Origin of the sequence: Rugosimonospora africana, from assembly GCF_016862975.1 — a bacterium.
Taxonomy (GTDB): domain Bacteria; phylum Actinomycetota; class Actinomycetes; order Mycobacteriales; family Micromonosporaceae; genus Rugosimonospora; species Rugosimonospora africana.
Genome location: NZ_BONZ01000051.1, coordinates 1 through 104772 on the forward strand (window position 1 = coordinate 1; position 104772 = coordinate 104772).

Annotated in this window: 104 protein-coding genes and 1 riboswitch; of the genes, 26 read left to right on the top strand and 78 right to left on the bottom strand. The window is 71.8% G+C overall.

What is annotated here, in order from left to right:
* A partial coding sequence (locus Raf01_RS26925; RefSeq protein WP_239133941.1) for a glycoside hydrolase family 64 protein occupies positions 1–909 on the top strand: 909 nt, incomplete at its 5' end.
* An 88-nt stretch (positions 910–997) separates the two neighbouring features.
* On the opposite strand, the gene Raf01_RS26930 is transcribed toward Raf01_RS26925, so the two are convergent.
* A complete protein-coding gene (locus Raf01_RS26930; protein WP_203920816.1) occupies positions 998–1666 on the bottom strand; it encodes a class I SAM-dependent methyltransferase in 669 nt (222 codons plus the stop codon).
* Positions 1667–1940: 274 nt separating this feature from the next.
* On the opposite strand from Raf01_RS26930, the gene Raf01_RS26935 reads away from it, so the two are divergent.
* Both Raf01_RS26935 and Raf01_RS26940 read left to right on the top strand, forming a co-directional pair.
* Entirely contained in the window at positions 1941–3578 is a 1638-nt protein-coding gene (locus Raf01_RS26935; protein ID WP_203920817.1) for a hypothetical protein, read from the top strand.
* 55 nt (positions 3579–3633) lie between these two features.
* Positions 3634–4263 (top strand): class I SAM-dependent methyltransferase, encoded by a 630-nt coding sequence (locus Raf01_RS26940; RefSeq protein WP_203920818.1) that lies wholly within the window; start codon positions 3634–3636, stop codon positions 4261–4263.
* 22 nt (positions 4264–4285) lie between these two features.
* Here the strand turns inward: Raf01_RS26940 and Raf01_RS26945 are convergent, their stop codons facing one another.
* Positions 4286–5104, bottom strand: coding sequence for a M55 family metallopeptidase (locus Raf01_RS26945; RefSeq protein ID WP_203920819.1), 819 nt, complete (start codon positions 5102–5104; stop codon positions 4286–4288).
* Positions 5105–5442: 338 nt separating this feature from the next.
* On the opposite strand from Raf01_RS26945, the gene Raf01_RS26950 reads away from it, so the two are divergent.
* Genes Raf01_RS26950 through Raf01_RS26960 form a run of 3 tightly spaced genes read left to right on the top strand, consistent with a single transcriptional unit; the run spans position 5443 to position 7263 of the window.
* The gene (locus Raf01_RS26950; RefSeq protein ID WP_203920820.1) at positions 5443–5934 is read left to right on the top strand and encodes an FBP domain-containing protein; all 492 of its coding nucleotides are present in this window, start codon (positions 5443–5445) and stop codon (positions 5932–5934) included.
* Positions 5935–5980: 46 nt separating this feature from the next.
* Complete coding sequence (locus Raf01_RS26955) at positions 5981–6439, top strand: GNAT family N-acetyltransferase (RefSeq protein ID WP_203920821.1); 459 nt, start codon at positions 5981–5983, stop codon at positions 6437–6439.
* Between the two features lie 32 nt (positions 6440–6471).
* Positions 6472–7263, top strand: coding sequence for a GNAT family N-acetyltransferase (locus Raf01_RS26960; protein ID WP_203920822.1), 792 nt, complete (start codon positions 6472–6474; stop codon positions 7261–7263).
* Between the two features lie 15 nt (positions 7264–7278).
* On the opposite strand, the gene Raf01_RS26965 is transcribed toward Raf01_RS26960, so the two are convergent.
* Positions 7279–8802 (bottom strand): penicillin-binding transpeptidase domain-containing protein, encoded by a 1524-nt coding sequence (locus Raf01_RS26965; RefSeq protein WP_203920823.1) that lies wholly within the window; start codon positions 8800–8802, stop codon positions 7279–7281.
* A gap of 112 nt (positions 8803–8914) precedes the next feature.
* On the opposite strand from Raf01_RS26965, the gene Raf01_RS26970 reads away from it, so the two are divergent.
* Complete coding sequence (locus Raf01_RS26970; RefSeq protein WP_203920824.1) at positions 8915–9790, top strand: nucleotidyltransferase domain-containing protein; 876 nt, start codon at positions 8915–8917, stop codon at positions 9788–9790.
* Positions 9791–9918: 128 nt separating this feature from the next.
* Here Raf01_RS26970 and Raf01_RS26975 read toward each other — a convergent pair whose 3' ends face one another.
* Positions 9919–10890 (bottom strand): phosphotransferase enzyme family protein, encoded by a 972-nt coding sequence (locus tag Raf01_RS26975; RefSeq protein WP_203920825.1) that lies wholly within the window; start codon positions 10888–10890, stop codon positions 9919–9921.
* Between the two features lie 484 nt (positions 10891–11374).
* On the opposite strand from Raf01_RS26975, the gene tuf reads away from it, so the two are divergent.
* Both tuf and Raf01_RS26985 read left to right on the top strand, forming a co-directional pair.
* Positions 11375–12562, top strand: a complete 1188-nt coding sequence (gene tuf, locus Raf01_RS26980; protein ID WP_203920826.1) for an elongation factor Tu — start codon at positions 11375–11377, stop codon at positions 12560–12562.
* A gap of 126 nt (positions 12563–12688) precedes the next feature.
* The gene (locus Raf01_RS26985; RefSeq protein ID WP_203920827.1) at positions 12689–13933 is read left to right on the top strand and encodes an FAD-dependent oxidoreductase; all 1245 of its coding nucleotides are present in this window, start codon (positions 12689–12691) and stop codon (positions 13931–13933) included.
* 26 nt (positions 13934–13959) lie between these two features.
* Here the strand turns inward: Raf01_RS26985 and Raf01_RS26990 are convergent, their stop codons facing one another.
* The 3 genes from Raf01_RS26990 to Raf01_RS27000 form a co-directional block, all read right to left on the bottom strand.
* Complete coding sequence (locus tag Raf01_RS26990; protein WP_203920828.1) at positions 13960–14490, bottom strand: GNAT family N-acetyltransferase; 531 nt, start codon at positions 14488–14490, stop codon at positions 13960–13962.
* 20 nt (positions 14491–14510) lie between these two features.
* Positions 14511–15680, bottom strand: coding sequence for an MFS transporter (locus tag Raf01_RS26995; protein ID WP_203920899.1), 1170 nt, complete (start codon positions 15678–15680; stop codon positions 14511–14513).
* Positions 15681–15786: 106 nt separating this feature from the next.
* Positions 15787–17301, bottom strand: coding sequence for an MDR family MFS transporter (locus Raf01_RS27000; RefSeq protein WP_203920900.1), 1515 nt, complete (start codon positions 17299–17301; stop codon positions 15787–15789).
* A 210-nt stretch (positions 17302–17511) separates the two neighbouring features.
* Between Raf01_RS27000 and Raf01_RS27005 the strand changes: the two genes are divergently transcribed.
* Positions 17512–18252: an MBL fold metallo-hydrolase gene (locus tag Raf01_RS27005; protein ID WP_203920829.1), complete on the top strand. Its 741-nt coding sequence runs from the start codon at positions 17512–17514 to the stop codon at positions 18250–18252.
* A gap of 183 nt (positions 18253–18435) precedes the next feature.
* Here Raf01_RS27005 and Raf01_RS27010 read toward each other — a convergent pair whose 3' ends face one another.
* From Raf01_RS27010 to Raf01_RS27020, 3 genes are all read right to left on the bottom strand, one after another.
* Positions 18436–18867 carry a hypothetical protein gene (locus Raf01_RS27010; protein ID WP_203920830.1) on the bottom strand — a complete coding sequence of 144 codons (432 nt, stop codon included), beginning with the start codon at positions 18865–18867 and terminating at the stop codon, positions 18436–18438.
* A gap of 191 nt (positions 18868–19058) precedes the next feature.
* Complete coding sequence (locus tag Raf01_RS27015; protein ID WP_203920831.1) at positions 19059–19274, bottom strand: hypothetical protein; 216 nt, start codon at positions 19272–19274, stop codon at positions 19059–19061.
* Between the two features lie 164 nt (positions 19275–19438).
* Complete coding sequence (locus tag Raf01_RS27020; RefSeq protein WP_239133942.1) at positions 19439–20662, bottom strand: erythromycin esterase family protein; 1224 nt, start codon at positions 20660–20662, stop codon at positions 19439–19441.
* A gap of 59 nt (positions 20663–20721) precedes the next feature.
* Between Raf01_RS27020 and Raf01_RS27025 the strand changes: the two genes are divergently transcribed.
* A complete protein-coding gene (locus Raf01_RS27025; protein ID WP_203920832.1) occupies positions 20722–21468 on the top strand; it encodes a TioE family transcriptional regulator in 747 nt (248 codons plus the stop codon).
* A 5-nt stretch (positions 21469–21473) separates the two neighbouring features.
* Here Raf01_RS27025 and pgm read toward each other — a convergent pair whose 3' ends face one another.
* Together pgm and glgC are read right to left on the bottom strand one after the other, a co-directional pair.
* Positions 21474–23135: a phosphoglucomutase (alpha-D-glucose-1,6-bisphosphate-dependent) gene (gene pgm / locus Raf01_RS27030; protein WP_203920833.1), complete on the bottom strand. Its 1662-nt coding sequence runs from the start codon at positions 23133–23135 to the stop codon at positions 21474–21476.
* Positions 23135–24367 carry a glucose-1-phosphate adenylyltransferase gene (glgC, locus tag Raf01_RS27035; RefSeq protein ID WP_203920834.1) on the bottom strand — a complete coding sequence of 411 codons (1233 nt, stop codon included), beginning with the start codon at positions 24365–24367 and terminating at the stop codon, positions 23135–23137. Before glgC ends, pgm begins: the two co-directional genes overlap by 1 nt.
* A 69-nt stretch (positions 24368–24436) precedes the next feature.
* On the opposite strand from glgC, the gene glgA reads away from it, so the two are divergent.
* Genes glgA through Raf01_RS27060 form a run of 5 tightly spaced genes read left to right on the top strand, consistent with a single transcriptional unit; the run spans position 24437 to position 31486 of the window.
* Entirely contained in the window at positions 24437–25654 is a 1218-nt protein-coding gene (gene glgA, locus Raf01_RS27040) for a glycogen synthase (RefSeq protein WP_203920835.1), read from the top strand.
* A gap of 49 nt (positions 25655–25703) precedes the next feature.
* A complete protein-coding gene (locus Raf01_RS27045) occupies positions 25704–27677 on the top strand; it encodes an alpha-1,4-glucan--maltose-1-phosphate maltosyltransferase (RefSeq protein WP_203920836.1) in 1974 nt (657 codons plus the stop codon).
* 11 nt (positions 27678–27688) lie between these two features.
* The gene (gene glgB / locus Raf01_RS27050) at positions 27689–29791 is read left to right on the top strand and encodes a 1,4-alpha-glucan branching protein GlgB (protein ID WP_203920902.1); all 2103 of its coding nucleotides are present in this window, start codon (positions 27689–27691) and stop codon (positions 29789–29791) included.
* A gap of 23 nt (positions 29792–29814) precedes the next feature.
* On the top strand, positions 29815–30582 hold the full coding sequence (locus tag Raf01_RS27055) for an alpha/beta fold hydrolase (RefSeq protein WP_203920837.1): 768 nt from the start codon (positions 29815–29817) through the stop codon (positions 30580–30582).
* Positions 30583–30631: 49 nt separating this feature from the next.
* Positions 30632–31486, top strand: coding sequence for a PDDEXK family nuclease (locus tag Raf01_RS27060; RefSeq protein ID WP_239133943.1), 855 nt, complete (start codon positions 30632–30634; stop codon positions 31484–31486).
* A gap of 18 nt (positions 31487–31504) precedes the next feature.
* Here Raf01_RS27060 and Raf01_RS27065 read toward each other — a convergent pair whose 3' ends face one another.
* The 3 genes from Raf01_RS27065 to Raf01_RS27075 all read right to left on the bottom strand — a co-directional run bounded on the left by Raf01_RS27065 (position 31505) and on the right by Raf01_RS27075 (position 33832).
* Positions 31505–32752, bottom strand: coding sequence for an RNA polymerase sigma factor (locus Raf01_RS27065; RefSeq protein WP_203920904.1), 1248 nt, complete (start codon positions 32750–32752; stop codon positions 31505–31507).
* 2 nt (positions 32753–32754) lie between these two features.
* On the bottom strand, positions 32755–33078 hold the full coding sequence (locus Raf01_RS27070; RefSeq protein ID WP_203920838.1) for a YciI family protein: 324 nt from the start codon (positions 33076–33078) through the stop codon (positions 32755–32757).
* Between the two features lie 157 nt (positions 33079–33235).
* Positions 33236–33832 carry a TetR/AcrR family transcriptional regulator gene (locus tag Raf01_RS27075; protein ID WP_203920839.1) on the bottom strand — a complete coding sequence of 199 codons (597 nt, stop codon included), beginning with the start codon at positions 33830–33832 and terminating at the stop codon, positions 33236–33238.
* Positions 33833–33892: 60 nt separating this feature from the next.
* Between Raf01_RS27075 and Raf01_RS27080 the strand changes: the two genes are divergently transcribed.
* Together Raf01_RS27080 and Raf01_RS27085 are read left to right on the top strand one after the other, a co-directional pair.
* Complete coding sequence (locus Raf01_RS27080) at positions 33893–34753, top strand: SDR family oxidoreductase (RefSeq protein WP_203920840.1); 861 nt, start codon at positions 33893–33895, stop codon at positions 34751–34753.
* 61 nt (positions 34754–34814) lie between these two features.
* Positions 34815–36017: a geranylgeranyl reductase family protein gene (locus Raf01_RS27085; protein ID WP_203920905.1), complete on the top strand. Its 1203-nt coding sequence runs from the start codon at positions 34815–34817 to the stop codon at positions 36015–36017.
* Positions 36018–36393: 376 nt separating this feature from the next.
* Here the strand turns inward: Raf01_RS27085 and Raf01_RS27090 are convergent, their stop codons facing one another.
* From Raf01_RS27090 to Raf01_RS27180, 19 genes are all read right to left on the bottom strand, one after another.
* Positions 36394–36870 (bottom strand): SRPBCC family protein, encoded by a 477-nt coding sequence (locus tag Raf01_RS27090; RefSeq protein ID WP_239133944.1) that lies wholly within the window; start codon positions 36868–36870, stop codon positions 36394–36396.
* Positions 36867–37709: an ArsR/SmtB family transcription factor gene (locus Raf01_RS27095; protein WP_239133945.1), complete on the bottom strand. Its 843-nt coding sequence runs from the start codon at positions 37707–37709 to the stop codon at positions 36867–36869. Before Raf01_RS27095 ends, Raf01_RS27090 begins: the two co-directional genes overlap by 4 nt.
* Positions 37710–37773: 64 nt before the next feature.
* On the bottom strand, positions 37774–38412 hold the full coding sequence (locus Raf01_RS27100) for a DNA-3-methyladenine glycosylase (RefSeq protein WP_203920908.1): 639 nt from the start codon (positions 38410–38412) through the stop codon (positions 37774–37776).
* On the bottom strand, positions 38382–39821 hold the full coding sequence (gene argH / locus Raf01_RS27105; RefSeq protein WP_373319577.1) for an argininosuccinate lyase: 1440 nt from the start codon (positions 39819–39821) through the stop codon (positions 38382–38384). Before argH ends, Raf01_RS27100 begins: the two co-directional genes overlap by 31 nt.
* A 65-nt stretch (positions 39822–39886) precedes the next feature.
* Positions 39887–40408 carry an arginine repressor gene (locus Raf01_RS27110; RefSeq protein WP_203920841.1) on the bottom strand — a complete coding sequence of 174 codons (522 nt, stop codon included), beginning with the start codon at positions 40406–40408 and terminating at the stop codon, positions 39887–39889.
* A complete protein-coding gene (argF, locus tag Raf01_RS27115; protein ID WP_203920842.1) occupies positions 40405–41373 on the bottom strand; it encodes an ornithine carbamoyltransferase in 969 nt (322 codons plus the stop codon). The genes Raf01_RS27110 and argF overlap by 4 nt, the downstream gene beginning before the upstream one ends.
* Entirely contained in the window at positions 41370–42554 is a 1185-nt protein-coding gene (locus tag Raf01_RS27120; protein WP_203920843.1) for an acetylornithine transaminase, read from the bottom strand. Before Raf01_RS27120 ends, argF begins: the two co-directional genes overlap by 4 nt.
* Positions 42551–43444 (bottom strand): acetylglutamate kinase, encoded by an 894-nt coding sequence (gene argB / locus Raf01_RS27125; protein ID WP_239133952.1) that lies wholly within the window; start codon positions 43442–43444, stop codon positions 42551–42553. The genes Raf01_RS27120 and argB overlap by 4 nt, the downstream gene beginning before the upstream one ends.
* 5 nt (positions 43445–43449) lie before the next feature.
* Positions 43450–44637, bottom strand: coding sequence for a bifunctional glutamate N-acetyltransferase/amino-acid acetyltransferase ArgJ (argJ, locus tag Raf01_RS27130; protein WP_203920911.1), 1188 nt, complete (start codon positions 44635–44637; stop codon positions 43450–43452).
* Between the two features lie 59 nt (positions 44638–44696).
* Positions 44697–45713 carry an N-acetyl-gamma-glutamyl-phosphate reductase gene (gene argC / locus Raf01_RS27135; protein WP_203920844.1) on the bottom strand — a complete coding sequence of 339 codons (1017 nt, stop codon included), beginning with the start codon at positions 45711–45713 and terminating at the stop codon, positions 44697–44699.
* A 75-nt stretch (positions 45714–45788) separates the two neighbouring features.
* Complete coding sequence (locus Raf01_RS27140) at positions 45789–48521, bottom strand: AAA family ATPase (RefSeq protein ID WP_203920845.1); 2733 nt, start codon at positions 48519–48521, stop codon at positions 45789–45791.
* A gap of 89 nt (positions 48522–48610) precedes the next feature.
* Positions 48611–49837, bottom strand: a complete 1227-nt coding sequence (locus Raf01_RS27145; RefSeq protein ID WP_203920846.1) for a metal-dependent hydrolase family protein — start codon at positions 49835–49837, stop codon at positions 48611–48613.
* A gap of 129 nt (positions 49838–49966) precedes the next feature.
* The gene (pheT, locus tag Raf01_RS27150) at positions 49967–52561 is read right to left on the bottom strand and encodes a phenylalanine--tRNA ligase subunit beta (RefSeq protein WP_203920847.1); all 2595 of its coding nucleotides are present in this window, start codon (positions 52559–52561) and stop codon (positions 49967–49969) included.
* Between the two features lie 4 nt (positions 52562–52565).
* Complete coding sequence (gene pheS / locus Raf01_RS27155) at positions 52566–53627, bottom strand: phenylalanine--tRNA ligase subunit alpha (RefSeq protein WP_203920848.1); 1062 nt, start codon at positions 53625–53627, stop codon at positions 52566–52568.
* A 172-nt stretch (positions 53628–53799) separates the two neighbouring features.
* On the bottom strand, positions 53800–54660 hold the full coding sequence (locus Raf01_RS27160) for a TrmH family RNA methyltransferase (protein ID WP_239133946.1): 861 nt from the start codon (positions 54658–54660) through the stop codon (positions 53800–53802).
* 5 nt (positions 54661–54665) lie between these two features.
* Positions 54666–55067, bottom strand: a complete 402-nt coding sequence (rplT, locus tag Raf01_RS27165) for a 50S ribosomal protein L20 (RefSeq protein ID WP_203920849.1) — start codon at positions 55065–55067, stop codon at positions 54666–54668.
* A 30-nt stretch (positions 55068–55097) separates the two neighbouring features.
* Positions 55098–55292: a 50S ribosomal protein L35 gene (rpmI, locus tag Raf01_RS27170; protein WP_203920850.1), complete on the bottom strand. Its 195-nt coding sequence runs from the start codon at positions 55290–55292 to the stop codon at positions 55098–55100.
* A 70-nt stretch (positions 55293–55362) separates the two neighbouring features.
* Positions 55363–55968, bottom strand: a complete 606-nt coding sequence (gene infC, locus Raf01_RS27175; protein WP_239133947.1) for a translation initiation factor IF-3 — start codon at positions 55966–55968, stop codon at positions 55363–55365.
* A 102-nt stretch (positions 55969–56070) separates the two neighbouring features.
* Positions 56071–56223 carry a hypothetical protein gene (locus Raf01_RS27180; protein ID WP_203920851.1) on the bottom strand — a complete coding sequence of 51 codons (153 nt, stop codon included), beginning with the start codon at positions 56221–56223 and terminating at the stop codon, positions 56071–56073.
* Between the two features lie 60 nt (positions 56224–56283).
* On the opposite strand from Raf01_RS27180, the gene Raf01_RS27185 reads away from it, so the two are divergent.
* The gene (locus Raf01_RS27185) at positions 56284–56829 is read left to right on the top strand and encodes a Uma2 family endonuclease (protein ID WP_203920852.1); all 546 of its coding nucleotides are present in this window, start codon (positions 56284–56286) and stop codon (positions 56827–56829) included.
* Here Raf01_RS27185 and Raf01_RS27190 read toward each other — a convergent pair whose 3' ends face one another.
* From Raf01_RS27190 to Raf01_RS27210, 5 genes are all read right to left on the bottom strand, one after another.
* On the bottom strand, positions 56830–57336 hold the full coding sequence (locus tag Raf01_RS27190; RefSeq protein ID WP_203920853.1) for a PH domain-containing protein: 507 nt from the start codon (positions 57334–57336) through the stop codon (positions 56830–56832). It lies immediately after the preceding gene.
* 142 nt (positions 57337–57478) lie between these two features.
* The gene (gene hisG, locus Raf01_RS27195) at positions 57479–58324 is read right to left on the bottom strand and encodes an ATP phosphoribosyltransferase (RefSeq protein ID WP_203920854.1); all 846 of its coding nucleotides are present in this window, start codon (positions 58322–58324) and stop codon (positions 57479–57481) included.
* A gap of 43 nt (positions 58325–58367) precedes the next feature.
* A complete protein-coding gene (locus Raf01_RS27200) occupies positions 58368–58631 on the bottom strand; it encodes a phosphoribosyl-ATP diphosphatase (RefSeq protein WP_203920855.1) in 264 nt (87 codons plus the stop codon).
* Positions 58632–58795: 164 nt separating this feature from the next.
* Entirely contained in the window at positions 58796–59869 is a 1074-nt protein-coding gene (locus Raf01_RS27205) for a GerMN domain-containing protein (protein WP_203920856.1), read from the bottom strand.
* The gene (locus Raf01_RS27210; RefSeq protein ID WP_203920857.1) at positions 59866–60432 is read right to left on the bottom strand and encodes a SigE family RNA polymerase sigma factor; all 567 of its coding nucleotides are present in this window, start codon (positions 60430–60432) and stop codon (positions 59866–59868) included. Before Raf01_RS27210 ends, Raf01_RS27205 begins: the two co-directional genes overlap by 4 nt.
* A gap of 66 nt (positions 60433–60498) precedes the next feature.
* Here Raf01_RS27210 and Raf01_RS27215 point away from each other — a divergent pair, with 66 nt between their 5' ends.
* Genes Raf01_RS27215 through Raf01_RS27225 form a run of 3 tightly spaced genes read left to right on the top strand, consistent with a single transcriptional unit; the run spans position 60499 to position 62128 of the window.
* Positions 60499–61125, top strand: coding sequence for a nucleotidyltransferase family protein (locus tag Raf01_RS27215; RefSeq protein WP_203920858.1), 627 nt, complete (start codon positions 60499–60501; stop codon positions 61123–61125).
* Positions 61122–61373 carry a hypothetical protein gene (locus tag Raf01_RS27220; protein ID WP_203920859.1) on the top strand — a complete coding sequence of 84 codons (252 nt, stop codon included), beginning with the start codon at positions 61122–61124 and terminating at the stop codon, positions 61371–61373. The genes Raf01_RS27215 and Raf01_RS27220 overlap by 4 nt, the downstream gene beginning before the upstream one ends.
* The gene (locus Raf01_RS27225; protein WP_203920860.1) at positions 61373–62128 is read left to right on the top strand and encodes a metallophosphoesterase family protein; all 756 of its coding nucleotides are present in this window, start codon (positions 61373–61375) and stop codon (positions 62126–62128) included. Before Raf01_RS27220 ends, Raf01_RS27225 begins: the two co-directional genes overlap by 1 nt.
* Here the strand turns inward: Raf01_RS27225 and Raf01_RS27230 are convergent.
* The 11 genes from Raf01_RS27230 to Raf01_RS27280 all read right to left on the bottom strand — a co-directional run bounded on the left by Raf01_RS27230 (position 62125) and on the right by Raf01_RS27280 (position 71898).
* The gene (locus Raf01_RS27230; protein ID WP_203920861.1) at positions 62125–62472 is read right to left on the bottom strand and encodes an STAS domain-containing protein; all 348 of its coding nucleotides are present in this window, start codon (positions 62470–62472) and stop codon (positions 62125–62127) included. The genes Raf01_RS27225 and Raf01_RS27230 overlap by 4 nt on opposite strands.
* Positions 62473–62690: 218 nt before the next feature.
* Positions 62691–63161 carry a 6,7-dimethyl-8-ribityllumazine synthase gene (ribH, locus tag Raf01_RS27235; RefSeq protein WP_203920862.1) on the bottom strand — a complete coding sequence of 157 codons (471 nt, stop codon included), beginning with the start codon at positions 63159–63161 and terminating at the stop codon, positions 62691–62693.
* A 10-nt stretch (positions 63162–63171) separates the two neighbouring features.
* A complete protein-coding gene (locus Raf01_RS27240) occupies positions 63172–64407 on the bottom strand; it encodes a bifunctional 3,4-dihydroxy-2-butanone-4-phosphate synthase/GTP cyclohydrolase II (RefSeq protein WP_203920863.1) in 1236 nt (411 codons plus the stop codon).
* 76 nt (positions 64408–64483) lie between these two features.
* The gene (locus Raf01_RS27245; RefSeq protein ID WP_203920864.1) at positions 64484–65083 is read right to left on the bottom strand and encodes a riboflavin synthase; all 600 of its coding nucleotides are present in this window, start codon (positions 65081–65083) and stop codon (positions 64484–64486) included.
* Between the two features lies 1 nt (position 65084).
* Positions 65085–66104 (bottom strand): bifunctional diaminohydroxyphosphoribosylaminopyrimidine deaminase/5-amino-6-(5-phosphoribosylamino)uracil reductase RibD, encoded by a 1020-nt coding sequence (gene ribD / locus Raf01_RS27250; RefSeq protein WP_203920913.1) that lies wholly within the window; start codon positions 66102–66104, stop codon positions 65085–65087.
* Between the two features lie 163 nt (positions 66105–66267).
* Positions 66268–66420: riboswitch (FMN riboswitch) on the bottom strand.
* An 86-nt stretch (positions 66421–66506) separates the two neighbouring features.
* A complete protein-coding gene (locus tag Raf01_RS27255) occupies positions 66507–67463 on the bottom strand; it encodes a response regulator (RefSeq protein WP_203920865.1) in 957 nt (318 codons plus the stop codon).
* A complete protein-coding gene (gene rpe / locus Raf01_RS27260; protein ID WP_203920866.1) occupies positions 67460–68125 on the bottom strand; it encodes a ribulose-phosphate 3-epimerase in 666 nt (221 codons plus the stop codon). The genes Raf01_RS27255 and rpe overlap by 4 nt, the downstream gene beginning before the upstream one ends.
* Before the next feature lie 82 nt (positions 68126–68207).
* Positions 68208–69725 carry an RsmB/NOP family class I SAM-dependent RNA methyltransferase gene (locus tag Raf01_RS27265; RefSeq protein WP_239133948.1) on the bottom strand — a complete coding sequence of 506 codons (1518 nt, stop codon included), beginning with the start codon at positions 69723–69725 and terminating at the stop codon, positions 68208–68210.
* Positions 69722–70663, bottom strand: a complete 942-nt coding sequence (gene fmt / locus Raf01_RS27270; protein ID WP_203920867.1) for a methionyl-tRNA formyltransferase — start codon at positions 70661–70663, stop codon at positions 69722–69724. Before fmt ends, Raf01_RS27265 begins: the two co-directional genes overlap by 4 nt.
* On the bottom strand, positions 70663–71211 hold the full coding sequence (def, locus tag Raf01_RS27275; RefSeq protein ID WP_203920868.1) for a peptide deformylase: 549 nt from the start codon (positions 71209–71211) through the stop codon (positions 70663–70665). The genes fmt and def overlap by 1 nt, the downstream gene beginning before the upstream one ends.
* 90 nt (positions 71212–71301) lie before the next feature.
* Positions 71302–71898, bottom strand: a complete 597-nt coding sequence (locus Raf01_RS27280; RefSeq protein ID WP_203920869.1) for a MarR family winged helix-turn-helix transcriptional regulator — start codon at positions 71896–71898, stop codon at positions 71302–71304.
* An 80-nt stretch (positions 71899–71978) separates the two neighbouring features.
* On the opposite strand from Raf01_RS27280, the gene Raf01_RS27285 reads away from it, so the two are divergent.
* A complete protein-coding gene (locus Raf01_RS27285; protein ID WP_203920870.1) occupies positions 71979–72464 on the top strand; it encodes a group II truncated hemoglobin in 486 nt (161 codons plus the stop codon).
* 20 nt (positions 72465–72484) lie between these two features.
* Here Raf01_RS27285 and Raf01_RS27290 read toward each other — a convergent pair whose 3' ends face one another.
* The 14 genes from Raf01_RS27290 to pyrR form a co-directional block, all read right to left on the bottom strand.
* Positions 72485–74752, bottom strand: a complete 2268-nt coding sequence (locus Raf01_RS27290) for a primosomal protein N' (RefSeq protein WP_444544549.1) — start codon at positions 74750–74752, stop codon at positions 72485–72487.
* A 232-nt stretch (positions 74753–74984) separates the two neighbouring features.
* Positions 74985–76178 carry a methionine adenosyltransferase gene (metK, locus tag Raf01_RS27295; RefSeq protein ID WP_203920872.1) on the bottom strand — a complete coding sequence of 398 codons (1194 nt, stop codon included), beginning with the start codon at positions 76176–76178 and terminating at the stop codon, positions 74985–74987.
* 99 nt (positions 76179–76277) lie between these two features.
* On the bottom strand, positions 76278–77537 hold the full coding sequence (coaBC, locus tag Raf01_RS27300; protein WP_203920873.1) for a bifunctional phosphopantothenoylcysteine decarboxylase/phosphopantothenate--cysteine ligase CoaBC: 1260 nt from the start codon (positions 77535–77537) through the stop codon (positions 76278–76280).
* Positions 77538–77687: 150 nt separating this feature from the next.
* Positions 77688–77945: a DNA-directed RNA polymerase subunit omega gene (gene rpoZ / locus Raf01_RS27305; protein ID WP_203920874.1), complete on the bottom strand. Its 258-nt coding sequence runs from the start codon at positions 77943–77945 to the stop codon at positions 77688–77690.
* 7 nt (positions 77946–77952) lie between these two features.
* A complete protein-coding gene (gmk, locus tag Raf01_RS27310) occupies positions 77953–78546 on the bottom strand; it encodes a guanylate kinase (RefSeq protein ID WP_239133950.1) in 594 nt (197 codons plus the stop codon).
* Positions 78547–78569: 23 nt separating this feature from the next.
* Positions 78570–78890, bottom strand: coding sequence for an integration host factor, actinobacterial type (gene mihF / locus Raf01_RS27315; protein ID WP_203920875.1), 321 nt, complete (start codon positions 78888–78890; stop codon positions 78570–78572).
* Between the two features lie 146 nt (positions 78891–79036).
* Entirely contained in the window at positions 79037–79879 is an 843-nt protein-coding gene (gene pyrF, locus Raf01_RS27320) for an orotidine-5'-phosphate decarboxylase (protein ID WP_203920916.1), read from the bottom strand.
* Positions 79880–80026: 147 nt separating this feature from the next.
* Complete coding sequence (locus tag Raf01_RS27325) at positions 80027–81301, bottom strand: adenosylmethionine--8-amino-7-oxononanoate transaminase (RefSeq protein ID WP_203920876.1); 1275 nt, start codon at positions 81299–81301, stop codon at positions 80027–80029.
* The gene (locus Raf01_RS27330; RefSeq protein WP_203920877.1) at positions 81298–82383 is read right to left on the bottom strand and encodes a quinone-dependent dihydroorotate dehydrogenase; all 1086 of its coding nucleotides are present in this window, start codon (positions 82381–82383) and stop codon (positions 81298–81300) included. The genes Raf01_RS27325 and Raf01_RS27330 overlap by 4 nt, the downstream gene beginning before the upstream one ends.
* 82 nt (positions 82384–82465) lie before the next feature.
* On the bottom strand, positions 82466–85843 hold the full coding sequence (gene carB / locus Raf01_RS27335) for a carbamoyl-phosphate synthase large subunit (protein ID WP_203920878.1): 3378 nt from the start codon (positions 85841–85843) through the stop codon (positions 82466–82468).
* The gene (carA, locus tag Raf01_RS27340; RefSeq protein WP_203920879.1) at positions 85836–86939 is read right to left on the bottom strand and encodes a glutamine-hydrolyzing carbamoyl-phosphate synthase small subunit; all 1104 of its coding nucleotides are present in this window, start codon (positions 86937–86939) and stop codon (positions 85836–85838) included. Before carA ends, carB begins: the two co-directional genes overlap by 8 nt.
* Positions 86936–88213, bottom strand: coding sequence for a dihydroorotase (locus Raf01_RS27345; protein WP_203920880.1), 1278 nt, complete (start codon positions 88211–88213; stop codon positions 86936–86938). Before Raf01_RS27345 ends, carA begins: the two co-directional genes overlap by 4 nt.
* Positions 88210–89124 (bottom strand): aspartate carbamoyltransferase catalytic subunit, encoded by a 915-nt coding sequence (locus tag Raf01_RS27350; protein ID WP_203920917.1) that lies wholly within the window; start codon positions 89122–89124, stop codon positions 88210–88212. Before Raf01_RS27350 ends, Raf01_RS27345 begins: the two co-directional genes overlap by 4 nt.
* Before the next feature lie 32 nt (positions 89125–89156).
* On the bottom strand, positions 89157–89765 hold the full coding sequence (gene pyrR / locus Raf01_RS27355; protein ID WP_275413060.1) for a bifunctional pyr operon transcriptional regulator/uracil phosphoribosyltransferase PyrR: 609 nt from the start codon (positions 89763–89765) through the stop codon (positions 89157–89159).
* 222 nt (positions 89766–89987) lie between these two features.
* On the opposite strand from pyrR, the gene bldD reads away from it, so the two are divergent.
* The gene (bldD, locus tag Raf01_RS27360) at positions 89988–90473 is read left to right on the top strand and encodes a transcriptional regulator BldD (RefSeq protein WP_203920882.1); all 486 of its coding nucleotides are present in this window, start codon (positions 89988–89990) and stop codon (positions 90471–90473) included.
* Between the two features lie 60 nt (positions 90474–90533).
* Here bldD and nusB read toward each other — a convergent pair whose 3' ends face one another.
* The 5 genes from nusB to Raf01_RS27385 form a co-directional block, all read right to left on the bottom strand.
* Positions 90534–90944: a transcription antitermination factor NusB gene (gene nusB / locus Raf01_RS27365; RefSeq protein ID WP_203920883.1), complete on the bottom strand. Its 411-nt coding sequence runs from the start codon at positions 90942–90944 to the stop codon at positions 90534–90536.
* Positions 90945–90971: 27 nt separating this feature from the next.
* Complete coding sequence (gene efp, locus Raf01_RS27370; RefSeq protein ID WP_203920884.1) at positions 90972–91529, bottom strand: elongation factor P; 558 nt, start codon at positions 91527–91529, stop codon at positions 90972–90974.
* Between the two features lie 84 nt (positions 91530–91613).
* Positions 91614–92039 carry a type II 3-dehydroquinate dehydratase gene (gene aroQ, locus Raf01_RS27375; RefSeq protein ID WP_203920885.1) on the bottom strand — a complete coding sequence of 142 codons (426 nt, stop codon included), beginning with the start codon at positions 92037–92039 and terminating at the stop codon, positions 91614–91616.
* Positions 92036–93100: a 3-dehydroquinate synthase gene (gene aroB / locus Raf01_RS27380; protein WP_203920886.1), complete on the bottom strand. Its 1065-nt coding sequence runs from the start codon at positions 93098–93100 to the stop codon at positions 92036–92038. Before aroB ends, aroQ begins: the two co-directional genes overlap by 4 nt.
* Positions 93093–94157, bottom strand: a complete 1065-nt coding sequence (locus Raf01_RS27385) for a helix-turn-helix transcriptional regulator (RefSeq protein WP_203920887.1) — start codon at positions 94155–94157, stop codon at positions 93093–93095. The genes aroB and Raf01_RS27385 overlap by 8 nt, the downstream gene beginning before the upstream one ends.
* Before the next feature lie 56 nt (positions 94158–94213).
* On the opposite strand from Raf01_RS27385, the gene Raf01_RS27390 reads away from it, so the two are divergent.
* On the top strand, positions 94214–94939 hold the full coding sequence (locus Raf01_RS27390) for an alpha/beta fold hydrolase (RefSeq protein ID WP_203920888.1): 726 nt from the start codon (positions 94214–94216) through the stop codon (positions 94937–94939).
* A gap of 198 nt (positions 94940–95137) precedes the next feature.
* Here Raf01_RS27390 and Raf01_RS27395 read toward each other — a convergent pair whose 3' ends face one another.
* The 9 genes from Raf01_RS27395 to Raf01_RS27435 all read right to left on the bottom strand — a co-directional run bounded on the left by Raf01_RS27395 (position 95138) and on the right by Raf01_RS27435 (position 104000).
* Positions 95138–95644: a shikimate kinase gene (locus Raf01_RS27395; RefSeq protein ID WP_203920889.1), complete on the bottom strand. Its 507-nt coding sequence runs from the start codon at positions 95642–95644 to the stop codon at positions 95138–95140.
* Positions 95641–96843 (bottom strand): chorismate synthase, encoded by a 1203-nt coding sequence (aroC, locus tag Raf01_RS27400; RefSeq protein ID WP_203920890.1) that lies wholly within the window; start codon positions 96841–96843, stop codon positions 95641–95643. Before aroC ends, Raf01_RS27395 begins: the two co-directional genes overlap by 4 nt.
* A 175-nt stretch (positions 96844–97018) precedes the next feature.
* Positions 97019–97837 (bottom strand): shikimate dehydrogenase, encoded by an 819-nt coding sequence (locus Raf01_RS27405; RefSeq protein ID WP_203920891.1) that lies wholly within the window; start codon positions 97835–97837, stop codon positions 97019–97021.
* 3 nt (positions 97838–97840) lie between these two features.
* Positions 97841–99064: an endolytic transglycosylase MltG gene (gene mltG / locus Raf01_RS27410; RefSeq protein ID WP_203920892.1), complete on the bottom strand. Its 1224-nt coding sequence runs from the start codon at positions 99062–99064 to the stop codon at positions 97841–97843.
* Positions 99061–99555 carry a Holliday junction resolvase RuvX gene (gene ruvX / locus Raf01_RS27415; protein WP_203920893.1) on the bottom strand — a complete coding sequence of 165 codons (495 nt, stop codon included), beginning with the start codon at positions 99553–99555 and terminating at the stop codon, positions 99061–99063. Before ruvX ends, mltG begins: the two co-directional genes overlap by 4 nt.
* Positions 99552–102230: an alanine--tRNA ligase gene (gene alaS, locus Raf01_RS27420; RefSeq protein ID WP_203920894.1), complete on the bottom strand. Its 2679-nt coding sequence runs from the start codon at positions 102228–102230 to the stop codon at positions 99552–99554. Before alaS ends, ruvX begins: the two co-directional genes overlap by 4 nt.
* Positions 102230–102490 (bottom strand): hypothetical protein, encoded by a 261-nt coding sequence (locus Raf01_RS27425; protein WP_203920895.1) that lies wholly within the window; start codon positions 102488–102490, stop codon positions 102230–102232. The genes alaS and Raf01_RS27425 overlap by 1 nt, the downstream gene beginning before the upstream one ends.
* A 30-nt stretch (positions 102491–102520) precedes the next feature.
* Positions 102521–103003: a DUF948 domain-containing protein gene (locus Raf01_RS27430; protein WP_203920896.1), complete on the bottom strand. Its 483-nt coding sequence runs from the start codon at positions 103001–103003 to the stop codon at positions 102521–102523.
* 223 nt (positions 103004–103226) lie between these two features.
* Positions 103227–104000: a hypothetical protein gene (locus Raf01_RS27435; RefSeq protein WP_203920897.1), complete on the bottom strand. Its 774-nt coding sequence runs from the start codon at positions 103998–104000 to the stop codon at positions 103227–103229.
* A gap of 486 nt (positions 104001–104486) precedes the next feature.
* Between Raf01_RS27435 and Raf01_RS27440 the strand changes: the two genes are divergently transcribed.
* A partial coding sequence (locus Raf01_RS27440) for a hypothetical protein (RefSeq protein WP_203920898.1) occupies positions 104487–104772 on the top strand: 286 nt, incomplete at its 3' end.

Genomic DNA, 104772 nt, shown 5'->3' on the forward strand with positions numbered 1-104772 from the left:
TCCGTCCACATCACCGGTACCACCGGCCCGACCGGGGGACCGTCGCAGAGCCCGACGCCGACCCCGACCACTACCGGCAACCCGCCGCCCGACTCGTTCTGGGGCGACACCAGCGGCATCCCCGCCGCTCACAACGTCCTCGAAGTCAAGGTGCTCAACCGAACCAACGGCCAGTACCCGGACAGCCAGGTGTACTGGAGCTTCAACGGTCAGACCCACTCGATCGCGGAGCAGCCGTACCTGGACATGCCGGCCAACTCCGCCGGCCGGATGTACTTCTATCTCGGCTCGCCCAACAGCCAGTACTACGACTTCATCGAGTTCACCGTCGGCGCCACGGTGTTCAACGGCAACACCACCCGGGTGGACGCGTTCGGGCTCAAGCTGGCGATGCGCCTGCACGCACACGACGGGTACGACGTGTCGGTCGGCGAGGATTACAACACCTTCTCGGAGAGCCGGACCGCGACGTTCCAGCGGTTCATGAACTCGGTACCGACCGAGTTCAAGCCGCTGGCGCAGGACCAGGCGCCGTACCGGATCCCGGCACCCGGCAGCGACCCGAACTTCCGTACCGGCGGCCAGTACGCGAACTACTTCACCAGCTACGCCGCGTCGGTCGGGGTCAACGCCCCGACGTCGGACATCACCGGCTGCGCCGGCGTGCTGGCCAACAACCCGGGCATGTGCGCGGCCCTCAACCGGCACGTCGCCCAGCTGCCCCAGTCGCAGTGGTCGGATCCCACCCAGTACTACCGGGCCGCCCCGGCGAACTACTACGCGAAGTTCTGGCACGACAACGCCATCAACCACCTGGCCTACGGATTCCCCTACGACGACTACGCGGGCCAGTCCTCCTTCATCTCGCATGGCAGCCCGCAGTGGCTACTGGTCGCCGTCGGCTGGTAGCTCCACCGGCCACCGACCGCTGACCCGTTCCGCGCGGCGGTCGTTCCCCGGCAACCCGGGGCGCGACCGCCGCGCTGTTCCGGCCCGCCTAAGCCGACGGGTACGCGATGAGGATCGCTCCCGGGACGCTCTCATCGAGGTCGGTCAGCAGCTGGGCCCTGACCGTGAATCCGGCCTCACGCAGCCAGGCGGCCACCCGGTCCGGCTGGCGGCGGTGTACGTAGACCTTCATCGGGTGACCGCCATAGCCCTCCGTCTTCAGCCGTGACTGATCGCCGACGTGAAAGCCGAGCAGCAGAGGCCCACCGGGACGCAGCACCCGCCGGAAGTGGCCGAGTACCGTGGGAATCTCGTCGTCGGGGATGTGAATCAGTGACCAGAAGGCGAGCAGCGCGGCGACCGAGGCGTCGGCGAGTCGCAGGTTCGTCATCGAGCCCACCTCGAACCGCAGGTCGGGATGTTCCCGCCGGGCGATATCGACCATCGCCGGTGACAGATCGATGCCGAAGACGTCGAGGCCAAGCTCGTGCAGGTGAGCGGTCACGTGCCCTGGTCCGCAGCCGACGTCCGCCACCGGTCCGCCACCGGCGGTGTGGACCAGGTCGGCGAACAACGTCAGGGCGGCACGTAGATAGCTCTCCCCGGTCAGTGCCTTGCGGGCGAAGTCGGAGTAGCTGTCGGCGACCGTGTCGTAGGAGGCCCGGGTGTCCGCCAACCAACCGTCCGCGTCGCTGTCCCGTGTCTCGGTTTCCGTCATCGTTCGCGCTCCTCCTGGTGCCGGGTTCGGGTGGGCTGGACAAGTATCCGGCGCCCCGTGCCGTAAAGATTGATCGACCTGCCCGCAACGGATTGAAGTCCGACAGTCCCGTGGCTCAGTCCCGCCCGTTTGTATGAACGCCACCGATCGTGATACGCGATAGAAAGAGGCGACCATCGTCGTCGTTCTTGTGGCCAATAGCGCGTGGCCAATAGTGGCGGGATTCCAAATGACGAGTGAGCCAAACGGAACCGACCGGTGCAGGCTTCGCGTGGTGTGCATCTATTCCACGTCCTGGTTGTATCTCGGCCAGAAGCGGCAGGATCTGAGCGCCAAGCTTGAGCTGAGCGGATTGACCCGGCACTACGAGCTTTACAAGGACCAGTTGCCCCGGCTGCTGCCACCCTCCTTCCTCGGTGGGCCGATCGGTGCCGGGGACATCGCGATCGCCGAGCCGGTCACCGGGATAACGATGACCGAATCCGACGCCGCGCTGTTCGCCCTGCCCTCGAATCAGGTCGTGCTCGCGGTGAGTCTCGGATTCACGACCGGGCCACTGTCTGAACCGGACAATGTCACGTCGGTCAGCCGGGTATTGGAGCAGAGCATCGGGGCCGCGGTCACGATCCGCGGACAGAGCCTGATTGCCTACGCCGACGAACTGGGACAGCACGGCCTGACCCGGGACACGCTCGCCACCGATGACCCGACGGAGGCGCCTTCCGAGGCGCTGCTGCCCGAGCGCCACCAGCTGGTGTTCATCGCCCGCCGTGAGAAGGACAAGTGGGTACCGACCCAGTCGGTGATCAGCGAGCTGCTGTACCGGGACACGCCGCCGTACCGCGAGGAGTTCGGTACTCCGAAGATCCCGGAGCAGCTCAACCTCGTCGAGCAGTCCGACGACGGCGAGTTCGTGCGGCCCACCTGGTCGTCGGTCGCCGGCCAGGGCGAGGCGTCCACCCGCAAGCTCATCACCCTCGGCCTCGTCACGCCGTACGTGAGCCTGCTGTACAGCCACGAGCGTTACGTCGAGGACAGCATCTTCCTGTCGACCGTCCACGCGGTCGGCACCGCGTCGCGGTTCCGGCAGATCTGGCACGAGGCGTACCGGCAGGTGCGCCGGTTCCGCGACCAGAAACAGCGACAGACCGCCGGCCTGCAGACCCGAGCGGACCTGGAGGAGCTGGCCGACAACCTGGGCAACCTCCAATTCGACCTCACATTCAGCGTCGAGTTCCCGCTGATGCGCATCGAGACCTTCCATACCGCGCTGTACGAGGCGATGGACCTGTCCACCCAGGCCAAGGCGCTCAGCCAGATGTTCGACCAGCTGGACGGCAGCCTGCACTCCGAGCTGACCGCGATCGACGTGCGGGAGCGCCGCCGCGACGACGGGCGGCAGCGGTGGAACGCGTTCGCGGCCGGCATTCTGAGCCTCATCGGTGTCTCGGTCGGTTTCGTCATCGCGTTCCTCGGCGTCAACACGACGGAGGTACCCGGCGGGAACGACGAACTGTCGATGTGGGCGCCGCACTTCGCCGACCTGTACCTGATCGCCGCGCTGTTCGCGCTCACCCCGGTGTTCCTGATCTCCTTCCCGTACCTGCGGGACTGGGCGACGCAGCGGCGCATCGTCGCGGCCTGGATCGGACTGGGCACGACGGCCTTCGGTGTGGCGGTGCTCGCCGCGACCCTCTTCGAGGACCACCACGGCACCGGGCGGGCGATCGTGCTCGACGCCATCTTCAAGGCCGTCGCGGTCTTCGCGCTGCTGATCGGGCTGTCGCTGGTCGGCCTGTGGTCGCGCAAACCGCTGATGACGTGGCTGCGCAAGCTGCTGGCCCGGCGGCGCCGGCCGGCCACCGGTCGAACGGCCGAATCGGCCAGCCGGCCGGATCCGGCCGCCGGCTGACCTGTCCCGGGCGCGGTTGGCCCCCGGCCTCCGGTGGGCGGCTAGGCTAATGATCATGAGTGATTCGGACCGGTTGGCGCGGGCGTTCGACGGGCTGGCGGACCAGTACGACGACGCGTACCACGACGAGGTGGCGCAGGCGCTGGTCGAGTTCGTCGCGCCCACCGGCGGCGAATCGGTGGCCGATGTCGCCTGCGGCACCGGTGCGGTGGCGCTGGCGGTCGCCCGGACCCGTCCGGCGCAGCCCACACCGGTGCTGGCCGTCGACATCTCGGCGGGCATGGTGGCGGCCGGACGGGCGCGGGCGGATCGGCTGGGCCTGTCCGGTGCCATCGGCTGGCGGGTCGGTTCGGCGGTACCGCTGCCGGCCCCGGACGGCAGCCTCGACGTGGTGCTGTGCGCGTCCTCGCTGCATTTTCTGGGTACCCGGGCGCTGGTCGACTGGCGACGAGTGCTGCGCCCCGGCGGCCGGTGCGGGTTCACCCTGCCGGTGGCGTCCCAGTTCCGGCCCGGCGGGGTGTTCGCCGAACTGGTCGGGGACCTGCGGATGCCGGAGACCGCCGGGGAGGCGTGCGCCCTCGCCGAGGCCGCCGGCTTCGTCGATGCCGTGGCGCGGGAGCGCAGTGCCGGCTCCCGCCGCGTGTTTCTGGTCCGGGCGACCAGTTCGCGGTCAGCGTCTCGATGAGCCCGCGGCCGCGGGCCGGGCTTCAGATGCCGCCGAGCGTGGCGATCAGGTCGACGAGCCGGTACGCGGTGGGAAAGTCCGGCGCCTGGTATCGCAGGGTGCAGCCGTCGATCCGCTCGATGCCCGGGATCAGCAGCGCATGTTCGGTCATGTACGGCCGGTACACCTCGACCTCCAGCTCCACCGGCCCGTCGAAGCGCACCGGGCGGACGGCGGCCCGGCCGGCCAGTGCCTCCGGCACCGCCTGCTCGATCCGCTCGCACGCCACGTCCGGGTGCAGCAGCGCGGCGGACCGGGCGCCCAGCGCACGCTTGACCACGACGCAGGCGATGCCCGGCGCCACCTCTGCCGCTTCCGCTGCCACGGTGTCGTCCCCGCTCACGAGCGCGGGCGCGACCCCGTGATGGGCGGCGAGCGCGGCGTTGAGACCGAGCTCGCCCAGGGACCGCCCGTCGCACCTCACGTCCGCGACGACCGAACCGGAGACGGTGTGCGCCATCACCGAACGCGGGGTGCCAGCCTTGCCGTGGTACCCGATGAACAGCACCGCGTCGATATCCGGGCCGAGCCCGGCCATCATCCCGTCGGGCTTGGGCGAACCACGCAACAGCTCGGCGCGGCGGTCGACCAGCTCGGGCAGGAGGTTACGGAACTTGGCGTGCGCCTCGGTGACGAGCACCTGGGCGGCCGGATCGGCGGCGTAGACCCCGCGGACCGCGGCGTTGGCCTCGGCGGTGATCAGCTTGCGGTTGCGCTCATACTCGCTGTGCCCGGGCGCGATGTCCTCGCCGTGCACCACGCCGGCGATGCCCTCCATGTCGACCGAGACAAGCACTCGCACAGCATCCACACCTTCCCCGCTACCCGCCGGAACCGAATCCTAGTCACCGCCGGGTGGGTGCCCATCGAGCCGGGTCCCGGCCGGCGCGGTCCCGCGTCGCAGCCCGGCAACCCGACGGAAATTGGCTTGAGGGCGCCGAGCCGGCGTCGTTAGGGTGCGACTGGTCTGGGTCGTCGCGCGGCGTACAGGCGCGCCGAGCCAGGTTGGTCGGCGACTGGTTTGGGTCGTCGCGCGGCGTCAGACGCGCCGAGCCACCGATCCGGCCGGAGCGACGCGGACCCGCCGGAGTGACCAGCCCGGCCGGGGCGACCGGAAGGGTGGGAAATGCCGTGGAGCCGATGAGCGAACAGGACATTCGGCGATCGATGGTCAACTGCTCCCGCGGCGAGGCCGCGAGCATGACGCTGCCCCGGGAGTTGGCCGCCGTCGACTGGGGCACGCTGGATTTCCTGGGCTGGCGCGATCCGAAGGCTCCGCTGCGCGGGTACCTGGTCGTCTGGCGGGACGGCAAGGCCGTCGGCGTCCAGTTGCGGGCGGCCGAGTCGAAGATGTCCGGCCGGGTGGCGGCCATGTGTTCCCTGTGCCGCACCGGCCAGCCGGCGAGCAATGTCTCGCTCTTCGTGGCGCGCCGCACCGGCCAGGCCGGGCGCAACGGCAACACCGTCGGTACCTACATCTGTGCGGACCTGGTCTGCTGCCGCAACGTACGGTTGGACAAGCCGTCGGCGACCCTGCACCCGGACCCGGGCCTCACCATCGACGAACGGGTCGAACGGCTCCGGACCCGGACGGACTCGTTCATCGACGAGGTGCTTTCCACCGTCGGCTGACGCGGCGGTGGGCTCTCGCCGAGCGCCGTAGGGCAGGATGGGCACCGTGGTGGAGATCAGCCTTCTGACCGAATCCGACCGCGCCCGCTGGGAAGTGCTGGCCCGTGGCAAGGATGCGTACTTCGGGGTCGAGCGCGGCGACGCCGACTACGAACGGACCTGGCGACGCCTGCTCGACGACGAGCAGATCCGCGGGATCGCCGCCCGGCTCGACGGCAAGATGGTGGCGATCGCGCACTACCTGTTCCACGCCAGCGTCTGGTATGCCGGGAAATGCTATCTGGCGGACTTGTTCGTGGACACGGAAGTCCGGCGCCGGGGTGTCGCGACGGCAGTGATCGAGTGGGCGGCGCGGGACGCCAAGGAGCATGGGTTCCCCAGCCTCTACTGGAACACGCTGGAGGATGCCCCGGCTCGCGCGCTCTACGACAAGGTGGGCAAGTTCCACCAGGGGTTCATCCTCTACAGCTACCGGCGTGACGCGAGCCGGAACTCCACTCCATGAGACCGGACACGTTTCCGGTTCCTGATCACGGCATGAGCCGGCACCCCGGCGAGGTTGAAACAGTCATCACGGCGAAGATCGATGAAGACTTCACTCGCGCGACCGCCGACAGCGCCCTCGCTGCGGCGAGTGCCCGGTTCGGACACACGACCGCGACCCGGGTGGGCGCCCTTACTCGCCATCCCGCCTACAACAAGGCACGCGGCTTCAACGGCGACGACATCGCGTACCTCCCCGCCATCCGCAGTTTCTTCACCGACGTCGGCATCTCGCCACTGATCGAAGTCTGGGCGGGCCACGCCTCGGCAACGCTGGGCCGGCACTTGGCCGGAGCCGGCTTCTACGCAGCCGAAGTCAACGCCACCCTGCGCGCAACCGCTTCCGGTTCCTCGGTCCCCGCCCTCGAGACCGAACCAGAGATCCGCGAACTCAGCAACGGCGAGGACGACAGCATCTACCTCGAAACGCTCTTCGACGGATACGGCCTGAACTCCGAGACGGCATCGGCACAACGGGCGATGATGGCGATCGAACACCGCTCACCACGCCTCCGCCGCTACCTCGCCTACGTCGACGACCGACCCGCCGCGGCCGCGGCCCTCTACACCACACCGCAGGCCGCGTACTTCGCCGGCGCCGCGACCATCCCCGCGATGCGCAACCGAGGCTGCCAATCGGCCCTGATCCGGCGGCGCCTGCGCGACACCAGAGCCGGGCAGGTCGTGGTCACCACCGCGTTCGGGTCACCCAGTCAGGCCAACCTGCGACGCCTGGGCTTCACCATCGAACACACTCGCACGCTCTGGCGCCCCCTGACCCAATAAACGCGTGATCGCCGGTCAGCCGCCGAGCGCCAGGGCGCGGGGCGGTGCCGTGAAGTCCCGGAACGGCAACGATGCCAGCCCATCCCGCTGGGTGGCCGCGACCGCGTTGACCACCTTGCCGACCTCACTCGTGCCGAACCGGCAGGACAGGCAGCCGCCCCGGGCGGCGATGGCCGCCGTCGCCAACTGCGGACTCGCCACCACCATCGCGGTGCTGGCGTCGGAGCCACCGACGTCGGCGCCGACCTGACCCGAGACGGGCCGGCCCACGGTGGCGCGTACCGCGGCCGCCGGTACCGTCCCGGCACCACACCGGTCGCCGAACGCCGACCGGTCGCCCACCGGGCAGCGGCCGGCGTCCATCGCCGCGCGGGCCACCTCCGGCCGCAGCACCTGCCCGCACTTCGGGCCGACCGCCGCCACCGCCTTGCCGTCCACGTCGGTCACCTGACGCACCGGCAACGGGTCGCAGTGCGTGCCGTCGGCGGCCAGGGTCGCGTACGCGTTCGCGAGTTCGAGCGGCGTCGTCTCCGACAGCCCGAGAGTGAACGATCCCCAGTTGGTCGCGTCGCGCGCGTACACCGCGTCGGCCTGGGAACTGAACGAGATGCCCAACAGGTGAGCGAGGGTGACCACGTTCTGCACACCGACCCGCTCCTCCAGCGGGACGAAGTAGGTCACCACGGAGTGGCCGAGCGCGTCCCACATCGTGCGCCGCCCGGACCGGTACGCGGGGTCGCCGACGTTGCTCGGGCACCAGTGGTTCCCGTCGCAGGCCACCGGTGCGCCCGGCGCGATGACGTACCGGGACTCATATCTGGGCTTGGTGTCGATCGGGTAGCTCAGCGGCATGCCCTTGTCCAGGGCGGCCGCCAGGACGAACATCATGAAGGTCGCACCCGCGGGCTCACCGGTGAACGTGGCGCCGCCAGCGGCCAGCGGCTGCGTGGTGTCCGGATATTCGGCGTCCGGTGCCCGGCGGCCGCTCGACGCGGCGGACGGGCTCGGTGCCGGCGCGGCGGGACGGAAGTTTCGGTTGGTGGCCATCGCCTCGACCCACCCGGTGCCGGGTTGAACCGACACCACACTCAGCGCCCGCGCGTCGCCGGTGGGCAACTGCTCCTCGACGTGCCGTTTCGCGGCCGCCTGCAGCGACACGTCCAGTGATGACACGATCCGGTATCCGCCGCCGCGCAGCCGGTCCGAGCGTTCCTTCGGGGTCGAGCCGAAGGCCGGCTGGTCGAGCCACCAGGCGACGAAGTAGGAACAGAAGGATCCCCAGTCGTTTTCCGGTATCCGGAGGCAGGCATCCGAGGGATCGGTGTCGAAGCGCGCGATCAGCGTGCCGCCGTCGTTGGAGTACAGCTCGCTCGGGCGCACCACCGCGCTCGGGCTGGCGCTGGCGGTCGCCTGCGCGCCGTAGCTGGCCTCGGTGTCGTCACGCTGGACCCACCAAGACACGGCGCCGGCGACGACCGCCGCGCACACCGACAGCGTCAGAGCCACCCGCGTCGTGCTTCGTCGAGAATCGCTGGACACCGTGCACCTCCCCATGAACCGTGCGCCCAGTCGCGAGCGGATCGTACCGCCGCCGGCCGGCTCTCGGGGGAACCCCGACGGTGGCCAGGGACGCGGCCGGTACAGTGCGGCAATGTTCACCGTCGAGGACCGCGATCGCGTACGGGAGGGGCTGCTGTCGCTGGCGGCGGCCGACCCGGCCATCGGTGCGGCCGCGGTCATCGGTTCGTCCGCGTCCGGCGAGGCCGACCGGTGGTCGGACATCGACCTGGCGCTGTCGGTCGACGGTCCGCTGGACGCGGCTCTGGACCGCTGGACCGGCCTGCTGTACCGGGACTTCGCGGCCCGGCACCACTGGGACCTGCCGGTCGGCGGCACGGTCTACCGGGTGTTCCTGCTGCCCGGCTGGCTGGAGGTCGACCTCGCGTTCGCGCCTGCGGGCGAGTTCGGCCCGCGCGGCCCGCACTGGCGCGTGGTCTACACCCGGGCTCAGGACGGCGAGGCGCCAGCACCGGTCGCGCGGCACGAACCCGCCGCCCGTCGCGAGGCCGCTGCCCCTCAAGAACCCCCCACCGGTCGCGAGCCCACCGCCCGGCAAGAACCCGCCCGGCAAGAGTCCGCCCGCCACGAGTCCACCGCGGTTTCCGAACGCGACCGGCTCGCCGGGCTCGCCTGGCACCACGCGCTGCACGCCCGGGTCAGCATCGAACGGCGCCGGGCCTTCCAGGCGGAGCACTGGGTCGGCGCGCTCCGCACCCAGGTGATCGCCCTGGCCTGCCTGCGCCTCGGGCACCCCACCGCCTACGCGAAGGGCGCCCACCTGTTGCCGGCGGAGCTGACCGCACCGCTGGAAGCGACGCTGGTGCGGTCGCTGGACGAGAAGGAGCTGAGGCGCGCGTTGGGCGCCGCCCTCGCCGCGCTGGCCACCGAGATGAGAAGCAGCGACCCGGCCCTGGCCGAGCGACTCGCCCCGATGCTCACCGAACTCGACTCCCGACCGGCAAACTAGTGCCGTGGCAGGCAACGTTCGCCTCGTTGGCGGCGTGACTCCCATCCGACGATCTGAGGCAGTTCAGCTCGGACCGACGCCGTGCGGTTCTCTAGCCTCAGAACCAGTCCCCCAGCGCGGCTGCCGGACTACGACGAGAGTTCAGCCCGGCGCGACCACCAGGCATCGGCGGCGGTCATTGCGTTCTCGGCCTCGTGGATGCCGTCGCCCACGAGCCCCGCGGTGGCAGCCCAGTGCAGGGGTACAAGGGCTAGAGCCCCGGGGAGCCATCGGTGCTCGTCGCGAGTGAGCGGTTCCGGAGCCGTGCTTTCGTAGGCGTCGAGCAGTCGTCGCGGCTCGAGCAGTTCGCCGTCGCGTGCGACGTGGTGCAGGCTGACCGCGATGTCGTACAGCCGCTCCCTGACCCTCGCGAAATCCAGGTCGAAGGCGACCCATGAGCCGTCTGACAGTTCTCCCGCGTTGCCCAATTTGTAGTCCCCATGAATCGGAGTGCATGGCAGTTCGACCTCCTTCCGGAGCTTGGAGAGCTCGCCAGTCAGTTGGCGCATCCGATGCACGACCGGTTCGCTGCCGGGTCCGAGCCTGCGGCGTGTGAAGGCGACCGAGTAACGCAGTTGGCCGAAGGTTCTGTGGTCGTCGAAGGGTTCGGGCGGACTGGGCTCCCAGACTGTTTTGAGCGCGGTGTGAAGGCGTCCGAGCTCCTCGAATAGGCGGAGGTAGGAGTCCTCGTCCGCCCGTGGCTGCACATGATCGATGAATTCCTCAATCTCAGCCCAGCGATCTGCGACCCTCAGGAGGTCGCAGCCGGAACTCGGAATCGGCCGAGCGACGCGGACTTGCGTCCGCTGGAGCCGCTCCCGCAGGCGCCGCAGTCCCGCGACCCGCCCGCGGCGGACCCAGGGCCTGTGAACCCGAAGGACAACCGGCGGCTCAGCGTCTATCCGCAGGTTGAGGTTGAACCCACCGCCGATGTCTGCCCATCCGGCCCCGCGCGCGACGCGGGCGATCAGGGCCGAGACAGCCGGGTCATCTGGGCTGACTCTAGGTCCGAACCAGCGCGGCAAGGGAGGAGGAGAGGTCGAAGCTTCGATTCCGGTCATGCCAATGGCCCTCCAGCGCACCCGACGAAGGGTCCGCCGGCGAACCCATCCTCCTCGACGCGCGTCGATCGTGTCACGCATTTGCCGTTGCAGGGACGGGGCGAACGTTGCCTGACGCGGCACTAGACCGGCCAAACAGGTCCGGCCAGACAACGAAGATGCTGACCGAACTCGACGCCCGCTGAGCCCGACCGCTCGCGGTCCCCGGAAATTCGGTTGCCGGCGCTTTCGGCCGCGCTCTAGCGTTGCGGGCATGTTCGCCACGGTTGGCTTCGCGCGGCCCGCAGGCAGCTGCCTGCCGGGCGCCGCCGCCGTGTGCGCAGGACTGGCACGGCTGGATAGCTGACCCTTCTCCCCAGGCAGCAGAACCAGGGAGAAGGGTGTCAGCTCGTCGTTCTGGCGCGGTCTCCCACACATTGCGGAGTGGCGCCCGCCCGCGCACGCCGTCCCGCCACCAGTCATGCCCGTCTCGGGAGCAGTCACCATGGCCAAGAGCCAGTTCATGCGTACCAAGCCACACCTCAACATCGGCACGATGGGACACGTCGACCACGGCAAGACCACCCTGACCGCCGCGATGACGAAGATCCTGGCCGACCGGGACCCGGCCGCCAACCGGTTCGTGTCCTTCGACCGGATCGACCGAGCACCGGAGGAGATCACCCGGGGCATCACGATCAACATCGCGCACGTCGAGTACGAGACCGCGACCCGGCACTACGCCCACGTGGACATGCCGGGCCACGCCGACTACGTGAAGAACATGATCACCGGTGCGGCTCAGGTCGACGGTGCGATCCTGGTCGTCTCCGCGCTCGACGGTGCGATGCCGCAGACTCGCGAGCACGTGCTGTTGGCCCGCCGGGTCGGCGTGCCGTACCTGGTGGTCGCGCTGAACAAGGCCGACGCGGTTGCCGACGGCGAACTGCTCGACCTGGTCGAGCTGGAGGTGCGCGAACTGCTGTCGTCGTACGGGTTTCCGGGCGAGGAGGTACCGGTGGTCCGGGTGTCGGCGCTGCGTGCCCTGCAGGGCGAGCCGCGCTGGGTACAGTCCATTGTGGACCTGCTCGACGCGGCCGACCGGTACGTGCCCGTCCCGCCCCGCGAGCTGGCCGAGCCGTTCCTGATGCCGGTGGAGAACGTGCTCACGATCTCCGGCCGGGGCACCGTGGTGACCGGGGCGGTCGAGCGCGGCGAACTGGCCGTGGGCGAGCCGGTGGAGGTCGTCGGCCTAGGCCCGACACTGTCCACTGTGGCCACCGGCCTGGAGACGTTCGGCAGGTCGCTCGACCGGGCCCAGGCCGGCGACGACGCCGCGGTGCTGCTGCGCGGGATCCGGCGCGGCCAGGTACGGCGTGGCCAGGTGGTCACGGTACCGGGCAGTGTCCGGCCGCACCGGCGCTTCCGCGCCCAGCTGTACGCGCTGACCACGGGCGAGGGCGGGCGGCACACGCCGTTCTTCGCCAACTACCGGCCACAGTTCTACTTCCGTACCGCCGACGTACCCGGCTCGGTGGACCTGGGCGGGCTGTCCATGGTCATGCCGGGCGACACGGTGGAGATGGGTGTGGAGCTGGGCAGTCCGGTCGCGATGGACCCCGGGCTCGGCTTCGCCGTACGCGAGGGCGGTCACACCGTGGCGGCCGGCACCGTGACGGACGTGCTCGACTGAGCGCAGTCGGAGCCGGGCCTCGGCGGGGGCGAGCACAGCCCACGCAAGCGCAGAGGACGGGCGTCCTCCGGACACCGGCCGGAGGACGCCCGTCGCCGCGTGCGCGTGGACGCTACGGTGTCGCTCGTGAGCGGACTGCGGGTGGCGGTGGCCGGCGCCGGACTGGGCGGGCTGTGCCTGGCACAGGGCTTGGCGCGCGCCGGCGTGCGGGTCGACGTCCACGAGCGCGATCCCGAGCTCAACGCGCGGCGGCAGGGGTACCGGCTGCACGTGGACAGCCGCGCGGGCCTGGCCCTGCGGGACTGCCTGCCGCCGGAGTTGTTCGAGCTGTTCATGGCGACCACCGGCCGGCCGGGCACCACGTTCACCGTGCTGTCCTCCGGGCTGCGGGTGCTGCACGAGACGCGCGGCGACCCGCACCGCCCCGAGGACGATCCGGCGCGTCTGTCCACATCGGTCAACCGGCAGACCCTGCGCGAGATCCTGTTCGCCGGCATCGAGGACCGAGTCCACTTCGGACACGAACTCGCCGGCTTCGCGCACGACGGGGACGGTGTGCGGCTACGGTTCACCGACGGTTCGACGGCGGCCGCCGACGTGCTGGTCGGCGCGGACGGCGTCAACTCGGTGGTCCGCCGCCGGTACCTGCCGGACGCGCGGATCGAGGACACCGGATCCCGGTGCGTGTACGGCCGGACGGCGCTCAACGAGTCGAACCTTCCACTGGTACCGGCGCCGATGCACGACGGGTTCACCGCCGTCGTCGGTGGGCGGATCGGCATGGCGGCGGGCCTCGTCCGGTTCCGCCGCCGCCCGCCGGAGGCCGCCGCCGCCATCGCGCCGGGCGTGGCGCTCAGCGCTGCCGGCGACTATCTGATGTGGGCGATCTCGGCCCAGCGCGACGCTTTCCCGCTGCCGGACGAGCGGATGGGCGAGCTGGACGCGGCCGCGCTGCACGATGTCGCGACCGCGATGGTCCGATCCTGGCACCCGGACCTGCGCGCACTGGTGGGTCGGGCGGATGTGGCCGAGACGTTCTTCATCCGGGTACGCAGTTCGGTCCCGGTACCCGCCTGGGAACCCAGCCGCGTGACGGTCCTCGGCGACGCCATCCACGCGATGAGTCCGGCGCGCGGCTCGGGGGCGAACACCGCGATGCGGGACGCCGCCGTGCTGTGCCGGGCCCTCACGGACGCGGCCGGCGACTCGGCCGGGCTGGTGGCGGCCATCGGCGGGTACGAGGAACGGATGCGCGACTACGGTTTCGCGGCGGTCGCCGCCTCCCGCGAAGCGGAGGCGACAATGGCACGGCGCGGACGCGGCCTGTGGCTGTGGCTGTTCGACCACCTGCCCCGGCGTCCGGACCGCTGACCGGCACCAGCAGGCCGCACCACTGCCTACAGAATGATCCAGTAGCGCCGCTTGATGCCCGCGCCGGTGGTGCGGACGTCCTCCAAGACGCCACCATTGCGCTCGATGCTGCGCGCCGATCCGACATTGTCGTCATCGCAGGTGACGAGGACCCGATCCAGACCGAGCGCGCGGGCCTCGAGGAGAACCGTCCCGAGGGCCCAGGTGGCCAAGCCACGTCTCCGGGCGGAGGGCCGGATGCTGTAGCCGATGTGTCCGCCGACATCAAGCAGAAGAGCGTTCAAATAGTGCCGTAGATCGATAGCTCCCAAATAGCTGTCGCCCTCGACGATCCACCAGTGGGTGGCATGGACGCGCCCTTCTCCCACGGCAACTGACCGGTCCGACTGCTGCCGCAGTCGCTCGACCCACGCCGCGAAAACCTCGGGGCTGTCGAGGTCGGCTTCGGGTGCGAGACGCAAGCCGCTCCCGTCCTGGTGGGCACCTGGAGACCACTCGTCACGCGCCGCGAGCCACGAGGACATGAGACGACCTGTGGGTGTGATCAGTTCAGGCATGCGGGCGATCATATAATTGATCATCGTACCGGCGGACGCAGCAGGCGCGGCAGGACAGCGGCCAGGGCCGAGAACAGCAGCGCGACGGCCGGCACGCCACCCGACGCCCACGCCGCGAACAGGCCGAGCGACGCCAGCTCCGTCCCCAGACTGGCGACCGAGGTGGCCGTGGCCCGGGGGCTCGACGCGATCCGCTCCTGGAGCCTCGCGTCGACGACGACCAGCACCATCCGGTACAGCGCGTAGAACAGCGCCACGGCGGCCAGCCCGGCCGGCCGGTGCAGCCCGGCGGCCGCCGCCAGCGCCAGTGCCGATCCGAGCAGGCCGGCGGCCAGCGCCCGGCGCCCCACGCCACCCGCGGCCGAGCCCAGCATGGCGCCCGCCGCACCGGCCAGCGGGATGCTCAGCACCGCCACCGGTACCCACGCCTCGGGCACTCCCCAGCCCGCCGCCATCACCGGGAAGTACTCCTCGACGGCGTCCATCCCGCCGAGCGCGGCGACCAGCATCACGGCGTTACGCAGCGACGGCCGGGTGAGGGTGTCGACCAGGCCCGTGCGCAGGGTGTGAGCCAGCCGCTTGAGCGGCCCGACCAGAGACCGGTCGGGCCCGGCGGCGGGAGTGTCCACAGAGGACTGTGGCTCGGCCGGATCCGGTGGCGCCTGGCGCGGCAACCGGAACGCCAGCGCGGCGGTCGCCAGGCACCAGCCGACGCTGACCCAGCCGACCAGCGGGTACCCGCCGAACGAGAACAACACGCTCGCGCATCCGGCGGCGGGAAGCTGCACGAGCAGGCCGGCCGCCTCGACCCGGCCGTACACCGTGGGGTAAGACTCCTCGGCTCCGGTCGCGGCGAGCCCGTCGTACAGCAGGGCCTCCACCGTCCCGGAGGTGAGCGCGCCGGCCACGCCCCAGAGTACGAATCCCCCGGCGAAGCCGGCGAACGACGGGACGAGCAGCCACAGCCCGTACCCGCATGCCTGGAGTACGGCGCCGCCCGCCAGGATGCCCCGGCGCGAGTACCGGTCGGCCAGCGCCCCGGCGGGTACCTCCGCGACGAAGCCGACCACCGACCAGATCGCGAACAGCGCGGAGATCTGTGCGCCGGTCAGGCCGGCGTGGGCGAACAGCAGCGCGTAGAGGGCGTACAGCGGAATCGTGTCGGCGAACGCGGTCCAGCCGACGACCAGCCGGGCGAACCGGCGTGCGGAAGCGGGTACCGGGCGTCAACGTAATCGCATGAGCCGGATGCTATGCGCGCGCCGCCGGCCGGTCCAACCGTTTACCGCGAACGTGTCAGTCGGTCAGCTGGCCGGCCGGCCGGCGGGGCATCAGCAGCACGGTCGCCGCGCCCACCACCGCGACGATGACCAGCCCGACGAACACGTGGTGGGTGGCCTCGTACAGGCTGGACTTCAGGTATTCCGCCACCTCGGACGGCTGTCCCCCGCTACCCAGCACGAGGCTGGTGGCGTCGCTGCCGCTGGGCAGCCTGCCGGACAGCGCCGCCGGCGGGTGCGACAGCCGGTCTTCCAGCGTGGAGTTGGCGATCGCGCCGAACACCGCCGCGCCCAGCGCGCTGCCCATCGAGCGGAAGAACATGTTGGTACCGGTGACCACGCCGCGCCGGTCCCAGCCCACCACGGACTGCACGGCTACCAGCGTCGGGCTGGCGACGAGCCCGAGCCCGACGCCGATGACGAAGCAGGCCGCGGAGACACTGGCCACGTTGGTGTCCTGGGACAGCAGCAGGCACATCACCGTGCCGATGACGATGACCACGCCGCCGATCAGCGAGGTGTCGCGGAAACCGATGCGCAGGTAGATCCGGCCGGACAGGGAGGCGGCCAGCGGCCAGCCGACGGTCAGCGCGGCGAGGACGAACCCGGCGACGACCGCGCCCACCCCGAGGACTCCCTGGGCGAAGTTCGGCACGTACGAACTCAGCCCGATCAGCAGCGCCCCCACGATGAACGAGGCGAGGTTGCCGCCGACCAGGGTCCGCTGGCGGAACACCCACAGCGGCAGCACCGGCTCGGCCGCCTTCCGCTCGACGGCGATGAACGCGATCAGCATGGCCGCGCCGGCCGCGAAGATGAGCACGCTGGGCGCCGACAGCCAGGCCCAACTCGTGCCGCCCTGCAGGGTGGCCAGGATGACCAGCGAGCACCCGCCGATCAGCAGCGCCGCGCCGGTGTAGTCGATGCGGTGCGCGCGACGGGTGATCTGCTCGTGCAGGTGCCGGGCGAGCATCCACGCCGCGGCCAGGCCGAGCGGCAGGTTCACGAAGAAGATCCAGCGCCAGGACAGGTACTGGGCGAAGACACCACCGAGTGTCGGCCCGAGCACCGACGCCGCGCCCCAGACACCGGCGACGTAGCCCTGCACCTTGGCGCGTTCCTTCACCGAGTACAGGTCGCCGACGATCGTCATGCTGATCGGCTGTACCGCGCCCGCGCCGATGCCCTGCACCGCCCGGAACAGGATCAGGCTGAGCATGTTCCAGGCTGCCCCGCACAGCACGGAGCCGGCGAGGAACACGGCGATGCCGAAGAACATGACCGGCTTGCGGCCGACCACGTCGGCGAGCTTGCCGTACAGCGGGACGGTCACCGCCTGGGTCAGCAGGTACACGGAGAAGAGCCAGGGGAAGTGGGCGAACCCACCGAGATCCCGGACGATCGAGGGCACCGCGGTGGCGATGATGGTGCTGTCCAGCGCCACCAACCCGGTGGACAGCATCACCGAGATGAGCACCGGGCCCCGCTCGGACCGGAATCCCACTCCGACGGTCTGCGTCTGGCCCACCATCACGCTGCCTTCCTCGGGGCCGGGTACACCTGAACGCACCGATCATGCCCGACCACGGCGCGGGATTCGGCGCGTCGTGTCCTTGCTCACGGTCAGGGCGAACAGTGCTAGTCGGTACTTACCGACCCGTTCCGGCCGGCGGCCGGTCGCACCGGGGCGCGTTCGGCCGATCCCACCGGACTGAACGGCGGGCGGGCATAGGGTCGGGGAATGCGGTTGACCGTACTCGGCAGTTGTGGCGCCTGGCCGTCAGCTGGCCAGGCGTGCAGCGGATACCTGGTGGAGCAGGACGGGTTCCGGCTGGTCGTGGACCTCGGCTACGCGACCGTGCCCCGGCTGCTGGCGCACGTACCGGCCGAGCTGGTGGACGCCGTGTTCATCACCCACGGCCACCCCGACCACTGCGCGGACCTGAATCCGCTGTTGCGGGCGCGGCACCTGCGCGACGACAAGCCGGCGCTGCTGCCGGTGTACGCGTTGCCCGGCGCGCTGGACGCCGTCCTCGCGCTGGACCGTCCGGGGATGCTGGACGACGCGTACGTCCTGCATGAGTTCACCGCCGGCGACCGGCTAAAGTTCGGCCCGTTCCGCGCGGACACCCGGCTGCTGCCGCACTGGGTGCCCAACGCTGGCGTACGGCTGTCGGCCGGCGGGCGGACGCTGGCGTACACCGGCGACACCGGGCCGAGCAGCGAAGTGGTGGAGCTGGGCCGCGACGCAGACCTGCTGCTGGCCGAGGCCACGTTCGCCGACCGCGTGCCGGAGGACTCGCGGTCCGACCTGAGCAGCGCCGACCAGGCGGCCCGGCAGGCAACCGCCGCCGGAGCGGGACGGCTCGCCCTGACCCACCTGTGGCCGGGTGCCGACCCCGAGGCCGCCCTTGCCGCGGCACGCGAGCGGTACGACGGCGAGGTGGACATCGCCACCGGCGGCCTGGTCATCGACCTCTGAGGCGCCGCCGGTCCCGGAGCGACGGGCGCGGCCGGCGCGCCTTGCTCTGCCCACCCGGGGGCGCGACCGCGCGCAGGCGCATCACGCGGGGTGGGCAGAGCAAGGGCGAGTGGGCTGGACAGCGGGTGCACGTCCGGGAGGCAGGCGGTGCCTCGACCGGTCAGGTCCCCGCCGTCACGGCCGTCATGCCTGGGCGGCCTCGGGCGCGGGTGCGATCGCCGCGGCCGGCGATCCCTCGACGGAGGCCGGTACGACGGCCAGCAGCTGGTCGAACTCGTTGCGCCAGTACCGGTGGATGTTCAGCCGGGTCGGCTTGGTGCTGCTCGGCAGCTGAACGTGCATCGAGCTCCACACCGTGGCCCGCTTCACCCGGGTGACCGGGAAAGCGTTGCGGGGGAACGAGAAGACCACATCGCCGGGCCGGTTGGTGAACCGGTTGGCGGAGTTGATGACGACCGAGGTGTTCGTCAGCGTGACGAAGTAGAACTTCCGGGTCAGCGCGACGATGAGGCCGAGGAACGGCACCTCGTCGAAGAGCGAGTTGAGCCACGGGCTCGGGCCGGTCTCGCAGTGCACGCTGGCGATGAACGTCTCTCCGGGGGGCGCGACACTCATCAGCTTTTCAATGACCTGTTGCTTTTGTTTCGCTCGGCGAATTGCCATAGATTCACCTGTCACCAGTCGGTCACCGCATCCACAGCGGTGAAATCGGCCGAGGCTAGCATGATGATCGCTCGCTGTGTAAACCGCCGAACGGCCGAACCGGCTCCGCTATCGTTCCATTGGCCGCGCCATGACGGCCCGGGTCAGCCCTGCGACGAGGACGCTCCGGCGCGGCGTACCCAGCGACTGCCGAGCAGCACCAGGACCAGGCCGACCACCGCCACGACCGGACCGATCACCGCCCACATCGTCTTGCCGCTCATCGCGCTGCCGCCCATGACGTCGAAGCCCTGCAACGCCCAGACCAGACCGGTCAGCACCAGCAGCACACCCAGGACGACCGAAACCCAACCCTTCATCGGGTTGCCTCCTCGCAGACCGGCGGACAGGGTCATTCCCCAGCAATCCTCACGTCCGCCGGTCCCGAACGGTTCAGTCTGTCCCGAACGATTCAGTCACCCGGGCGTCAAATGAACGTCGCCACGGAACACCGCCACGGAACACCGCCATGACCGGCCGGCGGTCAGCTCACCGGCCACCACGCCTGCCCCGCGGGGATGTCCTTGACGAACACGATCCCGTCATTGCTCGCCAACCGGGCCGGGTCCAGCGGAGAGTAGCCGAACCAGGCGGACTCGCGGGGGGCCGGCGTCGCGTCGCCGAGGACGGCGGCCAGCCGGCGGGCGTCCACGACGTACCGGTCCTCTCCCAGCGCGTACAGGAGCCCTTCGATGGTGTCCGCGGGTGGCGCGTGCACACCGCGATGCCGGATCGTGCCGAGGGCCGTGGCCAGGAACGCGTAGTCCTCGCCCAGCCGGGCGCTGACGATCGCCCCGGCGCTCCACCACTCCAGCGGCAGGTCACCCATCCGCATCGTGCTCGGGTCCCGCGCCAGATGCGCGTTGTGGGCGTGCACCAGCGCCGGGCCCCGCTCGGCGATGGCGAGCAGGTTGGCCGCCATCATCGAAGCCCGCAGGGCCAGCAGCCACCGCATTCGTGCCGGTGACGGGTCGGCCAGCCAGCGGTGGTAGCCCAGCAGCCCGGTGGCGGTACGACCGTAGAGGCGTGCCCGGTCCCAGTCGTCGCGCGAGGACACCGCGACCAGGTGTGGCGTCTGAGTGTCGAACAGGGTCACCAGGTCGTCGGCGAGCAGCCGCAACTGTTCGGCCTCGGGCGTGCGCCCCACGGACCGGGACGGGTCCATCATCGCGGCGGGATCGGTCCACCGGTCGTCGGCGCCGAGCAGGCGGTCGAGCGTTTCCGCGGTGCACGGCAGCAGGCCGGCGTCGACCCGGGCGATGAGGTACGCGTGGAGTGCGGTGAGGGCCTGCCTCGGGCTCGCGGCGGCGGTGATCTCCAGCGGGCCGTCGAAGCCGGCGAAGCGCAGCCGATGCGACGCGGGCCGCCCGTGGTTGTACGCCCGCATCCAGCTCACCAGCTCGCGGTTGGCCGCGGACGCGCCGAACCCGTGGCTGAAGCCGCGCTCCATGACCTCGTCGAGGGTGCCCGTACCCGAGGTGACGTAGTCGTCCACGATCAGGCCCATCAGGCAGTCGCTCTCGATCGCGATCGTCTGGTAGCCGTCCCGCTCGACGAGTTGCCGGAAGAGTTCGTTGCGCAGGTCGAGCGGGACGTTCTCGCCGTAGCTGGGCTCGCCCAGGGCGAGCAGCCGCGGCCGGGCCGGAAGCAGCCCCATGACAGAGGCAGCCTCAACGACCTGGACCGCATCGTGGATATCGGTAGTCATACCCCTCAACGGTATCGTTGAACTGTCGTTTGAAACTTATCCCCGATATCGGCAGGACAGTGGCGCGAAACCTTCAAAGCGGTGGGCAGCTCAGGCCGGTTGACCTGGCGCGCCGGCACGGCCTGTCCACGCAGGCTGTCAGGAACTACGAGGCGGCCGGCATCCTTCCGGACGCCGAACGCAGCGCGCACGGCTACCGCACGTACACGCCGCTGCACGGGAACGCGCTGCGCGCGTTCCTCGCCCTGGTGCCCGGGCACGGCCACCGGACGGCCGCGTCGGTCATGCGGGCGATCAACCGGGACGCGACCGAGCACGCGCTCGCGATCATCGACGAAAGTCACGCCCAGCTTCTCGAGGACCGCCGCACGCTCCGGGCCGTCGAAGCGGCGCTCGGCGACCTCGGCCCGGTACCGCAGGAACGCGGCGACACCTTCGTCGGCCCGCTGGCCGGAAGGCTCGGCATCCGCCCGGCCACCCTGCGCAAGTGGGAACGCGCCGGCCTGGTCCAGCCGCGCCGCGACCCGCACACGGGCTACCGGGTCTACAGTGCGGCCGACGTGCGCGACACCCTGCTCATCCACCAGCTCAGGCGGGGTGGCTACCGGCTGGGGCAGATCGCCCCGCTGATCGTCCAGGTCCGCTCCGCCGGGGGCGTCGCACCCCTCGCATCGATGCTGGACGACTGGCGCGCCCGCCTGTCGGCCCGCGGCCACGCCATGCTCGCCGGCGCCGCGGCACTGGACGCCTACCTCGGCTGCCGGCCGGACTCCGCCCGGAGACCGGCCGGCGGCCAGGTGAGCTAGGCAAGCTAGGCCGGCACGTTTTTGTCCTGGTTGAGAACCTGGGACACCACAGCCCGGGCCTCCTCCTGGATGCGCTCCAGGTGCTCGGGCCCCTTGAACGACTCCGCGTAGATCTTGTAGACGTCCTCGGTGCCCGACGGCCGGGCCGCGAACCACCCCGAGTCGGTGCACACCTTCAGGCCGCCGATCGCCGCGCCGTTGCCCGGCGCCTCGGTCAGCGTCTGGGTAATCGGCTCCCCGGCCAGCGACTTCGCCGGCACCTGCTCCGGCGACAGCGCCCCGAGCAGCTTCTTCTGCTCCCGGTCGGCCGGCACGTCGAGCCGGGCGTAGGCCGGCTCACCGAAGCGGGAGGTCAGGTCGGCGTAGTGCTCGCTGGGCGTACGGCCGGTCACCGCGGTGATCTCCGACGCCAGCAGGCACATCAGGATGCCATCCTTGTCCGTGGTCCAGGTGCGCCCGTCGGCGCGCAGGAACGAACCTCCGGCGCTCTCCTCGCCGCCGAACGCGATCGAGCCGTCCAGCAGGCCGGACACGAAGTACTTGAAGCCCACCGGTACCTCGACGAGCTGCCGGCCCAGGTCGTCCGCCACCCGGTCGATCATCGAGGAGGACACCAGCGTCTTTCCGATCGCCGAGTAGTCCTGCCAGCCGTCCCGGTGGGAGAACAGGTACGAGATGGCCACCGCCAGGTAGTGGTTCGGGTTCATCAGGCCGGCGTCGGGCGTGACGATCCCGTGCCGGTCGGCGTCCGCGTCGTTGCCGGTGGCCACCTGGAACGCATCCCGCTGGGCGATCAGCGAGGCCATCGCGTACGGCGACGAGCAGTCCGTGCGGATCTTCCCGTCCGAGTCCAGCGTCATGAACGACCAGGCCGGGTCGACGGTCTTGTTGACCACGGTCAGGTCGAGGCCGTGCCGTGAGGCGATCTCCTCCCAGTACGCGACGCTGGCACCGCCCAGCGGATCGGCGCCGATGCGCAGGCCGGCCGAACGCACCGCGGCCAGGTCCACCACCGAGGGCAGGTCGTCGACGTACCGGGCGAGGAAGTCGTACCGGCCGGTGCTGTCGGCGGACTTCGCCCGCTCGTACGGCACCCGGCGCACCTCGCGCAGCCCGCCGGCCATCAGCTCATTGGCCCGGTTCTGGATCCACCGCGTCACGTCGGAGTCGGCCGGGCCGCCGCTGGGCGGGTTGTACTTGAAGCCGCCGTCGTCCGGCGGGTTGTGCGACGGGGTGACCACCACGCCGTCGGCGAACCCGGACTCTCGGCCCAGGTTGTAGCTGATGATGGCGTGCGACAGCGCGGGCGTCGGGGTGTACCCGTCGCGCTCGTCGATCAGCACCCGGCAGCCGTTGGCGGCGAACACGGACAGCGCGTCCTGCGTCGCCGGCTCCGACAGGGCGTGGGTGTCCCGACCCAGGAACAGCGGGCCGTCGATGCGTTGCAGCCGCCGGTAGTCACAGATCGCCTGGCTGATCGCCACGATGTGGTCGGAGTTGAACGCCTTGCGCAGGCTGGACCCGCGGTGCCCGGAGGTACCGAACGTGACCTGCTGCGCCGGATCCGACGGGTCCGGGTGCTCGTCGTGGTACGCGGCGAGCACGGCCGCGACATCCACCAGATCCGACGGCTGCGCGGGCTGACCGGCCCGTGGGTTGCCAGACATCAAGCCTCCACCTTCTGCCCCTTGCCGATGACGACGACGCCACGGTCGGTCACCTTGTACCGTTCCCGGTCCCGTTCCAGGTCCACACCGATCTCACACCCTTCGGGGACCACGACGTTCTTGTCGATGATGGCGTTGCGCACCACCGCGTGACGGCCGATGTCCACGCCCTCCATCACCACCGAACCCTCGACGTGCGCCCAGGAGTGCACCCGCACATTGGGCGAGATGACCGAGTTCTCCACCAGCGAGCCGGAGACCACCACGCCGGGCGAAATCATGGAACCCACCGCCCGCCCGACCCGCTCCTGCCAGCCGTGCACGAACTTGGCCGGCGGCCACGGCCCGTGTCCAGTCAGGATCGGCCAGTCGGAGTTGTACAGGTTGAAGACCGGATGGATGGAGATGAGGTCCATATGGGCCTCATAGTACGAATCCAGGGTTCCCACGTCCCGCCAGTACCCGCGATCGCGATCGGTACTCCCCGGCACCTGGTTGTCCCGGAAGTCGTACACATTGGCCTCGCCCCGCTCGACGAACGCCGGAATGATATTGCCCCCCATGTCGTGCCGGCTGCGCGGGTCCTTCGCGTCCCGGGTGACCGCGTCGATCAGCTCCCGCGCGGTGAACACGTAGTTGCCCATCGACGCGTAGATCTCATCCGGCGCGTCGGGCAGCCCGGTGGCGTCGGTCGGCTTCTCGCGGAACGCCCGGATGCGCCGGCCGTCCTCGCCCACGTCGATCACGCCGAACTGGTCGGCCTGGGACAGCGGCTGGCGGATGCCGGCCACCGTGACCGCCGCGCCGGACTCGATGTGCGCGGCCAGCATCTGCTCCGGATCCATCCGGTAGATGTGGTCGGCGCCGAAGACCAGCACGTAGTCCGGCGACGCGTCGTAGACGAGGTTGAGGCTCTGGTAGATGGCGTCGGCCGAGCCGGCGAACCACTGCGGGCCCAGCCGCTGCTGCGCCGGGACCGGGGCCACGTAGTTGCCCAGCAACGTGGACATCCGCCAGGTCATCGTCACGTGCCGGTCGAGCGAGTGCGACTTGTACTGGGTCAGCACCACGATCTTCAGGTACCCGGCGTTGGCGAGGTTGGACAGGACGAAGTCGATCATTCGGTAGATCCCGCCGAACGGGACGGCGGGCTTGGCACGATCGGCGGTCAGCGGCATCAGGCGTTTTCCCTCGCCGCCCGCCAACACGATGGCGAGCACCTTGCTACCCATGACAGGACGCTAACCACCAGTCCGGCTCCGCGCCAGTGCAGAGCGCCGATACGGGACTAGGGTGCGTCCATGGACGCATCCCCCGCGACCACCCCCGCGCTACGTGTCGACCTGCTCACCAGGGAGTACCCGCCGGACGTGTACGGCGGCGCCGGCGTGCACGTCGAGTACCTCGCCGACAACCTGCGCCCGCTGGCCGACGTGCGGGTGCACTGCTTCGGGGCGCCCGGTCCCCGGCCACAGGCCGGCGTCACCGGATACGCCACACCGGCCGGGTTGGCCGGCGCCAATGCCGCCCTCGCCACCATGGGCATCGACCTGGAGATGGCCGCGGGTTGCGCCGGCACCGACGTGGTGCACAGCCACACCTGGTACGCGAACCTCGCCGGCCACGTCGCCAAGCTGCTGCACGGCGTACCGCACGTGGTCACGACGCACAGCCTGGAGCCGCTACGGCCATGGAAGGCCGAGCAGCTCGGCGGCGGCTACGCGCTGTCGTCCTGGTGTGAGCGCACCGCGATCGAGGCGGCCGACGCGGTCATCGCGGTCTCCGACGGCATGCGTCGCGACCTGCTCGCCTGCTACCCGTCCGTCGCCCCGGCTCGGGTACGCGTGGTGCACAACGGCATCGACACCGGGCAGTACGCCCGGGATCCGGGCACCGACGTGCTGGCCCGGCTCGGCATCGACCCGGACCGGCCGACCGTCACGTACGTCGGCCGGGTCACCCGGCAGAAGGGGCTGCCGTACCTTCTGCGCGCCGCCGACCGGCTGCCCGCCGGCGCGCAGCTCGTCCTGCTGGCCGGGGCGCCCGACACGCCGGAGATCGCCGCCGAGGTGGAGCACCTGGTCGCCGGGCTGCGCGAGCGGCGCGACGGCGTGGTCTGGGTGCTGGAGATGCTGCCCAAGCACGAGGTCATCCAGGTGCTCTCGCACAGCACCGTGTTCGTCTGCCCGTCGATCTACGAGCCGATGGGGATCGTCAACCTGGAGGCGATGGCCTGCGAGGCCGCCGTCGTGGCCACCGCCACCGGCGGCATCCCGGAGGTGGTCGCCGACCGGGAGACCGGCCTGCTGGTCCCGATCGACCAGGCGCCCGGCGGCGGCGACCCGGTCGCTCCGGACCGGTTCGTCGCCGACCTCGCCGCGGCGATCACCGAGCTGCTGGAGGACCCGGAGCTGGCGGCGCGGATGGGCCGGGCCGGGCGGCGCCGCGCCGTCGAGCGGTTCTCCTGGGCGTCGATCGCCGAGAAAACCATGCGGGTGTACCAGCAGGTACTCGGGTAGCCGATCCGCTCGCCGAGAGATCCGGGCCGGGCTGGTTTACGTTGGGACGATGACTGGACGGTTCCCGATCGAGGACGTCACGCCCGCGGTGGAGTGCGGGCGCTATCCGGCCAAGGCGGTCGCCGGCGAGATCGTGCCGGTCGCCGCGACCGCCTATCGGGAGGGCCACGCCGCGCTGGGCTGCAACGTGGTCTGGTGGGGTCCGGACGGCGACCCGCACCCGTTCACCCGGATGAGGCCCGGCGAGGCGGGACACGACCGCTGGCACGCCACGATCACCCCGGACGCGGCCGGCTCCTGGACCTTCGCTGTCGAGGCGTTCCACGACCCGTACCTGACCTGGCGCGACGCCATCAGCAAGAAGCTCGACGCCGGCCAGGGGCTGGAGGATGTGGCCGCCGACCTGGTCGAGGGCCAGCAGATCCTCCAGGCGGCCCTGGCCACCGCGCCCACCCAGGTGCACTCCCGGCTCGAAGGAGCGGCGGCCGGGCTCGCCGACACGCACATCCCGCTGTTCGCCCGGGTCTCCCCCGCCCTGGCCGTGGCCGACGTGCTCTGGCGGTACCCGGTGCGGGAGCTGGTCACCCGCTCCGCCGAGTACCCGATCTGGGTCGACCGGCCGCGCGCGCTGTTCTCCGCCTGGTACGAGTTCTTCCCGCGTTCCGAGGGCGTCGCGGTGCCGGCGCCCGGCGAACCGGCCGAGCACGGCACGTTCGCCACCGCGACCGCCCGGCTGCCCGATGTCGCGGCGATGGGCTTCGACGTGCTCTACCTGCCACCGATCCACCCGATCGGCCGGATCAACCGCAAGGGAAAGAACAACGCCCTGGTCGCTGAGCCGGACGACGTCGGCTCCCCGTGGGCGATCGGCTCCGCCGAGGGCGGGCACGACGCGATCCACCCCGACCTGGGCACCGAGGCCGACTTCCGGGACTTCATCGCCGCCGCCCGGGAGGTGGGCCTGGAGGTGGCCATGGACCTGGCGCTGCAGACCGCTCCCGACCACCCCTGGGCCACCAAGCACCCGGAGTGGTTCACCCACCGCCCGGACGGCTCCATCGCGTACGCCGAGAACCCGCCGAAGAAATACCAGGACATCTACCCGCTCAACTTCGACAACGACCCGGACGGCATCCGCGCCGAGGTGCTGCGCATCGTGCTGCACTGGGTGAGTCTGGGCATCCGGGCGTTCCGGGTGGACAACCCGCACACCAAGCCGCTGGACTTCTGGCACTGGCTGATCGGCGAGGTCAAACGCGCGGAGCCGGACGTGCTGTTTCTCGCCGAGGCGTTCACCCGCCCGGCCGTCATGCACGGCCTGGGCAAGATCGGCTTCACCCAGTCGTACACCTACTTCACCTGGCGCACCACGGCCGCCGAGCTGCGGGCGTACTGCGAGGAGCTGGTCGAGAGCGCCGACCACATGCGGCCCAACTTCTGGCCCAACACCCCGGACATCCTGCACGAGACGCTTCAGCACGGCGGGCCGCCGATGTTCAAAATCCGGGCGGTACTGGCGAGCATGCTCTCGCCGTCCTGGGGTATGTACGCCGGTTATGAACTGTTCGAGCACGAGGCTCGCCCGGGCGCCGAGGAGTATCTGGACAACGAGAAGTTCCAGCTGCGCCCCCGGAACTGGGCCGGGCAGGAGGCGGCCGGCCAGTCGCTGTCCGGTTTCATCGGGCAGCTCAACGCGATCCGCCGAGACAACCCGGCCCTGCACTGGCTGCGCAACCTGCGCTTCCACGACATCGACAACGACGCCCTGCTGTGCTGGTCCAAGCGCGACCCGGCGACCGGAAACACGGTCCTGGTGGTCTGCTCCCTCGACTCGGCGAACGTGCAGTGGGGCAACACGACTCTGGACATGCCGGCGCTGGGCATGGACTGGCAGGACCGGTTCACCGTGCGCGACGAACTGACCGGGGCGAGCTACGACTGGGGCCAGCGCAACGCGATACGGCTGGACCCGTACCTTGTGCCCGCGCACATTTTCACCGTCCACCACCCTGGCGAGGTCTGATGGGCAACATCATGGGCAACCTGGTCAGCGGCGAGATTCACGACCCGCACGCGCTGCTGGGTGCGCACCCGAACGGCGGCGACACGGTCATCCGCACCTTCCGGCGCGACGCCGAGGAGGCCGTCGTGGTGGCCGAGGACGGCCGGTACCCGATGAACCGGGTCCACGAGACCGGCGTGTTCGAGGCGACCGTACCGGGTGCCGTACTGGACTACCGCTTGGACGTGGACGGTCAGCGGGTGGACGACCCCTACCGGTACCCACCGACGGTCGGCGACCTGGACCTGCACCTGATCGGTGAGGGGCGCCACGAACGGCTGTGGACCATACTCGGCGCCCACCCGCACGCCGACGGGGTCGCGTTCGCGGTCTGGGCGCCCAACGCCCGAGGGGTACGGGTGGTCGGCGACTTCACCGGCTGGGGCCCGTACGAGGGTTGGCCCATGCGCTCGATGGGCAGCAGCGGCATCTGGGAACTGTTCGTTCCGTCGGCCGCCCCCGGGCAGCGCTACAAGTTCCGGATCCTCGGCCCGGACGGCGAGTGGCGCGAGAAGGCCGACCCGCTGGCCACACACACCGAGGTACCGCCGGCCACCGCCTCCGTGGTCTACCGCTCCGGCTACGACTGGGGCGACGCGCGCTGGATGGAGCAGCGCGCCCAGGCATCGCAGCACCGCGAGCCGGTCAGCGTGTACGAGGTGCACCTCGGCTCGTGGCGCCCCGGACTGTCCTATCGCGACCTGGCCGACCAGCTCACCGAGTACGTGCTGGAGCTGGGCTTCACGCACGTGGAGTTTCTGCCCGTCATGGAGCACCCGTTCGGCGGCTCCTGGGGATACCAGGTCACCGGCTACTACGCGCCCACCGCCCGCTTCGGCGAACCAGACGACCTGCGCTACCTGGTGGACCGGCTGCATCAGGCCGGCATCGGCGTCATCCTCGACTGGGTGCCCGCGCACTTTCCGCGCGACGAATGGGCACTGGCCCGATTCGACGGCACCCCGCTGTACGAGCACCCCGACCCCCGTCGCGGCGAGCACCCGGACTGGGGCACGTACGTGTTCGACTACGGCCGTACGGAGGTGCGCAACTTCCTGGTCGCCAACGCGCTGTACTGGCTCGAAGAGTTCCATGTGGACGGTCTGCGGGTCGACGCGGTTGCCTCGATGCTGTATCTCGACTACTCGCGCGAGGACGGCCAGTGGGCACCCAACCAGTACGGCGGCCGGGAAAACCTGGAGGCGATCGGGCTGCTCCAGGAGGTCAACGCCACCGCCTACCGGCACCACCCCGGCATCCTCATGGTGGCCGAGGAGTCCACCGCGTGGCCCGGAGTCACCCAGCCGACCTCCGCCGGCGGCCTGGGCTTCGGCTTCAAGTGGAACATGGGCTGGATGCACGACACCCTGTCATACCTGGCCAAGGACCCGATCCACCGGCAGTACCACCACAACCAGCTCACCTTCTCGCTTGTCTACGCGTGGAGCGAGAACTACGTGCTGCCGATCAGCCATGACGAAGTGGTGCACGGCAAGGGTTCGCTGACCGGCAAGATGCCGGGCGACACCTGGCGCCGGCTGGCCGGCACCCGGGCCCTGCTCGCGTACATGTGGGCGCACCCGGGCAAGCAACTGCTGTTCATGGGCTGCGAACTGGGCGACGACCGGGAGTGGAGCGAGAGCCGCGGCCTGGACTGGGGCCTGTTGCAGGATCCGGATCGGGCCGGCGTGCAGCGACTGGTCGGTGACCTCAACACGGCGTACCGCGCCAGTCCCGCGCTGTGGTCGCAGGACACCACGCCGAACGGGTTCCGCTGGATCGTCGGTGACGACGCCGGCAACAACACCGTCGCGTTCATCCGGCTCGCGGCCGACGGCACGACGCTGGTGTGCGTGGCCAACTTCTCGGCGCTGCCGCACGAGGGGTACCGGTTGGGCCTGCCCACGGCTGGCACCTGGACCGAGATGATCAACACCGACTCGCACAGCTACGGCGGCTCGGGCGTGGGCAACCTGGGCAGCGTACGGGCCGAACCCCAGCCGTGGCATGGCTTGCCGGCCTCGGCGTCGCTGCGGGTACCGCCGCTGGGCGTGCTCTGGTTGCGTCCCGAGTAGACACGCGGAATACGCTGCGGTACATGCCCGATCTCGCAGTGTCCTTCTTCCCCGGCCGTGACGGCGTGAACCTCGCCTACCGGGAGGTCGGCGAGGGCAGGCCGCTCGTGCTGCTTCACGGCCTCCTGAGCGACGGGACGCTGTGGCTGCGCCACGGCCAGGCCGAGACGATCGCGACGCACGGCTACCGCGTGATCCTGCCGGATTTCCGCGGACATGGCCGCAGCGCCAAGCCCCACGACCCCGCCGCCTATCCCCTCGACGTGCTGGCCGACGACGGGCTGGCCCTCGTCGAACACCTCGGCTTGGACGACTACGACCTCGGCGGGTACTCGCTCGGCGCGCGGATCGCGGTGCGGATGCTGGTGCGCGGTGCGACACCGGGCCGGGCGGTGGTCGCGGGCCAGGGAATGCGGGAGCTGCTCGGCACGGGAGGCGGCGCCTCGGCGCGCCTGCGGCCGATTCTCAACGGGTGGGGGACGTTCGAGCCGGGCTCACCGGAGGAGCGCACCGAGCAATGGCTGCGATCAGCCGGTGAAGACCCGGTCGCGCTGCTGCACGTGATGGATTCGATGGTCGCCACGCCGGCCGAACCGATCGGCGGCATCCAGGTGCCGACGCTCGTCGTGGTGGGGGCCGACGACGAGCGCGCCGCGACCGCCGACGAGTTGGTCGCGACGCTGCCGCACGGCGTTCGGGCCACGGTACCCGGAGACCACGTGGCGGCGGTCGGCACACCGGAACTCACCGCCGCGATCGTGGATTTCCTCATCTCTGGCGGCAATCTCTAGCATAGCTGCGAGCCTGGGGCGGCATGGCAAGAGAGAAAGAGCGGACTCCGTGATCAGAGATCGGCTCGCGAGCCGTGAGACAGCCGCGCCGGTGCGGGCGCCCGGCGCGCCGACGACCTTCGAGCGCGCCGGTTTCCTTGTCCGGCAAGGACAGCGACTCGGCCAGGTGGTCCGCAACCGGCCGGCCGGCATCACCGCGCACCAGTGGAGCTCGGCGACCCGTACCCCGTTGGCGTTCGTGGTGACCGATCCGTTGAGCGACGCGACGGTACTGGCCGTCGAGGCTCACGACCCAGGCGACCGCGCCGAGATCCGCGCCGACCGGGCGAGCGCCGCCGTGTGCGGGGCCGCCGGCCTGCCGCTGCTGCGCGTCGAGTCCCCGGCGTGCGGCGCCCCGCCGTTCGCGCGGCGGTTCATCGAGTACGTCCTGGACGCGTACGCGTACACGACCGCCACCGGCGGCGAACCGCCCGGGTACCGCGACATCACCGGCCGGCTGCCCGACGGCCGCGAGGGATTTGTCAACGATCTCGGCGCCGTCGCCCGGGTCACCGCCGTCGACGCCTACGTCGGCGGCCGGCTCATCGACCCGATCGTGCGCAGCCTCACCGTGTCCTGGCGGGACGGCGCCGCCGAGGGCTGGGCGTGGCTGGACGTCCGCGAGGGGCGGTGCCTGTTCGCCCGTACCCGGATCTGGCAGTACCGGTTCTCCTGCGGCGTCGAGGTCGACCGGCTGGTCGAGGACGTCGCGACGGCGGCGATCGGCGAACGGCTAAGGACGCTGGACGTCGCCGAACCCGTGCTGCGCGACAAGCGGGACCTCGCCCGCGAGCTGGACGACCTCAAGCGGCGCCGGGACGAGATGGCCACCCCGTTCGCGTTCGAGCACGTCTCGTTCGACTGACGCCGGTCGTGCCCGGCGTCAGGCCGGAGGAGACACGGCCTGACCCAGTTGGTTGCGGCGGCGTGTCAGGTACGCGATCTCGGCGGTGTTGGTCGCCAGTTCGATGGCCTTGTCGTAGGCCGCCCGTGAATTCTGGCTGCGGCCCAGCCGGCGCAGCAGGTCGGCACGGGTCGCATGGTAGGCGTGATAGCCGGCCAACGAGTGGTCGAGACGGTCGACGATCGCCAGTGCCACCTCCGGGCCGTCGAGCTCGGCGACCGCGATAGCCCGGTTGAGGGCGACGATCGGCGACGGGTCGAGGCGGACGAGCTGGTCGTAGAGCGCGACGACCTGCGACCAGTCGGTGTCGCGTACGTCGCGGGCGGAGGTGTGCACGGCGTTGATCGCGGCGAGGATCTGGTACCGCCCCGGAGCCACCCGGGCGGCTAGGCGTTCGCGTACCAGCTGGTGACCTTCGGCGATCAGCGTCGCGTCCCAGGCACCCCGGTCCTGTTCGTCGAGGGTGACCAGTTCGCCGCTGGCCGAGACCCGGGCGGTGCGGCGGGCCTCGGTGAGGAGCATCAGCGCCAGCAGCCCGGCCACCTCACCGTCCTCCGGCAGGAGGGCACGGATCAGGCGGGTGAGCCGGATCGCCTCGGCGGTCAGCTCGTGACGTACGGGATCGCTGTCGGAGCCGCTCGCCAGGTAGCCCTCGTTGAAGACGAGGAAGAGCACGGCGAGTACGCCGGAGAGGCGGGTCGGCAGGTCCTCCATGGACGGCACCCGGTAAGGGATGCGGGCCGCTTTGATCTTGGCCTTCGCGCGGGTGATCCGCTGCCCCATGGCTGCCTCCTGCACCAGGAAGGCCCGGGCGATCTCGGGTACGGTCAGCCCGGCGACCATGCGCAGCGTCAGCGCCACCCGGGTCTCCATCGCCAGCGCCGGGTGGCAGCAGATGAAGATCAGCCGGAGCCGCTCGTCGTCGATGGCGCCGAGAGGCTCGGGCGGGTCGTCGTCGTACAACAGCTGAGCCTCCCTCTGCTTGTCGTCGCGCTTGCTCTCGCGCCGGATCCGGTCGATGGCCTTACGGTTGGCGGTGGTGGTCAGCCAGGCGCCGGGGTTGGGCGGCACGCCGTCGGCGGGCCACCGCTCGACGGCGGTCGCGAACGCCTCGGCCGCCGCTTCCTCGGCGATGTCGAGGTCACCGAAACGCTTGGTCAGGGCGGCGACCACCCGCGCCCACTCCTCGTGGTGCGCCTCGGTGATCGCCGACTGGACGTCGATCACGCTCACAGGAACGGCCGCACCTCGATCTTCCGATCACAGACCTTCGACGCCTCGGCGGCGAGCTTGAGCGCCACGTCCAGATCGGGGACCTCCCACACCCAGACGCCGGCGAGGTACTCCTTCGACTCCACGAAAGGCCCGTCGCTGAACACCGCCTGCTCGCCCCGGTTGTCGACGACCGTGGCCGCGTCGGTGTCCGCGAGTCCGCCCGCGAAAACCCAGTAGCCCTCGGCGATCAGTCGTTCGTTGAACACGCTGATGGCAGGCCGCCTGTCCGTGCTGCCGGGATTGATCTTGTCGTCGATCACGGAGACCAGGTACTGCATCTGAAAATCATCTCCTATGGTTCGGGGCGTCCCTCGTGGGCTGCCTCTCACCCCTGCTACGAACGCCGCTGCCCCGATCCGACACCGCTTCGCGGATTTCTTGCGAAGACTTTCTGGTACGCCTGCCGGCGTCACTGCCCGGCGAGCCGCGGGCGCGTCACTTTCCGGCGAGCCGGCGGGCCGAGTCGGCCGCACGTTGCCGGGTGGCCGGCAGCGCCTCGGCGACCGGCCCGAACACGCCTTCGAGCAGGAAGACCGCGAGGCCGTGCGCGGAGGCCGCGACGGCCAGTACCAGTTCCAGCGCGGCCGCGGGGTCGTCGCGCAGCCGACCGGCCGGTCCGGTCAGTACCGCGAGCACGTCGTTGCCGGCCTCGGCCAACTCCGGATAGCGGGACTTGTCCAACCCGGCCGCGAACGTCACCTCGAACAGCGCCCGCTCCTGAACGGCGAACAGCACGTACGCCGAACCGAACCGGGCCAGTTGCTCGACCGGATCGCTCGCGCCGGCCACCGCCTCCGAGAAGCGGCGCTTCTGTTCCAGGTAGCCGCGCAGGGCGACCGCGGCCAGCAGCGCGTCGCGGTCCGCGTAGTGCTTGTACGGCGCCGCGACGCTGACCCCGGCCCGGCGGCTGGCCTCGGCGAGGGTGAACCCGCGCGGGCCGGTGTCGGCGACCAGTGCCAGCGCGGCCTGTTCCAGCGCGTTGCGCAGATCACCGTGGTGGTGCCCCAGCGGGCGCTTGGCGGGTCGCGTCACGCGAGCTAGGTTAACACCACTTACCTGGTAAACGCCATTAACCACGGAGGCCCGCTGATCATGACGACGAAGACCTGGTTCATCACCGGCGCCGGCTCCGGCCTCGGCTACCACCTGACCAGCCTGCTGCTGGAGCGCGGCGACCGGGTCGCGGCGACGGCCCGCCGCCCCGGGGCGCTGGACGAGCTGACCGACCGGTACGGCCCGCAGCTGTGGACCACCAGCCTGGACGTGACCGATGCCCCGGCGGTTCGGCGGGCGGTCGACGGCGCCTGGGCGCGGTTCGGCCGCGTCGACGTCGTGGTGTCCAACGCCGGGGTCGGCCTGCTCGGCGCCGCCGAGGAGGCGTCCGACGAACAACTCGCGCACCAGCTCGCCGTCAACCTGGTCGGCCCCATCCAGGTGGCCCGCGCGGTCATCCCCCACCTGCGCGCCCAGGGCGGCGGCCGGATCGTGCAGCTGTCCAGCTCAGGCGGCCAGGTACCGGACCCCGGCATGAGCCTCTACAACGCCACCAAGTTCGGCGTGGAAGGCTTCTACGAGTCCCTCGCCCTGGAACTCGCACCCTTCGGCATCGAGACCACTCTCGTCGAGCCCGGCGGCAGCCGCACCGGCTTCAACCGCAACCTGATGCTCGCCCCACCCATCGACGCCTACCGGGACACCGTCGTCGGGCAGGTGCGCGGCCTGCTCACCGGCGCCGATCCCGAGTTCCTGAGCCGTGCCATCGCCGGCGACCCGGCCAAGATCGCCCGGGCCATCGTCGACTCGACCGGCGTGTCGCCGGCTCCGAAGCGCCTGGTCCTCGGCGGCGGCGCGTACGAGCAGATCACCGCCGCGCTGCGCGACCGGCTCGCCGCGCTGGAGGCACAGCGGGAGCTGGCCTACAGTACCGACGCCGACGACGCCCGCCGGTCCTGAAGCCAGGGGTCGGCCCGTCGCCGGCCGCCGCCGTCCCGCCAATTAGGCTCGTGAAGTGTCCATGCGCGAGGAGTGGGATGTCGCCGTCGTCGGCGGCGGGCCGGCCGGGCTGGCCGCGGCGATCACCGCGGCGACCGCCGGCGCCCGAACGGTTGTCCTGGAACGGTCGCGGTACCCCCGCTACAAGACTTGCGGCGGCGGCCTGATCGGAGCGTCGCTGGCAACCGTCGCACCCTGGATCACCGTCCCCTCCCGCGACCACATCCACGCGGTGACCGCCACGCACGACGGTGACCGCGAGTTCAGCCGGGAGGACACCACCCGGCCGCTGCTGGAGATGGTGCTGCGCGACGAGTTCGACGACGCCCTGCGCAAGGCCGCCGCCGAGGCCGGGGCCAGCATCCGCGAGGACTCCATGGTGCGCGCGATCGACCATGACGGCGGCCAGGCCGTCGCACGGCTGGCCGGTGGCGAGCAGGTACGGGCGCGGGTCCTCGTGGGTACCGACGGATCGGGGGGCGTCAGCGCCCGGCACGCCGGCGTCGAGTTCGAGCAGGTCGACCTCGGCCTGGAGGTGGAGGTTCCGGTACCCGAGCCGGTCCGGCACCGGTGGCGCGGCAGGCTCCAGCTCGACTGGGGACCCATCCCCGGCTCGTACGGCTGGGTGTTCCCCAAGTCCGACCGGCTCACCGTCGGCGTCATCGCCGCCCGCGGCCAGGGCGACGGCACCCGCGCGTACCTGCGGCGGTTCGTCGACCGGCTCGGACTGGCCGGGTACCCGCCGGTGCACGACTCCGGGCACCTGACCCGGTGCCGTACCCTCGACTCCCCCCTGCGCAAGGGCCGCGTCCTCGTCGCCGGTGACGCGGCCGGCCTGCTCGAACCGTGGACCCGCGAGGGGATCAGCTTCGCGCTGCGCTCGGGTACCTTCGCCGGAACCGCCGCGGCGGCAGCAGCCGGGGCGGCCGACGAGGCGGAGTTCGACCGCGCCCTGGACGGCTACCTTCGCGACGTGGACCGGGTACTGATCCCGGAGATGCGCGCAGGGCGACGGCTGCTGTCCGCCTTCATGCGGCACCCCGGCCTGTTCCACCGGACGCTGGCCACTCCGCCCGGCTGGCGGGCGTTCACCAAGCTGTGTCGCAGCGAGGTCAGCTTCGCCGGAGCTGTTGGCCGCCCGGGCGTGCGCACGGCGCTGGCCGCGCTCGGCCGGGGAGGGCGCGACCCGGTGCTGCTCGGCGCCGCCGGCCGATCGTCCCGCTGAGTCGATCGTCCGCCGAGTCGGCCGGCCCGCCGAGCCGGTCCCGCGGGCGGCCGTCGTCTGGCTCCGCCCGCCGAGCCGGTCCCGCGGGCGGCCGTCGTCCGGCTCTGTCCGCCAAGCCGGTGCCGCGGGCGGCCGTCGTCCGGCTCTGTCCGCCAAGCCGGTGCCGCGGGCGGCCGTCGTCCGGCTCCGCCCGCCGGGGCAACCCTCCTGCGCCAGCCTTTGCTCTGCTTACCCATACGCAACACAAACGGCGTTCGAGTGTTGCCTACAGGTAAGCGGAGCAAAGCGTCCAGCAGACAACCACCCCGGCAGCCGGCGGCCGGCGGCCCAGCACGCGCCAGGTCGGATCGGGTCGGATCGGGTCGGGCGGCGGGTCTCAGACCTCAAGCCCCGGCGGGCGGTGATCCAGCACGACGGTCAGGACGACGTCGTGTTCGAGCAGCGCCTTGGCCGCGCACAGCACCTTGGTGAAACCGGCGGTCGAGCCGGTCACGTACGCGACGGCCGTGTCCCCGTCACCACCCACCCCGACCTCAGTGACTTGGACGAACGTGGTGTCGTCCTCCCAGGGCACGAACCGGAACTCGACGGTCGTCGGACTGTCCTCGTTCCACTCGAAGACGATCCGGCGGTCCCGCTCGAACTCCTTGACCGAGACCGTGGTCGAGACGCCGTACATCTCCCAGTCCCACCGCACGCGAGCGCCTGGACCCAGCTCACCGCTGCTCTTGGTGAACCAGAACCTGGTGGTGACGGCCGGGTCGGCGAAGGCCCGGAAGACCTCCGCGACCGGCCTGCGGATGAGCATGTCGGCGGCCACGGTCGGGGTACCGGTCAGGGTGAGCTCACTCATGTCACACGACCTCCTGGGTCATTCGGGTTCGGTACCGCCGGAAGGGTCTCGCCCGTCTCCAGCAGGGTCTTCAGGTTGGACAGCAGGTGCGGCCATCCCTGGCCGACCATCCGCACCACGGTGCCGTCGGGGTCGAGGTCGTCGTGGACGACCGTCAGCTTCACCATCCGGCCGTGCGGCTCGATGTCGAACGTCACCTTCGACCGGCTCTCGCCGCGCAACCGCCCGAGCAGCTCGTCGTCGAACCCGTGCGCCCGCGCCCACTCCGGTGTGAAGGTGTGCCACGTGTAGGACAGCCGACGGTACGGTTCGGCTTCGAGGACAACCTGAGCGGGATCGGCGATCTTCACGCCGTTTTCCTCCCAGACCATCGGCGATCCGGCCGACCAGTCGGTCTCGAAGGCCACGCCCCAGTACCGGCGGGTGAACGCCGGGTCGGTCAGCGCCGCCCAGAGCCGTTCCGGCGTGGTGTTGACGTAGGTGGTGTAGACGAATCCGGGATCGGGCATCGGTTCCTGCTCCAGTGCGGTCTTCAGGTCGGCGAGCGCGCGCACCCGTTCGCGGTTGTACCGGTCGATCCAGCGCTCGCTGATGGCGTTGATGGGTGCGGCGTTCAGGTAGTGCAACTTCTCCCGACCGCGCCACACCGTGGTCACCAGGTCGGCCGCCTCCAGCACGGCCAGGTGCTTGCTGACGGACTGCCGGGCCATGTCCAGCCCGACGCACAGCTCGCGCAGGGTCTGCCCGTTGCGGTCGTTCAGGCTGTCCAGCAACCGACGGCGGCTCGCGTCGGCGAGCGCCCTGAAGACCTCATCCACCTCGGTGACCACTCCCAACATGCAGCCTCGTGGCTGCCTGTTCACGATAGGCAGCCAGACGGGTGCATGTCAACGGCGGAAGGTGTTAGAGGACTTTCCCGCTCGGGCGGGTACGGGGGACGTGCCGCCGGTACACGCTGACCGTCGGGTCGCCCGCGATCCAGAAGCGCCACGGCAGGTCGTGCGCGCCGGTCACCCCGACCCGGGGCCCCGCCACGATCTCGCCAACCGGACCGTCCGGCGGCACCAGCAGCCCTGGCCCGCGGCCGTCGAGCAGATTCGTGCCGTAGAACGTGCGGTCGATGCCCAGCGCCGAACACAGCCGCGCCGGCCCGCGGGCCAGGTCGACGTCCCGGCGCACCGCCGTACGGCGGGCTCGCGCCGCATCGAGGCCGTCCACCACGGACCCGGCCCGCAGCAGTACCGCGGATGCTTCGCCCTCCACGCCGCACACGACGTTCATGCACCAATGCATTCCGTACGTGAAGTACACGTAGGCGTACCCGGCCGGACCGAACATCACCTCGTTGCGAGGGGTACGCCCCCGGTGCGCGTGCGACGCCGGATCCAGCCCGGTACCCGAGTACGCCTCCACCTCGGTCAGCCGTACGGTGACCCCGCCCGCGGACAGCCGGCACCCGAGCAGCCCCCGGGCGGCCCGCTCGACCGGGCCGGCCAGTAACTCGACGAGGTTCAGCGGGGTACCACCCGCTCGCTCGCCCAGCCGCGCCAGCCGTCGAGCCGGTCCTGCACGCCGACCAGCTGGTCGGCCACCGGCCCGGGCCCGGTCGACCCCGGGGTGCGGCGGGCGGCCAGCGCCCCCCGTACCGACAGCACCTCCCGCACCTGCGGGCTCAGCTCCGGCGACACCGCCGCGAGGTCCTCATCGGACACCTCTTCCAGCGCGCACTCGCGGGCGGCGGCCAGCGCGACCAACCGTCCGGTGATCTCGTGCGCGTCCCGGAACGGTACGCCCCGCTGCACCAGCCAGTCGGCGACCTCGGTCGCCAGCGTGTACCCCTGCGGAGCCGCGGCGACCAGCCGATCCACCCGTACCGTCATCGTGGAGATCATCCCGGCCAGCGCGGGCAGCACGAGTTCCAGGGTGTCCACCGCGTCGAAGACCGGCTCCTTGTCCTCCTGCATGTCCCGGTCGTAGGCCAGCGGCAGCCCCTTGAGCATGGTGAGCACCGAGACCAGCCCGCCGATCAGCCGGCCGGTCTTACCCCGGGCCAGCTCGGCGATGTCCGAGTTCTTCTTCTGCGGCATGATCGAGGAGCCGGTCGCGAACCCGTCGTCCAGCTCGACCCAGCCGAACTCCGGCGTCGTCCACAGCACGACCTCCTCGCCGAGCCGGGACAGGTGCACGCCGGCGAGGGCGAGCACGAACAGCAGTTCGGCGACGAAGTCGCGGTCGGCCACCGCGTCGATCGAGTTCGGCGCGGCCTGCTCGAAGCCCAGTTCCTTGGCCACCTGTACCGGATCCAGCGGCAGCGACGAGCCGGCCAGCGCCCCCGCGCCCAGCGGGCTGACCGCCGCCCGGCGGTCCCAGTCGCGCAGCCGGTCGAGGTCGCGCAGCAGCGCCTGGACGTGCGCCAGCAACTGGTGGCCGAACGTGATCGGCTGGGCGTGCTGGAGGTGGGTCATGCCGGGCGCGGGCGTGTCCACGTGCCGCTCGGCCTGTTCGGTCAGCGCGTCGGCCAACTCCACCACGCGGGCGGCCACACCCCGGGCGTGGTCGCGGAGGTAGAGCCGCAGGTCGGTGGCCACCTGGTCGTTACGCGACCGGCCGGCGCGCAGCTTGCCACCGAGCGCGCCGAGGCGCTCCAGCAGGCCGCGCTCCAGCGCGGTGTGCACGTCCTCGTCATCCACCGTCGGCCGGAACTCGCCGGAAGCGCAGGCCGCCTCCAGGTCGTCGAGGGCGGCCAGCATGCGGCCGAGTTCGTCGGCGGACAGCAGCCCGGCGCGGGCCAGCACCCGGGCGTGTGCCCGGGAACCGGCCAGGTCGTAGGGGGCCAGCCGCCAGTCGAACTGGACGCTGACGGACAACCGGGCCAGTGCTTCGGCCGGACCGCCGGCGAAGCGCCCGCCCCACAGCCGGGTCGAGCCTTCGGTGAGTGACTGATCGTTCACGTTGGCTATTGTGCTCACCGCTCCGGGAGCCCCGCATCCCGGGCCTGGGCCAGAAGGCCGCTCATCTACTCGTTTCCTTCCTCGCGCCCAGCCCAGCTGGACAGCTTCGCGGCCAGCCGGTGGCCGCTGGTGTTGATCGCGTCGGCGCCGGTCTCCCGGGCCACGACCAGGATCGTGTCGTCGCCGGCGATGGTGCCCACGACATCGGGCAGGCCGGAGCGGTCCAGCGCGCTGGCGAGGAACTGCGCGGCCCCGGGCGGGGTACGCAGAACCACCAGGTTACCGCTCGCGTCGGCGCCGGTGAGCAGTTCGCGCAGCAGCCGTACCAGCCGGGCCGGCGCCTGCTCGGCCGGGCGCAGGACGGGGTTGCCGTCCTCCGGGATGAGGTACGCGGCCGGGGCGCCGTCGCTCGTGCGTACCTTCACCGCCCCCATCTCCTCCAGATCGCGCGACAGGGTCGCCTGGGTGACCTGCACCCCGTCGGCCGACAGCAGGTCGGCCAGCTCGGTCTGCGAGCGCACCGCCCGCTCGCGGATCAGCCGGGCGATGCGGGCGTGCCGCGCGGTCTTGGTCAGCGGGGCGGTCATCGTCGCGCCTGCCCCTGACCGTCCACATCGGACTGTGCTCCGTCCGGTGTGGACACCAGCCAGGCCAGTAGCGCCTTCTGCGCGTGCAGCCGGTTTTCGGCCTGGTCGAACACGGCGCTGTGCGAACCGTCCATCACCTCGTCGGTGATCTCCTCGCCCCGGTGCGCCGGCAGGCAGTGCAGCACGATCGCCCCGGGTGCCGCGGCGCCCAGCAGCTTGCTGTTGACCTGGTACGGCAGGAACGGCCTGATCCGGTCCCGCCCGTCCTCCTCGTGGCCCATGGAGGTCCAGGCGTCGGTGACCACCACGTCCGCCCCGTCGACCGTCTCGTACGGGTCGCGCAGTGTCTCCACCCCGCCGCCGGTCCACGCGGCGATCTCGTGCGCCCGGGACACCACCGCCGGATCCGGGTCGTACCCGGCCGGTCCGCCGACCCGTACCCGCATCCCCGCGGTCACCCCGGCCAGCAGGTACGAGTGGGCCATGTTGTTCGCCGCGTCGCCGACGTAGGCCAGGGTACGGCCGGCGGTGCCGCCCAACCGTTCCCGGATGGTGAGCAGGTCGGCCAGCAGCTGGCACGGGTGGAACCCGTCGGTGAGCGCGTTGACCACCGGTACGCCGGCCGCGCCGGCCAGCGCCGCCAGCCGCTCGTCGGAGAAGGTACGGATCACGATCGCGTCCACGTACCGGGACAGTACGGCTGCCGCGTCCTCGATGGTCTCGCCCCGGCCGAAGTGCGTGGAGCGGGCGTCGATGACCAGCGGGTGCCCGCCCAGCTGAGCGACGCCGGTTTCGAAGGAGACCCGGGTGCGCAGCGACGGCTTCTCGAAGATGAGCGCCACCGGGCGCGGGCCGGCCAGCGGCCGGTGGGCGTACCGGTCGGTCTTGAAGGTGGCCGCCAGGTCGAGTACCGCGCCCTGCTCGGCCGGGCTCAGGTCGTCGTCGCGCAGGAAGTGCCGGATCATTTCTTGTCTCCAAGGACAGCCGAACTATCCACAATGGACAGCGCGCTGACGAACGCGTCGGCCTGCTCGGCCGTGAAGATGAGCGGCGGTACCAGCCGCACGACGTCCGGTTGAACCGCGTTGACCAGGAACCCGGCCTCGCGCAGCGCACCCGCGAGCGCCCCGGCGACCGGCGCGGTGAGCACGATTCCCAGCAGCAGGCCGGAGCCGCGCACGCCGGACACGAGCGGGTGGCCCAGCGCCTCGATGCCCCGGCGCAACCGTTCCCCGATCCGCTTGACGTGGTCGAGCAGGCCCTCGGAGGAGATCGTGCCGAGCACGGCCAGCGCGGCGGCGCAGCTGACCGGGTTGCCACCGAACGTGGTGCCGTGGCTGCCCGGGCCGAGCAGGTCGGCGGCCGGGCCGAACGCCAGGCAGGCACCGATCGGCAGCCCGCCGGCCAGGCCCTTGGCCAGGGTCAGCACGTCCGGCTCGACGCCCTCGGCCTGGTGGGCGAACCAGTGCCCGGTGCGCCCGACGCCGGTCTGTACCTCGTCGAGGACCAGCAACGCGCCGTGGCGCGAAGTGATCTGCCGGGCCGCGGCGAGGTACCCGCTGGGCGGTACCACGACTCCCTGCTCGCCCTGGATCGGCTCCAGGATCACCATGGCGGTCTCATCGGTGACCGCCGTCTCCAGCGCCTCCACCGAGCCGTACGGCACGTGAGTCACGTCGCCGGGCAGCGGCCGGAACGGGTCGGCCTTCGCCGGCTGGCCGGTCAGCGCGAGGCTGCCCATGGTACGGCCGTGGAACCCGCCCTCGGCCGCCACCACGTGGGTACGGCCGGTACGGCGGGACAGCTTGAACGCCGCCTCGTTGGCCTCCGACCCGGAGTTGCAGAAGAACGCCCGGCCCGGCCGGCCGGCCAGGGCCAGCAGCAGTTCGGCCAGCGCCACTGGCGGCTCGGCGATGTACAGGTTCGACACGTGTCCGAGGGTCGCGATCTGCCGGCTGACCGCGGCGACCACCGCCGGGTGCGCGTGCCCGAGCGCGTTGACCGCGATGCCGCTGACCAGGTCGACGTACGGGCGGCCGGACTCGTCCCAGACGACCGAGCCCTCGCCGCGCACCAGGGCCATCGGCGGCGTCCCGTAATTGTCCATCATGGACTGTTGCCAACGCGCGACCAACGAGCCGGTCATGAGGGAACCACCATCGTTCCGAACCCTTCCGAGGTGAAGACTTCCAGCAGAGTTGAGTGGGCGACCCGGCCGTCGACGACGTGGGCCGCGGGTACGCCGCCGCGCACCGCGCGCAGGCAGGCTTCCATCTTCGGGACCATGCCCGATTCCAGGCGCGGCAGCAGTTCGGCCAGCGCGTCAGTGCCGATCTGCGAGATCAGGCTCGACTCGTCCGGCCAGGACGCGTAGAGCCCGGTGACATCGGTCAGCACCACCAGCTTGCGGGCGCGCAGCGCGACGGCCAGCGCCGCCGCGGCGGTGTCCGCGTTCAGGTTGTGCAGGACGCCATCCGCGTCGGGCGCGACCGTGGACACCACCGGGATCCGCCCGGCCGCGATGAGATCGGCGACCGCGGAGACGTTGACCGCGTCCACGTCGCCCACCTGACCGACGTCCACCGGCTCACCGTCCACATAGGCCGGTCGGCGTACGGCGGTGAACAGCCGGGCGTCCTCACCGGACAGACCGACCGCGTACGGGCCATGCTCGTTGATCAGACCGACCAGTTCCCGGCCGACCTGACCGACCAGCACCATCCGGACCACGTCCATCGCCTCGGGCGTGGTGACCCGCAGCCCGCCGCGGAACTCGCTCTGGATGCCCAGCCGGCTCAGCATCGCCGAGATCTGCGGCCCGCCGCCGTGCACCACGACCGGCCTGAGCCCGACGTAGCGCAGGAACACCATGTCGGCGGCGAAGTGGCGGCGCAGCTCCGGTGAGGTCATCGCGTTGCCGCCGTACTTGATGACGATGGTGGCCCCGTGGAACCGGGCCAGCCACGGCAGCGCCTCGATCAGCGTGGCCGCCTTGGTCTGTGCGGCCGCCAGATCCCGGGTCAGCAGGCTCTCCACGGCGCTCACGACGAGTACGCCGAGTTCTCGTGCACGTACGCCAGCGACAGGTCGTTGGTCCAGATGGTCGCCTCGTGTCCACCGGCGTGCAGGTCCACCGTTATCGTCACCGCCCGTCCGGTCAGGTCCACTGTGGACCGGTCCTCGGCCGCGCAGCCGCCCCGGCACACCCACACCCCGTTGACGGCGACGTCGACCCGGTCGGCCTCGAACGCGGCGTCCGTGGTGCCGACCGCGGCGATGATGCGTCCCCAGTTCGGGTCGTTGCCGAACAGCGCGGTCTTCACCAGGTTGTTGCGCGCCACCGTCCGGCCGACCTCGAGGGCGTCGGCCTCGCTCGCCGCCCCGGTCACCTCGATGGCGATGTCCTTGGTGGAGCCCTCGGCGTCGGCCAGCAGCGCGGCAGCCAGGTCGTGGCAGGCGGCCGTCACCGCGGCGGTCAGCTCGGCCTGCTCCGGGGCGATGCCGGAGGCGCCGGAAGCCAGCAGCAGCACGGTGTCGTTGGTGGACATGCAGCCGTCGGAGTCGACCCGGTCGAAACTCACCCGGGTCGCCTCGCGCAGCGCGGTGTCCAGGGTCGCCGCGTCCGCGACGGCGTCGGTGGTGAGCACCACCAGCATCGTCGCCAGGCCGGGAGCCAGCATGCCGGCACCCTTCGCCATCCCGCCGACGCACCAGCCGCCACCGGCGTCGCTACCGCCGCCGCCCGCGACCACCGTGGTCTTCGGCCTCGTGTCGGTCGTCATGATGGCCCGCGCCGCCGGCCCGCCGCCGTTGCCGGACAGTTCCCCGGCCGCGGTCTCGACGCCGCGCAGCAGGCTGTCCATCGGCAGCCGCTCGCCGATCAGCCCGGTCGAGCAGACCGCCACCTCGCCGGCCCCGACCTCGACGCCGGCCGGCGCCCCGCTCAGTACCCGCGCCGCGTGCTCCGCGGTCGCGTGCGTGTCCTGGAAGCCCGGCGCGCCGGTGCAGGCGTTGGCGCCGCCGGAGTTGAGCACCACCGCGTGTACCACCCCGCCGCGCAGCACCTGCTGGCTCCACAGCACCGGCGCCGCCTTGACCCGGTTGGCGGTGAACACCCCGGCCGCCGCCGCGGCCGGACCGTCGTTGACGACCAGCGCGAGGTCCAGCGCTCCGCTGGCCTTGATCCCGGCGGCCACCCCGGCCGCGCGGAACCCCCGGGCGGCGGTCACGCCCGCCGCCGATCCGTCGCCGGCGGCGGCGGTCGCTTCCTCGGTCCCGACGACCCCGGTCACGGCGCCAGCCCGTTCGCGGTCAGGCCGGCGGTCTCGGTCAGGCCGAGCATCAGGTTCGCGCACTGGACAGCCTGCCCGGCCGCGCCCTTGCCCAGGTTGTCGATGGCGGACACCACCACGATGCGCCCCGAGTCCACGTCGATCGTGGCCTGCAGGTGCGCGGCGTTCGAACCGAACGTCGCGGCCGTGTGCGGCCAGGCCCCCGCGGGCAGTACCCGCACGAACGGCTCCCCCTGGTACGCCTCGGCCAGCGCCGCGCCCACGTCGGCGGCGGTAACGCCTGCCGAGACCGGCCGGGCGGTGACCGTGGCCAGGATGCCCCGCGGCATCGGCGCCAGCACCGGGGTCAGCGACAGCGTGTGCGCCCCGGTGGCCTGCTTGATCTCCGGTACGTGCTGGTGCGCACCGACCTTGTACGGCGACAGGTCGCCCATCACCTCACTGGCCAGCAGGTGCGGCTTGAGTCCCCGCCCCGCCCCGGAGGTACCCGACGAAGCGACCACCACCACATCGTCGGGGTCCGCGATCCCGGCCGCGATCAGCGGGGCGAGCGCGAGGATGACCGACACCGCGTAGCAGCCGGTGTTCGCCACCCGCGACGCGGCCGCGATGGCCGCACGCTGCCCGGGAAGCTCCGGAAGCCCGTAGGTCCAGGTGCCGGAGTGCGGCCCGCCGTAGTACCGCGCCCACTGGCCGGCGTCCCGCAGCCGGTGATCGGCGCCCAGGTCGACGATCTTCGTCTGCGGCGCAAGCGCGGCCGCCAGGGCTCCCGACTCGCCGTGCGGCAGGGCCAGGAAGACCAGGTCGGCGCTCGCCAGCGCGTCCGGATCGGTCTCGGTCAGGACGAGGTCGGCCAGACTGACCAGATTCGGGTGTACCGCCCCCAAAGGGGCACCCGCCTGGCTGTGCGCGGTCGCCGCCACCACCTCGACCTCGGGGTGCCCGGCCAGCAGGCGCAGCAGCTCACCCCCGGCGTACCCGCTGGCGCCCGCGACCGCCACTCGCGCACCCATGCATCCTCCCTCGCATCGCTATGCAAGGGAGCGTATCAGCATGCATCGCGCCCGCTCAACCACGACCCGGGGGTATTAGTTGCCGTCGATCCCCTGGGCCAACTGGTCCCGCCCACGGACCCCGAACCGCCGGTACAGCCGGGTCAGGTTCGCCTCCACCGCCTTGATCGACAGGAACGTCGACCGGGCGATCTCCCGGTTCGTCGCCCCGCTGCGTACCAGTTCGACGATGCGCCGCTCGGTCTCCGACAGCCCCGCCCCCCGGGCCCCGTCCAGCCGGGACAGCTCCGCCTCGGCCACCAGCTTCCACGGGGCCGCCCCGGCCGCCGTGTACCGCCCGATCGCCTCGGTCAGCGCCTCCCGGGCCGCGCCGCGCCGGTGCGCCCGTCGCTCGATCATGCCCAGCGCGTGCCACGCCCGGGCGACCTCCAGCGGGTACGGGTGGGCCGCCCACCGGTGCAGCCGCTGCGCCAGCCGCTCGGCTGCCGCCCGCGGGTCGCCACCGATCGCGGCGAGCACCGCCTCCGCCCGGTCCAGACCCAGCTCCACGACGTGCCGCTCCAGCCGCCGGGCCTGCGCCCGCACCTCGGCGAGCGCGTGGGCCGCCTCGGCGCGGGCCCCGGCCGCGGTCAGCGCCTCGACGAAGTCCGCGTGCCACAGGAACCCGGCCGGGTCGACCGGCCCGCGCCGCTGCTCCAGCGCGTACGAGCGGCGCATCGACTCCACCGCCGCCACCGCGTCCCCACGCAGCAACAGGATCTGCCCCTGCACCGCGTAAGCGCCCTTGAGCCAGTCCTCGTCGCCGGCCGCCTGGCTGGCCGCGATCGCCGCCCGCACGTACGTCTCGGCCTGCTCGATCGTGCCGCCGGCCAGCTCCACCAGCCCGGCGACCAGCAGCCCGGTGCCGGGTGGCCGGTCGGAGATGTCGGAGTACAGCCGCATGCAGTACCGGCCGGCGGTCAGCGCGTCCGTGCACCGGCCGGCCCGGCTGTAGACCGAGGCGAGCCCGTGCAGTACGTCGGCGAGGTCGCTGACCGTACCCGAGCGCTCGACCTCCGCGCGCAGCGTTTCGAGGCCCCGTACCGCCTCGGCCACCTCGCCGCGACGCAGGGCGGCCGTCATGGTGATGTGACGTGCCTCGACGACAGCCGAGCTCAGCGGCAGGCCACGGGACAGCGCGGCGGCGCGCTCCATGATCTCCTCGCTGCCCCGGATGTTGATCGCCGCTTCCATGTACGCCCGCCAGGCCAGGCCCTTGACCAGCGACTCGGTGTCCGAGGCGCGCTCGGCGGCTTCCTCGGCGCGCTTGACCTCGGCCAGCGCCGACTCGGTGTCTCCGTCGTAGAACGCCTTGGCCGCCCGCGACAGCCGGACCCGGCCGATCAGCCGGGGCACGTCCTCGGCGTCGGCCGCCGCCGCGTCCAGCAGCGGCTCGATGCCGGACTGGTCCTGACCGGCCAGCTCCACCAGCAGCAGCCGGCACTCCACCCGGGTGGCCGGCTCGCCCGCGCCGTGCAGCGCCTCGGCGGCCAGCCGGCGCGCCTCGGCCGTGGAGCCGCCGGCGAACGCGTGCCGCGCCGCGTCCAGCCGCCGCTGGGCGGACCGCCCCTCATCGATCGTCCGCTCGGCGGCCAGCCGGGCCAGGTCGGCGGCCACCACCGGGGCACCCCGCCGCCGGGCCACCGCCGCCGCGTCGGCCAGCGTGCTGGCCAGCCCCTCGTCCGGCGCGTTGCGGGCCAGCGCGAGGTGCCTGGCCCGCTCCACCGGATCGTCGACCGCCGCGGCCAGCCGCTCGTGGGCCAGCAGCCGGGTGGCCTGGTCGGCGTCGGCGTAGACCATCTCGCGCAGCAACGGGTGGCTGAACCCGATCGACCCGTTGGCCTCGGCGGCCAGGACACCCGCCCGAACCGCCTCGACGAGTTCGGCGTCCGGGTCGACGCCGGACCGCTGCACCAGTACCCGGGTGGGTCGAGCCGCCGCGGCGACCACCACCAGCGGCAGCGCGGCGGTCTCCGGCAGCGCGGCCAGCCGCGCCGCGAGCAGCCCGCGCAGCCGGTCCGGTACCGGCAGCGGCTCGCCACCGGCCAGCGGGCTGCCCCGCGCGTTCAAGGCCCGCGCCAACTCGACCGCGAACAGCGGATTGCCGCCCGAGGCGGCGTGCACGCGCACCATCGTCGGCCGCGACAGGCTTCCGTCGAAGCGGTCCCGCAGAAGGTCGACGACCTCGTCCTGGCTCAGCGGGCCGAGCGGCAGCTCCAGGCACGGCTGCGGGCACAGGTCCGCGTGCCGGGCCGAGCCGCTGCCCCGTTCCGTCGCGACCATCTGCACGGCGAGGCCGGACAGCCGCCGGGCCACGAACCGCAGCACCCCGGCGCTCGGCTCATCGACCCAGTGCAGGTCGTCGATGACCAGCAGTACCGGAGCCTGCGCGGCCAGTACCCGCAGCAGCTCCAGCACCGCCAACCGCACCGCCAGCTCATCCTGCGGCGTGGCTGGCGCGACGGTACGCAGCAGCGCGGCGTCCAGCGCCGCACGCAGGTGGCCGGGCAGCAGCGAGCCCTGCTCGGCCAGCGCGCCAGTGAACAGGTCGAGCAGCGTCAGGTACGGCAGCCCGGACTCCACCTCGGCCGCCGAGGCGCGCAGCACCTGGGCGTCCGGCCGGCTCGCGGCCAGCGTGCCCAGCACGGTCGACTTGCCGATTCCGGCCGGCCCGACGATCAGCACACTGCCGGCGTCCGCCAACTGCTCGCGCGCCACCTCAAGCGCGTCATCGCGTCCGATGGGTACAGGTGGTCGACGATCCCCCACGACGGGGAGTCTGCCTCCTCGCACGCCTTCGGGCGACTGCTTGCGCTGCCGTTGTAGCGAAAGCGCAACCATTTGATTCCGGTCCGCATTCATCCTTTGACGCGGTTCCCGCCCTTCCACACTCCGGTGATGTGCTCGGGCTTGGCGAAGATGCCCAGGTCAGAGAGCGGATCGACGTCGAGGGTCAGGACATCGGCCCGGTACGACTCGACCAGCTGACCGGAGCGCGGCGCCTGCGGACCCAGCGTGGCCGGCCCGTTCGCGGTCGCCGCCTCGATCGCCTCCAGCGGATCGAACCCGCACTCGCCGAGCAGCGACAACTCCCGGCCGTTGTGCCCCCACGACACCGGGCGGTCGCCGGCCGACAGCGACAGGTCAGTACCCATGGCCACGGTCACGCCCGACTCGTGCGCCAGGGCGACCGCGGCCGTGTGCTGGTCGATCAGCGCGTCGAGCTTCGCCTGCGCCCACGGCGGCGCGGCCCGCGACTCCCAGATCTCCACCACGATGGTCCGGGTCGGCACCAGGACCGCCCCGGTCTCCCGCATCGCCGCCGCGCACTCGTCGTCGAGGTAGGTGCCGTGCTCGATGGTACGGACGCCGGCCTCCAGCGCCGCCAGGATGCCCGGCTTGCCGTGGCAGTGCGCCGCCACCACCCGCTCGGCCATGCCGGCCACCTCGACGATCGCGCGCAGCTCCGCGCTGGTGAACTGCTGGTGGATCGGATGATCCACCTCGGACAGGACGCCGCCCGAGGCACACACCTTGATCACCTTGGCGTCCCGGCGCAGTTGCTCCCGGGCCGCCCTGGCGCACTCGGCCGGCCCGTCGGCGAGCCTGAACTCGGTGCCCGCCCCGGCGTATTCGACCATCCACGGCAGCGGGTACCCGTGCAGGTCACCGTGGCCGCCGGTGGTCGACAGTACGGCGCCGGCCGCGTAGATGTCCGGCCCCGGGATGATCCCCTCGGCGACCGCCTTGGCCAGGTGTACACCCAGCCCACCGACCTCGCGCACGGTGGTGATCCCGGCGTTCAGCGCCGCCCGCAGGTCGGCCGTGGCCCGGGCCGCACGCAGCGCGGCCGGCTCCAGCGGGAGCCGGCCGAGGTCCAGGCTGTAGGCGCCCATCAGGTGCGTGTGGCAGTCCCACAGGCCGGGCATCACGGTGTGCGTGCGGACCGTCTGCGCGTCCGGGGTGGCCGGCGCGCTGGCGGAGGGTCCGGCGTACCGGATCTCCTCCCCGTCGATCAGCACCACCGCGTCGGGTACCGGTTGCCCCCGGCCGGGAATGAGTTGGGTCGCCTCGATCCGCTGCATCCCCCGAGGTTAACTCCCGCCCGATCATGCTGAACCGACGGTAGACGGGCACCGACGGACGCGAGGCCCCGCACCGCGAGACCTACGCTCCGCCAAGCAGCGCGCCGCGACACCCGCGCGCCGCGAAACCTATGCGCCGCGCAGCACCGCACCCACCCGCCGGGCCGCCTCGGCGACCGCCGCGTCCCGTGCCGCGACCGCCTCCTCGCCGGTCAGCGTCCGGTCCGGTGCCCGGAACGTCAGCTTGTACGCCAGCGACTTGCGCCCCTCGCCCAGTTGCTCCGAGGAGTACACGTCGAACAGCCGTACCGCCTCCAGCAGCGGCCCGGCCCCACCGACCAGCGCGTCCTGCACCTCGCCGGCCGGCGTCGCGGCGTCCACCACCAGGGCGACGTCGATCAGCGCCGGCGGGTACGTGGAGAACCTCGGCGCCACGATGACCCCGGGCAGCGCCACCGCGTCCAGGTCCAGCTCCATCACCGCGGTACCGCGCGGCAACTCCAGCGCCGCGCACACCGCGGGGTGCAGCTCACCGGCATAGCCGACCACCGTCTCCGGCTCACCGGGACCGTTGTCCACCAGGATCTCCGCGCACCGGCCCGGGTGCCACGGCGCCTGCTGGCCGGCCCGCACCACGGCCCGGGCGCCGGCCGCGTCGAGCACGATCCGGGCCGCCTCGATCGCGTCCGCCCAGGACGCCGGCCTGCCGGCACCCCACCAACCGGCCGGCTCGACGTCGCCGACCAGCACCGCGGCCACGTGCCACGGCTGGTGCGGGATCGCCGCATCGGTCGCGGCCAGGTCGGCCTCCGACGGCCGGCTCTCCACGCCTATCGCCGGCGCGCCGGGCTGCCCCGGCTGGCGCAGGAACACCAGTCCCATCTCATACAGCGCGACGTCCCGCTGGCCCCGGCCGAGGTTGCGCCGCAGCGTCCCGAACAGGGTGGGCAGCAGCGTGGTACGCAGCAACGGCTCCTCGTCCGAAAGCGGGTTGGTCAGCCGTACCGTGATCCGCCGCGGGTCACCGTCCGGCAGCCCGAGCGCGTCGAGCACCCCCGGCGACGTGAACGGGTACGACAACGCCTCGACGTACCCGGCCTCGGCCAGCGCCCGACCGACGGAACGGCGGCGCCGCTGGGAGGCGGTCAACCCGTTACCGGCCGGCGCGACCGGCAGCACGCTGTCGACCTTGTTGTACCCGTCGAGCCGGATGACCTCTTCGACCAGGTCGGCGGGTTGCAGGAGGTCCGGCCGCCAGGTCGGCGGCGTGACCACCAGCGCCGGTACAGCCGATGGCCCCGGGTCCGCCGGCTGCCCCGGGGACACTTCACAGCCGATCGCCATCAACAGCTCCGCGACCCGCTGCTCCGGGTACACGATGCCGGCGACCCGGCCGGGCAGCGAGGAGGGCATGACAATCGGGTTCGGCGCCGCCACGTGATCGATGTCCAGTACGCCCGGCTCCAGCTGCCCGCCGCCGTACTCGGTCATCAGCGTCACCGCCCGCTGCAGCGCGACCAGCGCCAGCTGCGGGTCCACGCCCCGCTCCCAGCGCTTGGCCGCCTCGGACAGCAGCCGGTGCCGGCGGGCGGTACGGGAGACCATGACCGGGTCCCAGTGCGCCGCCTCGAACAGCACGTTGACCGAGTCCGGCTGCATCTCGCTGTTTTCGCCGCCCATGACAGCGGCCAGCGACACCGGCAGCCCGGCGCCCTCCGGCGCCAGCGGGTTGGCCAGCCCGGTGTCGCAGATGACCATGTCCTCCGGGTCCAGCGCCCGGTCGACGCCGTCCAGCGTGGTCAGCCGCTCACCGGGCAGCGCGCGGCGCACCAGCAGCGCCCCGGTGAGCCGGTCCGGATCGAACGCGTGCATGGGCTGGCCGAGTTCGAGCATCACGTAGTTGGTGATGTCCACCGGCAGGGAGATCGACCGGATACCGGCCACCGACAGCCGCTGCTTCATCCACTCGGGCGCCTGCGCGGTCGGGTCGATGCCGCGTACCAGCCGGGCGGCGAACCGGTCGCAGCCCACCGTGTCCCGCACGCTGATCGGATACGGCACCGGATCCGCGGCCGGCGACTGGTCTGGGTCGTCGCGCGGCGTCAGACGCGCCGAGCCAGACTGGTCGTAGTCGATGCGCGCCGGATCGCGGAACGGTACGCCGAACGCGTGGGACAGCTCCCGGGCGATGCCGCGTGCCGAGTGGCAGTACCCCCGGTCCGGGGTGATCTCCACCTCGACCACGATGTCGTCGAGGCCGACCACGGGCCGCGCCTCGTCGCCCGGCTTCACCCCCGCTGACGGCGGGATCACCATGATGCCGGCGTGGTCGTCGCCCAGCCCCAGCTCGCGTACCGAACAGATCATCCCGTCCGAGACGTGGTCGTAGGTCTTGCGGGCGGCGATCGCGAAGTTGCCCGGCAGCACGGCGCCCGGCAGCGCGACGACCACCAGCTGGCCCTCGGCCACGTTCGGGGCGCCACACACGATCCCGCGGGGGTCGGCCTCGCCGACGTCCACCTGGCAGTACCTGATCGGCTTCTTGAACTTGGTCAGCAGCTCCGCCGACAGCACCCGGCCGACCACCAGCGGCCCGGCCACCGTGGTCCGGAGGTCGACGATCTCCTCGACCTCCAGCCCCATCCGCACCAGCGCCTGCTCCAGCGCCTCCGGCTCGGCCGGCACGTCGACGTACTCGCGAAGCCAGGAAACCCCGATCCGCACCGGACTAGCCCTCCATTCCGAACGCGCGGGTGAAGCGGACGTCGCCCTCCACCATGTCGTGCATGTCGCTGATCCCGTTGCGGAACATCAGCGTGCGCTCGATACCCATGCCGAACGCGAACCCGGTGTACTCGTCCGGGTCGACCCCGCAGGCCCGCAGCACCCGCGGGTTGACCATCCCGCAGCCGCCCCACTCGACCCAGCGCGGCCCGTCACGGTGCTCGGCGAACCACACGTCGAACTCGGCCGACGGCTCGGTGAACGGGAAGTAGTGCGGTCGCCAGCGGGTCCGCGCCTGGGCGCCGAACATCGCCCGGGCGAAGTGGTCCAGCGTGCCGCGCAGGTGCGCCATCGTGATGCCCTTGTCCACCACCAGGCCCTCGACCTGGTGGAAGACCGGGGTGTGGGTGGCGTCCAGCTCATCGGTGCGGTACGTCCGGCCGGGTACCACGATGTAGATCGGCAGCGGCCGGGTCAGCATCGTCCGCGCCTGTACCGGCGAGGTGTGGGTGCGCATGACGAGCCCGGGGATGTCCACGAAGAAGGTGTCCATCAGCCCACGTGACGGGTGGTCCGGCGCGATGTTGAGCGCGTCGAAGTTGTACCACTCGGCTTCCAGCTCGGGCCCCTCGGCGACCTCGTACCCCATGCCGACGAACAGGTCGCCGATGCGCTCCATCAGTGTGGTCAGCGGGTGCCGGGCGCCGCGTGGCCGCCGGTCCCAGGGCAGCGTGACGTCGACCGCCTCCTCGGCGAGTACCCGCCGCTCCCGCTCGACGGCGAGCACCGCGCGGCGGGCGTCGTGCACGGCCTGGATCGCGGCGCGGGCGGCGTTGACTCGGGCGCCGGCGTCGGCCTTGGCGGCCGGCGGCAGCGCGCCGATCTCCCGCCGGGCCAGCGACACCGGGGCCCGGTCACCGAGGTGGGCGGGGCGCAGCGCGGTCAGCGCGTCAAGGTCGGCGGCCTCGGCGAAGGCTTTCTCAGCCGCGGCGACGGCGTCGTCGAGCGCGGCCTGGTCGAGCAGCGCGGCCTGCTTGGGGTCGTAGGGGTCGTTGCGGTACGCCATGGTCTCTCGTCTCCCGAACCGGACAACTGGCAAAGCTTACGGATGCACGCAAGCGGCTCTCAAACGCCTGCCTGTAGCCGCTGGCAAGCTGCGCGGCTCTGCCGCAGCCCGTCGGTGTGGGGAGAGAGATCGGTAGGGTCAGCCCTGCCGCCCGCCGACACCGGCGGGCTGGCTAAACGAGTGGCGGCTTGTCAACACTCGAGGACTCCCGTGGTTTCCGGAGGCCGCCACCGGCGGCCAACGCTCTGGCTGAAGAGTACAGGCATACCGCTGCCGCCGCAGCCAGGTTCAGGCTCTCCGCGCGGCCGTGGATCGGCACCCGTACCCGGGCGTCGGCCGCCTCCGCCAACTCCGCCGGCAGCCCGTGCGCCTCCGAGCCGAACAGCCACGCCGCCGGTACGCCCAGTCCACCGGCGTCCGCGAAGGCGTCGAGGTCGGTGTCGCCGTACGCGTCGGCGGCCAGTACCCGCAGCCCGGCGGCCCGGATCGCGGCCAGCACCGCCGCCGGTTCCCGGTGCCGTACCAGGTCGACGTGGAACAGGCTGCCGACCGAGGCACGTACGCACTTGCCGTTGTACGGGTCGACCGCGTCCCCGGCGAAGATCACCGCACCCGCTCCGGCCGCGTCAGCGGTGCGCAGCACCGTACCCGCGTTGCCCGGGTCACGGATGTCGGCCAGCACGGCCACCAGCCGGGGGTCGCGGGCCAGCGCGTCGGGCAGCGGTACGTCGACGAAAGCGCACACCGCCACCAGCCCCTGCGGCGCGACCGTCTCGGCGAGCGCGGCCAGCGCGTCCGCGGTGACCGGCGACACCCGCTCGGCCCGGGCGGCCAGTTCCGGGTACCGGTCCAGTGCCTCGACCGTGCCGAACAGCTCCAGGATCCGGGGCGCCTCGGCGACGGCCTGCGGCCCCTCGGCGAGGAACCGCCCGGTCGCCTCCCGGTCGCGGCGGCGCTGCAGGCGCCGGGCAGCAACGACCCGGGGCGTCCGTGTCGTAAACGGATCGACCCCGGGTCGGTACGGTGCGGCCAACCGACTCAGGCGGCCAGCTCGTCCGTGTCGGACGGCCTGCCGGTACCGGCCGCGACGACGGCGGCACGAGCCACCTCGACGATGCCCGCGAACGCGGCCTCGTCGGTCACCGCCAGCTCGGCGAGGATCTTGCGGTCCACCTCGACCCCGGCCAGCTTCAGGCCCTGGATGAGGCGGTTGTAGGTCATGCCGTTGGCGCGGGCCGCGGCGTTGATCCGGGTAATCCACAGCTGGCGGAAGTCGCCCTTGCGGTCGCGACGGTCCCGGTAGGCGTACTGCATCGAGTGCAGCACCTGCTCCTTGGCCTTGCGGTACAGCCGGGAGCGCTGCCCCCGGTAGCCGCTGGCGGTCTCCAGGACGGTACGGCGCTTCTTCTGGGCGTTGACAGCCCGCTTCACGCGTGCCACGTCAGTTCCTCCTCTTGTCCGGGGCGCGCGTCAGCGGCCGAGCATCTTCTTGATCCGCGCAGTGTCGACCTTGCTGACCACAACGGTGCCGGTCAGCCGGCGAGTCTTGGTGGACGACTTCTTCTCCAGCTTGTGTCGCAGCCCAGCCTGCTGGGACACGATCTTCCCGGAGCCGGTCACCTTGACCCGCTTACCCATGCCGGTGTGGCTCTTCATCTTCGGCATTGAACGTATTCCTCCCGATTCGGGCCGCGTCCTACCCCGGCGGCATCCCGCCTGGCGACCCGTGCCTCTTCTACTGTTCGGCCGCGTTCGGCTCTGGCGCGAGGGCGGCCAGATCCCCCGGGTCCACGTCGAGCTCGTCGCGCTCCTTGGTCGCGACACCGCGTGCGGCGGCAGCGGCCTTTGTGGCCCGGTGCGGGGCGATCACCATGATCATGTTGCGACCGTCCTGCTTCGGCGCGGCCTCGACGAATCCCAGCTCCGAGACTTCCTGGGAGAGCCGGTCAAGCAGACGACGACCGAGTTCCGGGCGGCTCTGTTCACGGCCGCGGAACATGATCGTCACCTTGACCTTGTCGCCCGCCTTGAGGAACCGCACGACGTGACCCTTCTTGGTCTCGTAGTCGTGCGAGTCGATCTTCGGGCGGAGCTTCATCTCCTTGATGACGGTCTGTTGCTGGTTGCGCTTGGCCTCGCGCGCTTTGAGCGCGCTCTCGTACTTGAACTTGCCGAAGTCCATGAGCTTGCACACCGGCGGGCGCGCCATCGGCGCTACCTCAACCAGGTCCAGGTCCACGTCGGCGGCCAACTGAAGTGCGCGCTCCAGCGGGACGATGCCCACCTGCTCACCCTCCGGGCCGACGAGCCGGACCTCACGAGCCCGGATCTGCTCGTTCACGCGTGGTTCGACGCTGATGGGGCCTCCTTAGTCAGTTCCCTCTGTCGTCGCGACCGACCCCAAACAGAAGGCCCCGGCGTATGCCAGGGCCCGCTCGACCGGTCAGGCGATCCCCTCGGGGAACGCCGCGTCCGCGGCACTCGCGCCGCGGGCGATGACCGGACCCGGCAGCCGTGGCCACTCGGGTGGGAGCGGGTGCTCCGCTTGAGGCACCGTGATGATCACGGTGGGTCGACCGTCCAACTGTACCAGCATGTGGGCCCACCGGCGAACACGCCCGCAGGGCACAATAGGCAGCATCGGAGGGGGCTGTTCGTGACGATCAATCTTGAGTTGCCGGTGTCGCTGCCGATGACCGCCGAGGACTACCAGCGCCTTTCTATCCCGGACGGCGTTCGCATCGAGCTTTGGAACGGGAGTCTCGACATGTCTGCGGCAGCGCAGATGTACTGGCACTCACACGCCGCACACCGCATCCTCGCGCTCTTCCTCGCCGACGGACGTGCCGCCTCCTGTGAGACCGGAGTCGTACTGGCGAGCCGGACAGTTCGTAGTCCCGATGTCAGCCGATTCCGTCCCGAATTCCGCCCCGATCCGCGCAATTCCCAGTTCCCGGCGGCCGGCGTCGATCTGGTCGTGGAGGTTGTGTCTCCCGAGTCGACGGAACGCGATCGGGCTGTGAAGCCCGTGGAGTACGCCGCCGCCGGCATCCCGGAGTTCTGGCTCGTCGAGGAGGACGAGGAAGACTCCGACGATGCTGTGATCAACATGTTCCGGCTGACCATGAGCCCGACGGGAAAGACTTACACACTGTTCCGGCAGGTCAATCTGACCGTGCTCGAGGACGCGGAAGACGAGTAGCTATTCGGCGGTGGCCGCGGCCGCGGACTGGTGCGCCGCCAGCAGGGAGCGCAGCGCCCGCACGGCACCCAGCGCGTACGCCTTGTCCGCCGCCTGTACCGCCATCACCGCGATCACGTTGTCGTCCTGCAGCTCCAGGCTGGCCCAGGGCGCGCCACGGCCGAACTCGATCGACCGGACCAGGTCCCAGGACAGGTCGTACCCGCCCATCAGGTTGCGCACCCGGATCCCTTGAGCGTCGGCCTCCACCCGGGGCCGAGTCATCATCAGGATGCCCGCCGCCGCCAGCACCCCCAGACCGATCAGGGCGACCTGGTCGCTGGTCTGGAAGACGCCGGTACCGCTGTCGGTCTTGCCGTGCAGCCCCACCCCGACGGCGGTGAAGATCACGACAACCGCCGCGGCCATGACCCGGGCGATCACCGTCGCCTTGCGCGGCCGGGCTCGCACCCCGATCCTCGCGGGAGGAGCGGCTCCGCCGCGCTCGTCTGACTGCGCCTCGCTCATGTCTAGTCAGTCTGCCACCGGCACCCGGCGGGAATCCGGCGCCCCCGACACGATGCGCGGATCCGGCCCTCGACTCGCAGCGGGAATCCGGCGCCCCGGCACGCGACGGGATCCGATCACCCCGCCGCGCGCCGGAGGACGATCAGATCCTGCAGGCGTGCACGTCGGTGACCAGGATCGCCCGGGCACCCAGGTCGTACAGCTCGTCCATGATCCGGTGGACCCCGGTCCGGGCGACCATCGCCTGAACCGCGACCCAGCCCTGGCGGTGCAGCGGCGACACCGTGGGCGACTCGATGCCCGGGGTCAGCGCGCTGGCCGCCTCCAGCAGCTCGACCCTCACGTCGTACGCGAGCATCACGTACCGGCGGGCCGCCAGGACGCCCTGCAGCCGACGCAGCAGCTGACCGGTCGGACCGTCCCCCGGCCCGCCGATGCGGCGCACCAGGACCGCGGTGGACTCCAGGATCGGCTTGCCGAGCGGGGCCAGCCCGGCCTGGCGCAGCGTCTTCCCGGTCTCCACCACGTCGGCGATCGCGTCGGCGACACCAAGGCGCACCGCGTTCTCGACCGCGCCATCCAGCCGTACGACCTGTGCGGACAGGCCCATCTCGGTCAGGTGCCGGTTGACCACGCCCGGGTACGCCGTCGCGATCCGCCGGCCGGCCAGCTCGGTGACCTCGTGCAGGCTGTCCACCGGGGCGGCGAACCGGAAGGTGGCCGGCGCGAAGCCGAGGTCGAGGATCTCCTCGGCCTCACTGCCCGAGTCGACGAGCAGGTCGCGCCCGGTGATGCCCAGGTCGAGATCGCCCGAGCCGACGTACGTGGCGATGTCGCGCGGGCGCAGATAGAAGAATTCGACGTCGTTGTCCGTGTCGCGGCAGAGCAGGTCGCGATCGTCGACGCGCTGGGAGTAGCCGGCCTCGCGCAGCATGTCGACGGCCGGTCGGGACAGAGTGCCTTTGTTGGGTACGGCGATGCGAAGCATGGGACAAACCTCATCTGGGGAGTCGTGACCGGGACCGGGGCGGTCACAGATGTCGGTACACGTCCTCCAGCTTCAGGTCGAGCGCGAGCATCAGCACCTGAGCGTGGTAGAGCAGCTGGGAGATCTCCTCGGCGGCCCGCTCGGGGCCCTCATGCTCGGCAGCCATCCAGGACTCGGCCGCCTCTTCGACGACCTTCTTGCCGATCGAGTGGACACCACGGGACAACGCCTCGACGGTCGACGATCCAGGCGTGCCCGCGGCGGCCTTGGCCGACAGTTCGGCGTACAGCTCCTCGAAGGTCTTCACGGTGAGCCATTGTCCCAGGCCGGCCTCCCCGATGCCGGTAGCGGGGCGGCCCGGCGGCACATGGTGAGACGCGCAGACGCCTGAGCGCAGCCGGAGCCGACCTGTGGCGGAGGCGAGCACAGGCCCGGCGTCGACGCATCATTCACCGGGCGGCCGCGCGGGCGTCAGCCCACGGTGAACCGGTGGTCATCGGACCACTGTTCGCTGCCGTCCCGCTCGGACACCAGGTAGCCCTCGACGGTGTACGTACCGGTCGGCAGGCCGGTGATCTTCACCGATGCCTGGCCCGTCTGCGGCGCGCCCGCGCTCAGGTGCACGCTCTGGTCGTTGACCACCGTGCCGCCGGCGTCCCGGATCCGCAGCCGCATCGTCGCCTCGGGCACGATCCCGGCCAGGTTGACCGTGAAGTCGTGCCCCTCGGTCGCGCCCTGCTGGGGGTCGATCACCCAGACCGGGGCGAGCACGTCCACCGCCGGGCGCCGGTGCAGCGGCTGGTCGGGTACCTCGACGCCCCACAGGGCGGTGGCCAGGTGCCCGTTCACGCTCAGCCGCACGGCGGTCAGCCCGGTGGTCTGCCCGGGCGGCACGCTGGCCGCGGTCGCGGTCCAGACCAGCTGCTCCAGCGCCATGCGGGCGGTGTCCGCATCGACGTCGTCGGTCGCTGCGCCGGTGAGGTCGACGCTGGCCGTGCCGCCCTCGACGCTCGCCCCGGCCACCCGCGCTCCGGCCGGCCAGGGGCTGCGGTAGTCGGGGTCGGAGGCGGGCAGGCCGAGCATCGCCCCGACCGCGGCCTCGATCCGGGCGGTCACCGAGCCGTCGGCGACCGGGATCCGGTGGTACTCGCGGTAGAGCCGCCCGCCCGCGGAGGCCGGGCCCAGGTAGTACACAGGCAGGTTGGCGGTGAGTACCGGCCGGCCGCCGGCCGGTCCGTTGCCCGCCACCCCACCGGTACCCGACAGCCCGGTCGTACCGGAGTGCGGCAGGCCGGTACCGAGCCCGACCACGACCGCCGCGGCCACTGCCGCCGCCACGGCCGTCACCGCCACCACCCGCAGCGAGCCGGGCAGCGGCAACCACCACCGGGCCCGGCGGCGATCGATGCGCTCCCGGATGCGCCCGAGCGCGTCCGGGGACGCCTCGACGGTCCCCGCCTCGCCGGAAAGCGCCCGGCGCAGCAGGTCCCCCATCTCGCGGTCGCCGGCGGTGCCCCAGGGCCGCGGAGTCTTCCCGAACGTCATGACCTCGACTCCAGCATCTGGCGCAGGGCGGCGAGGCCCCGCGCGGCGTGGCTCTTGACGGCGCCCCGGCTGATGCCCATCGCCTCGGCGATGTCGGCCTCGGACAGGTCGGCGTAGTAGCGCAGGACCAGCGCCTCCCGCTGCCGGGCGGGCAGGCGGCGCAGCGCGGCGATCACGACGGTCTGCTCGTACGCGTCCAGCGTCGAGGTCTCCGCGCTCGGCACGTCGGGGAACGCCACCAGGATCGCCGCGTACCGGCGGGCCACCGCGCGCCGGCGCAGCGCCGAACGGGCCCCGTTGACCACGCTGATCCGCAGGTACCCGAGCGCCCGGTCCGGTTCGCGCAGGGTACGCCAGCGCTGATGCAACCGGACGTACGCGTCCTGGACGACCTCCTCGGCCAGGTCCCGGTCGGCGAGCAGCAGCGCCGCCAGCCGCACCAGCTGCCGGTAGTGGCTGGCGAACAGCCTGGTGACCGCCTCGTCGGCGGTCCACCGCTCGGCCTGCGCCGGTACCGGCATCAGGTCACCGTCCAGGGTCGTGAACCCCAGTGTGCTGCTCACACCGGTACCACGCGCAACCCTGCGCCGTGGTTTACCGCCTGGCCCGGGATGGGTAAGCCGTCCGCTATGGCCACCGGGACGGATGAAGATCTCACCCTCACCATGAAGCGGGTGGGTTGCGTGCTCAAGCAGGCCGGCATCCCGTTCGCCCTCGCCGGCGGCTTCGCGGCTTACGCCCACGGAGGGCATTCCAGCGATCATGACGTGGACTTCCTGCTGCGCATGGAGGACGCCGACAAGGCGCTGGACATGCTCGCCGAGGCCGGTTTCGAGACCGAACGGCCGCCGGAAGACTGGCTGGTCAAGGTGTACGACGAGGGCCGGCTGGTGGATCTGATCTACCGGCCGGTAGAGCGCCCGGTCACCGACGAGACGCTGGCCAGCGCCAGCCCGATCTCGATCAACGCCATTCAACTGCCGGTGATCTCGGCGACCCTGCTGATGGAGCACAAGCTGCTGTCGTTCAGCCAGCAGTACTGCGATCTGAGCAAGGCCCTGCCGCTGGCCCGCTCGCTGCGCGAGCAGATCGACTGGCCGGCGGTGCGGCACAACACCGCTCCGTCCCCGTACGCCGAAGTGTTTCTGATCTTGCTCGATCGGCTCGGGGTCGTGCCGCTGGCAGACACCATGCCCACACCGGCCGACACCGGCGTACCCGTCCCAGAGTTGGACGTCCAGGAGGTGGGGGCGTGAACCGTGCCGGGGACCCATACGTGGAGGCCGCCGTGCAGCGGCTGCTGACCGAGCACCCGGACCTCTCGGAGCAGGGGTTGATCCTGCGCCGCGGCGAGGGAATCCTGCTCGTGCAGGGCGAGGTGGAAAGCGCGCACCGGCGCGAGGAGATCCAGCGGCTGATCAGGGAAAACTTCCCGGACGTGCACATCGAGTGCGATATCGGAGTGACTCGAACGCAGGCTCCGGTCGAGGTGGAGGAGCTGTAATGGTCCGGATCGCCGCGGTCGGTGACGTCCACATCGACCAGGACGTCGTCGGCCGGTACCGGCCCGCGTTGGAGCAGCTGCCTGACTGCGCGGACGTCCTGCTGCTGGCCGGGGACCTGACCCGGCACGGCACCGCGGCGGAGGCGGAGTGCGTGGCGCGGGAGTTCAGCGACCTCGGAGTACCGGTGATCGCGGTGCTGGGCAACCACGACTACCACTGCGACCAGGTACCGGAGGTCACCTCGATCCTGCGGGACGTCGGGATCCTCGTGCTGGAGTGCGAATCCGCGACCGTGAACATCGACGGCGCCCGGCTGGCGGTGGTCGGGGCGAAGGGCTTCGGCGGCGGCTTCGCCGGCCGGTGTGCCAGCGAGTTCGGCGAGCCCGAGATGAAGTCGTTCATCCGGACCACCTGCGACATCGCAGAACGGATGGGTGAGCTGCTCCGCGACGCGGCCAGCTGTGACCTGCTGGTGGCGCTGACCCACTACGCGCCGGTGTCCGACACCCTGGCCGGCGAGCCGCTGGAGATCTACCCGTTCCTCGGCTCGTACCTGCTGGGCCAGGCCATCGACTCGGCGCCGACCGACCTCGCCATCCACGGGCACGCACACGCCGGCACCGAGCGCGGGATCACTCCGGGCGGGGTACGGGTACGCAACGTCGCCCACCCCGTGATCAAGCAGGCGTACAGCGTCTTCCACCTCAACCCGCAGGACTCACCCGGCCAGCGGCGGGAACCCGCGGTGGCTTAGGTCGGGTTCGGGGCTCCGCCTCCGGCGCGCACCGGGATGATCCGGTCCACCCCGCTGATCCGCAGCACCTCGCGCACGGTCTTGCGGGGCGCGTACGCGATCAGCCGGCCCTCCCCGGCGGTGGCCCGCCGGTACAGCCAGACCAGCGCGCCGACCCCGGTCGAGTCGCAGAACGTGAGGCCGGACAGGTCGAGCACCACTTCCGGGTTCTCGCCACAGGCCGGCCCGACCGTGGTCTTCAACAGGTCCACGGTGGACAGATCAAGGTAGCCGGTGAGGCGGAATAGGGCCGATTCCTCGGCCGGCATCCGCTCGATGCGCAGGCCCTCAGATTCGTCGGTCATGTCGAGCCTCCCACCCCGGAGTGAGCAATCAGGCCCGTTGGCCACGATGGACTGGATCGGAAGCCGCGGCTGGCTGCGGACCTCACCGCCGCACACTGTACCGCCGCGCCACACCCCGGGTCAGTCCCGGCGCCCGGCCACGCCGACCGCCGGGACGCGGAGGGAAAGACGGCCGGGACGCGGCGGGAAAAACGGCCGGGTCGAGGGCGCCCGGACGGTCAGCCGAGCCCCTCCAGCGCCAGCGCGGCGTCCAGCGCGGCGACGGTCGCTGACCAGCCCTTGTCCTCGCTCGAGTCGGGCAGCCCGGCGCGCTCCAGCGCCTGGTCGACCGTGTCCACGGTGAGCACGCCCTGGGCGACCGGAGTCGACTCGTCCAGAGCCACCCTGGTCAGCCCGTCGGTCACCGACTGGCACACGTACTCGAAGTGCGCCGTGTCGCCGCGGATGACGACGCCGAGGGCGACCACCGCGTCGTGGCCGCGGGCGAGCGCCTGAGCCAGCACCGGCAGCTCGACCGAGCCGGCGACGCGGGCCACCGTCACCTTCCCCACCTGGCACGCCTTCGCGGCGGCCAGCGCCCGGTCCAGCAGCTGCTCGGTGATCTCGTGGTGCCACCGCGTGGCGACCACCCCCAGGGTGAGCCCCGAGGCGTCCACGGTGGACAGTTCGGGGGTGCCGAACCCGGCCATCGATATTCTCCTAGACCTCAGCGACGTCGTCGAGTTGTTCCAGCAGGTGGCCCATCCGGTCCCGCTTGGTGCGAAGGTACCGGACGTTCTCCGGCTGGGGACGGATCGGGAGCGGGATGCGCCCGAGCACCTTGAGCCCGTACCCCTCCAGCCCGGCCCGCTTGGCTGGGTTGTTGGTCAGCAGCCGCATCGTGCGCACCCCGAGGTCGTAGAGGATCTGCGCGCCGGTGCCGTAGTCCCGGGCGTCGGCGGGCAGGCCCAGCAGCAGGTTCGCGTCCACCGTGTCGCTGCCGGCGTCCTGCAGCTCGTACGCCTGGAGCTTGGACAGCAGGCCGATCCCCCGGCCCTCGTGGCCGCGCATGTAGAGCACCACGCCCCGGCCCTCCTCGGCCACCCGGCGCAGCGCGGCCTGCAGCTGCGGCCCGCAGTCGCAGCGCAGCGAGCCGAACACGTCGCCGGTCAGGCACTCCGAGTGCACCCGGACCAGCACGTCCTGCCCGTCGCCGATGTCGCCGTAGACCAGCGCGATCTGCTCGGCGCCGTCGATCGTGGCCCGGTACCCGTACGCGGTGAACTGCCCGTACGCGGTCGGCATCCGGACCGTGGCCACCCGCTCCACCTGCCGCTCGGTACGGCGACGGTACGCGATCAGGTCGGCGATCGAGATCAGGCTCAGCTCGTGTTCCTTGGCGAACAGGGTCAGCTCCGGCAGCCGCATCATGGTGCCGTTGTCGTTCACCAGCTCGCAGAGCACCCCCGCCGGACGCAGGCCGGCGAGCTGGGCCAGGTCGATGGCGGCCTCGGTGTGACCCGGGCGGCGCAGCACGCCGCCGGCCTTGGCCCGCAGCGGGACCACGTGACCCGGCCGGGACAGCTGCACGGCGTTGGTGGACGGGTCGGCCAGCAGCCGGATGGTGCGCGCCCGGTCGGCGGCCGAGATGCCGGTGCTCACGCCGTCGCGGGCGTCAACCGTCACGGTGTACGCGGTGCCCCGCGGGTCCTGGTTGACCCGGTACATCGGCGGCAGCTCCAGCCGGTCGGCGTCCGACTCGAGCAGCGGCGCGCAGACGAACCCGGACGTGTACCGGACCATGAAGGCCAGCAGCTCCGGGGTGGCCAGTTCGGCCGCGAAGATCAGATCGCCCTCGTTCTCCCGGTCCTCGTCGTCGACGACCACCACCGGCCGGCCGGCGGCGATGTCCGCGATCGCCTTCTCGATGCTGTCGAACGATCCCGACTCGCTCATGCCAAACCCTCGCTTCGCTGCGGTTCGGCATGAGGCACGAACGCTCTGCAACTCTGATTCCCTCGCTGACGCTCGGTCATGCCCGTTCCCCCGTAGCAACCAGCTTCTCGACATACTTGGCGATCACATCGACCTCCAGATTCACCAGGTCACCGACGCCCTTGCTGCCCAGCGTCGTGAGCTTCAGCGTGGTCGGGATCAGGCTGACCGAGAAGTCGTGGTCGGACACCGAGGTGACGGTGAGCGAGACCCCGTCCACGGTGATCGAGCCCTTCTCCACCACGTACCGGGCCAGGCCGGGCGGTAGCGAGACCGTGACGATCTCCCACTGCTCGCCGGGCGTCCGGGAGACGATCGCGCCGACCCCGTCGACGTGTCCCTGCACCAGGTGCCCGCCCAGCCGGGTGGACAGCGTCGCGGCCCGTTCCAGGTTGACCGGGTCGTCGACGGCCAGCCGGCCCAGCGACGAGCGGTCCAGCGTCTCCTTCATGACGTCGGCGGTGAACTGGTCGTCGCCGGCCTCGACCACGGTCAGGCACACGCCGTTGACCGCGATCGAGTCGCCGTGGCCCACGTCCTGGGTGACCAGCGGTCCGCGCACGGTCAGCCGGGCAGCGTCGCCGAGGTCGACGACCCCGGCCACGCTGCCGAGCTCTTCCACGATGCCGGTGAACATGTCAGCTCCTCCTCCGCGGAACCGCGGTGATCCGCAGGTCCGGTCCGATGCGAGTAACGTCGACGTGCTCGAGATCGATGGCGGCCGAGATGGTGCTCACTCCCGCGGGTCCGCTGGCCATCAGCCCCTCGCCGAGCACCTTGGGCGCGAGGTACCCGACGACCTCGTCGACCAGCCCGGCGGCCAGGAACGCGCCGGCCAGCGTGGGGCCGCCCTCGATCAGGGCGGCACGCACCCCGCGGCCGTAGAGCGCGGCGAGCAACTTGTCCAGGTCGACCCGGCCGTCCGCGCCGGCGCCGACCTCGGCGGCGGTGGCGATCCAGGTCGGTACGTCGCCCTGGCGCACCCGGGCGCCAACCGGGGTACGGCCGGCCGCGTCCACCACCACCCGCAGCGGTGAGCGGTCCAGCCCCGGTACCCGCACGGTCAGCGCCGGGTCGTCGGCCAGCACCGTACCGATGCCGGCGATGATCGCGTCCATCTCGCCGCGCAGCGCGTGCACGTCCGCCCGGGCCCGCTCGGAGGTGATCCATTTGCTGGTACCGTCCGCGGCCGCCGAACGGCCGTCCAGGGTCGCGGCGTACTTCCAGATCACGTACGGGCGGCCCCGCCGCACCGCGGTGCGCCAGTACCGGGACACCTGAACGGCCCGGTCCTCGCCCAGTCCGGCGGCGACCTCGACGCCCTCGGCGCGCAGCGTCTCCGCTCCCCCGGCGGCCAGCGGGTTCGGGTCGGCGACGGCATAGACCACGCGGGCGACCCCTGCGGCGATCAGTGCCCGGGTGCACGGCCCGGTACGCCCGGTGTGGTCGCACGGTTCGAGGGTGACCACGGCGGTGCCGCCCCTGGCCCGCTCGCCGGCGGCGGCCAGCGCCACCACCTCGGCGTGCGGTCCACCGACCGGCGCGGTCCGGCCCTCACCGGCGACGGTTCCGTCCGCCGCCAGGATCACCGCGCCGACACTCGGATTCGGGCTTGTCGAACCGAGCCCCTGCGCGGCCAGATCCAGGGCGCGGTCCATCGCGTCCCGTTCTGCCGTGCTGAACTCGGTCACCGCCGGGCCCCTCTCGTCGCGGTGCGCGGCGGGGGCATGACAACCGGCAGGCAGGGGCGGCGAAACGCCACCCGACGGGCGACCGGACACTGCCGGCCGACCCGGGAACGCCACAAACGACGCTCCGCCCGCGCGCTGTCTCCCATCCGGACTTTGACCGTCGGCCCCGGATTTTCACCAGGTCCACCGTTCGACATGTCGTCGACCGGGTCGCGGGCTTACCGGGCCGTCAAGGCACCGGATCACCGCCGGTTCGGAATTTCACCGAGTCCCGCCAGCGCGTGGTGGGTACTTGCGTCGAGTCTTACACGATCCGGGCGGCGATGCGTCATCCGCGCGATGTGCATCACACCACCGGTGACGCTCGGATCAACGGTCGGTGCGCCGGTCCACCGCGACGTACGAGCCCGGCTGGGTCTTCGCCACCGTCTTCATCTCCGAGGCGATCGCGACCACCTCGCGCGGGTCGGCGTGGTGCCGGTTGGTGGACAGCGCCACGCCGATCGAGATCGTCACCAGCCGGGCCCGCTTGACCTCGCCCTTGCGGTCGGTCAGCTCCAGGTATCCCCGCTCGGAGTCGATGGGGTCGTAGAGCTTGTCCGCCGTGCTCTCGAAGTCGGTCACCGCGCGCTCGGTCAGCGGGCGGATCTGGTCCGGGGTGCAGACGATCACGAAGTCGTCGCCGCCGATGTGACCGACGAACGCCGGGGGCAGCCCGACCTCCATCACCGCGCGCTGCACCGAGCGGGCCAGGGCGGAGATGAACTCGTCGCCGCGGGCGAACCCGTACGCGTCGTTGACGCTCTTGAACCGGTCGATGTCGACGTGGCAGACCGCGTAGTCCGTGCCGCCCCGTACCCGATCGGAGATCTCGCGCAGGATCCGGGTGTTGCCGGGCAGCCCGGTCAGCGGAGAGACCTCACGGTATTCCTGGTTGCGCCGCAGGATCGAGTTGACCCGGGCCACCAACTCCAGCGTGTCGAACGGCTTGACCAGGTAGTCGTCGGCACCGGCGGTCAGCCCGAGCACCTTGTCCACGGTCAGGCCGCGGGCGGTCAGCATGATGATCGGCATCGACGCGGTCAGCGGGTTCGCGCGCAGCCGCCGGGTCAGCTCCAACCCGTCGACCTTGGGCATCATCAAGTCGACGATCGCCAGGTCGGGGGGCGTGCCGGCGACCACGGTCAACGCCTCGGCACCGTCCCGGGCCACGACCACGTCGAAGCCCTGCAACTGGAGGTTGACCTCGATGAACCGGGCGATGTCGAGGTCGTCGTCAACGACCAGGATCAGATCCTTGTGCGGCTCGCCCGACGGCGTGGTCACCGGCTGACCGCCTGGCGCAGCGCCCGGATCGCGGCGGCCGGGTCGGCGGCGCCGTAGACCGCCGTGCCCGCGACGAACGCGTCCGCGCCCGCATCGGCGGCGGCCTCGATGGTGTCGGCGGCGATCCCGCCGTCCACCTCGACCCGCAGCTCCAGGTGCCCGGAGGAGGCGTGCCGGCGAGCGGTGCGTACCTTGTCCAGCATCTCGGGCAGGAACGCCTGGCCGCCGAAGCCGGCCTTGATCGTCATGATCAGCAGGGTGTCGAAGTGCGGCAGCAGCTCCAGGTACGGCTCGACCGGGGTGCCCCGGTCGATCGCCAGGCCGGCCCGGCTGCCGGCGGCGCGCAGGCTCTTGGCCAGCGCCACCGGATCGTCGGTGGCCTCGACGTGGAACGTCACGTTGTACGCGCCCGCCTCGGCGTACCCGATCGACCACCGCTCCGGCGCCTCGATCATCAGATGGACGTCGAACGGCAGCGTGGTCGTCTTGATCAGGCTCTGCACGACCGGCAGCCCGATCGTGAGGTTGGGGACGAAATGGTTGTCCATCACGTCGACGTGCAGCCAGTCGGCCGCGCCCTCGACGGCTCTGGCCTCTTCGGCCAGGCGGGAGAAGTCGGCGGCGAGGATGCTGGGGGCGATGATGGGTGGCGGCACGCTCACCTCGCCAGTGTATTGACTGCCCACCGGGCGCGGGCGTCCGGTCGATCCGGCGGGTGGTCGGGCGCCGCTCGCCGGATCGGGCTCAGCCGACCCGGCGCAGCAGGGCGATGAACATCGCGTCGGTACCGTGCCGGTGCGGCCACAGCTGCACGGTCGGCCCCGTACCCAAGTTGGGCATGCCCTCGGGCAGCATCGGACGCGCGTCCAGCAGCTCGACCGGGTACGGGCAGCGACGGGCCGCCTCGGTGACCGACACCTGGGTCTCCACGATGTGCGGCGAGCACGTCACGTACCCCACGACCCCGCCCGGCCGGACCGCTCGCACGGCCGCGACGAGCAACTCGCGCTGCAACCGCGTCAACGGCGGCAGGTCACTCGGGGACCGGCGCCAGCGCGACTCCGGGCGCCGGCGCAGCGCACCGAGCCCGGAACACGGCGCGTCCACCAGCACCCGGTCGAACCCGGACTCCGGCAGGGCACCGGCGCCCACGTCGCGACCGTCCGCGCACAGCACGTCGACCGGCAGGCCCCTCGTCGCCGCCTCGACCAGCGCGGCGCGGTGCGGCGCGACCTCGACTGCGGTCAGCCGGGCGTCGCGCAGCGCCGCCAGCGACCCGAGCAGCGCCGCCTTGCCTCCCGGCCCGGCGCACAGGTCCAGCCAGCGCCGGTCCTCGCCGGTCACCTCGGCCCCGGCGAGCGCGAGCGCGGCCAGCTGGGAGCCCTCGTCCTGCACGTGCGCCCGGCCGTCGCGTACCGCGGCCAGCTCGCCCGGCGCGCCGCCGGACAGATACACCGCGTACGGCGAGAACGCGCCCGGGGCACCGCCCACCTCGTCGGCCAGCTCGACCGCGTCGGCCAGACCGGGGCGGGCGCACAGGTGCACCGCCGGCGGGTCGTTGTCCTCGGCCAGCAGTGCCTCGGTCTCTCCCAGGTCGCCCCCGAGCGCCTCGGCGAACGCCCGGACGATCCACTGCGGATGGCTGCGGGTCAGCGCCAGGTTGCCGACCGGATCGGTGTCCGGGTCCGGGGCCAGCTCGGTGAGCCAGGCATCCAGGGTCCGCTCCCCGACCTGGCGGAGCACCGCGTTGACGAAGCCGGTCGCGCTCGCGCCGGCCACCGCCCGCAACAGGTCGACGCTGGAGGACACCGCGGCGTGCGCCGGTACCCGCGTGTAGAGCAGTTGGTACGCGCCCAGCCGCAGGACGTCCCGGGCCGGCGGGTCGATCTTCTCCACCTCCCGGCCGGCGGCCGAGGCGACGATGGCGTCCAGGGTGCCCATGCCGCGCAGGGTGCCGTAGGTCAGCTCGGTGGCGAACGCCGCGTCCCGGCCGTGTACCCCCAGCTCGCGCAGGATCTGCGGGAGCACCAGGTTGGCGTACGCGTCGTCCCGGTTCACCGCCATGATCGCCTGGTACGCCGCGTGCCGGGCCGGATCCCCGCCCCGCGCGATCGCCCGCCGTATCCGGTCCGCGACGGCCTCGCGATCCTCCCGCGGCGGCGCCCCCGACCGGTCGCCCCGGTCCCGTCCGCGCTCCGGCCGCCGGACCCCGGGGCCGCGCCCGGTCGCCGTACGCCGGCCCGGTGCCGGATCGTTGCTCACGACTGCTCCAACCTCTCGCCCGGCTCGAGGCGCACGCCCCGGACCCAGTCCACCGCGAGCATGGCCCGCTTGCCGGCCGCCCGGACCTCGCCGAGCGCCACCGGGCCGCTGCCGGTGCCGACCAGTACCCGATGCCGTTGCGCCTCGATCTGCCCGGGCGCCAGTGCGACATCCTCCGGTACCGGCACCACCGGCGCCACCGGGCCGAGCTTGATCCGCTCACCCCGGAACGTGCTCCACGCCCCCGGTGCCGGAGTGCTCGCCCGCACCCGGCGGTCCACCGCGAAGGACGGATCCGCCCAGCGCACCTCGGCGTCCTCGACCGTGAGCTTCGGTGCGATCGACACGCCGTCGGGCGGTTGTGGCACCGGCCGCAGCGTGCCCGCCTCGATCCCGTCGAGCACGTCCACGAGCAGCCGGGCGCCCGCCAGCGACAGCCGTTCCAGCAGGTCACCGGACGTGTCAGTGGGACGGATGGAGTCCGTCAGGGTGCCGAACACCGGGCCGGTGTCCAGGCCGGCCTCCAGCTGGAAGACGCTGGCGCCGGTCACCTCGTCGCCGTGCAGCACGGCGTGCTGGACGGGTGCCGCCCCGCGCCAGGCCGGCAGCAGCGAGAAGTGCAGGTTCACCCAGCCGTACCGGGGGATCTCCAGCGCGGCCGGGGGCACCAGCGCGCCGTACGCGACCACCGGCACACAGTCCGGGGCGATCTGCTCCAGCCGGGCCAGGAACTCCGGCTCCCGGGGCCGCCGTGGGGTCAGCACCTCGATGCCCCGCTCGTCGGCCCAAGCACCCGCCGGTGAGCGCAGCAGCCGCCGGCCCCGCCCGGCCGGCGCGTCCGGTCGGGTGAGCACGGCGACCAGCTCGTGCCGGGACTCCGCGATGGCGTCCAGGGCCGGTACCGCGACGTCCGGCGTACCGGCGAAGACCAGCCGCATCAGCCGGCCTGGCCGCGGGTGGGCGCGTGCGGGCTGACCTTGACCGTCATTCCGGCCTCGTACCAGTCGGTGGCCCGGATCGCCTTCATGGCCTCCTTGCGCGCCTTCTTGTCCAGGCGGTCGATGAACAGCACGCCGTCCAGATGGTCGGTCTCGTGCTGGACACAGCGCGACATCATGCCGCTGCCGACGATCTGGATCGGGTCGCCGTACTCGTTGAAGCCCTTGACGATCACGTTCATCCGCCGCTTGGTGTCCTGGTATACCCCAGGGATGGACAGGCAGCCCTCCTGGCCGTCCTGCTCCTCCTCGTCGGGGAACTCCAGCACCGGGTTGACCAGGTGACCGACCACCTCGTCGACATCGAACGCGAACACCCGCAGGCCGACGCCGAGCTGGGGCGCGGCGAGACCGGCGCCTCCCTCGTCGAGCATGGTGTCGGTGAGGTCGGCGACCAGCTTGCGCAGCTCCTTGTCGAAGTCGACGACCGGGTCGGCCGGGCTGCGCAGCACGGGATCACCGAACAGACGGATCGGCGTGACGGTCACAGAGCCTACTTTCCTGAAGGGTCGATCGTGGCGGTCGGCCGCCCGCGACACCGGCCGGCCGTCGGCTTGCCGCAGGGCAACTGCTCCAGTCTACGGAGTGCGCGCGGATCCCCTGTGTCGCCGGCCACGCCCCGGTCGGTCGGCGGCCTCCAACCCGACCAGCAGCTCGCGCAGCAGCCCGGCGAGCTGCTCCTGCTGACGCGGGTCCAGCGCCCCGAGGAGCCGGCGCTCGTTGTCCAGGTGCGCCGCCGCCAGCTCGTCCACCAGGCGTACGCCGTCCAGGGTGAGAGCGACCAGCAGGGCGCGCCGGTCGGCCGGATCGGCGACGCGCTCGACGAGTCCGGCGTCTTCGAGCTGGCGCAGCCGGTGGGTCATGGTCGCCGAGCTGCGCATCAGGCCCTGGTACAGGGCGGTCGGCGAGAGCCGGTACGGCGCCCCGGCCCGGCGCAGGCAGGCCAGAACGTCCCAGTGTGCCCGGGTCAGCCCGTGCCTCTGGAAGAACTCGTCCAGTTCACGGTCGAGGTGCGCGACGGCCCGCCCGAGGCGCCCGACCACAGCGAACGGGCTCGTGTCCAGCTCCGGCCACGCCTGCGCCCACTGCGCCCGGGCACGGTCCACGTGATCCTCGGACGCCGGCGGCTCGCCGAGCGGTTCGCCGGGATCTTCGCTCGCCGGCTGTTCACCCACGGCGGAACTGTCTTGATATCGAGACATCTCGGAGGCAGGCTCGACCATGACGACACGCTAGACCGAACAAAGGGGCTCTCATGACCGATCCGTCCGCGGCCGCCACCGCGCCGCAGCCGGAAGCACAGCCGGAACCGACGATCTTCCAGCACCTCGGCGGGGCGCCCGCGCTGGTCAAGCTCGCCGAGGCCCAGTACCGGCGGTGCCTGACCGACCCGGTGCTGACCCAGGTGTTCGGCACCGAGCCCCGCCCCGGACACGTCGAGCACCTCGCGACCTGGCTCGGCGAGGTCTTCGGCGGCCCGGACGACTACACCCAGCAGCTGGGCGGGCACGGCGCGCTGCTGCGCCACCACGCCAACCTGGGCCTGACCGAGCCGCAGCGGCAGCGCTTCGTCGAGGCGTTCCTGGCCGCCGCCGACGAGGCCGGGCTGCCCGGCGACGAGCGGTTCCGCCGCCGGTTCGCCGAGTACCTGGAGTGGGGCAGCCAGATCGCGGTCGAGGTCTCCCAGCCCGGTGCGGACACCAGCACGGACCAGCCCGTACCGCAGTGGGGCTGGAGCTGAGGCGCTGGAGCTGAGCGCGGTCAGAGCAACTGCAGCGGGTCGACCTGCAGGCGTACCGGGTCCGGTGCCTTGCGGGCGCTGCGTACCCCGGCCGCCTCGCGCAGCGCCGCGGCCAGCGCGGTCCCGCCCGACCGGGTGGTACGCAGCAGCATCCGCTCCTGGCCGTCGCCGGCCGGTACCGGGCCGAGCGGCTCCACCCCGTCCGGCAGGTGCGCCGCCGAGAGCAGATCGGCGACCGCCTCCGTCGTACCGGTGAGCGAAGCCATCCGTACCGTCGGCGGGAAGCCCAGCTCCCGCCGCTCGGCCAGCTCCCGGGCGGCCAGCCACCCCGGATCGAACCGGATCAACGCCTGTACCGGCGCCAACCCGCCGTCCGCGACCACCACGACCCGGCCGCCGGCCGCGCCCGGCCGGGCCAGCGCGGCAGCGGCCAGCCACCGGCGCAGCGCCTCCTCCCCGGCCCGCAGGTCGGCCCGGGTCAGCAGCGCCCAGGTGTCCAGCAGCAACACCGCGCCGTACCCGGGTCCGGCCGGCACCGGTTCCGCCCCCGGCGTGGACACCGCGAGCCCCGGCTCGTCCGGGACGCCGGCCAGCACCCCGTCCCGCCCCGACGTCCAGACCGGCACGTCGGGAAACGCCCGGCCCAATTCCTCGGCGGTCCGGCGGGCGCCGACGACCGCGGCGCGCAGCCGCCGCCCGCCGCACACCGGGCAGGCATACCCGGCGGCGGCCCGACCGCACCAGCGGCACACCGCGGTACTGGCCGACCCGGTCAGCGACAGCGGCCCCTGGCAGTGCGGGCAGCGCGCCGGGGTACGGCAGTTCGCGCAGGCGACCGCCGGCAGGTAGCCGCGCCGGGGCACCTGCACCAGCACCGGCGCCCCGGCCGCGAGCGCATCCCTGGCCGCCCGCCAGGCCAGCGTGGGCAGCCGCGCGGCGGCCTGATCCCGGGGATCGTCGCTGGTCGCGTGGACCGACGGGGCGTACCTGCGCAGCGTGTCACGGGCCGCCTCGATGGGCTTGGCCCAGCCGGTCTCCAGCAGTTGCTGCGCCTCGGCGCTGCGCGCGTACCCGCCCAGCAGCACCGCCGCCCCACCCAACTGCGCCCTGGTCAGCAGCACCTCGCGAGCGTGCGGGTAAGGGGCCCGGGGCTCGGAGTACGAGTCGTCGCCGTCGTCCCAGATCGCCACGAGCCCCAGGTCGGCGACCGGCGCGAAGACCACCGCCCGGGTACCGATGACCGCCCGGACCCGGCCGCGCCGGGCGGCGAGGAACCGCCGGTACCGCTCGGCCGGCCCGACGGCAGCGGACAGCGCGACGTGCCGGTCCGGACCCAGGCACGAGGCCAGCGCGGCGTCCAGCCGGTCCAGGTCCCGGGCGTCCGCCACGGCGACGACCGCGCCCCGTCCGCTGTGCACCGTGGCGGCCACCGCCTCGGCGATCCGGGCCGGCCAGTCCTCGCCGGGCAGCGCGGTCCACACGGCACGCGGCGCGCGGCCGTCGGCCAGCGCGCTCACGAAGCCCGGCCCGGTCGGGTAGTTCCGCCACCGCCGCGGGTCGAACCCACCGCCGGCCACCCCGTCGCCGCCGACACCCGCGCCAGCGCTGCCACCCGCGTCGCTGCCACCCGCCTGGCCGCCGGCACCAGCGTCGCTGCTAGCCGCCTCGCCACCGGCACCAGCGCCACCGCCAGCCGCCTCGCCGCCGGCACCCGCGCCAGCGCTGCTACCCGTCTGGCCGTCGGCCGGCTCCGGCGTGCGGTCGTCCTGCTGGCCGGGCGTTCCTTCGCCCGCGGCGGAGTCCTCCGGGCCCGCCGAGCCGCCATCAGGGCCGCCATCCGAGCCGCCGCCGCCAGCAGGGCCACCGCCATCCGAGCCGCCAGCAGGGCCACCGCTGTCAGGGCCACCATCGGGGCCGCCGCCCGGAGCCGCGGACGTCGCGCCACCGGTCGCCGCCGGAACGGCCGGGCTCGCCGCCTCGGCGCGCGCGTGACGCGGCGGAACGGCCAGCCGCAGCACGTCAGACAGGGTGCCGGCGTACCGGTCGGCGATGGCCCGGGCCAGCCGGGCGACCTCCGGGGCGAGTACCGGCTCGGGTGAGACCACCCGATCCAGGTAGGTCAGCCGCCCCCCGTGCTCCGACCGGGCGACCCGTTCCAGCAGGTACCCGTCGACCAACTGACCAGCGAACCGGACCCGTACCCGCACGCCGGGCCGGGCGTCGGCGTCCAGGTGCGCTGGGACCAGGTAGTCGAACGGGCGATCCAGGTGCGCGAGCCCGACGTCCACGCTGATCCGCGCGACCGGCAGCTGCGCGGCCGGCTCCCGCTCGGCCCTCTTCGGGGCGGGCATTCGGAAGTTCTACCAGACCGCACACGCCACCCGGCCGCTTGCCGGCCGTGGCGGCCCGGACAGCGATCCCGATCACGTCGGTTCGGGCCGGTGATTCCGGCCGTATCAACGCGAACCGCGCCGCCCCGGGCAAGCCGGGGCGGCGCGGTCTGGATCGCTGAGGACGGGATCAGTCCGACGCGGCGGCCTTGAGGTCGGCCACCCGGTCGGTGCGCTCCCAGGTCAGGTCCGGCAGCTCGCGGCCGAAGTGGCCGTATGCCGCGGTCTGCTGGTAGATCGGCCGGAGCAGGTCGAGGTCGCGGATGATGGCCGCCGGACGCAGGTCGAAGACCTCGGAGATGGCCCGCTCGATGCGCGCCACCGGCACCGTCTCGGTGCCGAAGCACTCCACGAACAGGCTGACCGGCTTCGCCTTGCCGATCGCGTACGCGACCTGGGCCTCGCACCGCTCGGCCAGGCCGGCCGCGACCACGTTCTTGGCGACCCAGCGCATCGCGTAGGCCGCCGAACGGTCGACCTTGGACGGGTCCTTGCCGGAGAAGGCACCGCCACCGTGGCGGGCGTATCCGCCGTAGGTGTCTACGATGATCTTCCGACCGGTGAGCCCGGCGTCGCCCATCGGGCCACCGATCTCGAACCGGCCGGTCGGGTTGACCAGCAGCCGGTAGCCCTCGGTGTCCAGGCCGAGCCCGTCGATCTCGGGAGCGATCACGTGCTCGCGCACGTCGGGGGTCAGCAGGGACTCCAGCGAGATGTCCGGCGCGTGCTGGCTGGACACGACGACCGTGTTGAGCCGTACCGGCTTGAGCCCGTCGTATTCCACGGTGACCTGGGTCTTGCCGTCCGGCCGCAGGTACGGAATCGTGCCGTCCTTGCGGACCGCCGACAGCCGGCGGGCCAGCCGGTGCGCCAGAGCGATCGGCAGCGGCATCAGCTCGGGCGTCTCGGAGCACGCGAAGCCGAACATCATTCCCTGGTCGCCGGCGCCCTGCGCGTCCAGCGAGTCGCCGTCACCGGCAGTGCGCGCCTCCAGCGCCCGGTCCACACCCTGGGCGATGTCCGGGGACTGCGCGCCGATCGCGATGTTGACGCCGCAGGAGGCTCCGTCGAAACCTTTCTTCGACGAGTCGTAGCCGATCCGCAGAATGGTCTCGCGCACGATTTGCGGAATGTCCGCGTATGCCTGCGTGGTGACCTCACCCGCCACGTGCACCTGACCCGTCGTGATCAGCGTTTCCACGGCGACGCGACTGTGCGGATCGGTGGTGAGCAGGGCATCCAGTACGCCGTCGCTGATCTGGTCGGCGATCTTGTCTGGGTGTCCTTCTGTCACCGACTCAGACGTGAAAAGACGACGTGCCACAGTGCCCCTCCAAGGGTCGGGAACAGTGTCTAGCGAAGATCTCCGGTAATGAGTTTCAAGGAGTCTACAGTCCAGCGGCCTGCGTTTGGCTTGAGCCCGCTAGACCGGTGGAAAAGACTTCGAACCAGGAGATAAGCGGTCGGTTACGACATCCCAGACCGCATCGGCGAGTTCAGCTTTCGGCCGGCTCGACAGCTCGGTCACCGAACCGTCCGCGCCGATCACGGTGGCCGCGTTGTCGTCGGTGCCGAACGCCCGGTCCGGCCCGACCTCGTTGACCACGATGAGGTCCGCGCGCTTGCGGGTCAGCTTGTCCCGGGCGTGCGCGAGCGCGTCATGCGTCTCCGCGGCGAACGCCACGAGCACCTGGCCGGGCCGCTTCGCCGCGCCGAGCTCGGCGGCGATGTCCACAGTGGTCACCAGCTCCAGCATGGGAGCCGACCCGTCGGCGGGCTTCTTGATCTTCCCGGACTGGTAGGTGGCCGGACGGAAATCGGCCGGAGCCGCGGCCATGATGATCGCGTCGGCGTCGGCCGCGGCCTCCACCGTCGCCTTGCGCAACTCCTCCGCCGTACCGACCCGGATCACGTCCACGCCGGCCGGATCGCCCAGCGTGACGTTCGCGGCGATCAGCGTGACCCGGGCGCCGCGTGCCGCCGCGGTGCGGGCGAACGCGTACCCCTGCTTCCCGGACGACCGGTTGCCCAGGTACCGCACCGGGTCCAGTGGCTCCCGGGTGCCGCCCGCGGTGACCACCACGTGCCGGCCCTCCAGGTCCCGGGCCGGTACCGCGCCCCGGGCCAGCGCTAGGCGCGCCACCGCGAAGATCTCGGCCGGGTCGGGCAGCCGGCCCTTGCCGGTGTCCCGCCCAGTGAGGCGGCCGGTCGCCGGTTCGATCACCAGCGCGCCCCGCCGCCGGAGGGTGGCCACGTTATCGACGGTGGCCGGGTGCTCCCACATCTCGGTGTGCATCGCCGGCGCGAAGACCACCGGAGCGCGGGTGGTCAACAGCGTGTTGGTCAGCAGATCGTCCGCGATGCCGTGGGCCACGCGGGCGAGCAGGTCGGCGGTCGCCGGCGCGACCACCACCAGGTCGGCTGCCCGGCCGAGCGACACGTGCGGGACCTGCTCGGCATCGGACCAGACGTCGTCGGCGACCGGCTGGCCGGACAGCGCTTCCCAGGTCGGCGCGCCGACGAAGCGCAACGCGGCCGCGGTGGGGATCACCCGGACCCGGTGACCGGACTCGGTGAACAGCCGCAGCAGCTCGCAGGCTTTGTACGCGGCGATCCCGCCGCCCACCCCGAGAATCACAAGGGGATCCTGCTGCGACACGGCAACCCCCTCACTGACGCCCATAGCCACCCAGAGCGGCCGACCGCCCAGAGCGGCTAGCCACCCGCGGCGGCTGGCCACCCAGCGCGTCTGGCCACCCAGGGCGGCCAGGACCACACCGGACCCGGGCTCGCGCCCGGGTCCGTCGAACGACGGCGTTCGCCGCCGTCCGGGTCAGCCTTCGATGGGCTCCGCGACCAGCAGGGCGGAGTTGATCTCGCGCATCGCAATCGACAGCGGCTTCTCCTGCGGCGTGGTCTCCACCAGCGGGCCGACGTACTCCAGCAGGCCCTCGCCGAGCTGGCTGTAGTAGGCATTGATCTGGCGGGCACGCTTGGCCGCGAAGATAACCAGCGCGTACTTGGACGAGGTCTTCTCGAGCAGCTCGTCGATCGGCGGGTTGGTGATGCCTTCGGGATTCGCGACGGTCACAGCAGTCCTAATGCTTCGGGGATAACGGTAAGCAACCGAGCAATCCTATCAACTCATCGGCCGCACGCTCGACGGAGTCGTTCACCACCGTCACATCGAACTCGGTCTCCGCGGCCAGCTCCTCGTCCGCGTGCTCCAGCCGCAGCCGGATCGTCTCGGGGTCCTCGGTCCCCCGGCCGACCAACCGCCGGTGCAGTTCCGCGACGCTCGGCGGGGCCAGGAAGACCAGCAGCGCCTCGGGCATCGTCGCGCGGACCTGCCGCGCGCCCTGAAGATCGATCTTGAGGAGCGCGGGTATCCCCTGCCGCAGCCTCTCCTCCACCGGGCCGCGGGGCGTCCCGTAGAGGTTCCCGGCGAACTCGGCCCACTCCAGCAGCTGTCCAGCCGCGACGAGCCGCTGGAACTCGTTGCGGTCGACGAAGTTGTAGTGCACTCCGTCGACCTCGTAGTCACGCTTCGGCCGGGTGGTGACCGACACGGACAGCCAGACAAAGGGCGAGCGCGCCCGGATCAGCTCGATCACACTGTCCTTGCCGACCCCGGAGGGTCCGGAGAGGACCGTCAGTCGAGCTGCCGGACGCGCGTCGTCGTCGTTACTCACTGCTTGTTTCTACACTGACCGACTTACTTGCCGGCAGAGAACTCCCCAAGCAGTGCCTTACGCTGCTGGTCGCCCAGGCCGCGCAGGCGGCGGCTGTCGGCGATCTTCAGCTTCTCCATGATCTGGGTGGCCCGGATCTTGCCGATCCCGGGCAGGGCCTGCAGTACGGCCGACACCTTGAGCTTGCCGACAACGTCGTCGCTCTCAGCGCGGTCCAGCACGGCCGCCAGCGTGATCTTGCCCGCCTTGAGCTGCTCCTTTAGCTCGGCACGGGCCTTGCGAATCTCTGCAGCCTTTTCCAGCGCAGCAGTCCGCTGTTCGGGGCTCAGTGTGGGGAGCGGCACCAGTTCTCCTCAGGTCCATCTCGCGCCGGTACCTAACTGCACGGCGCATGTGAATCGTGGTGTGCGTGTGGTTCCCAGCGCGGGGAAAACTAGCGGCCAGCGGCGGTTTCGGCAACGTCGGACGCGGCAGATCACGAAAATTGTGATCAGGAGGTAGTAGCCAGGGCGTCCGCACAGGCCGCAAGCGCACGCTCGGTGGCGGTACGCAGCCTGGCCGTGTCCGGACCCTCGGCGAGGATTTCGCGGGAGTAACTGGGCAGCACCGCACGCCGTGCGGTGCCGAAGACAGTCACCAGATCGGCCGCCCCGGCACCCTGCGCTCCGAGGCCCGGCGCAAGGATCGGACCATTGACCGAACTGAAGTCGTGGCCGGTCTCCCCGATGGTCGCGCCGACCACCACGCCGACGCTGCCCAACGGCTGCACACCCGTGTTGACCTGGGAAACCTCGTCCAGGATGAGCTGCCCGACGGTGCGCCCGTCGGCCGTCAGGGCGTGTTGCACCGAGGGCGCTTCCGGGTTCGACGTGAGCGCCAGGACGAAGAGTCCGTTGCCGTTGCGGATAGCGATATCGATCATTGGCTGTAGCGAGCCGAAACCGAGGTACGGACTCGCTGTAATCGCGTCAACACACATCGGGCTCGCCGGATCGAGGTACGCCTGGGCGTACGCGGTGGCCGTCGAGCCGATATCGCCCCGCTTGACGTCCAAGATCACAATAGCTCCGGCCGAGCGTAACTGTCGGATAGTTGACTCTAAAATTGCCATGCCCCTGGTGCCGAAACGCTCATAAAACGCCGACTGCGGCTTGAAAACGGCGACCCGATCGGCGAGCGCCTCGACGACCGTGGCACTGAACCGCTCCAACCCGGCCACGTCGTCGCCCACTCCCCACGCGGTCAACAGCGCCGCGTGCGGGTCGATGCCGACACACAGCCGGCCGCGGGCCGCCACGGCAGCCTCCAGCCGAGCCCCGAAACTCCCGGTCAAAACCCGTTCCTCCCGATCAATCCGTAGCGCCCCGATTTCGATCACTCTGGCCCGGTGTGTCTGGCCCCGCGCCACGACCCAGACCAGTCGTTCGACCGGTCAGGCGCGGTGCGTCCGCACCTCGCCACGACCCAGACCAGCCGCCGATCAGCCCGCCTTCGCGGCTGCCGCGATCGCGTCGCCGATCTGGGCCACGTCCGCGTCCGCCGTCACGTACGGCGGCATCGTGTAGATCAGATCCCGGAACGGCCGCAGCCAGACGCCCTGCGCCACCGCCGCCGACGTGGCGGCCGTGATGTCCACCTCATGGTCGAGCTGGACGACCCCGATCGCGCCCAGGACCCGCACGTCGCGCACGCCCTGTACCGACCGGGCCGGTTCCAGTGCCGCCCGCAGCCCGGAGGAGATCCGGGCCACTTCGCCGGCCCAGTCGGTGCCCCGCAGCAGCCCGATCGAGGCGTTGGCCACCGCGGCGCCCAGCGGGTTACCCATGAACGTCGGCCCGTGGGCCAGGACGGGAAGCTCACCACGGGAGATCCCCTCGGCCACCCCGGCGTCACACAGCGTGGCGGCCATCGACAGGTACCCGCCGGTCAGCGCCTTCCCCACGCACATCACGTCCGGCCGCACCCCGGCGTGATCCATCGCGAACATCGCGCCGCTGCGGCCGAACCCGGTCGCGATCTCATCGAACACCAGGAGCACCTGGTGCGCGTCGCACAGCTCCCGCAGCGCCCGCAGGTACTCCGGGCTGTGGAACCGCATCCCACCGGCGCCCTGGACCACCGGTTCGACGATGACGGCCGCCAGCTCGTCGCTGTGCCGCTCGATGGCGCCGGCCAGCACGTCCAGGTACCCGGGATCCACCGGCGCGTCGAAGCCACCCGGCGGCTCCGGTACGAACACCTGCTCGGGCAGCACCCCGGCCCACAGCCGGTGCATGCCGCCCTCCGGGTCGCAGACGCTCATCGGCTGGAAGGTGTCCCCGTGGTACCCGCCCCGCCAGGTCAGCAGCCGGCGCTTGGCCGGCCGGCCGCGCGACCGCCAGTACTGCAGGCACATCTTCACGGCGACCTCGACGCTGACCGAGCCGGAGTCGCTCAGGAAGACGTGATCCAGCCCGGTCAGCTCGACGAGCGTGGCGCACAGCCGCACGGCCGGCTCGTGGGTGAGGCCGCCGAACATCACGTGGCTCATCCGGCCGAGCTGGTCGCGCACCGCCTCGTCCAGGACCGGATGCCGGTACCCGTGGATGGCCGCCCACCAGGAGGACATCCCGTCGATCAGCTCCCGCCCGTCGGCGAGCCGGATGCGTACCCCCTCGGCGGAGCTGACCAGATAGCTGTCGCGTACCCCGGGCATCGGCCCGTACGGGTGCCAGACGTGCGCCCGGTCCAGCCCCAGCAACTCCCCGGCATTCATCGGGTGGCTCTGACGATCGCCCGGACCAGCCCGGGGCCCCGGTAGATCAGGCCGCTGTAGAGCTGCACCAGGCTGGCACCCGCGTCGAACATCCGCACCGCGTCATCCGGCGCCATGATCCCTCCCACCCCGATGACCGGCAGGTCGGTGCGCTTGCACACGAAGGTCACCACGTCCAGCGCCCGCCGGGTCAGCGGCCGGCCGGACAGGCCGCCGGCCTCACCCGCGGCACCGCTGCCACCGTCCCCGCTGCCACCGTCCCCGCTGCCACCGCCCGCGCTGCCACCGTCCCCGCCGCCACCGTTCGCGCTGCCGCCCAGCCCGTCGCGGGACAGCGTGGTGTTCGTCGCGATCAGGCCGGCGACCCCGTGGTCGGCGCACACCTCCAGCACCTCGCCGATCGCGTGGTCGGTCAGATCTGGCGCGATCTTCACCAGCAGCGGCGTCGACCCGGCCTCGGCACGCAGCGCCCCCAGCAGGGCGGCGAGCTGGTCGCGGTCCTGCAGGCTGCGCAGGCCCGGGGTGTTCGGTGAGCTGACGTTCACCGCGAGGTAGTCGGCGTACGGGCGCACCGCGCGCAGCGACGACAGGTAGTCCTCGACCGCCTCGTCCAGCGGCGTCACCTTCGACTTGCCCAGGCTGATCCCCAGCGGCACGCCGCCGGTGCCACCGGCGGCCAACCGGGCGGCCAGCGCCTCGGCGCCGGCGTTGTTGAAGCCCATCCGGTTGATGATCGCCTCGTGCTCGGGCAGCCGGAACAGCCGCGGCCGGGGGTTGCCCGGCTGCGCCTGGCCGGTGACCGTGCCGGCCTCGACGAAGCCGAACCCGAGCGCCGCCCAGGCCGCCAGCGCCCGGCCGTCCTTGTCCACACCGGCCGCCAACCCCACGGGGTTGGGAAAGTGCACGCCGAACACCGTTCGGGGCGCCTGCGGCGATCTGAGACCGCGTAACAGGGCCAGTGTGCCGGGCCTCCGGGACAGCCGCTCCAGCCGGCGCAGCGTCCACTCGTGGGCCCGCTCGGCATCGCCTCCGCCCAGCCGGAACAGCGCCGGCCGGGCGAGCGTCCGGTACAGAACGCTCATCGGCCCGCCTCGGTGCTCTTGGCGGATCCGCGCTCGCCGGACCGGACCGGCACGACCGCACTGCGCCGGCCGCTTCGCTCGCTCATCCGGTGGCTTCGCGCATGGCGGCGTGCAGCTCCTGCAGGGGCCGTACCGTCATCTCGCCCCGGATCAGCGCCTCGATGCCCATCACCGCGGCCGACGCACCCGGTACCGTCGTGATGCACGGCACGTCGTGCGCCACCGCCGCGCTGCGGATCTCGTACCCGTCCATCCGGGCACCCGCACCCGACCCCTGCGGCGTGTTGATCACCAGGCTCACCTCGCCGGACTCGATCAGCTGGAGCGCATTGCGCTGATCGCCCTGCTCGTAGTGCCGGGGCACGATCTCGCAGTCGATGCCGTGCCGGCGCAGCACCTCGCCGGTGCCTGAGGTCGCGACGATCTCGAACCCGAGATCCGCCAGCCGCTTGACCGGGAAGATCATGCCGCGCTTGTCGCGGTTCGCCACGGATACGAAGATCTTCCCGCTGAGCGGCAGCGAGCCGTACGCGGCCGTCTGCGACTTGGCGAACGCGTGCCCGAACGCCCGGTCGATGCCCATCACCTCACCGGTGGACTTCATCTCCGGCCCGAGCAGGTTGTCCACGCCCTTGCCGGCCGGGGTACGGAACCGCTTGAACGGCAGCACCGCCTCCTTGACCGCGATCGGCGCGCTGGCCGGCAGCGCACCGCCGTCGCCGTGCGCGGTCAGCAGCCCGCGCGAGCGCAGCGAGGCGATGGTGTCGCCGAGCATGATCCGGGCGGCCGCCTTGGCCAGCGGTACCGCGGTGGCCTTGGACACGAAGGGGACGGTGCGCGACGCGCGGGGATTGGCCTCCAGCACGTACAGGACGTCGTCCTTGAGCGCGTACTGGACGTTGAGCAGCCCGCGTACCCCGATGCCCCGGGCGATCGCCTCGGTGTACCGGCGGACCTCGGCGATGTGGTCGGTGCCCAACGTGATCGGCGGGAGCACGCAGGACGAGTCGCCGGAGTGGATCCCGGCCTCCTCGATGTGCTCCATCACGCCGCCCAGGTACACCTCGCCGGTCGCGTCGCACAGCGCGTCCACGTCGATCTCGATCGCGTCGTCCAGGAACCGGTCCACCAGTACCGGGTGCGACGGCGAGATCTCGGTGGCCCGCTCGATGTACCCGCGCAGCGTGACCTCGTCGTACACGATCTCCATGCCCCGGCCGCCCAGCACGTAGCTGGGCCGCACCAGCACCGGGTACCCGATGGTGTCCGCGATCTTCTTCGCCTCGCCGAAGGAGGTCGCGGTGCCGTACGCCGGTGCCGGCAGGCCGGCCTCGCCGAGCAGGGCACCGAACGCGCCCCGGTGCTCGGCCAGGTCGATCGACTCCGGCGAGGTACCCACGATGGGCACCCCGGCGTCCTTGAGGCGCTGCGCGAGCGACAGCGGGGTCTGCCCGCCCAGCTGCACGACCACCCCGATCACACCCGGACCGCCGGCCGCCTTGCCTGACGAGTCCTCGGCGTGCCAGACCTCCAGCACGTCCTCGAAGGTCAGCGGCTCGAAGTAGAGCCGGTCGGCCGTGTCGTAGTCGGTCGACACCGTCTCCGGATTGCAGTTGATCATGACGGTCTCGTAGCCCGCCTCGCGCAGCGCCATCACGGCGTGTACGCAGGAGTAATCGAACTCGATGCCCTGCCCGATCCGGTTCGGCCCGGAGCCCAGGATCAGCACCTTCGGCCGGTCCGACGGGGCGACCTCGGTCTCCGGGGCGGACTGCCCGGACTCGTCGATGCCGGACAGCTCGTACGCCGAGTAGTGGTACGGCGTCTGCGCGGCGAACTCCGCGGCGCAGGTGTCCACGGTCTTGTACACCGGACGCAGGCCCAACCGCTGGCGCAGCGCCCGTACCCCGTCTTCACCGGCCAGCTCCGGGCGCAGCGCGGCGATCTGCCGGTCGGACAACCCGGCGCGCTTGGCGTGCAGCAGCAGCGAACGGTCCATCACCGGCGCCGCGTCGATCTGCGCCCGCAGTTCGACCACAGAGGCGATCTGGTCGACGAACCACGGGTCGATGCCGGACGCCTCGGACACCGCCGCGACCGTGGCACCGAGCCGCAGCGCCTGCTCCACCGCATAGAGGCGGCCGTCGCGCGGTACCCGCAGCGCGGCCAGCGCCGCCTCGACCGAACCGGGCTCCGCGCCCGGTGCGGTCCAGAAGCCGGCCAGCTTCGTGTCCATCGACCGCATGGCCTTGCCCAGCGCCTCGGTGAAGTTGCGGCCCAGAGACATCGCCTCGCCGACCGACTTCATCGTGGTGGTCAGCTCCGGATCCGCCCCCGGGAACTTCTCGAACGCGAACCGCGGGATCTTCACCACCACGTAGTCCAGCGCCGGCTCGAACGCGGCCGGGGTCTTGAGGGTGATGTCGTTGGGGATCTCGTCCAGCGTGTACCCGATGGCCAGCTTCGCCGCGATCTTCGCGATCGGGAACCCGGTCGCCTTGGAGGCCAGTGCGCTGGACCGGGAAACGCGCGGGTTCATCTCGATGACCACCAGCCGCCCGTCGGCCGGGTTGATCGCGAACTGGATGTTGCAGCCGCCGGTGTCCACGCCGACCTCGCGCAGCACCGCGATGCCCAGGTCGCGCATCCGCTGGTACTCGACGTCGGTCAGGGTCATCGCCGGGGCCACGGTCACCGAGTCCCCGGTGTGCACACCCATCGGGTCCACGTTCTCGATGGAGCAGACGACCACCACGTTGTCGTGCCGGTCGCGCATCAGCTCCAGCTCGTACTCCTTCCAGCCGAGCACGCTCTCCTCGATGAGTACCTCGTGCACCGGCGACGCGGCCAGGCCGCCACCGGCGAGCCGCTCCAGCTGCTCGGCGGTGTGCGCCATCCCGGAGCCCAGGCCGCCCATGGTGAAGCTCGGCCGGATCACGACCGGCAGCCCCAGCTCGGCGACGGTTTCGTGGACCTCGTCCATGCTGTGGCACACCCGCGAGCGCGGGACCAGGCCGGCGGCGCCGAACCCGATGCGCTCCCCGGCCCTGGCCACCACGTCCTTGAACAGCTGGCGGTCCTCGCCCCGGCGAATCGCGTCGATGTTCGCGCCGATCAGCTCGACGCCGTACTTGTCGAGCACGCCCGACTCGTGCAGCGCGACGGCCGTGTTCAGCGCGGTCTGCCCGCCCAGCGTGGCCAGCAGCGCGTCCGGCTTCTCCCGGGCGATCACCTGCTCCACGAAGTCCGGGGTGATCGGCTCCACGTAGGTGGCGTCGGCGAACTCCGGGTCGGTCATGATGGTCGCCGGGTTCGAGTTGACCAGGCTGACCCGCAGCCCCTCGGAACGCAGTACCCGGCAAGCCTGGGTACCGGAGTAGTCGAATTCGCACGCCTGCCCGATGACGATCGGCCCGGAGCCGATCACGAGGACGTGCGACAGGTCGGTGCGCCTAGGCATTGATCAGCTCCACGAACCGGTCGAACAGGTAGTCGGCGTCGTGCGGACCGGCCGCCGCCTCTGGGTGGTACTGAACGGTGAACGCGGGTACGTCGCGGCACCGCAGGCCCTCGACCACGTTGTCGTTGAGGCACACGTGGCTGACCTCGACCGGCCCGTAGTCGGTGTCAACCCGCTCGTCCAGGGGCGCCTCCACGGCGAAGCCGTGGTTGTGCGAGGTCACCTCGACCTTGCCGGTGGCCCGGTCCAGTACCGGCTGGTTGATGCCCCGGTGCCCGTAGCCGAGCTTGTACGTGCCGAAGCCCAGCGCCCGGCCCAGGATCTGGCTGCCGAAGCAGATCCCGAACAGCGGTACCCGGTGGGAGAGCACGTCGCGGGCCAGCGCCACGGCACGGTCGGCGGTGGCCGGGTCGCCCGGCCCGGGTGAGAGGAACACCGCGTCGGCGCCGATCGCGGCCACCTCCGCGTAGCTGGACGAGGCCGGCAGCACGTGCGTCGTCACTCCGCGGGCGGCCAGCCGGCGGGCGACGTTGCGCTTGATGCCGAAGTCCACCGCGGCCACCGTGAACCGGTGCTCGCCCTCCGCCTGCACCACGTACGGCTTCGACGTGCTGACCTGCTCGGACAGGTCCGCACCGAGCATCTGCGGCGAGGCCAGTACCCGCTCCCGCAGGGCGCGCGCGTCGCCGTCGACGCTGGACACGCCGACCCGCATCGCGCCGCGCTCGCGCAGGTGCCGGGCCAGCGCCCGGGTGTCCACCCCGGAGATGCCGACGACACCCTCGGCGGCCAGCCGGTCCTCCAGGTCTCCGCTGCGCCGCCAGTTCGACGCCAGCCGGGCCGGGTCCCGGACCACGTAGCCGGCCACCCAGATCCGCGACGACTCGTCGTCCTCGCCGTTGACCCCGGTGTTGCCGATGTGCGGCGCGGTCTGCACCACGACCTGGCGGTGGTAGGACGGGTCGGTCAGCGTCTCCTGGTAGCCGGTCATCGCGGTGGCGAACACCGCCTCTCCGACGGTCTCCCCCACGCTGCCGTACGCCTCACCGCGGAAGGTCCGCCCGTCTTCGAGGACCAGAATCGCCTCGCGTCTCACTTCGTCGCCTTTCCATCCAGTACCGTCGGCCGCCCGGCGAGGAACGTCGCCATGACCCGTCCGGGCAGCTCCATCCCCGCATACGGCGTGTTCCGCGACAGCGAGGCCAGTTCGGCCGGCTCCACCACCCAGGTGGCGGCCGGGTCGACCAGGGTCAGGTTCGCCGGTACCCCCGGCGCGGGGTCGCGGCCGTGCCCGTCGAGCCCGGCGATCCGCGCCGGTACCCGGGACATCCGCTCGGCGATGCCGTCCCAGCTCAGCGACTTGGTCGACATCACGATGGACAACGCGGTCTCGAGCCCGAGCATGCCCGGCCGGGCATACTGCCACTCGCACTCCTTGTCCTCCACCGCGTGCGGAGCGTGATCGGTCGCCACCGCGTCGATCACCCCCTCGGCCAGGCCGGCGCGCAGGGCGGCCACGTCCGTGTCGGTACGCAGCGGTGGGTTGACCTTGAACACCGGGTCGTACGACTCGGCCCGGGCGTCGGTGAGCAGCAGGTGGTGCGGGGTCACTTCGGCGGTGATCCGGATGCCGGCCCGCTTCGCCCCCCGGATGATCTCCACGCTGCCGGCGGTGGACACGTGGCAGATGTGAAGGCGGCTACCGACGTGTCCGGCCAGCAGCGCGTCCCGGGCGATGATCGCCTCCTCGGCGACCGCCGGCCATCCGGCCAGGCCCAGCCGGCCGGACAGCTCGCCCTCGTGCAGCTGCGCGCCGACGGTCAGCCGGGGCTCCTCGGCGTGCTGCGCGATGACCCCGTCGAACGCCTTGACGTACTCCAGCGCCCGGCGCATCAGCCGCGGGTCGCTCACGCAGTGCCCGTCGTCGGAGAAGATCCGCACCGCCGCCGCCGAGGTGGCCATCGCGCCGAGTTCGGCCAGCCGCTCGCCGGCCAGGCCGACAGTGACCGCGCCGACCGGGCGCACGTCGACCAGCCCGGCCGCCTGGCCCAGCCGCCAGACCTGCTCCACCACGCCGGCGGTGTCCGCGACCGGGTCGGTGTTGGCCATCGCGCAGACCGCCGTGTATCCGCCCAGCGCCGCCGCCCGGGAGCCGGACATCACGGTCTCGGCGTCCTCCCGGCCGGGCTCGCGCAGGTGGGTGTGCAGGTCGACGAGGCCGGGCAGGGCGATCAGTCCGTCGGCGTCGATCACCTCAGCCCCCGGTGCCGCGGCGTCGCGGCCCACGGCCGCCACCACCCCGTCCCGGATGAGCAGGTCGGTCGGCTCCGCGCCGACGATGGACGCCCCCTTGATCAGGTACGTCGTCACACTTGTCCCCCCAGCAGCAGATAGAGCACGGCCATCCGGACCGACACCCCGTTGGCGACCTGTTCGACGATGGTGGACCGGGGCGAGTCGGCCACATCGGGTGCGATCTCCATGCCCCGGTTCATCGGCCCGGGATGCATCACGATCGCGTGCTCGGGCAGCTTGCGCAGCCGAGCGGCATCCAGCCCGTACCGCCGGGCGTACTCGCGGGCGGACGGGAAGAACGAATCCTCCATCCGTTCCCGCTGCACCCGCAGCGCCATCACCACGTCCACGGTCGGCAGCACCGCGTCCAGGTCGTAGCTGGTCTTGACCGGCCAGGAGTCCACTCCCACCGGCAGCAGGGTGGGCGGCCCGACCAGGGTCACGTCCGCGCCGAGCGTGTTCAGCAGCAACGCGTTGGACCGGGCGACCCGGCTGTGCAGCACATCACCCACGATCGCCACGGTCAGCCCGGACAGCCGCCCCAGCCGCGACCGCATCGTGTACGCGTCCAGCAGCGCCTGGGTCGGGTGCTCGTGGGTACCGTCGCCGGCGTTGACCACGCTCCCGTCGACCCAGCGGGCCAGCCGGTGCGGGGCCCCCGAGGCGGCGTGCCGGATGACCACCGCGTCGGCGCCCATCGCCTGGAGGGTCAGCGCGGTGTCCTTGAGGCTCTCCCCCTTGGAGACGCTGGAGCCCTTGACCGAGAAGTTGATCACGTCGGCGGACAGCCGCTTCGCCGCGGCCTCGAACGAGATCCGGGTGCGAGTGGAGTCCTCGTAGAACAGATTGACCACGGTGCGCCCGCGCAGCGTCGGCAGCTTCTTCACCGATCGGTCGGACAGCGCCGCCAGCTCGGCCGCCGTGTCCAGCACCTGGGTCGCCGCGGCGGCGTCCAGGTCGGCCGCCGAGAGCAGGTGACCGGTGATCCCGCCGCGGTCGGGCGACTGCTCAAGGTTGGTCATGCCGCTCCTCCCACCTGGTCTTCCAGCCGCACCTCGTCGCTGCCGTCAGTCTCGGTCAGCCGCACGCGGACGTTTTCCACGAGCGAGGTCGGGATGTTCTTGCCCACATAGTCGGCGCGGATCGGCAGCTCCCGGTGGCCGCGATCGACCAGCACGGCGAGCTGGACCAGCCGAGGCCGGCCGAGGTCCTTCAGCGCGTCCAGCGCGGCCCGCACGGTGCGCCCGGAGAACAGCACGTCGTCGACCAGGATCACCTGCTTGCCGTCGATCCCGGCCGGCGGCAGGTCGGTGTGGCCGACCGCGCGGGCTCCGCGCAGTCGCAGATCGTCGCGGTACAGCGTCACGTCGAGTGCACCCGCCGGCGGCAGGAAGCCCTCGAACGCCTCGATCCGGGCAGCCAGGCGCCGGGCCAGCGGTACGCCACGGGTCGGGATGCCGAGCAGGACGCAGTCGCGGGCCCCGTCGGTCTTCTCCAGGATCTGGTGTGCGATGCGGTCGACGATGCGGGCCAGATCGGCCCCGTTGACAACGACTTTCGCGGCGAGCCGGCCGGTTCCGGCCGCACCGCCCGAGTCGGTCTGCTCGACCGAGGATGGGTACGCCAAGGCGGACCTCCTTCCCCGCCTCACGGGACGGGCCTTAAAGGATGTCGGGACTGTCCATACGCCGGTTCACCAGGCGTCGAACGGCTTTCGCGAGCCTACCAGCAGCGCAGATCGCGAAACGGGAAGGTCACAGCACTTGACCAAGTGTCGCTTCCCGATTACGGTCACGCTCCGTAGCGATCGCCGGGAAGAGGCCCGGAGCCAGTGACTGGGAGTGTCCACATGCCCTCTGAGTACGCCAAGTCCCTGGGCGCCCGCTTGCGCTCCATCCGCCAGCAGCAGGGCCTGTCCCTGCAGGGTGTGGAGGAGAAGTCAGCCGGGCGCTGGAAGGCCGTCGTAGTCGGTTCCTACGAACGCGGCGACCGGGCCGTGACCGTGTCCCGATTGGCCGAGCTGGCCGATTTCTACCGCGTGCCCGTGGCCGAGCTGCTGCCCGAGGGGAGTGGCATTCGTCACGAATCCGCGGGGAAGATCGTCCTCGACCTCGAGAAGCTGTACGACCAGACCGACGCCGACCTGTCGTACGTCGCCAAGTACGCCCGAGCCATCCAGCAGCAGCGCGGTGACTACAACGGCCGCGTCCTGTCGATCCGCGCGGACGACCTGCGTGCCCTTGCCATCGTGTACGACTCGTCGCCGTCCGGTTTGGTCGAGCGACTCACCGAGCACGGCGTTCTGGTCACCGACCCCCGGTCGCTCTTCGCGTGATCTCGCCCACCCCGCTGGCCCCACCGAAGGGGTCGGGGCCAGCGGGGTAGGGACCGTGATTCAGTGGGTGGCGTACTCGGCGATCCGGCCGAGGACGCCGTTGAGGAAGCGCGGCGAGTCGTCGGTCGACATCTGCCTGGCCAGCTCGACCGCCTCGCTGATGGCCACCGCGTCGTCGATGTCGTCGCGGTAGAGCAACTCGTAGACGGCCACCCGGGCCAGATTCCGGTCGACCGCCGGCATGCGCTCCAGCGTCCAGCCCTCGGCGTAGCTCGCGATCAGCTCGTCGATCCTGTTCAGGTGCTCCGCGGTGCCCTCGACCAGCAGGATGGCGTAGTCCAGGTAGCCCGGGCGGGGGCCCTCGATCCGGGAGATCGAAGACCTCAGCACCTCGTCGATCGGCAAGTCGCGTAGGTCAGCCTCATACAGCACGTCCAAGGCACGTTTGCGCGCCTTGCGACGCGCGGGCATCGGCGTCTTGGGACCTTCGGGCATGGATCAGGCGCGACCGAGGTAACGGCCGTCGCGGGTGTCGACCTTGATCTTCTCGCCGGTCGAGACGAACAACGGAACCTGGACCGTGGCACCGGTCTCCACCGTGGCCGGCTTGTTGCCACCGGTGCTCCGGTCGCCCTGCAGGCCCGGCTCGGTGTAGGTGACCTCGAGGATCACGCTGGTCGGCAGCTCGATGTAGAGCGGCACACCCTCGTGGGTGGCGACGGTCGCCTCGGCCTCCGGCAGCAGGAACTTCGACGCGTCGCCCACCGTGCCGCCGGAAACGGTCAGCTGGTCGAAGGACTCCAGGTCCATGAACACGAAGTCTTCGCCGTCGGCGTAGAGGTACTGCATGGTGCGCTTGTCGACGGTCGCGGTGTCGACCTTGGTGCCGGCGTTGAACGTGCGGTCCACGACCTTCCCGGACAGCACGTTCTTCAGCGTGGTGCGCACGAACGCGCCACCCTTGCCGGGCTTGACGTGCTGGAACTCGACAACGGACCACAGGTCGCCGTCGAGATTGAGCACTAGTCCGTTCTTGAGGTCGTTCGTGGTGGCCATGTCCTGCCTAACCGCATGATCGTCTATTCCGCCTGGGGACCGGACAAGTGTAGCGGCGCCTGGTGTCTCCCGGCAGGACAGGTGTCACCGGCGGGACAGGTGTACCAGCGCCAACCGGTACCCGTCGATGCCCAGCCCGCAGATCACTCCGGTCGCCACCGCCGAGATCACCGAGTGGTGCCGGAACTCCTCGCGCGCGTGGATGTTGGAGATGTGTACCTCGACCAGCGGGGCGCGCAGCATCGCGCAGGCGTCCCGCAGCGCGTACGAGTAGTGCGACCAGGCACCCGGGTTCAGCACGACGGCGGCCTGCTCGTCGGCGGCGGCGTACAGCCAGCCGAGCATCTCGTGCTCCGCGTCGGTCTGCCGTACCTCGACGTCCAGGCCCAACTCCTTGCCGTCGCGCAAGCACTGCGCGACCAGCTCGGGGTAGCTGGTCGCGCCGTAGACCGAGGTCTCCCGGCTGCCCAGCCGACCGAGGTTCGGACCGTTGAGCACGTACACCTTCACGCCGTACCCACTTCCTCGTACGCGGCCCGCAGCAGGTCGTCCGGCGGGGCCTCCAGGATCTCGGGCCGGGCCAGGCCGCCCAGCACCACGAAACGCAGCCGTGCGCCCCGGGCCTTCTTGTCCACCCGCATCGCCGCGTGCAGGTCCGGCCAGGCCGCCGCCGGGTATGTCACCGGCAGCCCGAGCCCGTCGAGCACCGACCGGTGGCGCCGCGCGGTGGCCTCATCGAGGCGCCCGGCCAGCCGGCCGAGAGCGGCGGCGTAGACCAGCCCGACCGAGATCGCGTGCCCGTGCCGCCAGCCGTACCGCTCGCGCTTCTCGATCGCGTGCCCGAGGGTGTGCCCGTAGTTGAGGATCTCCCGCAGCCCGGACTCGCGCAGGTCCTTGCTGACCACGTCGGCCTTGACCCGCACCGCCCGCTCGACGAGCTCCGGCAGGTGCCGGTCGGGGTCGTCCTCGACCAGGTCGAGGATCGCCGGATCGGCGATGAAGCCGCACTTGACCACCTCGGCCAGCCCGGCGACCAGGTCGGCCCGCGGCAGGCTGTCGAGCGTGGACAGGTCGCACAGCACGCCGGCCGGCGGGTGGAACGCGCCGACCAGGTTTTTCCCCGCCCCGGTGTTCACCCCGGTCTTGCCGCCCACCGCGGCGTCCACCATGCCGAGCAGGCTGGTCGGCACCTGCACCACGGCCACCCCGCGCAGCCAGCAGGCGGCCACGAAGCCGGCCACGTCGGTGACCGCTCCGCCGCCCACGCCCACCACCGCGTCGGTGCGGGTGAATCCGGCCTCGCCCAGGGCGTCCCAGCAGCGGGCGGCGACCTCGATGGTCTTGCCGGCCTCGGCGTCGGGCAGCTCGATCGGCAGCGGCGCGATGCCGGCCCCGCGCAGGGCGTCGGCCACCCGGACCGCGTGCTCCTTCAGCGGCGGCGCGTAGAGCACGGCGGCCTGGGCCGCACGGGCGACCAGCGACGGCAGCGCGCTGCGCAGGTCTCGGCCGACGAGCACCTGGTACGGACGCTCGCCACCGACCTCGATCGTGGTGATCCGGCTGTTATCCATCGCGGGCCAGCGTAGTCGCCGCGCCGGCCGAATCTGCGCCGCCGTCGGCAGCCGCAGTGACCGGATCGGACCCGGGATCCGGGTCGGGCACCCGGGCCGCGTTCGCCGCGATCCGGCCGGCGTGCGCGAGCAACGCGGCGCGCAGCTCGTCCGGCCGGATGATCGTGTACGCCCAGGGCAGGCCGCCGAGCAGCTGCGCCATCCCGTCCAGCGACTCCGCCCGGCAGGTCAGCACGGTGCTCTCCCGGTCTCCCGCGCCGGCGCGCAGCGTGCCGACGGCGCGGGGCAGCCGGGCGCGCACCTGGTCCAGCGGCGCCTCCAGCACCACCTCGACCTCGTGCGTGTACGGCACCGAGGCCAGCCCACGGGTCACCGTGGCCACCGGGTCGAAGTCCGGCGGGACCTCGAACCCCGACCCCGGCACCGGTGTGACGTCGGAGATCCGGTCGAGCCGGAAGTTGCGCACCTCGCCGCGCCGGTGGTCGTACCCGGTCAGGTACCAGCGGCCGGAGTGGAAGACAAGCCCGTACGGGTCCAGTTCGCGGCGGGACGCGGCACCCGACCACGCCGTGTACCCGATCTCCACCCGGCACCGCCCGGCGACCGCGGTGCCGAGCGCCAGCAGCACGCCCGCGTCCGGCCCCGCCGCCCGGGCCGGCCTGGACAGGCTGAAGCCCAGCGACTCCTCGACCGCGCCGACCCGGTCGGCCAGCCCGGACGGGAGCACCCGGCGCAGCTTCGCCAGCGCCGTTCCGGAGGCCGGCCGGTCGGTGGCCAGCCCGATCCGGTCGGCGGCCAGCAGGCCGAGCAGCACCGCGACCGCCTCGTCGTCGGTGAACATCAACGGTGGCAGCTTGAACGCCGGGGCCAGCCGGTATCCGCCGTAGCGTCCCCGGGCGGCGGTCACCGGTACGCCCAGCTCGGCGAGGGTACGGGCATATCGCCGTACCGTCCGCTCGTCGACTCCGAGCCGGCTGGCCAGCTCCCGCCCGCCGAGGACATGGTGCGCCTGCAGCAGCTCGAGAAGCCCGAGCACCCTGGCGGCCGGGTGTGGCACAGGTCACCTCCCGAATCCGGACCGGTACTGCCCGGATTCGATCCTACGGTCGCGCCATGACAACCTTCGTTCTCGTACCCGGAATGTGGCTGGGCGCCTGGGCCTGGCACGACGTGACCGCGCGGCTGCGTTCGGCCGGACATGACGTCCACCCGCTCACCCTCACCGGGCTCGCCGACCGGGCGCACACCGGCGGCCCGCACACCGACCTGGACACCCACGCCACCGACGTGGTCGCGTTGATCGAGACCGAGGAACTGTCCGACGTGGTCCTGGTCGGCCACAGCCACGGCGGCAGCGTGGTCGCCCTGGCCGCCGACCGGATCCCGGACCGGCTCCGCCGCGTGGTCTACGTGGAGGGTGGACCGCTGCCGAACGGCACCCGGCAACTGGACACCCTGGACGCGCAGAGCCAGGACCGGATCCGGGAACAGGTGGGTGACGGCTGGCTGGTGCCGCCCCGCGAGTGGGACGCGGACCAGGACCCGGTACTGCTGCGCGGGCTGGACGCCCCGACGCTCGCGATGCTGGCCCGGCGCTGCACCGGGCACCCGTTCGGCTCGGTCAGCCAGCCGCTGAAGGTCTCCGGCGCGGCGGCGGCCGTACCGCGCACGCTGGTCGCGTGCACGTTCACCGCCGACCAGGTGCGCGAGATGATCGCGCAGGGACATCCGTTCTTCGGCGGAGTGGCCGGGGCGGACATCCTCGGCCTTCCCACCGGTCACTGGCCGATGTTCAGCGAACCGGACCGGTTGGCCGACCTGCTGGCCGAAATCGACTGACTCTTTTTGCGGACACCAGGGAACCTTGCCGGCCTCCCGGGCGTCACATGAACATGGGCTGCCCCTCCTCCACCCCGACCGGTCACGGCAGCCGCGCCGTGACTGTCTCGGGCAGCGGCAGCCGTCGCCGAGGTGGACGCCGGTTCCGCGCCCGCCGCCGGCCACACCGCCCCCGGGACCGGGGCCCGGGGGCGGTGACTACCGGCTGAGTGCGGCGAGCACCTCGGCCGCCACGTCTTCCGGGGTACGGCCGTCGGTCTTCACGGTCACCACGGCCACCTCTTCGTAGAGCGGGCGGCGCTGGTCCAGCAGGTACTTCATGGTGGCCCGTGGGTTGATCTCCAACAGCGGCCGCCCGGCGCCCAGGCCGACCCGCCGGATCGCGTCGGCCAGCTCCACCGACAGGAACACCACCCGGTGCCCGGCCAGCCGCCGGCGGGTCTCCTCGGCCATGACCGCGCCGCCGCCCAGCGAGACGACCCCGTCGGACCCGTCCAGGGCCGCGGCGACCGCCGTCCGCTCCAGGGCACGGAAGTGATCCTCACCGTCGTCGATGAAGATCTCCGGGATCGGCTTGCCGGCCAGCTCTTCGATGTCCGCGTCGACGTCCCGGAACGGGACCCCGAGAGCCGCGGCGACCAGCTCGCCGACCGTGGTCTTCCCGGCTCCGGGCGGCCCGACGATCACCGCCGCCGGCCCGCTCACCGGATCACCAGACTGTCCAGGTAGCCCGCGAGGTTGCGCCGGATCTCCGCGACCGAGTCGCCGCCGAACTTCTCGGTCGCGGCCTCGGCGAGCACCAGCGCCACCATCGCCTCGGCCACCACCGCCGCGGCCGGTACCGCACAGGTGTCCGAGCGCTGGTTGATCGCCGTGGCCGGCTCGCCGGTGGCCACGTCGACGGTGGACAGCGCGCGGTTCAGCGAGGAGATCGGCTTCATCGCGGCCTTGACCCGCAGCGGCTGCCCGGTGGTGATGCCACCCTCCAGCCCGCCGGCCCGGTCGGTCACCCGGCGAACCACTATGCGACCGGTCTGGCTCGGCGCGTCGTCGACCAGCACGATCTCGTCGTGCGCCTGGGAACCCCGCGAACGGGCCTGGGTGAACCCGTCGCCGATCTCGACCCCCTTGATCGCCTGGATCGACATCAGCGCGGTGGCCAGCCGGGCATCCAGCTTCCGGTCCCACTGCACGTGGCTGCCCAGACCCGGCGGTACGCCGTAGGCGAGGACCTCGACGATGCCGCCGAGGGTGTCCGCGTCCCGCTTGGCCGCGTCCACCTCCTCGACCATCCGGGCGCTCGCCTGCGGATCGAGGCAGCGCAGCGGATCGGCGTCGACGCGCGCCGCGTCCTCCGGCCGGGGTACGAGCCCGGACTTCACGGCCACGCTGCCCAACTCGACCACGTGCGAGACGATCTCGATGCCCAGTGCCTGGCCGATCAGCGCCTTGGCCACGGTGCCCACGGCTACCCGGGCCGCGGTCTCCCGGGCGCTGGCGCGCTCCAGGATCGGCCGGGCGTCCGTCTGCCCGTACTTCTGCATGCCGGCCAGGTCGGCGTGGCCGGGCCGGGGCCGGGTCAGCGGGGCGTTGCGCGCCTGGGCGGCGAGCACCTCCGGGTCGACCGGGTCGGCCGCCATCACGGTCTCCCACTTGGGCCACTCGGTGTTGCCGACCCGGATCGCGACCGGGGAGCCGAGCGTGCGGCCGTGGCGGACCCCGCCGAGGAACTCGACGGCGTCCTGCTCGAAGGACATCCGCGCACCGCGGCCGTACCCGAGCCGGCGACGGGCCAGTTCCCGGGACACCTCGGCGCTGGTCACCTCGATCCCGGCGGGTACCCCGTCCAGGACGGCCACCAGGGCCGGGCCGTGTGACTCTCCGGCCGTCAACCAGCGCAGCACGTATCCACCCTCCGTTCCGGCGTTGAACCGGGGCCTGTGCTCGGCTGCCCCAAAGGGGCGGCGCAGCCTGCGCTCAGGCGTTGCTCCAGGGCCTGTTGTTCGGCTGCCCCACGGGCGGCGCAGCCTGCGCTCAGGCGCTTTGCTGCGGTAAGTCTGGCACGCGGTGCCGGGCCGGCTACCGCTGGGCGGCGGCCTCCCGCAATGCGGCATCCATCGCCGCCACTGGCGCGGGCAGGCCGGTGAACAGCGTGAACTGGTGCACGGCCTGGGTCAGCAGCAGGTCCAGACCGGACACAACACGCACACCGGCCGCCTGGGCCGAAGCGGCCAGCGGAGTCGGCCAGGGGTCATAGAGCGCGTCGAACAGCACGGTGCCGGGCCGCCAGCGCGGCCGTACCGGGTCGGCGACCCCCTTCGGTACCGTCGAAATGATCAAGTCGGCGTCGCCGGACCGGTCGGCGGCGGCGAAGTCGACGTGGGTCAGCCGAAGGCCCAGCCGCTCCGCGACCGGGCGCAGTTCGTCGACTGCCGAGGCCCGGCGGGCGTACACGTCGACCTGCCCGGCGCCCAGCTCGGCCGCCGCCGCCAGGGCCGCCCGCGCGGTGCCCCCGGCGCCCAGCACCGCCACGCCGCCCGCCGCGGACAGCCCGGCCGCCCGGAGCGCGTCGACCATGCCGGGAGCGTCGGTGTTGTCCGCGAGCCAGCCATCCGGCTGCTGTACCAGCGTGTTGGCGGCGCCCAGCGCGGCCGCGACCGGAGTCACCCGGTGGGCGACCGTGAGCGCGACCTCTTTCAACGGCATGGTCAGCGACAGCCCGGCCCACTGCGGACCCAGGCCGGCGACACGGTCGCTCAGCTCAGCCTCGGCGCACTCGATGGCCGTGTAGCGCCAGTCCACCAGGCCGAGCGCGGCGTACCCCGCGTTGTGCAGCACCGGCGACAACGAATGGGCGACCGGCTTGCCCAGCACCGCCGCCCGGTGCCCACCCTCCATCGCTCAGCACGTACCGATCGATACGCCGTTGGCCTTGGCCTGCCGGGTGTCGGCACAGAACTGGTCGTAGGTGGTGGCGAACGCGGTGTTGCCGGCCTTGTCGATGGTCAGGAAGTAGTAGTTGTTGGACGGCGGTGCGTTGATCGCCGCCTTCAGCGCGTCCTCGCCGGGATTGTCGATCGGACCGGGCGGCAGGCCGCTGATGACGTAGGTGTTGTACGGATTGCCGGTGTCCTGCAGCATCGACGCGGTCAGGGAGCCGGAGTCCAGCGCCTCCTTGCCGGTGACCCGCAGCCAGTAGTTGACCGTGCTGTCCAACTGCAGGCGGTGGTTCGGCCAGTCCTTGTACCCCCGGTTGTAGAGCACCCGCGCGACGCCCGCCATGTCCGTCGCCTTGGGCGCCTCGGCCTGGGCGAGCGACGCGGCGATCAGCGCCTCGTACGGCGAGACGCCGAACTTCTGCTGCACGTTTTCCGGGAACTTGAGCTGGCCGACCACGGTGAGGAAGTTGCCCACCATGGTCTTGAGGATCGTGGTGGCGTCCGTGCCCGGGTCGAACTCGTACGTGGACGGGTACAGGAAGCCCTCGATCGAGAACGGCTTCGGCATCGGCTTGCCGTCTTCGCGCTTCAACCAGTAGTCCGGAATGCCCAGGGCGGCGGGATTGGCGGCGGCCTTCTTGAAGTCGTCGACCGGGATGTGGGTCGCCTTGGACAGCGTGTTGAAGACCTGGAGCGAGATCAACCCCTCGGGAATGGTCACCGTGGTGGACACCTTGTTGATCAGCTTGTTGTCCTTGTCGCGGGCGAGCAGGGCGTCGACCGCCAGGGACGCCTTCATCTGCTTGCGCAGCTTGTAGAAGCCGGGCTCCACGGACTTGCTCTTCGGGTTCGCGTCGTACGCGTTGATGAACGCCTTCGCACTGCGCACCACGTCCACGGTGACCAGTTTGTTCCCGATGTCGGTTCCGCCGTCGCCGGCGGCCACCTGGACCGTCACCGACCCGGTGCCCGGCCCGGAGTAGTCCTTGACGGCGAAGTAGTCCTGCACCTTGCCGAACCCGTACCAGCCGGCCCCACCGAGGCCGCCGAGGAGCACCAGAGTCAGGAAGAGAGCCGCGAACGTCTTGCCCCGGCGCTTGGGTGACCCGCCCGATCCACGGCGCCGACGCCGGTGGCGACCTCGGTCGTAGTCCTCGTCGAACGACAGGTCCAGGTCGTCGATCATTGCGTTCGCCTCCGCTGGTTGTCGAGCCAGCCCTGCAGGATCTCTACAGCGGCCACCTGGTCGACAACTGCTCGTTGACGCCTCCCCCGGACGCCTCGCTCGGACAGCCTACGGGAGGCGACCACTGTGGTCATCCTCTCGTCGGACAACCGTACGGGAACGGGGTCGATCGCGCGCGCCAGCAGGGCGGAGTATCCACGGGCGTCAGCGGCGGCCAACGCTTCCCGGCCGGCGAGCGTGACCGGGAGCCCGACCACCACCTCGACCGCCTCGTTCTCCCGGACCAGCGCGGCCAGCTGGGCGATGTCCACGGGTACCGCCTCGCCGGCACTCGGACCGGCACCCCCGCCGCCACCGGTGGCGCTCAGGTCGCGGGTGAGCGTGATGAGCGGACTGGCGAGGATGCCGTCCGGGTCGCTGCGGGCGACACCGACCCGGACTTTTCCGACATCGACTCCGAGCCGGACACCACGCCGAGCGCCCAGACTCATCCCGTGATCAGCGCCTCGATCGCCGAGATCAGCTTGGGGGCCTCCTGGGCCGGTACGCCACCGCCCTGCGCGAGGTCGGCGTTGCCGCCGCCGCGCCCGGACAGCGCGCCCTTCACCAGGTCGGTCGCCGACAGCCCACGGTCGCGACCGGCACCGTTGACCGCGACCACCAGCGACGCCTTGCCACCGGAGCGGGCCGCGAGCGCGACCACCGCCGGGCGGGCCGCCGGGATCTTGCCACGGATCTCCTGGGCGAGGGTGCGCACGTCGCCGGCCGAGGTGCCCTCCGGCACCTCCGCGCCGACATAGGCGACCCCGGCCACGTCCCGGGCGCCGTCGGCCAGCCCCGCCGCGTTGCCCAGGATCAGCTGCGCCCGCAGCTTCTCCAGCTCCTTCTCGGCGTCACGCAGCGCCGCGACCGTGTGCTGCACCCGGTCGCCGACCTGCTCGGCCGGTACCCGGTACAGGTCGGCCAGCTGGGACACCAGCAGGTGCTCCCGGGCCAGGAAGTTGAACGCGTCGATGCCGACCAGCGCCTCGATCCGGCGCACGCCGGAGCCGATCGACGCCTCGTGCAGGATCTTGATCAGGCCCAGCTGCCCTGAGCGGGACGCGTGGGTGCCACCGCAGAGCTCCCGGGCGTAGTCGCCGACCTCGACGACCCGGACCTCGTCGCCGTACTTCTCGCCGAACAGCGCCATCGCGCCCGAGGCCCGCGCCTCCTCCAGCGAGGTGATGAACGCGTGCACCTCCAGGTCGGTGACCAGCACCTCGTTGATCTGCTGCTCGACGTCGTTCAGCACGGACTGCGGCACGGCGGCCGGGGTGTTGAAGTCGAAGCGCAGCCGGCCCGGCGCGTTGAGCGAACCGGCCTGGGTCGCGGACTGGCCGAGCAGGTTGCGGATGGCGGTGTGCACGAGGTGGGTCGCGGTGTGCGCCCGGGAGATCGCCCGGCGCCGGGTCACGTCGATCTCGGCGAACGCGTCCGAGCCGACCTGGATCTCGCCCCGGATCACCCGGCCCCGGTGCACGATCAACCCCGGTACCGGCGACTGCACGTCGAACACCTCGAACGTGCCGCCGCCGACCGTGATCAGACCGCTGTCCGGCTGCTGGCCACCGCCCTCGGCGTAGAACGGGGTCGCGTCGAGGACCACCTCGACGGTCTCCCCCTCCTCCGCCGCCGCCAGCCCGTTGCCGCCGGAGAGTACGGCGCGCACGCGCGTCTCGCGGGACACCTCGTGGTACCCGGTGAAGTCCACCTTGCCGCCCGCGTCGAGCACCTCGCGGTATGCGGACAGGTCGGCGTGCCCGGTCTTGCGCGCCTGGGCGTCGGCCTTGGCCCGGCTGCGCTGCTCGGACATCAGGCGCCGGAAGCCCTCGGTGTCGACCTCCAGGCCCTGCTCCGCCGCGATCTCCAGGGTCAGGTCGATCGGGAAGCCGTACGTGTCGTGCAGCGCGAACGCCTTGTCGCCGGACAGCGTGCGCCCGCCCGCGGACCGGGTCTCGTCGATCGCCAGGTCGAGGATCGTGGTGCCCTGCCGCAGGGTGGACAGGAACGCCTCCTCCTCGCCGTACGCGTACTGGGAGATCCGCCCGTACTCCTCGGCCAACTCCGGGTACGACGGTGACATGCAGTCCCGGGCGACCGGCAGCAGTTCGGGCAGCGCGGGGCTGTTCCAGCCGAGCAGGCGTACCGAGCGGATCGCCCGGCGCAGGATCCGGCGCAGCACGTAGCCGCGCCCCTCGTTGCTCGGGATCACCCCGTCGCCGATCAGCATCAGCGCGGTGCGCACGTGGTCGGCGATCACCCGCAGGCGCACGTCGTCGGGGGCGGAATCGCTGGCGGCGTGGCCGGACCGGGCACCATACTGCTTGCCGGTCATCTCCGCCGCCCGGTCCAGGATCGGGCGTACCTCGTCGATCTCGTACAGGTTGTCCACGCCCTGCAGGATCGAAGCGATCCGCTCCAGCCCCATGCCGGTGTCGATGGACTTGGCCGGCAGCTCACCCAGGATCGGGTAGTTCTCCTTGTCCGTGCCCGCGCCGCGGGTGAACTGCATGAACACGAGGTTCCAGAACTCCATGTACCGGTCCTCGTCGGCGTCCGGGCCGCCGTCGCGCCCGTACTCCGGACCTCGGTCCAGGAACAGCTCGGAACACGGGCCGCACGGGCCCGGGATGCCCATCGACCAGAAGTTGTCCTTCTTGCCCCGGCGCACGATCCGCTCCAGGGGCAGGCCGATCTGCTTGTGCCAGATGTCGATGGCCTCGTCGTCGTCCAGGTAGACGGTGGCCCAGAGCCGGTCGCCGTCCAGACCGAAGCCCCCCTGGTCCTGGGGCTTGGTGGACAGGTCCCAGGCCATGGTGATCGCCTTCTCCTTGAAGTAGTCGCCGAAGGAGAAGTTCCCGTTCATCTGGAAGAACGTGCCGTGCCGGCTGGTCTTGCCGACCTCGTCGATGTCCGGCGTCCGGATCACCTTCTGGACGCTGGTAGCCCGCGGAAATGGCGGGGCGACCTGGCCGAGGAAGTACGGCACGAACTGCACCATGCCGGCGTTGACGAACAGCAGGTTCGGGTCGTCGATGGCCGGCAGCGGTGCGCTGGGCACCACGGTGTGTCCGTTCGCCTCGAAAAACGCCAGGAACCGTCGCTTGATCTCCGCGGTCCTCATCAGCGGTAGCTACCTTCCTCCAGATCAAGATCAATAGACTCGCCGCTCTCGAAGGCGGCGTGAATCTGATCTTCCCGTTCCTGCATGCCGTCGCGCACGTCCTCGACAAACGTACGGACCGAGTCGATCAGGCCACCAGCGCTGTCCCGCGCCGAGGCGGCCATCCCCTGCGGAGTGAACGCACGGACCTTCTTCGACGCCGCGCGCACGACCAGAGCGCCGACGGCCAGCCCGACACCGAGCCACAGCAGACGTTTCATCGCTGCCCACCCAACCTTCTAGAGATCCGCCTACCGAGACCCGCTCGCGGCGGCCTTGCGCTCTTGCCTGCGCGCCCTGCGCTGCTGCTTGATCATGTCGCGGACCTGCTGCTCCTCGTCCGCACGCCGACGGTTGGCCAGCGCCTTGCGTACCCCGTAGGACAGCGAGGCCACCCGCACGATCGGACTGGACGCGGCGGAGGCCACCACGGTGGACAGGTTGGCCACGTTGGCGGTGACGGTCTGCGCGTGCCCGGTGATGGTATCCAGGCGCTCCAGCTGGACGTTGACCCCGTCGAGCGAGGTCTGCATCTGGCCCAGCGCGGTGTTGACCCCCTCGACCGCCGCGTTCACGTTGACCAGCAGCGGCGACGTGCGCTCGGTCAGGTCGTTGATGGCCCGGGTGGCGGCGTCCACGGTATGGCGCAACCGCAAGATCGGTACCGCCAGCACGAGTACGAGCATGACAAAGGCGCCCGCGGCGATGAGTGCCGCGATCTGTCCACCGGACACGCCTGTCTCCCCTCTGTCTCGCCGGTCGGCACACGGCCGGACCGGTTGCGCGGCTCTTCCCAACGGCCGGCGCCCGCGCCCGACCGGAAGGCGATGGTCAATTGCGCCAACGGGCAGACCCTACCGTGCGTGACGGTAGGCCCCATTGTGGGCGCCCACTCGGCGGGGCGCCCGGCGAGGGGGTAAATCCCGCCGGGCCAGCACCCGGGTCGGTCGACGGCGGCTAATGATGCCAGTTCGGGTTGATCCGTTGAGTCACCTTGGCGGTCACCAGCGCGCCGGCACAGGTCGGTGGTGCCCCGCTGGCGCTGGGTAGCGGGTCGAGCGGCGACAGGGACGACGGGGGCGTCGAGGGCGTCGGCGCCCCCGGCGAGGGCGCGATGCCGGACAGCCCGCAGACCGCGTTGCGCGTCCACAGGTCCAGCACGTACTGGTCACGCTGCCAGCAGGTGTACGTGCCGGTGCCGAGCTTCGGGCAGCCCGCCGTCTGCCAGTGGACCCAGCCCGCGCCGGTCAACGCGGTCTGGAACGCCCGGTCGGTGTCGGCCGCCGCCTTCGCCGAGCGCCAGGTCCGCTCGGTCAGCCGGCAGTTCCCGGCGCACCAGCGGCTCCCGCTCGCGTCATCCTGGTGCTGCTCGTCCGCCCAGGCCGGCAGCGACAGCGAGTTCAGGTTCTTGACCACCGGATCGCTGCTCGCGTTCTGCACGAACAGGACGAGCGGCAGCACCCCGAGCAGCAGCACGGCGACCGCGGCCAGGGCGAGGACGTGTACCGGGCGGGCCGGCGCAGTAGGTCGCCGCCGCGGGCCGTCGGCGTCGTCGAAGTCCCCGGCACGCGCCTGCTCCCCGCTGCTCATGCGCAGCGCGGGCTGCTCCCCGGAACCGTGCCTGACCTGCTCACCCGTACCCGACCCGACCCGGGCCTGCTCACCGGTACCGGGGCGGCGGGCGGCGGCCCGGGCGCTACCCGCGGCCGGCGGGGGCGGGACGCTGCCCATCGGCGGAGGCACCGCACCGCCAACGGGCGGCGGGACGCTGCCCATTGGCGGAGGCACGGCAGCCTTCGGCGGGGGCACGGCACCCATCGGCGGGGGCATCTTGCCGCCGGGTGGCGGGGACGCCACACCGCCGACCGGCGGCATCGGCCCTCCCGGCGGCGCGGCGCGGCCCCCGGCGCCGGCCGGAGGCCCGGACGCGCCCCGGGGCGGGGCCTGCGGGCCCTGCATCGGCATCGCGTCTCTCTCGCCGCTGGTCAGGTCGTGCCAGGCCCGGCCACCGGCCGACCGGCCGACCGGCGGTACCGGCCGGCTCGCATCGCCCCTGGGCGGCTCCCCGTGCGCGGGCGGCTGCTGAAGGGTACGGGGTGCTTCGCTCCGGGGCGGGGGTACCGCACGGCCGGCCGGCGGCACCGCACGGCCACCCGCGGGGGCAGCCCGGCCCGGAGCGTCCGTGGGGCCGCCCGGCGGCGGCACCGGTACCGCGGCGTGGCCGGCGCGACCGCCCGCGCGCCCCGGTCCGGCGGCCGCATCGCCGCCGTGGCGCGGTTCGTTGCCCCGGATCGGCTCGGTCTCCATGCCGACCGGCGCGCCGTGACGCCCCTCGCCGACCCCGCGCGGCTCTGCCTGCCGCCCGACCGGCACCTCCGGCCCACGAACCGGGGGGACATCGTCGGCGTGGCGCCGGCCGGCGCTACGCCGACCGCCCGGACCATCGGAGTCGCCTACCGGCTCTCCGCCGAGGCCGCGCTCAGCCCTGGCACGTCGGCCGCCC

What these genes read in the sequence shown, in the direction of transcription:
- Raf01_RS26930 (WP_203920816.1), bottom strand. Translation starts at nt 1,666, where the DNA reads ATGACGGAAACCGAGACACGGGACAGCGACGCGGACGGTTGGTTGGCG.
- Raf01_RS27010 (WP_203920830.1), bottom strand. Translation starts at nt 18,867, where the DNA reads ATGAGTGTCGCGCCCCCCGGAGAGACGTTCATCGCCAGCGTGCACTGC.
- Raf01_RS27015 (WP_203920831.1), bottom strand. Translation starts at nt 19,274, where the DNA reads ATGAAGGGTTGGGTTTCGGTCGTCCTGGGTGTGCTGCTGGTGCTGACC.
- nusB (WP_203920883.1), bottom strand. Translation starts at nt 90,944, where the DNA reads ATGCCCGCGCGTCGCAAGGCGCGCAAACGTGCCTTGGACGTGCTGTAT.
- mltG (WP_203920892.1), bottom strand. Translation starts at nt 99,064, where the DNA reads ATGATCGACGACCTGGACCTGTCGTTCGACGAGGACTACGACCGAGGT.
- rpmI (WP_203920850.1), bottom strand. Translation starts at nt 55,292, where the DNA reads ATGCCGAAGATGAAGAGCCACACCGGCATGGGTAAGCGGGTCAAGGTG.
- Raf01_RS27045 (WP_203920836.1), top strand. Translation starts at nt 25,704, where the DNA reads ATGACTGGACGGTTCCCGATCGAGGACGTCACGCCCGCGGTGGAGTGC.
- Raf01_RS26970 (WP_203920824.1), top strand. Translation starts at nt 8,915, where the DNA reads ATGTTCACCGTCGAGGACCGCGATCGCGTACGGGAGGGGCTGCTGTCG.
- Raf01_RS27405 (WP_203920891.1), bottom strand. Translation starts at nt 97,837, where the DNA reads ATGGAGGGTGGGCACCGGGCGGCGGTGCTGGGCAAGCCGGTCGCCCAT.
- coaBC (WP_203920873.1), bottom strand. Translation starts at nt 77,537, where the DNA reads ATGGGCGTCAGTGAGGGGGTTGCCGTGTCGCAGCAGGATCCCCTTGTG.
- Raf01_RS26940 (WP_203920818.1), top strand. Translation starts at nt 3,634, where the DNA reads ATGAGTGATTCGGACCGGTTGGCGCGGGCGTTCGACGGGCTGGCGGAC.
- Raf01_RS27230 (WP_203920861.1), bottom strand. Translation starts at nt 62,472, where the DNA reads ATGACCGACGAATCTGAGGGCCTGCGCATCGAGCGGATGCCGGCCGAG.
- Raf01_RS27000 (WP_203920900.1), bottom strand. Translation starts at nt 17,301, where the DNA reads ATGGTGGGCCAGACGCAGACCGTCGGAGTGGGATTCCGGTCCGAGCGG.
- ribD (WP_203920913.1), bottom strand. Translation starts at nt 66,104, where the DNA reads ATGGACCGCGCCCTGGATCTGGCCGCGCAGGGGCTCGGTTCGACAAGC.
- tuf (WP_203920826.1), top strand. Translation starts at nt 11,375, where the DNA reads ATGGCCAAGAGCCAGTTCATGCGTACCAAGCCACACCTCAACATCGGC.
- Raf01_RS27110 (WP_203920841.1), bottom strand. Translation starts at nt 40,408, where the DNA reads ATGACCGCCCCGCTGACCAAGACCGCGCGGCACGCCCGCATCGCCCGG.
- Raf01_RS27215 (WP_203920858.1), top strand. Translation starts at nt 60,499, where the DNA reads ATGGCCACCGGGACGGATGAAGATCTCACCCTCACCATGAAGCGGGTG.
- Raf01_RS27435 (WP_203920897.1), bottom strand. Translation starts at nt 104,000, where the DNA reads ATGGGCAGCGTCCCGCCCCCGCCGGCCGCGGGTAGCGCCCGGGCCGCC.
- Raf01_RS26990 (WP_203920828.1), bottom strand. Translation starts at nt 14,490, where the DNA reads ATGCCTGAACTGATCACACCCACAGGTCGTCTCATGTCCTCGTGGCTC.
- Raf01_RS27180 (WP_203920851.1), bottom strand. Translation starts at nt 56,223, where the DNA reads ATGCTGGTACAGTTGGACGGTCGACCCACCGTGATCATCACGGTGCCT.
- Raf01_RS27390 (WP_203920888.1), top strand. Translation starts at nt 94,214, where the DNA reads ATGACAACCTTCGTTCTCGTACCCGGAATGTGGCTGGGCGCCTGGGCC.
- glgC (WP_203920834.1), bottom strand. Translation starts at nt 24,367, where the DNA reads ATGGGTAGCAAGGTGCTCGCCATCGTGTTGGCGGGCGGCGAGGGAAAA.
- fmt (WP_203920867.1), bottom strand. Translation starts at nt 70,663, where the DNA reads ATGCGGCTGGTCTTCGCCGGTACGCCGGACGTCGCGGTACCGGCCCTG.
- Raf01_RS27145 (WP_203920846.1), bottom strand. Translation starts at nt 49,837, where the DNA reads ATGCAGCGGATCGAGGCGACCCAACTCATTCCCGGCCGGGGGCAACCG.
- Raf01_RS27085 (WP_203920905.1), top strand. Translation starts at nt 34,815, where the DNA reads ATGCGCGAGGAGTGGGATGTCGCCGTCGTCGGCGGCGGGCCGGCCGGG.
- Raf01_RS27245 (WP_203920864.1), bottom strand. Translation starts at nt 65,083, where the DNA reads ATGTTCACCGGCATCGTGGAAGAGCTCGGCAGCGTGGCCGGGGTCGTC.
- pgm (WP_203920833.1), bottom strand. Translation starts at nt 23,135, where the DNA reads ATGTCTGGCAACCCACGGGCCGGTCAGCCCGCGCAGCCGTCGGATCTG.
- Raf01_RS27190 (WP_203920853.1), bottom strand. Translation starts at nt 57,336, where the DNA reads ATGAGCGAGGCGCAGTCAGACGAGCGCGGCGGAGCCGCTCCTCCCGCG.
- Raf01_RS27240 (WP_203920863.1), bottom strand. Translation starts at nt 64,407, where the DNA reads ATGAGCGAGTCGGGATCGTTCGACAGCATCGAGAAGGCGATCGCGGAC.
- efp (WP_203920884.1), bottom strand. Translation starts at nt 91,529, where the DNA reads ATGGCCACCACGAACGACCTCAAGAACGGACTAGTGCTCAATCTCGAC.
- glgA (WP_203920835.1), top strand. Translation starts at nt 24,437, where the DNA reads ATGGACGCATCCCCCGCGACCACCCCCGCGCTACGTGTCGACCTGCTC.
- Raf01_RS27205 (WP_203920856.1), bottom strand. Translation starts at nt 59,869, where the DNA reads ATGACGTTCGGGAAGACTCCGCGGCCCTGGGGCACCGCCGGCGACCGC.
- Raf01_RS27120 (WP_203920843.1), bottom strand. Translation starts at nt 42,554, where the DNA reads ATGACCGGCTCGTTGGTCGCGCGTTGGCAACAGTCCATGATGGACAAT.
- Raf01_RS27070 (WP_203920838.1), bottom strand. Translation starts at nt 33,078, where the DNA reads ATGCAGTACCTGGTCTCCGTGATCGACGACAAGATCAATCCCGGCAGC.
- Raf01_RS27325 (WP_203920876.1), bottom strand. Translation starts at nt 81,301, where the DNA reads ATGAATGCCGGGGAGTTGCTGGGGCTGGACCGGGCGCACGTCTGGCAC.
- aroB (WP_203920886.1), bottom strand. Translation starts at nt 93,100, where the DNA reads ATGGATAACAGCCGGATCACCACGATCGAGGTCGGTGGCGAGCGTCCG.
- Raf01_RS27225 (WP_203920860.1), top strand. Translation starts at nt 61,373, where the DNA reads ATGGTCCGGATCGCCGCGGTCGGTGACGTCCACATCGACCAGGACGTC.
- Raf01_RS26950 (WP_203920820.1), top strand. Translation starts at nt 5,443, where the DNA reads ATGAGCGAACAGGACATTCGGCGATCGATGGTCAACTGCTCCCGCGGC.
- Raf01_RS27020 (WP_239133942.1), bottom strand. Translation starts at nt 20,662, where the DNA reads ATGACTACCGATATCCACGATGCGGTCCAGGTCGTTGAGGCTGCCTCT.
- Raf01_RS26975 (WP_203920825.1), bottom strand. Translation starts at nt 10,890, where the DNA reads ATGACCGGAATCGAAGCTTCGACCTCTCCTCCTCCCTTGCCGCGCTGG.
- bldD (WP_203920882.1), top strand. Translation starts at nt 89,988, where the DNA reads ATGCCCTCTGAGTACGCCAAGTCCCTGGGCGCCCGCTTGCGCTCCATC.
- argF (WP_203920842.1), bottom strand. Translation starts at nt 41,373, where the DNA reads ATGATCCGGCACTTCCTGCGCGACGACGACCTGAGCCCGGCCGAGCAG.
- Raf01_RS27005 (WP_203920829.1), top strand. Translation starts at nt 17,512, where the DNA reads ATGCGGTTGACCGTACTCGGCAGTTGTGGCGCCTGGCCGTCAGCTGGC.
- argC (WP_203920844.1), bottom strand. Translation starts at nt 45,713, where the DNA reads ATGGGTGCGCGAGTGGCGGTCGCGGGCGCCAGCGGGTACGCCGGGGGT.
- hisG (WP_203920854.1), bottom strand. Translation starts at nt 58,324, where the DNA reads ATGCTTCGCATCGCCGTACCCAACAAAGGCACTCTGTCCCGACCGGCC.
- Raf01_RS27330 (WP_203920877.1), bottom strand. Translation starts at nt 82,383, where the DNA reads ATGAGCGTTCTGTACCGGACGCTCGCCCGGCCGGCGCTGTTCCGGCTG.
- glgB (WP_203920902.1), top strand. Translation starts at nt 27,689, where the DNA reads ATGGGCAACCTGGTCAGCGGCGAGATTCACGACCCGCACGCGCTGCTG.
- Raf01_RS27090 (WP_239133944.1), bottom strand. Translation starts at nt 36,870, where the DNA reads ATGAGTGAGCTCACCCTGACCGGTACCCCGACCGTGGCCGCCGACATG.
- ruvX (WP_203920893.1), bottom strand. Translation starts at nt 99,555, where the DNA reads ATGAGTCTGGGCGCTCGGCGTGGTGTCCGGCTCGGAGTCGATGTCGGA.
- Raf01_RS27080 (WP_203920840.1), top strand. Translation starts at nt 33,893, where the DNA reads ATGACGACGAAGACCTGGTTCATCACCGGCGCCGGCTCCGGCCTCGGC.
- Raf01_RS27285 (WP_203920870.1), top strand. Translation starts at nt 71,979, where the DNA reads ATGACCGATCCGTCCGCGGCCGCCACCGCGCCGCAGCCGGAAGCACAG.
- alaS (WP_203920894.1), bottom strand. Translation starts at nt 102,230, where the DNA reads ATGAGGACCGCGGAGATCAAGCGACGGTTCCTGGCGTTTTTCGAGGCG.
- Raf01_RS26960 (WP_203920822.1), top strand. Translation starts at nt 6,472, where the DNA reads ATGAGCCGGCACCCCGGCGAGGTTGAAACAGTCATCACGGCGAAGATC.
- Raf01_RS27055 (WP_203920837.1), top strand. Translation starts at nt 29,815, where the DNA reads ATGCCCGATCTCGCAGTGTCCTTCTTCCCCGGCCGTGACGGCGTGAAC.
- Raf01_RS27095 (WP_239133945.1), bottom strand. Translation starts at nt 37,709, where the DNA reads ATGTTGGGAGTGGTCACCGAGGTGGATGAGGTCTTCAGGGCGCTCGCC.
- carB (WP_203920878.1), bottom strand. Translation starts at nt 85,843, where the DNA reads ATGCCTAGGCGCACCGACCTGTCGCACGTCCTCGTGATCGGCTCCGGG.
- ribH (WP_203920862.1), bottom strand. Translation starts at nt 63,161, where the DNA reads ATGGCCGGGTTCGGCACCCCCGAACTGTCCACCGTGGACGCCTCGGGG.
- Raf01_RS27425 (WP_203920895.1), bottom strand. Translation starts at nt 102,490, where the DNA reads ATGAAACGTCTGCTGTGGCTCGGTGTCGGGCTGGCCGTCGGCGCTCTG.
- pheS (WP_203920848.1), bottom strand. Translation starts at nt 53,627, where the DNA reads ATGGCGTACCGCAACGACCCCTACGACCCCAAGCAGGCCGCGCTGCTC.